Source organism: Dokdonella sp. (genome assembly GCF_041395345.1).
Taxonomy (GTDB): Bacteria; Pseudomonadota; Gammaproteobacteria; order Xanthomonadales; family Rhodanobacteraceae; genus Dokdonella.
The window spans coordinates 1-115,343 of sequence record NZ_JAWLAR010000011.1; the positions used below are offsets into that span (position 1 = coordinate 1).

Genomic DNA, 115,343 nt, shown 5'->3' on the forward strand with positions numbered 1-115,343 from the left:
CAGATCGGTCTCGGCCAGGATTTCGCCAATGATCAGCGCGCCGATCGGGGTGCGGCTGGCCGGCTTGAGCACGAAAGGGCAACCGGCGGCGATGCCGGGTGCAACCTTGTGAGCGGCCAGATTGAGCGGAAAATTGAACGGTGAAATGAACGAGCAGGGTCCGATCGGGACGCGCCGGGTGAACCCCCGATAACCCCTGGCACGCGCCGAGATTTCGAGATTGAGGACCTCGCCATTGATGCGCACCGCCTCCTCGGCGGCAACCTTGAAGGTATCGATCAGGCGCGTGACCTCACCGCGCGAATCCTTGATCGGTTTGCCCGCCTCGATGCACAGGGCCATGGCCAGTTCGTCGTACCGTTCGCGGAAACGACGGACACAATGTTCAAGCACGGCCTGGCGCTGGTAGGGCGCGAATTCGCGCATCGCTTCGGCGGAAGCAACTGCTGCGGCAATCCCTGCATCTATGGCTTTCGCATCGGCGAGGGCGACCCGGGTGGCCACCTTGCCGGTGAATTTGTCGGTGACTTCCAGATCCGAATTCGGTTGGCAGGCCTCGCTGGCCAGGTAGTAGGGGTAGTTTGGCTTGAGCATGGAATCGCCTCTGTCGGTACGGAAGATCCGGATGCGGTTCTGGTTGCGCCTTCAGGTCACGCCAGGCACTACAATTTTGCGCTGAGTTCCTTGATCTCGCGATTGAGCACCCGGTCATTGTCGGAATAGTCGATCGGCATATCGATCAGGTGGACTCCGGGCGTGTTCAGGCACTGCTCGAACATCGGCAGGAACTCTTCGGTGCTGCCGGGGCGATGGCCCCTGGCGCCATAGCTTTCGGCGTAGCGCACGAAATCCGGATTGCCCATGTCCATGCCGAAATTCGGGAAGTCCATGTTGGCCTGCTTCCACTTGATCATTCCATAGGCGTCATCACGCAGCAGCAGGATCACGAGATCAAGTTTGAGGCGCACAGCGGTTTCGATTTCCTGCGAGTTCATCATGAACCCGCCATCACCGACCACCGCTACCGACTTCCGATCCGGGTGCACGATCTTGGCGGCGATCGCCGACGGCAGGCCAGCGCCCATCGTCGCGAGGGCATTGTCGAGCAGCATCGTGTTCGGTTGCGTGCAGCGGTAGTAGCGCGCGAACCATAGCTTGTACATGCCATTGTCGAGACACAGGATGCCGTTGTCCGGCATGGCCTTGCGTACGTCGGCCACCAGGCGCACGGGATAGATCGGAAAACGCGTGTCATCGGCGCCCTTGGCCAGATGCGCATCCAGATGATTGCGCACGCTGTCTTCGTAGGAAAAATCCCAGTGCGACTGCTTCTCGAGCATCTGGTTGAAACGCCAGATCGTGTTGGCGATATCACCCACCACTTCGATCTGCGGGAAGTAGACAGTATCGACTTCGGCGGTCAGGTAGTTGATGTGAATGACCGTGCGCTTTCCGGTACGCATGAAGAACGGCGGCTTTTCGATGACGTCATGGCCGACATTGATGATGCAGTCCGCATTGTCGATGGCGCGATGGACGAAGTCGCCATCGGACAGTGCCGCATTGCCGAGCCACAGCGGGTGCGTTTCGTCGAGCACGCCCTTGCCCATCTGGGTGGTGAAAAACGGAATGCCGAACTTCTCGACGAATTCGCGCAGCATCTTGCTGCTGGTCTTGCGGTTGGCACCCGCACCCACCATCAGGATCGGACGCCGCGCTTCGCGAATGGCATCAACCCCGCGAACAATGGCCTTTTCGTCTGCGATCGGGCGACGATGGAAGCTGGCGGGAATGACACCGACATTGGTTTCATCGCGAGCGATGTCTTCCGGCAATTCGAGATGGGTTGCGCCGGGACGTTCTTCTTCGGCTCGACGGAACGATTCGCGGACGCGCGCAGGAATATTGTCCGCCGATACGATCTGGCGGGTGAACTTGGTCAGTGGCTTCATCATGTCGACCACGTCGACGATCTGGAAATGCCCCTGCTTGGACAATTTCACCGGTTTCTGCCCGGTGATCATGAACATGGGCATGCCGCCGAGCTGGGCGTAGGCGGCCGATGTCACGAAGTTGGTTGCGCCAGGCCCCAGTGTGGCCAGACAGACGCCCGCTTTCCCGGTCAGGCGGCCGTAGGTCGCGGCCATGAAGCCTGCCGCCTGTTCATGCCGGGTCAGGATGAGTCTGATCGAAGATGTGCGCAGTGATTCGAGCAGATCGAGGTTTTCTTCACCCGGAATGCCAAAAACGTACTCTACGTTCTCGTTTTCGAGTGCCTTGATGAACAGGTCCGAGGCTTTCATGCGCAGCGCTCCAATCTCGTTGATGTGGACAGGATGGGGACCCGCGGGCGTCTTGATTCCCTGGCATGCCACAGCAAACGCGTTGAAGTCGCAGTGCCGGCAGAGTTGTCCATCAATACCTGCGCGGTCCTGCCAGAAGCTGTGCCAGCTATGAAAACTCCCGATCCCCTGTTGTCGAACACTGATTGTGGGCGCCGCCCTTGGTGCGGGTCAATGTTTGCCCTCGACACGCAGCTTCAATTCGCCGTCTGAAAGGACGCCACGCAGCTGCATGCCGGCTGAAACCGATTCGGCGCTGCGAACGACGAGTCCGCTGTTCTCGTCAATCAGGATCGAATAGCCGCGTGCCAGCGTCGCCAGTGGACTTACTGCATTCAGGGTACGGACGAGCTCGTCCAGGCGGGAGCGTCGACTCTGCATCGATCTTCTGGCCAGTGCGCTCAGGCGCCTGGCCAGCGCCGACACGTGTTCCTTCTCGCGTTCAAGCCGGAGGGCAGGGTGCCTGGCAGCGAATCGACCGTGCAGATTGGCCAGTCTTGATCGACGCCGCTCGGCTTCGTGTTCGACGATGCGGGTCAATCGCGAGCGCAATTGGCCGAGACGCTCTCGGCCCAGACCAAGGCGCGCGGCAGGGCGTTGTTGATTGAGCCTGGCGAGCAGGTGATCGGCGCGCTGGGCGGATGCTTCCAGTCGACGCTGCATGCGCTGACGTGCTCGCCCGAACAACTGATCCAGCGTGCGCGAGAGGTCTCTGGCATCAGGTACCAGCAATTCGGCGGCAGCCGAAGGCGTGGCAGCACGCAGGTCGGCTACAAAATCCGCGATCGAGAAATCGGTCTCGTGCCCCACTGCCGAAACCACCGGTATTGCGTTGCGCGCAATCGCCCTGGCCAACTCTTCGTCGTTGAACGCCCAGAGATCTTCCAGCGAACCGCCACCGCGAGCCAGTACCAGCACGTCATGCATTCCTGCCTGGCTTGCGGCATCCAGCATCTTCACGATCGCCGCGGCTGCGTCCTTGCCCTGTACAGGCACCGGCAGCACGTCCACTTCAACCATGGCGAAACGTCGCGCGATCACGTTGAGCACATCGCGTACGGCAGCGCCGGTGGCCGATGTGATCACGGCGATACGGCGTGGCATGGCTGGAAGCGGGCGCTTGCGATCCTGCGCAAACAGGCCTTCCGCGGCAAGTCGGGACTTGAGCTGCTCGAACTGCCGCCGCAGCGCACCTTCACCCGATTGTTCGAGATGCTCGATGATCAACTGGAACTCGCCGCGGGCCTCGTACAGGCTGACTCGAGCCCGAGCCAGCACCTGCATGCCATCCGCGGGCTTGAATGGCAACCAGGTGCTGCGCGGCTTGAACATCGCACAGCGAACCTGCGCGCCGGCATCCTTGAGGGTCAGGTAGAGATGTCCCGAGGCCGGCCGCGAGAAGTTCGATATCTCGCCTTCAATCCAGATCAGCGGCAGTGCGTCCTCAAGCAGGTCGCGGGCAAGCCGGTTGAGCCCCGAAGGCGTCAGGATTTCGCGTTCCGTGTTGGCATGGGTTGCCACTTGAGATTTCGCCCGTATCGAATGGAAGCCGTATCACAGCCAGCAAATCTGACTGTGCCGCGGCGATTCTCCAGTCTGCCCGCGAAGTGTCGCTGCTGCCAGTCCCGAATCACGGGCATTCGGCAGCAGGGACTGGCAAGGCTGTGGGCGGAGCGCCATGCGCCGGGGTGTACGAGGACCCCGCATCAGGGATTCGCGCCCACCAGCAACTGCTGCCAGACATCATGAACGATCACGAACAGGAATGCCGTCGAGCAGCCGAACATCAGGACCCCGGTGATCGCGATCAGCGTACTGAGGTGCCGCCAGGGATGCTTGAGCAGGACGTCCCCGTAACCCAGCGTCGTAATGGAAGCGGCGCAGAAGTAGGTGCCCTCCGTGATGCTTGGCATCATCCGCATCAGATGCAGATACGCGCCCCACGCTGCGGCCTCGATCACGTGCGCCGACATCAGCGCGAAGAAGCAGCCGAGCAGCAGGAACTTTCCTGCAAGTCGAGTTCCCACGTTTTCGACAAGCCAATTCCTGTATCGAAGCATCTGGTCAAGCACTTCGAAAATCACGGCAACATGGAAATAGAACAACAGGAGTGCAAGCAGAAACGCAAAGCCATAGACCCCGGCGATGCGTCGATGGGAAAAGGGAGTCCCGCTCGCCTGCGCCCGCCGATCAGAACCTGTCTGGCGTCCGTCTCGGGAATCGGGCGAGCTGTCGTCTGGCGTGCGCTTCAATTGTCGTTACCGGTCGAGGGCAAGTCTGCCTTGGCCGCATTCTCGCGTGCGCGGAGGAACGAGAGCCGATACGGAATTATGAGGCTTCTGAAAGTCAGTCAAGGCAGGGAGCGGCGCACCAGAGCGCAGGGCGCACCTGAGGGTGGACGCCGCCCGAGCATGCCGGCAAGAAGCAGCGAGGGTGCGCTGGCGACTCATCGGGCTGCTTCGAAACAGGGGCTGACGGCCACCTGGTCGCGACCGTTGCGCTTGGCGCTGTACATGGCCAGGTCGGCCCGTTCCAGCAGTCTGTCCAGGTCCGGCGAGTTCCCGGGATCGATCGCAACACCGACGCTCACGCGCAAGGGCACGCTGATGTTGTCGCTGCTGAACCGCAATCCGGCGACAGCCTCCCTCAGCCTGTGCGCGGTGGCCAGCGCTTCCGCTTCATTGACGCCTGTCAGCAGGACGGCAAATTCTTCGCCGCCCAGTCGACCAAAGCCGTCTCCCTCCCGCAATTGATTGCGCAACGCCGAGGCGATTTTCTTCAAGGCCTGATCCCCCACGCCGTGACCGAACCGGTCGTTGACCAGCTTGAAGTCATCCACATCGATGATCAGGGCTGCGGTGTGCAAATTTCGGGTCCGTGCTTCGTTCAGTTGGCGTCGTCCGTTCTCCAGAAATGCACGGCGGCTTTGTGACCCGGTCAATTCGTCGGTGCTGGCGATCAATTTGAGTTGCATCAACATGCGATCACCGCAAACCAGCACGAAGCTGACGGTCGCAAGTGCAGGTATCAGCACCGCGGCGGCCAGCAGCATTTCGGTCAACCCGTTGTCGACCCCGGTCATCGGGAACAGCATCAGTGCACGTGCGAGCAGAACTGCGGCGCCGCACGCAAAGATGAATGCGACAATCCGGCCATACGGGGTTTCGACGCGTGAAACGCAGTGCCAGGCATGCTGAGCAGCCAGCATGCAGGTCAGCGAGCAGACCAGTGAAAGCAGGCCCGTGCGCATGGGCGCTTCGGGAAAACGCAAGAGAAAAATCATCGAGGCGGCGAGTACCAGGACGACAGGAAGCAGGGCGCGCCAACGGATTGAAGCACCGGAAATCAGGGCCAATGCAATCAGGGGAAAGGAGAATCCGGCGGTCATGATGGTTTTTGCGGCAGCTTGCAGAAGACCCGCCTCAAGCAGTCCGCCCAATCTCAGCAGGGCCAGTCCCAGCGGACCCGCAACCAGGCCCAGCGCCCAGACTCGCTGCGCTTCGCGGATGGGGGACGGCTGATTGGCCGCGGACATCAGCAAACCCGCCGCGATCGCCATCGATGCCATCAGCAGCAGCAGCGGAATATTGACGGCAGTCGTAGTCATGTTGGCCTCCCCAGGCATTGGCGACCCTAGCACAAACTACGCAAAACTACCCCGGCACGGCGGGGAGGTCGCCAGCGGCGAGCTGGCCACCAACAGTCGCACAGACCTCCCGCATGACCCGGGTTGGCCCTGATGTTCGTGCAGACTATTGGACCTTGAACCGGAGCCGCTACGGACGGATGCTGGGAGCCCTTGATGCGTCTGCCAACTCGGGGACAGTCGCTTCATTGTCATGGGCCGGTACCGCCTGCGCGCGCCGCCCAAATCGATCCATTGCGCTAGCGGGCAAGATCCCATGGCGCCAGACGGGTGAAGCGATATGCTGGAATTGCGCCCCAATTGCGAATGCTGCGACGTGGACCTGCCGCCGCAGAGCACGGAAGCTGTCATCTGCAGCTTCGAGTGCACGTTTTGTGTGGACTGCGCGGAGAACGTACTCAAGGGTGTGTGCCCCAATTGCGGCGGCAATTTCGTCCCGCGACCGACTCGCCCGCAGTCGATGCTCGACAAGTACCCGCCTTCCACAAGCCGCGTATCAAGGTCGGGCGGCTGCCCCGGCTGACTACTCTGGCTTTTTCGACGGATTTTCGTCCATTGCGGATTTTCGCCGTGCTACCAGAAAGCGCCCAAACAGGACCAGCGAAAACCAGATGGCGAGGGCGCCGACGGGCCAGGCAAGCAGCCTGGGCCAGAGCACGGAGGTGATGCCCGTCACCCCGAGAAACAAGCTGGCCGTACCCAGCGAATAGGACTCTGCCGGGCCCAGCACGCGGCGATTCGTGATGGCCGCGCCCATCGTGTTGGCCAATCGCAAGGCGCCTGCTGCAGCGCGGCCGGTGCTGCCCTTGCGGCGCACCCCGGATGTTCGAGGCTGGCGTCGCGAATTGCGCCGCACGCGCCGACCGCCGAGCACGATTTCCGTCGCGTTTTCGAGATCCATCTCGTACTGCTGCTCCATGCGCTCGGCGAACGCCCGATCTTCCACGGCAATGTCGAGCTCGCAATTGCCCATCCAGCTCGCAAGGTTCAGATTGCTGGATCCGACTCTGGCCCAGCGGCCGTCGGCGACGGCTGTCTTGGCATGCAGCATGGATCCGTTCCATTCGAAAACACGTACGCCCGCTTCGAGTAGCGGCCGGTATCCGGAACGGGAAAGACTGCCGATAGCCGGAATGTCACTGGTGCCGGGAACGAGCAGGCGCACATCGACTTCGTCGCGGGCGGCGGCGGACAAGGCCTGAACGTACGGGGCAACGCCAACAAAGTAGGCATCCGTCAGCCATAGTCTGGATCGCGCCATGGCAGCGATCATCAGGTCGAGCCGGTAAAGGCCTGCCGCATTCGGAATCGTGGCGATGACTCGCAAGTCGATATCGCCCGCTTTCGGCGTGTCGGCTCCAGCATCGGTGATGGATTCGGGAAGTGGCGCTCCGAGTCGAGCCCAGGTATCGGCGAATGCGGCAACCAGTTCCCGCACGGCAGGCCCGCGTACGCTGACGCCCGTATCCCGCCAGGGCTGGACGCGGGAACCCACGTCACCCAGCCACTTCGAGCTCACGCACACGCCGCCCAGAAATCCGACACTGGAGTCGACTACGACCAGCTTGCGGTGATCTCGCGAGAGCCATCCCAGCGGACTTCCGAGGCTGGGCGGGTTGAAGGTGCGGACTGCACCGCCAGCCTCGATCAGGGGCTGCCAGAAGCGTTCGGTCGACTGCCCCAGGCACCCCATCCAGTCGCGAATGAGGCAGACCTGCACTCCCTTCCTGGCCTTCGCGACCATGGCATCGCGCAGGCCGCGCGCCAGTTCGTCGTCGCGGAAAATGTAGTTCTCGAAAAGAATGCTCGCTTCGGCCGAACAGATGGCATTTCGCCAGGCTTCGAAGTTCTGCTCTCCATCGATCAACAGCCCGACATCATTGCCGCCGATCAATGGCGCACCGGCGGCGCGACTGAGCGCTTGCGCGGCGAGCTGGCGCGTGGGGTCGCTTGATCGCGCGGGGTCGGCTTTCAGGGGCAGGGCAGGCATGCGCCGAGTCTAATCGGCAGAACGTGAACACAGCATGCGCAATGGCGTGCTAGGGAGGCCGTGATTCTGACGCGATGAACTGATCCAGCGCCTTGCGCGCGGTTGCTCGGGCCTTGTTGCGCAGGAGCGGGCTCCAGCCAAGGAGCGCTCCGGCTGGCCCCAGGGCCTGACGCGACCAGCGCCAGAAGTCGAAGCGATCGGCCTGGACGAGGATTTTTCCGTTCTCAAACCGGTATTCCGAAGCCACGATGTTGTGAACGGAGCGGCCGGTCGTCGAGAACGTATACCAGGCCTGCCAGTCGGCGGAACCCTCGGTTGCCGTTGCACACAAGTTCGAAGACTCGATGCGCAAGTCCTTGCCGCGTGAGCAGAGCATTCGCCACATGGCCCCGATTTCGGGGCCGGTCAAGCTGAAGACGGGGTCGGTGAACCTCGCCTGCTCGTGATAGCAGTCGCTCATGACCTGGCCGTCGCGCGAAGCGAAGGCGGCGTGGAAGCGCTCCAGCGTCGCCTGGTTGTCAGCAGCAGTCATCGGTCCCGGTTCAGCGCTTTCCGGGCGCAGACGACGAATTCGTCGCGCCCGCGTTCCTGCCACCCGCCGCGTTATTGCGCGGAGCCGATTTCTCGGTCGTCGTGCTCCAGTCATCGACATCGTTGCTCACGTACCACGGCGTGCCGTCGTCACGCAGGTAGAGCTGGCGCATTTCCTCCAGATTGAACGGGCGCGACCCTATGCGGCCGAAGACGGCCATCTGATGCCCGGTTTCATCCACGGCACGATCACGCTCCAGTCCCCTGGAAAGGGAGAGGGCGGCCTTGTCGGTCGGATACCACGCGATCAATTGAGGTTTCGGATCCGGCGCGAATCCGTAGAACTTCGGTTGCGATTCCGGAGAAGTCAGCTGAAGTACCTTGAGTCCGTTGCGGCCGTCCGCCACGTAGGCAAAAAGCGAGGCATTTGTCGTTCCGACCACGACATCGCGTGCATCGTTGAGCTTGCCATCCGCATTGAACATCTCGTAAAGGAATGGTTTTTCCGGATTGGTCACATCAACGATGGCGAGACCGTCGGCACCGTTTGCGATGTAGGCATAGGTGCGTGCGACGTGCAGCTTGTGTGCATCACGCAGCGGCAGCATCGCGCCGGGTACTTCGCGTGCATCTTCCGGTCGGGTCACGTCGACGACATGCAAGCCGTCTGCTGCGGTGACGAACAGGTAGCGGAACTGCACCTGGCTGGCGCGCGCATCGGCAATCGGAATGGTCTTGATCAGGCGCGGCTGCAGCGGATCATCCAGATCCAAAACCACGATGCCGGCATCGGCTGCGACATAGAACACCGTTCCCGCGGTCGCGACATGGCGTGCACCGTTGAGAATGCCGTTCTCGTTCCAGGTCATTGCCCGGGTCAGATAGTTGTTGCGCGGCTCGCCGTCGGTCAGGGTGCCGATGTCGGTTGCGATCAGGCCTTCGAAGGAATCGGTGATGAAGGCGTACTTGTACACCGGATGCATCGGTTGTTCCTTGTTCTTCTCACGCATCAGCTCGCCGGTGTTGCGCTCCGGGGCGACTGGCTGAGTGGTCGAAAGCGTAATGCAGGTGGCATTCCTGGACTTGATGGCGGTGTCCTGACCCAGCGGCGAGAAGGGCGCGGTGATGATTTTTTGCGAGAAGCCCTTGTTTGCCACGCTTGCCACGTCATAGACCTGCGTGCCATTGCTGCCTTCTGCCACGTACAGGTACTCGCCACGCAGTTGCAGGCAGTTGGCTTCGCCCGCGGAATGCTTTTGAGCCGTGGGCAGCTCCTGCCCGCGGGCCTGATGATCGGCGTACCAGTCGGGATAGGCATAACGCTGCAGGTAGCTGCCGATCACGGCTTGCGGTTCGTCCCACTCGGTGACCTGCACGGCGCTGATCTGGCCTTCACCGCCCACCCATGCGTTGTAACCGACAAAGTCGATGAACTTGGTTCCGAACAGCAGCAGCTGGGCCATGATGGCGTTGTTGTCGTTGTTCTTCGACAGATGGCAATCCTCGCATTGCCGGGTCTCGGTCTTGCGCTCGGTATGCGGGTAGTGCGGCGCGAAGGCCTGAGAGCTGTAACCGGATGAAGAGACCGGCGGCTGCTGGATGTAGATCTTTTCGCGGTTGATGTTGGTCGAGGAAAGCACCAGGGCGGACGAGGAACGTACCGGCGCGATCTTGCCGTCCTTGATGCCGCCGTGCTTGCCGAGGAAGAACATTTCGTCGCGGGCGACCTGCGGATTGTAGGTGGCGAAGTTTCGCGTGTAGCCGCCCTCGTACTTGTGCCGCTCGGTCTTCCAGTTCGCCTGGATCGGCAAATGGCAGCCGCCACAGCTCGTTGTCCATGATGTGTGGCAGGAATAGCAGAGCATCTTGTCTTCACCGTGCGCGCGTTCGTCGACGGGTACGTCGGAACCCCATTTGAGCTCGTCGGTGCCCATGGCCATCGTGTGCGCACGCGTCGCCTTCTCGTTGTAGGCGCCAGAAACAGGATCAGCCGTCTGCTTGACCAGGCTCATGGTCCATTCGAGACCGGGGGTCACCGCAGATCGCTGGATCAGATCATCGCCGACCCACTCGAACCGCTTCTGTCCATCCGGATTGCGGATGAGCAGCAGATTCGTGCCGAACTTGGAGGCGGCCGGGCCGGATGTCTTCAGGGTCGGCAGCGCGTCGGCCGTGCCGTGGCAGTCCTGGCACTGGATTTCGACGGCACCCATGACCTCGGCCTTGAGATAGCCGTTGCCGTGGTTGTCCTGCGCGAAGTGACAGTCGACGCACTGCATCCCGACATCGACGTGGATCGACGAAAGGTGAACACCTTTTTCCCACTTTTCCGGATCGTCGTCGGCAATCTTGTCGCCTTCGGCATCGAGCAGGTTGCCCTTGCGATCGCGCTTGTAGACGCCGCGGAAATTCCAGCCATGGCCGTGATAATCGGCGAACTGGGTGTCCTTCAATTGTGGATTGAGCAGGGAGACATCCTTGAGGAAGTCGACATCTCCCCACTTGCCGCGGATCGATGCTTCCTCGGGATTGCGGTCGAGGATCTTGCGCATCTTCTCGGCATCGGGATATTGCTGCTCTTCCGGCCACATGAAGGGCGCATCGGACTCGTAGTCCCACATCGTGTAGCCAAGCATCGTGTTGATGAACATGTTGGGCTGATGCATGTGGCAGATCATGCATTGGCTGGTCGGAATCTGGCGCGTGAATTCATGCTTCAGCGGATGTCCGGAGACATCGCGCGGGATGGTCGGATCGACCTGCTGGCTGGTGCCCATGTTGCCGAATTTCGCGTAGATGGCCGAATGCCGCGGATCGCGGTCGTTGGCATATACGACATGGCAGGAGCTGCAGCCGGACGAGCGGAAGTCGCCCGGGTTGTCATTGGTGCCGAGCATCCAGAGGAACGGGTCATTGAGCCGGGTCTTGTGGATGTTCAGTACCGGAATCGAAACCCTGAGCGCCGTACCCGGTCCACGGAAGGATTGCTTGAGGTCCGGGCGGCCCGGCTCTTCAAGACGCTGGATTTGTCCGAACTCGTTGGGCAGGCCGATCTCGGCGAAGATATTGTTGATATTGCGACCGCCGCGTTCGAATACGCGGAAGACATCGCCAGGAGGCACGGTCTCCCAGGCCGGCATTGGGCTGATCTTCGGAAGCACGCCGTGCCGATCCATGTTTTCGTCGTTGGGAATGCCGTTGTCCATGGAGATGGCTTCGCCATCGCGACCGTAGGCTTCGCCAAGGATCGAGTGCTTGAAGGGCAGGATGCCGTTGTTGTAGGAGGCCGCTCCCCAGAACATCGCGGCGTTGGCCATCAGGCTCTTCTCGTTGGCCTGGATGATGGGCAGATGGCACGAACCGCAGGCTTCGCGCGCAATGCGCAGGTCACCCGGATTGACGAAACGGACGAATTCGGGTGCCTCCTTGAGCAGCCAGGTGTAGCTGCGTTCCGGATTGGCGCTGCTCGGCCACTCGTCCGGAAAGCGCGGAAGCACATGCGCCGAATCCATGGCGGTGCGGTATTCAACGCCTTCGCGGCCGCCCGCTGGTGCGTTCACGCTGGCATTGCCGCCGTGGCAATCGGTACAGCCCAGCACGACAGCCGGACTTGCGTGCATGGTCTTGCGATCACTGTCGGTGTGGCAGGTGACGCAGCCCGCGGATTTTTCGTCGGCTTGGGCCCAGGTCTGAAAGGCCGGCGCGTTGGGCGCGGTCACATAGTCGCGCTCGACCGCCTCCGGACCTCCGCCCGAGGCAAGGACAGAACCTGCACAGGGCAGGACGATGGCAATACAGATGGCAGCGATGGATCGCTTCATTGTCTTGCGCGCCCCCTTAGTACGTGAGTATCAGGTTGCCGAGCACCGTGTAATAGGTGGTGTCGGTTCCGTAAAGATCCTTCAGCGCCTGACCTGGCACAAGAAGCGCGCCGGAAAGGCGGAAGATGATGTTCTGGGTGAATTTCGGTCGATAGATCCAGGAAAGCGAAATATCCGTACCGATGTTCCGGCCGACATCCGCCGTGGCCCTGGCTGCCTTCAGGATTTCCGTATCGTCGAACCAGAGCTCGTTGATATTGGTCGAAATGCGTGATTGCGGCGTAACGTCGAAATCAGCGCCGATGCCGATCAGGTTCAGGCCCGGGTTGTCGAAATTCGACTGGCCCTGTTCCTTCGAGGAGCGCAGGGCCGGCAACAGTGCGTTGCGCCCGCCAAGGGTCACGCCGCCGCCGCCGATGAGTGGAATGTTCTGGCGAATCCAGTAGCTCGAGTCGGCGCCGGCGAAGATCGGATTCTCGAAGATCGCGTCATAACCATTGGACACGTCGTCGAAAGGATCGTCATCGCCGCTGGCCCAGGCCAGCGAGCCGCGCAGCCGGATCCAGTCGAAGTCCATGGATGCCTCGGCAGCGAGGAATCCGGCGCGGATATCGGTTTCCTCTGCGACAAAGACGCCATTCTTCTGGTTGCCGATGGCCGCGTAGGCAGAGACGGTGAGATTCAGCCGGCCGATATGGCCGTCGCCGTTGTAGCCGATGTAACCCACATCGTAGGTGCGGCCCGCTTCGCGTCCGATCGCCGCAGGACGCTGGATGAATCCGTTCGAGTCATAGAAGCTCGAATCCTCGCGATTGCGGTTGTAGGCGACGATGCCCTGGGAGACGAAACCAATGAAGGGCCAGTCCTGACGGTAGACGCTGGCCAGGAAAATATCGTCATCGCGCAAGGGTTCGGTGATGTCGTTGAGGCCGGAGTTGATGTCTTTTTCCAGACGCCGGAACCAGGCCAGGTTGTACTGCCAGCGATTGTTGTCGCGGTTTCCGAAAAAGCGAACGCCGAGCTGGTTGTCCTGGAACAGGAAGCCTCGGAAATCGGCCGAAAACGGCTGGATGCCGATACGCACTTCGTCGACGTCATAGCGGGTCGACGCGGTGCGATAGTCCTTGGTGAAGAACAGCTCCTGCACGCCGATGAAGCCATCGTCGCGATCGGTGCCAAAGGTGGGATCGATCTGCAGTGCGCGGACTTCTTCCGTATTCACGCGGTTGTACTGGAATGCGAGCGTGGCCCTGAACTCGTAGTCGGGTGGCTTGAACGCGGTGTCGCCCTTGTAGACGAGAAAACTGGTGATCAGCGTCTCGGCGAAGATGATCTGGTTGGTCTTTCCAAGTACGTCATTGGACCCTGGTGAAGGACCCGACTGCGGGCCGACCGGGGTTGGAATCCCGCGCGGTTCGAGCAGGGTGTCGGAAATGCCGGTAAAGGCAAAGAACCAGTCTTCGCCATGGAAGGGCTTGTCGCCCTTCAGGATGTTCTGGTTGTAGGGGTCATACCAGGGTGTGTTCGCGCCAAGCGACTCCATGATGCGCCAGCGATCCGGTACCGGTATGAAGTTGCCGACCTGGTCGACCGGCGCCGGATTCAATGCGTCCGGATTCTGCTCGACAAACATGGGCAGTGGTTCGGGCGGATGGCCCGGCCGGCGACGCGGGATCTGCGATTGGTACGGATCGTAGGTCGGCGCCGGCAACAGCCCGATCATTTGCATCCAGTGGGTCGGTACGCTGGTTCCCTGAGCGGACGCTACGGTCGCGCTTAGCGAAAGCGCTGCGGTCAGCGCGGTGGTCAGGACAGAGCGGCGGAAGTGTGCGTTTTGCATGTCACTTGCCCTCGCATACGTACTGCTCGGTTGAATTCAGGAACGGCGCCTGCGGGCATTGCACGTAGAGCAGGCGGGCGCCACGCGGTACCAGCGTGTCGGCGCGTATGCTCTCGGGCGCGTTGCCGATAGCGCCATTCAGAGCTACGCCCGCATTGTGCAAGCCGAGAAAGGCGACCAGGTCGCTCTGGTCCGTGCCGTCACCCGAAGAGCCGATTCCGCCAACCAGCACGCCATTGCGATAGATCGGCACGCCACCGCCAAACAGGGTGATGCCGTTCGGAATGCTGTTGATGCCGGTGCAGTTGCGCGGCGAATCGCTCAGTGGCGGCAGCGGGTTGCCGTCAAGTGTGACAGTCAGGCCGGCCTGTTGCAGATAGAAAGCCACAAACAACGCAATCTGTCCGTAGTCAAGATCAAGTTCGAGGCCGGTCTTGAATACGCTCCACTGATCGATCGGATAGCTGAGAGGACCCGGAGGGCGGCCTTCGACGCCATCCGGATAGAAGGGCCGGGAAAGATTGCCGATGGAGCGAGTGGAATAAGCGATGGATCCGTCTGTCAGCGCAGTAGGTTGCGGTATGAAGTTCTGCAGGGCCGTCACGTAATCTGCAGGATCGGTGGTCACGAAGGAATTCAGAGCCACGATGCCATTGGCCAGGTCCAGCGAACTCGTGAAGAACGTGACCGGCGGCACCGAGTCGATATCCGCAGCGGCGTCGCTGTCGGAGAAGAAGGCAGCCGTGCGCGCCTTCTGGGTGGTTACGTCGACGGCGTCCACAAGGGCGTCACGCGAGCGCACGATGCCGAGCACGACGCCATTGGTATCGACCACGACAATCGTTTCGCCAGCAGGCGAACCGAGGGGTTTGCGCACCTGCGCACGTGTCCGGTTGGCAATGGCCAGAGACTCCTGCAGCAGAGTCAGCACCTCGTTGGAGGTCAGCGCGTTCGGGCCGTCTGTGCCATCGATGGGTGGAAAGCGATTGACGTTGTTGTTGTCGACGACGACGAAGGCGTCCAGTCCAGGAAACAGCGTTGGCTCCGGCCGAATGCCGGATTCGGGTTGGCCGAAGGCCAGACCGCGCGAAATGGTTCCGCTGAAAAAGGATGGTATCGGGATGACGGCACCGTCGCCCGGCCCCAGCGAAGAGAAGGGCGGCGCGGTGGCAGGATCCCGGGCCAGATCGCTGAATTCGACATCGGCATAGCGCAGGGTCAGGCCACCAGCCGTAATCGTGTCCGCCTGTCGATCCAGAGGTGCGGCGAAACCGTAGGTTCCGGCGAGCGCGATGATTTCATCGATATTGATGTCGATATCGCCGGCAAATCGGTCGACTCCATAGATTCCATCCGCGGAAACACCGATGGCTCCGACCGGTACACCTGCCTTGTACAGCGGCAGGCCTCCGGGATCCGCGGCAAGGCCGATGGCCGTGCGGTGGGGACCCGCATCAGGACCAACGCCATTGAATCGCTGGCTGATGTCGGAACAGGGGAGTTGCGAAAACTGGACGCCGAACAGCGGTCCGGAAGGAGCCGTGATGTCGCCCGGATTGAAGTGTTCCTGGGCGATCTGACCCGCCGTACGCGAGCCGAATGCATTGCCTTCGGAGGAAAAATAAATGGAAGTGACGGCTTTCGAGATTGCGGTCAATTCGCTGGGAACATCGAGGTTTTCAAGTCCCCCGGTAATTCCGCTTTCCGAGCTGACGGTCTGCGTTGCCGGGGCGCCAGACATCTTGTAGGCGCCAAGTACGTTGCCGACGCGGTCGACGACAGTAATGGTCGCCGGCATCCCCTGGGCTTGAGCCTCGCTGACAGCTTGCGCGATGACTTGCTGGATGTCCGCGACGGTCAGGAAGGAACTGGCGTTTGCACAGGAGCCTGCGCAACCGGAGTCGCCGTTGCTGGCGGGCGTCCCTGGATTGGTGCCAACACTACTGCCTGAATTGCCGCCGCCACCGCAGGCCAGTAGCAAGGAAATGCCAACAAGCAGCGTGCCGAATCTGATGATCCCCATTCGTCCTCCCATCGCCTGCGCGGAGCCAGCATGCGAAACCCTGACCCGATCATAGCTCAGTCAGGAGACAAGGACTATTTCTGCCAGTACCGGGGGCGACAGAAATTCTGGATTCAGGGCTGGATTCGGCAGCCTCGCATCGGCTGAAAGCGGGCCCTCGGTGCTGCCGCCGGAGGCAATCCACTGACCGCCAATGCAAGCCAGGCCCCGGAACTGCCGCAGGGTTCGGCTGCCGGCGGATCACGGCCGCCGACTATTCCTGCTTGTCGAGCGTCAGCGCAGGCGAGCGATGATAGGCATGACACGCAATGCACGTGCTGGCGACCTTGCCGCTGGCATGGGCGCCGGCATGGCATTCGCGACAGTTGTCGATACCCGGTATCAGAAGGTCGTTGGATGCCTCCGAGACCGGCGCGCCTTCATGACAGTCGATGCAGGTCATGGTTTCGTGCTTGGCGTGGTTGAAGTCGGCCTCGACATACCAGACACCTGCGACCCTGACCGGGGCGATTCGCCAGGTAGTCTCGCCTGCAGCAGGCGGGCTGACCGAGTGGCAGGTGGCGCAGGCCTTGCCGGTGAAGAGGGTGCGAGCCGATTCGCGAGCACGATCGCGTGCCCAGGCCAGGGCTTCGACCTGTTCCTGACGTGAGAGGGGTGGCGAACCGGGGCGTCGACGAACCTGCACGACGGTAGGCGCTCGCGCGTCGGCGTAATCACCCTCGAGACCTCGACGCGCGTAATACTCGTCAAGTGTGTAGGTCACCGCCTCGACGTTCGCGTGCGGCACTTCGCGTTCAGGCGCCAGCGTGTCGAAGCCGAGCTGGTGGCATTCATGGCACATCGTCTCGAACTTGATCGGCTTCATGGCGGCGCCAGCCACGTCGGCCTGATGGCAGCTTTCGCAAGTCAGCGTTTTGCGACCGTTCGGCGTATTCAGGCCGTCTTCCTTCAGGTGTTTCTCGTGGTTGAACTTGAGCCCTGAATTTTCCTTGAGTCCATTCGCCCAGGTCATCGATTTTGGCGTGAACTCCCCACTCGCGCTCCAGCCGGGCAGATTCACATGGAACTCCGGATGGGCGGTCCCGAAATCCGCGATGTCGGCAATCTGACTGGCGCCGCCGGTACGGACTTTCAGGTCGGCATGGCAATCCGCGCACAGGCGCTGATCGCTGCTGATCATGCCGCGTTTGCCGTTGTGGTCCTGATGGCAGGTGCCACAGCGGGCATCACCCAGCTCCGGAATATTGAACAGCGCGGGATCGGCGTGCGCCTTGGTCTTTGTGTGGCAGGCCGTACAGGCCTTGTCGCGAACCATCAGGAATGCGCTTTGATGACAGCGCGTGCAGTCGGTAGCGAAAAACTGATGCGCCGCGTCGATCTCGCCAGGGTTCCAGAACTGCGTGCTGGGCAGTGGCGAATGTCTGAGGACGTTGTTGAGGCCGGGTACGACGTGCGTTGCCGCCGGCAACAGCAGGCCCAGCACGAGCACGACCAGAAATCCGACCCATGAGGGCCAGCGCTTCGCGATCCAGGTCTGCGACAGGCTGGTCGGCTTCTTCCGTTTCGAACTGATTTCGGCCTGTTCGCTCTTGTCGATGGTCGAAACCTCGACGCCGGCGTCGTATTCGCCCCGTGCATCGAGCAATGTGAGGCGGGTGGATCCAAGCTCGATGACGGCACCGGCTCCGACCGTGATCGAGTAGGTGATTTCTCCATTGACGCGGATACCGGCGACGATCAGCGATTCGACCCGATACTGGCCCTTGCCGATTGCCGCGACGCTGGCATGGTTCAGTGCCGCGCGCAGGTCGGGCAGGAAGATGGCCTGGTCCGAAGCACGGCCGATGCTGAGGATTTCGCCGTAGTGGGTGTCATCCTCGTAGGAGATCGAGCTCTTGCCCTTCTTGAGCACACGACGGATCAGCCAGCGCATGGTCTCGGCCTCTCGCGTCGATGTATGGGGCGGCTCACTGTCATGGGTCGACCGGATCCCTACCAGTAGAAGAAGACGGAAATGATGTGTCCGATCAGGGCCGCAAGCAGGGTCACGGACAACGGCACATGGATGTAAAGCCAGATTTCCATGATCGCCTGATACTGGATGTCGCGCGCGACGCGAGTGGCGAGCCCGCGCTTGCGCGAAAGCATGTCGATGAGTTTGCGCAGCGCCTCGGATTGCTTGTCATCGGCGCCGCCGGCGAGGAAATCCACCATGGCAATGATGGTCTGGCCCGCCTGCAGGGGCGCCGGCCCGGCCCCGACCTGCGTTTCGCGTTGCACGATGGCCTGGCGGATGCGCGCGATAGCGATGTCCGATCCATCGCGCGCACGCAATTGCGTCCATACCCCGCCTCCAAGGCGCGTGTTTTCGATGGAACGAAGTACAACGGCGTGGATTTCCGGCGCGATCCCGTCTGCCAGCGCCAGGGCGTTCTGGTCGATGTCCTGGATTTCCTCGAGCATGGCGTCGCGCGTGGCACTTTCGCGATTGCGCGTCATCAAGGTTGGATAGCGCAGATAGGTATAGACGCCGAAGAAGCCGCTGAAGATCACGATCAGCATGATCACCAGGGTGAAGGTGTGCAGATTCCAGCCGAACTGAAAGCCGCAGTGGAGCAGGGCAAGCAGGATCAGGATGGTGCCGAGATAGATGTGCGCCGAGAGCCATCCCCGGGTGCTGCCCAGATTCGTCGAGTAGCTGCGCTTGCGGATACCGAACAGCATCAACCAGACAATCAGGAGAGCAGCAATCGTGCCCAGGGTGTAGCCCAGCCAGGTGCCGCCATTGGGTGCGATGCCGGGGTCGTGCCAGACATAGAGCACGATGGAAACGATGCCCAGGGCAAGGGATATCCACAGATAGCGTGACTTGGCATGGGTCAGGATGGAGTCGTGCACGCCGTGCTCCTATTCCTGATCCAGGCTGATGCGCGAACGGCAAGTCATGGTTTCAGCGTCGCGACTGGGCATAGGCCGGGAACTCCTCTGGGCTGATCCGGATCGCGGCGCCGGTCGGGCAGGCCCGCACGCAGGCTGCGCCTCCCTTCTGGTCCTTGCACATGTCGCACTTGACCGCCTTCTTGGCCTTGGGGTCCTTGACCGCGTTCGGATCGTAGGGCGCTTCGCCGGGGCCGGGACCGCGACCCAGCAGCAACCACTGCAACAGGCCCGGTTTCTTCGGTGGCTTGCTGGCCATGTGGATCACGCCATACGGACAATTGCGCTCGCAGTTGCCACAGCCAATGCAATTGTCGGCGATGAAAACCTCTCCATTCGGTGCACGACGCAATGCATCGGGCGGACAGTCCTTCATGCAGTGCGGATGTTCGCAGTGGCGGCAGGACGTCGGCACGTGCACGTCGGCGAATGTCGGTCCCGCCTCGCGGTCCAGTCGTGACGTGCCGCCATGGGTTTCAGCGCAGGCCTTCTCACAGTTGTCGCAACGAACGCAAAGCGATTCATCGATGAGCAGGATGTCGGTTGCCTCGCCGGCACCCTGGGCCATCAGGAACGAGATGATGTCGCCGCCACCCGGCAGGGATTGCATGGCCAGGTTGGCAGCCGTGCGCTCCTTGAACTCCTTCTGCAGGCGCAAGCGCAGGGCAGGGATGCGACTCAGCACTTTCTTGAAGACTGCGCCATCGAGGCGGATGGTTTCGGTCGCGATCGCGGCACGCGCGCTCGCCGAGCGCTTGGATTCGCCCATCAGGGCCATTTCGCCGACATAGTTGCCCGCGGCGACATAGGTCAGAACGATGTCCTTGCCACCGATATTGCGCGAAATGGTCAGCGAACCGACGCGGACCAGGTGCAGGCAGTCGCCATCATCCCCTTCCTTGAACACGTCTTCGCCGGCCCTGTAGCGCTGAAGGGTGGCACTGGCGGCCATTTCAGCGAGTTGCTCCGTGGTCGCTTCGGAAGCAAAGCGTGACTGGATGGCACGGATGATGAAGACGCGATCGATTTCGGTCTTTACCGCTTCCACCGAATTGATCAGGCGATTCATCGATCGGCGCGGCGTTTCCACGAGTACGCAGTTGGGCCCGGCCTTGACCGTGGCCGAACGGCGTCGTCCGGAGATCAGGCTCATTTCGCCGAAGAATTCTCCGCGGCGCAGGACGACCGGCGCCGGGCGGCCTTCCACGTCGATGTGGACCTCGCCTTCGACAATCGAATAGAAGCTGTTGGTGTAGTCGTTGCGCTCGAAAATGACTTCGCCCGCAGCCGGCGTACGAATATCCGAATCGAGCATGAACTCGCGCATCTGCAACGGCGTGATGTGCGAAAGCACGGGAACATTCTTCTGGATCTGGGCGAGTGCCTGATCGACGCTGCCAATGCCCCGCAGATTGGCGAATTTGGCCTTGAGCAGGGGCGCATCGGCCGGTTCCACCGCCGTTCCGGTGATGTACTCGATGACCTCATAGCCCTGGTTCATGGCCTGCTTGATCAGGGGATAGCCGCCGAGGGCGCCGACGATGTAGAGCCCTTTGACATTCGATTCGTATTGCGCGCTGATCGCAGGTACCGAAGCCGGATCCTTGTTCGGGAAGACGACCCCGCAGGCTTCGACAAAGCCGCGCGGCGCAGTCGCGCCGAGTCGGGCAATGACGCGGTCGAGCAGGATCTGCGCGCGACCATTCGCGGTATTCAGGATCATGCGGCCAGGCTTGCGTCCGGCACTGAGTGCCTCGACCTTTTCGGGCGAGGAGTTGTAGTAGCACTCGATCAGTCCATCGTCGATGGCCTTGAGGATGGCCTGTTCGTTGCCCTTCTTGGCGCGACCGAACTCGTCCTTGCGGTTGACGATGACGACATTGTTCTGTTTCGCCAGCGCGACTGCGTTCTCGATGGCGGCATCACCGGCGCCGACAACGACGATCGTTTCGCCTTCGTAGGCTTCCGGATCGTCGAGCTGGTATTGCACGAACGGCAAGTCCTCGCCTGGCACACCCAGCTTTCTCAGGTTGCCTTGCAGGCCGATACCAAGCACAACGGCTTCTGCCTCGACGCTCTTGCCATTCCTGCACCTGATTTCGAAGATGCCATCGGCGCGACGTTCGATGGCAGAAACTTCGTGCTGGTGGCGCACGTTGATCTTGAGCTTGGCAGCGGCTTCGTCCCAGCCATCGAGAATGGTTTCGCGCAGGCCTGCCGAAAACGGTATGGGCGAGCGCAACGGCAGGATGCCGGGCTCGTCCATCACGTACTTGCCTTTCTGGTACAGGTAGATGGTGTTGGACAGGTGCGGTTCGGCTTCGAGCAATACATGCGACTCGTTGCGCTCCGCGGCGCGGGCCGCCGCCGACAGGCCGCCGGGGCCGGATCCGACTATCGCGATTTTGAACCGCTCACCCATGAGTCCCTCCGCTCGACCCCGATCATACCCAAGCTGGCCGCCATCGTGGGCATCATTGCGCAAATCGGGTTGCCGGCGCAGTAGGATGCGGGATCGGAATCAGCGAGTGCCGCATGCAGTCTATCGAGCAACTGGGCGACATCGAAACCTGCGTGGAGCGGATCCTGCAGGCATGTGGCGATCATGTGGTGCTGGCGACGCCACTGGGCCTGGGCAAGCCGAATCGGCTCATCAATGCGCTGTATCGGCGCATTGCAGCGGAGCCGTCGCGACGACTGACCATCCATACGGCGCTCTCCTTGCGCGTGCCGGAACCTCAAAGCGATCTTGAGCGGCGATTCGCCGAGCCGTTTCTTGCTCGTCACTTCGGCAACGACTATCCGCATCTGGAGTATGCCGTGGCGATGGCCGAGGACCGGCTGCCGCCCAACGTGAAGGTGCACGAGTTCTACTTCCAGTCCGGTGCGATGCTGGATTCCGGGCAGGCACAACGCAATCACGCCAGCCTCAACTACACGATGGTTGCGAAGAGCCTGGTCGACACCGGAATAAATGTCATCGCCCAATTGGTGGCGAGGCGCGGGCAGGGGGCGGAAGCGCGCTACAGCCTCGGTTGCAATCCGGATATCACGCTTGACCTGATGGATCTGTTGTCCGCGGCTGGCGCAAGGTTGCCCATGTTCATCGGCGTGGTCCACGAAGCGCTTCCCTTCCTCGGTGGCGATGCCGATGTCGGCGCCGGGACCGATCTTTTCGATATCGTGCTCGATGCACCGGACCCGCCCCAGACGCTGTTCGCACTGCCGCGCAAGGAAATTGACGATGTCGAGTACGCGATTGGCCTGCACGCGAGCACCCTGGTTCGCGACGGCGGCACCTTGCAGATCGGCATCGGTGCGCTTTCTGACGCGCTGGTCCATTCCCTGTTGCTGCGCCAGCGCGACAATGTCGGCTATTGCGATGCCATTGACGCACTGTGCGGCGAAGCAGGTCAGTCGCCTGCCGTACTGAAGGCCGGCGGTCGCGATCCGTTCAAGCGCGGCATTCACGGCTCCAGCGAAATGGTCATGGATGGTTTCATGCATCTGCGGCGCGCAGGAATCCTCGTGCGAAAGGTGTACGAAGACCTGGCACTGCAACGTGTCGTTGATGAGGGCGCGGTCGGTGACAGGCTGGAGTCTGGCGATGTCCTGAGGCTGCGCAGTTACGACGTGCTGCCTGCGCGTGTCGGCGCCAACGAGCTGGAACGCCTGGTGCGCTTCGGAATCCTGCCGCAAGGCTGCCGGTTAGAGGACGATCGGCTGCACCTGCCGGACGGCTCGAATATCTCCACGGACCTGGACAATCCGGAATCGCAAGCCGCCCTTGGCGCCGCGATTCACGGGCGTGATCTGATTGGCGGCCGCTACTTGAACGGCGGCTTCTGCCTCGGTTCGAAGGAACTGTATCTCTGGCTTTCGGGACTCGAAGGAGAGGACTTCGAGGGGCTCTCGATGAACCGGATTTCGGAAATAAACCAGTTGCAGCGCGGATACGAAGCGCTGGCCAGGCGGCAGCACCGGCAGGCCCGCTTCTTCAACACCTGCATGATCGCCACGGCTCTCGGCGCGGCGGCTTCGGATGCCCTCGAGGATGGTCGCGTGGTCAGCGGCGTGGGTGGCCAATACAACTTCGTCGCGCTGGCCCATGAACTGGATGATGCGCGATCCGTCCTGATGTTGCGTTCTACCCGGCTGGCGCACGGAAAACTGACCTCGAACATTCGCTGGAATTACGCTCATACAACCATTCCGCGTCACCTGCGCGACATCTATGTCAGCGAGTACGGCATAGCCGACTTGCGCGGAAAGTCCGATGAGGAGTGCGTCATCGCCATGCTCGCCATCAGCGACGCTCGCTTTCACCAGGAGCTGGTCGAGCAGGCCATCAAGGCGCTCAAATTGCCGGCGGACTTCCGCGTTCCTTCCGCGTGGTCGCAGAATACGCCGGCGATTCTGCGCGAGCGCCTGGGCGGCGCGCGTGCGCGAGGCCTGTTGCCGGCCTGGCCCTTCGGCAGCGATTTCACCCCGACAGAACTTCGCCTTCTGGCCGCGCTGGGCTGGTTGAAGTCAGTCGTGGGCAAGCCGGGTCGCTGGAGCTCCTTGCTCGGCGCTGTGCTGAGTCCCGGGCCCGAAGATGCGGACGGACTCGCCCGGATGGGGCTTGAGCGGCCGCAATCCCTGCGGGATCGCCTGATGGCCCGTCTGTTGAATGCCGCTCTTCGGCGCACTTCTTGATCCGCAAACCGGATTGGGCGCTGCCGGTCCCGATATTTGCTAACTTAGCGCAGCATCGAATGGCTCCTACCGGGAATTGAAAGCATGAGCGAGTACCACCGCCGCCTGTTGCGTGATCTGCCGGAACGGCGGGCACCCAAGGCCGGTGATTTCAATACCGAAGCGCGCGCCGTACGTCACTGGGTCGCCGCATTGCCCCTGGCCAATTTCTCGGCAACGGCGCGCATGCTGGTCGATGGCTTGCAGGCGATGAATCGCCTGCGCACGGCGCCGGCGGAACGGCTTGAAGCGCTTGAAATCCTGCGGGTTCCAGTCACCCAGTTGGCCGGCCTGGTCGACAAGCAGATTGTCGGCGCAAGTTTTCCACTGCCACCGCAGCGCGCAGAGCTGGGCATCCTCGCCCAGGAATTCCAGAGTGAACTGGCGCTGGGCTATCGCATTGCCCTGTACGACTTCTGCGCACCCAACGGCAGTCTTCCATTGCTCAGAAGAAAGCTGGTTACATTGTCCGCCGCTCGTGCTCTGGTGCACGGTGGTGCGCGATTGCACAAGGCCTATCTCCTGTACCGGACGCCACCCCATGGAGCGTGGCAAGCCCTGCACGACACTTTCCGCTTCATTGCATCCGTGGGACAGGACAGTCGCGATGTCGACGACAGCGTGATCGGAGCGCCGATCAGTTCCAGGACCGCTTATTGTCATGCGCTGCTGCTGGCTCTCGCCAATCCTTACCGATACACGCAACGCGAGCTGCTGGAAGTGATCGCCTTGACCTGCGCGCTGGCCCCGTACTGCGAGCTTGGCAAGGCGACGGAAGCCAGTGATGCCATGCATCCGATCGATGTCGACAGCGATCGTGGACCGGGTTACCTGCCCGAAGAGCGGACTTCAGCCAACGATGGCGTATTGGCTCTAAAGCTCGGGCGCCTGCTGGCCCACGTCGAGGAGCAGGCGGGCAACCTGCCGCCGGGCATTCGCCTGGCCACATTCCGCATGCGTGGCGGGCCGGCCGTCCAGGTGGACATCGACCTGACTCAGCGTCTGGTTGACGGCTGGACCTCGGACGGGTCGCGTGGGCACGTGCGCCTGACTGGCGGACATACGCTGGATAGTGTCATCGGTCTGCACGACCTGCATTTCGTGCTTGCCGGAAATGAGGATTTCGACGGATTCCTGCGTCGCTTGCGTGGCACTTCGATTCAGATGTCCGAGCAGGATGCCGCCGCATCCTGGGCAACCGGTTCGAGTGAACACATGCGCGCCCAGCCGCTTCCGGTACGCGTTCTCGACCAGAGTTTCGGTGGCTACCGAGTCTTGTGGGAACGCGGCAGCCATGGCGAGGCGGTGCGGACAAAGGTGGGCGAGCTGGTTGGCCTGTCACAGCCCGGCAGCGCTGCCCAGCATCCCGACTGGATGGTGGGCGTAGTGCGCTGGATGCGCATCGACGACGAAGGGCGGATCGATGCGGGCATAGGATTGCTGGCGCGCAGATCGCTGCCCATCGGGGTCAATGCACTTGATGAAACGGGCAATCTGCTGAACGACCGGCGCGGCATACTTCTATCGCCGCTGCGTTCGGAGGAGTCGGCGATCTACAGTTCGCTGTTGACGCCGGGCATGTTCGAGCGTGAACCGGAATCCATTCAGCTGACCCTGCCGGTAGATCCGCATCGCTGGCCCTCTTCCGCCTGCACGCTCACGGTGACCGGAGCAGGGTTGATGGAATCGGCGGGGGCCTATCTTCGCTTCGCGTTGCCACCGCTGGACCTTCCGGATGAAGGTCTGGAGCAGGCCGCAGCGCACGCGCTGGCCGAACCCACGACGGCTTGAGTATCCTGCATACTTTGCGCCCTCCGGTTTCGCGCATCCCGACCCAGAATCTTTCGACATGACGAGTCTCCCTGACAGCGCTCAACCACGTCGCGCCAGCGTTGGTGTGCGCGTAGGCAATACGGTGGTTGGCGACCGTGCGCCGGTTGTCGTGCAGTCAATGACGAACACGGACACCGCGGACGTGGTGGCCACTGCCAAGCAGGTGGCCGAGTTGGCACGCAGCGGCTCCGAGTTCGTGCGGGTCACCGTCAACAACGCGGAGTCCGCATCGGCGATACCGAGAATTCGCGAACGTTTGGCGATGATGGGCACAGATGTGCCCTTGATCGGCGATTTTCACTACAACGGCCATCAATTGCTTGCGGATGAACCGGCGGCGGCCGAGGCGCTGGCCAAGTACCGAATCAATCCGGGCAACGTCGGCTTCGGTCGCAAGAAGGATTCCCAGTTCTCGGCCATTATCGAAACGGCGCTGCGCTACGCGAAACCGGTTCGCATCGGTGCCAACTGGGGTTCGCTCGACCAGAACATGGTGGCGACCCTGATGGACGAAAACCGCCTGCGCGCCGAACCCTGGGATGCGGCGCATGTAGCGCGCGAGGCACTCATACGATCCGCGCTCGATTCTGCGGCGCGCGCTGAACAGCTGGGCATGTCACGCGACCAGATCATCCTCTCGTGCAAGGTTTCCGGCGTGCAGGAACTGATCTCCGTTTACCGCGAACTTGCCTCGCGTTGTGACTATGCCTTGCACCTCGGACTGACTGAAGCGGGAATGGGGTCCAAGGGCATCGTGGCGTCTACCGCGGCCCTGGGCGTGTTGCTGCAGGAAGGCATCGGCGACACGATTCGAATTTCGCTGACGCCAGAGCCCGGCGAATCACGTACACGCGAAGTCATCGTCGCCCAGGAGCTGTTGCAGACGATGGGCCTGCGTGCGTTCACGCCGCTGGTGACTGCCTGCCCCGGATGCGGGCGCACGACCAGCACCCTGTTCCAGGAACTCGCGCAGTCGGTGCAGTCGCATGTGCGCGAAAAGATGCCGGAATGGCGGATCAAGTATGACGGTGTAGAAAACATGACCCTGGCCGTGATGGGTTGCATCGTCAATGGTCCGGGTGAATCCAAGCACGCGGACATCGGCATTTCCCTTCCTGGGACCGGCGAGTCCCCCGCCGCCCCGGTGTTTATCGACGGGCAGAAGGCCATGACTTTGCGGGGCGACAACATCGCCCGCGAGTTCATCGACGTTGTCGAAACTTATGTCGCGAGCAAATTTGCCGCCCGATCCGGAGGCTGAGCAGCGTTTTGGCCAAGCAGGGTGAAATCGAGTACGTGGCGAAGATTGGCGAAGTGGGCGCCGCGCACGCCATGGGCAAGCCGTTTTCCGATCCATTCTGCGGCCGCATGCTGGCGGACATGGGAGGTCTGTTCATGGTCTTGCCGCCGGCGCCGGCACGATTGCTGGATCTCGGTTGCGGCAGCGGGTGGACGAGTGTGTTTTACGCGCGGCGCGGATACCAGGTCACCGGGCAGGACATCGCTCCGGACATGATCGCACTGGCCGAAAGAAACCGTGCCGCCTCTGGTGTTGAGGGCCTCGATTTCCGCGTCAGCGACTATGAGTCGATGACGTTCGAAGAAGAGTTCGATGCTGCAGTGTTCTACGACGCACTTCATCACGCCGAAGATCCGGCGGCGGCGCTTGCGAGCGTCTATCGCGCACTGAAGCCCGGTGGCATGCTGGTTACGCTTGAACCCGGCGTCGGGCACGCGGCCGCGGAGCATTCGCGCGCTGCAGTCGATGCGTTTGGCGTCACTGAGCGTGACATGCCGCCCCGAGAAATCATTCGTCTTGGCCGGGCGGCGGGGTTTCGCGATTCTCGCGTCTATCAGATGCCGAAGATGCTGGCGATGGTTCAGTACGAGATGCCCGGACTCGCAAGATTGCCGGCATGGCTGTCGGACTTCGTCCGCTGGGGCGGCATGGGTTGGCTCATGCTGATCGGCAAGTATCGACGCGGGGGCATGGTCGTCCTGCGCAAGTAGTCGGGTTGCCTGGCCGCGGGTGCGGGTGGGTCCTGCGCCCGTTCCCTGTTTCTTCGCGGATTGGGCTGCGCGGATGCCCCGAAAAGGGTTTCACTTCGGTCGCGGTGCCCCCATTCGGATTGCGCACATCTCCGACGTTGGTCGAGCTTGCCTCCCCTCTGCGCGGCAAGGGCGATCCGGTTCCTGCGTTCTTGTTTGTCCTTAGGTATCGTGCCTTGCTTCAGGCGCGCAGGTGGAAGCGCGTGTTTCGGCGCGTATCAAATATGCCTCTGCACTTGAGGATTTCGATGCAAGCACCTGTTTCTGAATGGGAAATCTTCAGGCGAAGCGCCGCCGGGCTGGATTCCTGCAAGGCTTTCAAGGGGCGGAAAAGAAAAGCCAGGGCATTCCCGGTTTCGGCGGCCAGTTGCAGGCGGCGCAGCTGCCTGTAATTGGCATCAGGCAACCAGTGCAGCACCGCAGCGCAGCAACCGGCGCGCAGGCATTGCTCGGCGCTCCAGTGAGAATCGGTGGCTCCGGCGTCGATCTGAACGAAATGATCCAGATCGATGCCGGCTGCAGCGAGGGCCGGCGGGTAGGGCAGGTAGGGTGGAGCGATCATCGCCACGCGACGACGCGAACGGGTCAGTGCGGCCAGGGCCGGCATGAGCAGCTCGAGCTCGCCAAGGCCGTCATTCTCGATGAGGATCTCGGTCAGGCAGCCGACTGGCCAGCCTGCACCAGGCAGCAGGGCATCCAGTGAGGCATTGCCCGTGGCCCGGGTACGGATCGAGGAACCGGGTTCGGCACCGCCACGCCAGATACCCGGGTGGCGCAATACTTCGCCGAGTGCGGAAGCTTGCGGCAAGGGCAGCGGTGCTGACGGGGCAAAGGATGCGGCAAGCAGTGCGGACATTTCAGGTTCTCCGGATCATGCCGACATAGCGACCTTCGATGGCGAAGGCGTCACGTTCCGGATCGATTTCGATCGGTTCAAAGTCGGGGTTGGACGGCAGCAGGCGAATCCGTCCGCGCTTGCGTTCAAGAGTCTTGAGGGTGACTTCATCATCGACACGGGCGACCACGATATGACCGTCATCGGCTGTTTCGGTGCGATGGATAGCGGCCAGGTCACCATCGAGGATGCCGGCATCGCGCATGCTCAGGCCGACCACGCGCAGGAAATAATCCGGCCGCGGACGGAACAGGCTGGCGTCGATGCCGAACTCGCCTTCGATATTTTCGGTAGCCAGGATCGGACTGCCGGCGGCCACGCGGCCGACGAGGGGCAGCAACATCGCCGCCGGCGTCCGTGAGCGGTGATTCAGGCGCAGTCCACGATGCGGAATGCGTTCGAGCACGCCCTTGCGCTCAAGGGCCTTGATGTAATCCTGGGCCGAGCTATGCCGGGCAAAACCCAGGGCGTCGGCGATCTCGCGCAGGGTTGGCGCATTGCCGCGTTCGGCCATGTGCTGGCGGATGTAGTCCAGTACGCGGCGCTGGTTGTCGGTCAGGTCAAGATCGTCCATACGTACTAATGTACGTATATCGATCAGGATTTGCAAGTGCCGCGATTGCAGCTCATCGCGAACCGTTGCACCACTGGGATTCGCAAGGCCTGCCGTCATTGTCGCCGTCCATGGCCGTGTTCGGACAATGCTCGATGAAATAGGTGGCTTCGGCGCACGACGTCATCTGCGAGCAGGACGTGCGTCCGTCGCACGTGAACCTGTTGCTGGGTGAATCCTGCTTCAGGATCTGGCTTGTCCCGACCGCAAAAGTGTCATCGGCCGCCCTATGCGTGGTGTAGACGTAGACTCCGACAAATGCGATGAGCACTGCGGCCAGTAAGTTGACAACCAACCTGGCCGCGGAAAATCGAGACTCCGAAGCTTCTGGTTGTCTTGACCTGGGAGAACCGCCTGCGCGGCCAACGCGAATGGCCCTCAACTTGCCTTCGGGACCCATTTCCGTCTCGAAGGAGATCAATTCGTCTACAACGGGTCGCTTTCCGTCCTTCGGAAATGCGGACACATGGACAAACAAGTCGCCGTCACCTTGCGCGGGCGAAATGAAGCCAAATCCCCTATCGTCATTCCACTTGACCAGCCTGCCATGCTTTCGCATCGCGAACCTCAATACTTAAGTATTGCCTACATCATTTCGAACTTGGGTGTAGCGGACAGAATCCAGTTGCGCCACGTATTCCGCTGCAACGCTTCCCCTCGGGAAAACGCTGCGGGAAGGAACTTGCAGGATCCGGAATTGGGCCGGATCAGGAAGCCGGTGCCTTCATTACCTTTTCCATGCTTTCCAGGGCTTTCCTGGTCGGGTTGTCGAGGCAGTAGTCCATGAAGCGGTCGGTGCCTGCGGCGAGCACATCCGTATTGAAGGTGGTACCGCCGGACTTGCCGAGCAGGTAGCCATGCAGGACCGCAATGGCGACGTCGCGATCCTTGCCGGAGAAGAGCATGACTTCCTTGCAGGTGTAGTTGGCAAGATTCTTGTCATCGTTGTCCGCAGCTGTTGCCGGTGCGGCAAGGCTCGCCGCGAGCAGGGCGAATGCAAGTACGCTGGTGGTCCGATAGGTCATTTTCGTGTCCTCAGTAGTCCGTGGAATTCGTGCAGGGTGCTGCGCAAACACGCAGCACCTGATTCAATACTTGACGAGGCCGGCCATGCAGTTGTCGTAGGCCTGTTTGTAGACCTCATTCTTGGTGACGCTCTTTCTGACGCCGCCAGCTGCGGCGCCCCAGGCCGCGCCCTTGCGCGCCGACTTGCTGGAGTCGCCGACAATCGCGCCGAACGCGGCGCCGCGCACCGCACCGCGTCCTGCGCTACCCGCGACGCTGCCCGTACCGGCCTGGACTCGCGTGGCGTAAGCCTGGCAGTCGGCGGGTGATGCCGCGCTGGCCGAGAGCGACCAACCGAGGAGGACGCACGCGGCCAGCAGACCGGTTGCCGTTCCTGGTTTGAAAACGAGTTTCATTTGATGCCTCCTTTGAGGATACCGCTCCGAATTCGCGGAGGGACGTTTCAGGGCCGCAAGCCTTCCGACCGTTGCAGCGAATGACGCTTGCGCTCCGATGTTATCCCGGTCTGCAAAGCCGCAAACACTTCGGCGAACAACCGATCGAAGAACTGGCCTCACGGCCCGACAGGATGCTGCCATTGATGCCAGTGCAATGCCAGCACGAGTGTCGCATCAGTGGCCCGGTTCCTTGCCGGAAAATCGGGCCGGATTCATTCGCCCGCCGTGTATGTGTATTCATCATTTCCGGCAAGTTCGGCTCTGCCCGTCCCGGATGGGGTTCCTGGACGTGCCCATGGCGGCTTTCGGCAACTGTTCCTCCGCTTGACACCTGGTGTAATCTGTCCTGATGAGCCTGTGGTCCACAGCATTGCGAGCCGCGTTGAGCCTGGGGTTGATCCTCAATGGTTCATCAATCGCGTTGGCCGCATCTGGCATCCATTCCGGCATGGGCTCTGATTCGCACCTGGCTTCCGCTGAATCGCCCGGCCCGGAAGTGGAGCTGCCTTGCCACGAAATGGTTTCGGTCGGCGCGAATGAATCCAGCCACGGTACGGTTCCGGTGAAGTCGGCCCCGTCGGATTGTTGCAAGCCCGGATCGTGCAATTGCGATTGCTATCACGCAGCCGCGGCGATTCCGGCATGTCCGATGTCAGGCGTTGCCGTCATTCGTGATCCGGCACGTTCGATGCCGGACTCCGGGCACATTTCGCCAGTTCTCACCGAGCAGATTCGACCTCCCATTTCCTGAAGGTCTCGAGGTGCCTGCAGGCACTCAGCCATAGCGCCCTGTCGTTCATTGACTGACAGCGCGCCGTCAACTTTGCGCGTCTGGCGCAACCGACCCTGACCTTTTCCAGGAGCGAACCATGGCGTTCCGTTCTTCTTCTTCCAATACCGCCCTGCCGCCGACCGAATCGCGACGACGATTCCTTCAAGGCCTTGCCGCGGGCGGGGCAATTGCCGGGCTGGGCCTGGGCAACGGCTTTGCCTGGGCGCTTGATTCCCACCGGGATGCCCAGAGCCTGTCCGGGACGCGATTTGATCTCGGCATTGGCGAGTCCCCAGTGAATTTCACCGGTGCTGTGCGCACCGCAACCACCGTCAATGGTTCAGTGCCGGCACCGCTGCTGCGCTGGCGCGAGGGTGACACGGTCACGTTGCGCGTCACCAATCGCCTGAATGTGGACAGTTCAATTCACTGGCACGGCATCCTGCTGCCAAGCGGCATGGATGGCGTGCCGGGTTTCAGCTTCGATGGCATCGCGCCCGGCGAAACATTCGAATACCGCTTCGAGCTCAAACAGAGCGGTACCTACTGGTATCACAGTCATTCCCGATTCCAGGAACAGACCGGCTTGTACGGGCCTATCGTCATCACGCCGCGTGATGGCGAGCGGCATCCGACCGAGCGCGACTACGTAGTGATGTTGTCGGACTGGAGCGATGAAGATCCCGAGGTGCTGTTCGCGAATCTCAAGAAGATGAGCGACTACTACAACTTCAACGAACCCACAGCGGTAGAGTTCGCGCAGGATGCCTTGAAAATGGGTTTTCGCAACGCGCTCGCGAAACGGAAGATGTGGAACGAGATGCGCATGAGCCCCGCCGACCTGGGGGATGTCACCGCACACACCTATACCTACCTGATCAACGGCAAGACATCCGGGAACAACTGGACCGGCCTGTTCGAACGTGGCGAGAGAGTGCGCCTGCGTTTCATCAATGGTTCGGCCATGAGCATTTTCGATGTGCGCATTCCGGGCCTGAAAATGACCGTGGTCGCTGCGGATGGCCAGGATGTCGAGCCGGTCAGTGTCGACGAATTCCGTATTGCCGTTGCCGAAACCTACGATGTGATTGTCGAGCCGGCCGACGATCGTGCCTATACGCTATTTGCACAGACCATCGATCGCACAGGTTTCGTACGAGGCACGCTTGCACCGCGCGCCGGCATGTCGGCGGATGTGCCCGCCATCGATCCTCCGCAATGGCTGACCATGAGGGACATGATGGGCGCCATGGCAATGGGTGCCGGCATGGAACATGGGCCTGGCGACATGGCCGGCATGGGCCACGGATCCGGCTCGGAAGGCATGGCCGGCATGGTGATGGCCAATCACGCCAGAACCGAGTACGGGCCCGGCGTCGACATGCGAGTCGACATGCCACGATCCAATCTCGACGATCCGGGCATCGGCCTGCGCAACAACGGTCGCGACGTGCTGACTTATGCCGACCTGCACACCATTGGTGGTCAGATCGATCCGCGCAAACCGGGACGCGAGATCGAGCTGCACATGACCGGAAACATGGAACGTTACATGTGGTCGTTCGATGGACAGAAGTTCAACGATGCCAAGCCGGTGCACTTCCGATACGGCGAGCGCCTGCGCGTCGTCCTGGTCAACGACACGATGATGCCGCACCCGATTCATCTACATGGGTTGTGGAGTGATCTCGAGAATCCGCAAGGCGAATTCCAGGTCCGCAAGCATACGATCATGGTGCAGCCCGCGCAGCGCGTCAGCTATCGGGTCAGCGCCGATGCTCTTGGCCGATGGGCGTATCACTGCCATCTGCTTTATCACATGGAAGCGGGCATGTTCCGCGAAGTGGTGGTGTCATGAGAATGACCCTGAGTGTTCGAGATGGTGCCTGTGGGCCAGCAGCGAAACAGCGATCGCTTTGTGCGCTGGTAGCAGTCGCGCTGGCCATGCCCATGCATGGGCATGCGCAGGAACCGACGCACTCCGATCACGGCACGCAGACTGTGGCTGCGAGCGACGATGATTCTGCCGGAGCAAAAGATCACGACTCGATGGATCACGGCAAGATTGATCACGGCAAGATGGATCACAGCCAGATGGAAGGCATGGATCACGGCGAGATGGATCACAGCCAGATGGAGGGCATGGGTCACGGCGAGATGGACCAAAGTAAGATGGACCAAGGCCAGATGAAAAGCATGAACCACGACATGAAGGACATGCAGGGCGGATCGGCACCGCCTGGAGCACGTAGCCCGGACTATTCCGATGGTGTCGGTTCGGGACCCATGCACGGCATGCACCACATGCATGGCGAATCGGTGCTGACCAGCGTATTGATCGATCACCTCGAAGCGTTTCATGGAGACGAAGAAAATGGACAGGCGATCAATGCCCGGGCCTGGGTCGGATCCGATCTGAACAAGCTCTGGTTCAAGCTCGAAGGCGAGCGCAGTGACGGACAACTGGGCGAAGCGCGTAGCGAACTTCTATGGAATCACGCGATCTCGGCCTACTGGGGATTGCAGACTGGCGTGCGACATGATTTTGGCGACGGGCCGGACAGGAACTGGGCAGCCTTCGGCTTTCAGGGTCTCGCGCCGTACTGGTTCGAAATCGATGCAACCGCCTATGTCGGCGAATCAGGGCGGACTGCATTTCGACTGGAGGCCGAGTACGAGCTTCTGCTGACCCAGCGCTCGATCCTGCAGCCGGATCTCGAGATGAATTTCTACGGCGAGGATGATCCCGCGCGTGGTGTCGGGGCAGGGCTCTCAGATCTCGAATTCGGACTTCGACTGCGTTACGAGTTCACGCGCAAGTTCGCGCCGTATCTCGGAGTCGTCTGGTCGCGCAAGTTCGGCAAGACCGCGGATTATGCGCGTGAGGACGATGAGGAAGCGGAAGACACCGGGCTTGTCGCTGGCGTTCGACTCTGGTTCTGACTGCAGGAGTCGATGGTGTTCAACCATTCCCGGCTCGTCTGACCAGGCAAGAGCCAACTGAAATGGAGAAGGCGGGCATGTGACCCGCAATGCTTTTGTATGCAGCCTGGATCAAGTGCCGCTTTCACGGCTCCGATTGCTTGTTCTTGTCAAATGGTAGTCCGTTGGAAAGAGGTAAAGCTTTCGGCAACCGGATCGCATCTTGGCTCAGTCGGCCATATCAAGGTCGGCATGCCGGGAAATTCGCTGGACGGATCGCAGATGACGGATGCCAGCTCAGGCGAGACGGCCGCACTGAGCACATCAGCCTGGGAGGCGACGGGTGGTAGACAGGTGGATGGATCCATAGCCTATCGGCAGCTCCAGGAAACGGACAATCCCTATTATCCAAAGCACCGGGTTGTCAGTGGCACCGCCACGGTCGGGCCGATCGATACGGTTGCAAACGAAGCGGGAACGGGAAGTGGCGAGAGTTCGTCAGAAGGCGATCCCGGGAACAAATGATCCTTGCGCAATTCGCCTGTCTCGAACGCAGCAGCACGCCAAAACCAGTGCAACTGGGAAAGATTTCTTTCAAGACATTGATGGCTATCTATTGACGACTTGCAGAGAGTTTTCGGAGGCGTATGATTATTCTTATAGAGAAAAATGGATGAAGGACATGAGGCGCTACTCAAGAATCCTGACTTTTGTCTTCAGCATGTGTTCTGTCGCCGCATTTGCCCAGGCCGATACGGAAATACGGCGATCGCCTACTTACAGCGATGCCGCACACTACGATTCCGGGCGCAGCACCGGTGACCGTATGGGTTTCACCGGGCCGGAAAAGAGTGGGCGACCCGGAGTAGCCTATTTTGAGAAAGGTGCAGAAGCGCTGGAAAAGGGTCAGACCGCTTTCGCCATCGAGATGTATGAAGTGTCCGCTTCATGGGCCTTCAAGCCTGCCCAATACAACCTTTCGGTCATGTATGCAAAAGGGGATGGAGTCCCTGTCGACATGCCTAGGGCGATGGCGTGGGCAGCACTTGCTGCAGAACGCGGCGAAAAGAAGTTCGTTCGCGCACGAGATGCAATCAATGTCGAGCTGAGTTCCGAGCAGGTGGCGATGGCAAACGCTATTCTCGAAGAACTGAAGCCCAAGTACGCCGACAAGAAGGCATTGCGCAAGGCCAAGCGCCGCTGGCGTGATTCCATGCAGAGTGGAACGGGATCGAGACTGCGTCCCATGGGTAATGTCAAGGTGGGTGCGGGGGGTAGCGCCCTGGCAAGTTCGTCGCCGGGTCTGACCATGTTCAATGCGTGGGAATTAACCGGTGGAAAGCAGAACGACGGTTCGCGCGAGTATCGACAGATACTGGAAAGCGACAATCCCTACGATCCCAAGGATCGGGTAAGGACGGGTACCGCGACGGTGGGCGAAATCCAGCCCATTCCTGATCTCAGCGCAAGGCAACCCGATTCAGAAATGTCTGCGAAAGGCTCCAGCCAGCAATAGCGCCATGGGGCCCGCTGACCGGGCGGCTTGGCGCGATTGAAGTACTTGCGGTAGGAAAACATGCATGCAGCAGCGGGATGTGCCGCTGCTGTGTGTGCAATCAAGTAACGGCCGAGGTGTCTTCAGCCGGCCTTCTTCTTGGCCAGCTTGAGCCAGGTATCAACAACCGTATCGGGATTCAGCGAGACGGAATCGATGCCTTCTTCCATCAGCCATTCTGCGAGGTCGGGGTGGTCGCTGGGGCCCTGGCCGCAAATACCCACGTATTTTCCCTTGCGCTTGGCGGTCTGGATCGCCATCGAGAGGAGCTTCTTGACGGCCGGGTCGCGCTCGTCGAACAGGTGGGCGACGATGCTGGAGTCCCGATCGAGGCCCAGCGTCAGCTGGGTGAGGTCGTTTGAGCCAATCGAGAAGCCGTCGAAGACATCCAGGAATTCGTCGGCGAGCAGGGCATTGGACGGAACCTCGCACATCATGATGATCTTGAGACCGTTCTCACCCTGTCTGAGGCCGTTCTTTGCAAGCACTTCGATGACCTTGCGTCCTTCGTCCACGGTGCGCACAAACGGAATCATGACCCAGGCGTTTGCCAGGCCCATTTCCTCGCGGACTTTCTTCATCGCCCGGCATTCCAGCGCAAACGCGGCCGAGAAACTCGGATCGACATAGCGGCTGGCACCACGGAAGCCGATCATCGGATTTTCCTCGTGCGGCTCGTAGTTCGATCCGCCGATCAGGTTGGCGTATTCGTTCGACTTGAAATCGGACAGGCGCACGATAACCGGTTCAGGCGCGAATGCGGCCGTGATCGTGGCAATGCCTTCTGCGAGCCGGTCAACGTAGAAATCGACCGGACTGGAATAGCCGGCCATGCGTTCGTCGATCTTGCGCCTGGTTTCGGCATCCTGGCTGTCGTACTCGAGCAGGGCCTTGGGATGCACCCCGATATGGCTGGCGATGATCATTTCGAGACGCGCCAGTCCGACCCCGGCATTCGGCAGCATCGCGAAATCAAATGCACGCTCCGGGTTGGCCACGTTCATCATGATCTTCAGAGGTGCCGGTGGCATCTTGCCGAGATCTGCGGTGATGCGTTCGAACTTGAGCTGGCCCTCGTAGATGAATCCGGTGTCGCCTTCGGCGCAAGAAATCGTGACTTCCGCGCCATCAGGTATCTTGTCCAGGCCATCGCCGGTACCGACGATCGCGGGCACACCGAGTTCGCGAGCGATGATCGCGGCATGACAGGTACGACCGCCGCGATTGGTCACGATCGCTGCGGCTCGCTTCATGACCGGCTCCCAATCGGGGTCGGTCATGTCGGCGACCAGCACGTCGCCTTGTTTGACCCGATCCATGTCCTTGATCGAGCGCACGACGCGGGCCACCCCGCTGCCGATTTTCTGGCCTACCGACCGGCCCTCGGCGAGAATCTTGCCGCGCTCGTCGAGATGGAAGCGTTCGATCTGGGTGACAGTGCCGCGAGATTTCACGGTTTCAGGACGTGCCTGCACGATGTAGAGCTTGCCGGTGTTTCCATCCTTGGCCCATTCGATATCCATCGGGCGACCGTAGTGCTCCTCGATGACCAATGCCTGGCGCGACAGTTCATGCACATCCTCGTCGCTGAGGCAGAACCGGGCGCGGTCGGCCATCGGCGTCTCCTCGATGCGCACGCGCTCACCGGGCTTCTCCGAATAGACCATGCGTTGCTGCTTGGATCCGATCTGGCGTCGCAGGATGGCCGGCTTGCCGGCTCTTAGGGTGGGCTTGTAGATGTAGAACTCATCCGGATTGACCGCACCCTGGACGACCATTTCACCCAGACCGTAGCTGCCGGTCACGAAAACCGCGTCGCGGAAACCCGATTCGGTATCGAGGGTGAACAGTACGCCGGAGGCGCCGATATCCGAACGCACCATCAGCTGCACGCCAGCCGACAGCGAAACATCCTCATGCCTGAATCCGTGATGGACGCGATAGGCGATGGCGCGATCGTTGTACAGCGAGGCGAACACTTCCTTCATCGTGTGGATGACATCATCCGCGCCGCTGACGTTGAGGAAGGTTTCCTGCTGGCCGGCAAATGAAGCGTCCGGAAGGTCTTCGGCAGTGGCCGACGAACGCACTGCGACAGCGATGTCGCTGGATCCGGCCCTCTCGCAGAGCTTCGAGTAGGCCGCGCGGACGGCGGTGTCGAATTCGGGGATCAGGGGGGTATCGATGACCCATTGGCGAATCTCGGCACCCGCTGTGGTCAGCGCGGAGACGTCATCGACGTCCAGCGTCGCAAGGCGGTCCTGAATACGCTGGGCAAGGCCGCTCTGGGCAATGAACTTCTGAAAGGCATCGGCTGTGGTGGCATAACCGCCGGGCACGGAAACGCCAAGTTTGCTCAGGTTGCCGATCATCTCGCCGAGCGAGGAGTTCTTGCCGCCCACCTTGCCTAGATCGGTCAGGCGCAATTCATCCAGCCAAAGAACCAGTTCGCTCAAGGGAATCTCCGGGAAAAATATCGCAGTGCGTCATTCTACCGGCTATGCCGCGCGGGCAACACTCCGGAGTTGGTCCCGGAGAGGCTGAAATCAGGCGGCGCCGCCATTTCCCCTGGAAATCGATTGCATGGGTGTCGTCACGGCCGTGCAGGCTGATGGGCGCTTCGCGGCTGGACTGACTCCGGTGGTTCGCCTGAGTCGCCCGATTGAATAGACTGGGCGTCCGAAACCCACTGGAATTCGCATGCGTCGCACTGTTTTCTATATCTCCGATGGCACAGGCATCACCGCGGAAACCATCGGCCACAGCGTGCTGACCCAGTTCGAGGGCGTCGATTTCGATACGTTTCGCGTTCCTTTCGTCGATACCGAAGAAAAGGCCGAGCGTGCAGCGGAGCGAATCCGGGCCTCGCTGTCGCAGTCCGGGGCGCGACCGATCGTGGTCAACACGATCATGGATCAACAGCTCAGCGACATCGTGGCCAAGGGGGGCGGGCTGATGCTGGATGTCTTTGCGCCTTTCATCGGCCCCCTGCAGGATGAACTTGGCATGCAGCGTTCGTCACGGGTCGGCAAGGCGCATGGCCTGACCAACTTCGCCGAGTACGAGGCGCGCATCAATGCAACCAACTACGCGCTGTCCCACGACGACGGTATCGACGTGAACTACGATGATGCCGAGGTCATCCTGATCGGTGTGTCGAGGGTCGGCAAGACGCCGACATGCCTCTACATGGCGTTGCACTACGGCATCAAGGCAGCCAACTATCCCTTGACCGAGGACGACCTCGATCGACTCGAACTGCCGGTGCGCCTGGTTCCGCACAAATCGCGCCTCTACGCACTGAGCATTGATGCCCAGCGTCTGGCCCAGGTACGCGAAGCGCGTCGACCCGGCAGCAAGTACGCCACACTTGCGCAGTGCCGGCGTGAGCTGGAGCTGGCCGAGAAACTCTATCGGCGCGACGGCATTCCGATGCAGAGCACGACGAATACATCGATCGAGGAAATCGCCAGCAAGATCCTCTCGCAACTCGGGATCGAGAAGCACATGTTCTGAGGCGGCGAGTCCCGAATACTACGCTCGTTGGGCGAGCCAGAACAGACTGGTCGGGGAAATTCCCGATGCTATGATCGAGGCATGTCCACACTGGTCGCCAATCGCAAATCCGTATTGCCCAGCCGCTTCGCCTGGCTGATGGGCATGCACGGCGAAAATTACCATCGGCTCGATCGGCTGTTCGCACCGCAGCGCCTGGCCACCGGCTACTACTTCTCGTCGGTGGACGATCATCTCGACGTGCGCCTGCAGGTGATCGAGCACCATGCGTACACGATCGACATCGAGATGACCTACTGCATCCGCGATCCTGAATCCGGTGGCCTCGTGCCTTCGGCGCGCATCCGCATGTATCGCGACGCACGAGTCGCCGAAGTGCTGCACTATCACTCGGACCAGCGGCTTGAACGGGCGCTCGGTCCCCTGCCTCCGGCGCGAACCGTTTTCGAGCGGCGCGTACGCAAGAGTTCGTTTCTCAATCGCTGGCTCGAGTATCTGGCCGAACAGGGGCATTCGATCGGCACACTGGAGCAGGCGCCGAGCGTGGCTACCGGGTCGATTCAGGCACTGGCTTGACGGGTCCGGTCGGGTCGCGTTTCGGGGAGCGTCCCGCCTGAAGCGGCGCTTGTTCGACAGATGCAGCTACGCACTGCGCGATTCCCCTCTTCGTGATGCGCAATTGGAAGTGATCTCGAGGTTTGCGCTTGAGGTTTTTTCGTACCCTCATCCGCCCTGCGGGCACCTTCTCCCGAGGGGAGAAGGAAAGCGAACGGCAGGCACAAAAAAACCCGCTTGCGCGGGCTTTCCTGTGAAAAGTGGCGGAGCGGACGTCTGTTCAGGTTCAATTCGCGGCAGTTCGCCATTGTTCAGATTAGTCCGATAACCCATTGAGCAAAAAAGCGTTCTACGTTCATTCGCGTTCGTCGTTGTTCGTTGCAAATCGTCCGCAGCATCGCTACCATTTGGGAATACTCTTGGTAACCCAAGTTTGACGGAGAGATTTTGCGATCACGATTTCGGCTCACCACGACCGGGTTAAAGGCGATCAAAAAGCCGGGTCGATATTCCGATGGTGGCAACCTGCATCTGTTCGTGAAGGCCAACGGTGCGCGCACCTGGGTCTTCCGTTTTGTCTCACCAGTGACCGGAACCCAGCGCGACATGGGCATGGGCAGCGAACTGGACGTCACATTAAAGCGAGCCCGAGAAAAGGCAGCCGACGCGCGGGCACTTCTGGCCGATGGCATCGACCCGCTGGAAGCCGCTCACAACAATAGGCAGACGGCCCGCGTCCAACGCGCCAAGCAAATGACCTTTGCGCAGTGCTCAGAGCAGTACATCGAGGCGCACAAGGCAAGCTGGAAGAACCCGAAGCACATCGACCAGTGGACGCGCACCCTGCGAACCTACGGCGCGCCGATCAATCCGCTGCCTGTCGATTCTATCGACGTGGGCCTGGTCCTGAAGTGCCTGGAGCCTATCTGGAAGACAAAGACCGAGACGGCGACCCGCGTTCGTGGTCGCATCGAATCCGTTTTGGATTGGGCAACGGTGCGCAAATATCGAACAGGAGAGAACCCGGCGCGCTGGCGTGGCCATCTGGAGGCGCTACTTCCTGAGCCGTCGAAGGTTCGCAAGGTGGAGCACATGCCCGCACTTGGCGTCGATGATCTGCACACCTTCATGGTCGAGTTGCGGAAACGGCAAGGATTGGCCGCGCGCTGCCTGGAACTGCAAATCCTGACCGCTACCAGACCGGGCGAGGCGACCGGCGCGCAGTGGGCCGAGTTCGACCTGGCTAACGCGCTGTGGATCATTCCTGGCGACCGAATGAAGGCTGGCAAGGAACATCGGGTTCCATTGGTGCCTGCAGCAGTGGCATTGCTGGAGGCCATACCCCGAATCGATGGAAACGTGTTTCCTGGCACGAAGGGAAGGCCAATTACTACTGCCGCCGGCATGAAGGTCTTAAAGGAAATGCGGCCCGGCCTGACCCAGCACGGATTCCGCTCCACGTTCCGCGATTGGGCCGGCGACCGGACAACGCACCCGCGTGAAGTCATCGAACATGCAATGGCGCATCGACTCAAGGATGCCGCTGAAGCTGCCTATCGCCGCAGTGACGCCCTGGAGCGCCGCAAGCACCTGATGATGGATTGGGCGAGCTTCATCGATGCAGCGCCGCGCACGGACAACGTGACACCTATCGGGCGCCGGGCATGAAAAGAATCCTCGCAATTCCTACGGTGATCCATGAGAAATTAGCCAAGTTCAAGGGCAATCCAGACGACCCAATCTATCTTGCCGCGAAGAAGATTGTCTCCGACGCGGGCATGGAAACCGCTTGGACGAAAATCCGAAAATCGACTGAGGCCGAACTACTTTCGACGAAGGAGGAAGGAAAGGCGCTACGGAAAGCAAGACGTTCGGCGAATGATGATCTGGTCGATTGCGACCTTGAGGCGTATTTCGACTACGTGCTGATGGCCTATGAAGACTCTTTTGAGGTCGACACTGACTGGGGGCGAATGTCTCAGTCTGAACGTGACAAGTGGGATGCCGAGCTTGAGGAACTCGAAACGAAGTTGAGAAGGCACTTGTCGCGCGGCCCTGTCCCCATGAAACCCGAGGACTCTTGGCAGTCCGCATTTCAGGCCGCATCGGGGAGGCGAAGGCCGCAAGAGCTAAGAAGTCCCGGTGAGGCTTTGGCACAACGAAAGTTGTTTGTGCTCCTCCTATCCGATCATCTTGATTGCCACTTCGCCAAAGTACACATTGCGGCGATTACTTGCCCAACGAAAACGCTTTTTGACGGCAAAGCGACGGATAGCTGGGTGAGGCGAACTTTGAGCGGCCGACGCATACCAAGCCGCGCGCCAACGTTTCGCGCAAAGTGAGTCAGATTTACCCTGAACTTGGCAAGAATCTGACCCGTTTCGATGAAAATATGGGCTTAAGTTGATTCCCGAACCGGCGTTGGTGCGCCGGAGTACGGAGTCACTCATGCGACCTGATACGAACGCCGGCACGTCGCCGGTTGACCTGAAACCCACCTTCGCGCCGCTGGTCACGGCCTGCAACGCACACGGCATAGGACGCACAAAAGCGTTCGAGCTTGCTGCCGCTGGCATCATCGAAACCTTCGCTGTAGGCACACGCCGGTTTGTGGTCCTGGAATCGCTGCGAACCCTTCCTGATCGTCTGAGGGAGAAGGCAGCATGAGCGCCGTCACCACTACCTTCATGCGCGAATACCTTCGTCGCGATGCTGCAGACAGCAACGGCGATCCGCTGGAAGACGTTTTGCAACTTGCCATCAACACGGCAGAAGGGCAGGCGGAAGCATTCATGGGCGTGGCCCTGGTCGACCTGACAGATAGCGACGGCGCATTGCCGGCACCGATTGTCGGGGCAATCGCGATCCTGACTCAGGTTGAATTTGATGAACTGCAACCCGACCGGGAACACATGTTGCGGGGCAGGGCGGAATCGCTTTTGCGACCGTATCGCGTCGAGACCGGGATCGCCGGAGGTGCCGACGAATGATGACCCCACAAACACGAAACCCCGCTGGCGGGCGGGGTTTCGCAAAGGCTTCAGGATGTACGGGAACGCATAGCAATTTTAGTCCTACTGACAACCTGTTGCAACGACTGGAGGGCGTGCAAAAGTCCGGCGACGGATGGCGCGCAAGGTGTCCCGCGTGCGGTGGCCAGTCTCGCAAGTTGTCATTGAGCCAAACCGACGAAGGGCGCTGCCTGGTGCATTGTTTTGGATGCGGAGACGCGGTGGCGGTCCTGCAGGCTGTCGGGCTTTGCCTGGCTGATCTTTACCCTGTCCGACTCAAGCCGCAGACCCCGGAAGAACGGCGCACTGCGCAACGGGCGGCCCGTCAATCCCAATGGGGCGCTGCGCTCGATATGTTGGCGCTCGAATCGAACGTCGCGTTGATCGCTGCAGGTGAATTGCTGCATGACAGGCCGCTGACCTGGGATGACTTCGTTCGCTTGGTGCAAGCGTGTGACCGCATTCAGTCGGCAAGGGACGTGCTACGCGACCCGCCGCGCTGGAAGCCGGAGGTGCGCGCATGAAAGTTGTGAGCCTTGAACAACGCGCAACGGCACCCCGTATCGACGGGGCCGCAATTCTGCAGGACGCGTACCGCTACATCGGGCGCTTCGTGGCCTATCCAAGCGAGCACGCGCATGTTGCGCATGTCCTTTGGATTGCCCACACCCATGCGATGGATGCATGGGATTCAACCCCGCGCATCGCGTTCCTGTCGCCTGAGCCCGGAAGCGGCAAATCGCGGGCGCTGGAAGTAACCGAACTTCTGGTCCCGCGTGCGGTGGAAGCGGTCAACGTCTCGCCGGCCTATCTATTCCGCAAGGTCGGATCGGAGGAGGGCAGGCCGACCGTCCTGTATGACGAAATCGACACCGTATTCGGCCCGAAGGCGAGAGAGAACGAAGAACTTCGCGGACTGTTGAATGCCGGGCATCGCAAGCATTCCGTCGCTGGTCGCTGCGTCGTGCGCGGGAAGGAAGTATTCACCGAAGAACTGAGCGCCTATTGCGCCGTGGCATTGGCCGGCCTGGGTGACTTGCCCGACACGATCCTGACCCGTTCCGTCATAGTGAGGATGCGCAGGCGCGCGCCGAACGAAACCGTCGAACCCTACCGTCGACGGATCAACGGCCCGGATGCCGAGCGGATCGCCGAACGCCTGCAATCCTGGATGGAGAGCATCGCCGATGATCTGGTCGACCAGTTTCCAGAGATGCCAGACGGCATTCAGGACCGGGACGCGGATGTTTGGGAAGCACTGATTCAGGTGGCTGATGCAGCGGGCGGCGACTGGCCAGAGCGGGCGCGTGTTGCGGCTGTTTCGCTTGTTGCGGATTCCAAGCAGAGCCGGCCCAGCATGGGCATACAACTGTTGGGTGATCTTCGTAAGGTATTCGGGACACGCGAGGCGATGACAACCGAGCTAATCCTGGAGGGATTAGTGGCCCTGGAGGAATCGCCCTGGGGCGACCTTCGCGGCAAGCCGATGGACTCCAGAGGCCTGGGTAACAAGTTGAGGCAGTACGGCATCAAGCCGGGCGTCATCCGAATTGGAGACACGACACGACGCGGATACCGTCGCGCTGATCTTCATGATGCCTGGGTTCGCTACCTGCCTTCGTCTCCCGAGAGAAGCGTAACAAGCGTAACAAGCGAAACAACCGGGCCGGATGTTACGGATGTTACGGATGTTACGGATGTTACGTGTCCTACGGGGAGCACCCAGAACGAGGTTTGCCCGCGTTGCGCGAACGAAGGCTGCGACTATTGCCAGTCCAATAATTGATAGACATAGCCTATCGAATATGCTATATCGATAGTCGCAAACCGCACGTCGTGAGACGCGCCAATCCCAACTAGATGGAAACCAAATTATGAATCTCACCGCGATTCGCGAGGCGCGCACGGCAAAGACTGTCGAGGCGCGCGCTATCGTTTCCGCTGCCGAGTCCGGCAAGCGCAACCTGACAGCCGACGAGTCGGCCCGCTTCGATGCACTGAAGGCGGAAATCACCGACCTGGACGAGCAAGAGGCCCGCGCGCAATTCCTGGCTGATGCCGAGCGCCGCGCGCAGGGCGAGCCGGTCATCGGTTCAGGCGATCAGAGTTTCGACCAACTCGAACAACGCGTCTCGCTGATGCGCATCCTGCAGGCCGGCATGGAAAATCGGAGCCTGGACGGTGCGGAATTGGAATACAACCGCGAACTGACCCGGCGCAACGGTCGACCGGCGAAGGGCTTCTACCTGCCGATGCGCGCACTTGAGCAGCGCGTCAACACGACCGGCACTGCAGGCCAGCTTGTCGGCACCGATCATCGCGGCGACCAGTACATCGAACCGCTGCGCAATGCCTTGCTGGCCCGACGTTTGGGCGTTCGCGTCCTGTCCGGTTTGCGCGGCGACGTGAGCATTCCGAAGGCCGGCAACAGCACGGTGGCCGGATGGGTCGCTGAAAACAGCGCACTGTCCCCAAGCGACATGACGTTCGGTTCCGTCGGACTTGACCCGAAGCACGTCGGGGCGCTGTCGGAAATGTCCCGGCAACTGATTCAGCAATCCGACCCGAGCATCGAAGCCCTGTTGCGCGATGATCTGGCATTCGGCATCGCGAAGGCGATCGACAGTGCCTTGATCGGCGGCGGCGGTGCCAATGAGCCCGACGGCATCATCGCCACGTTGGGAACGGCGAACGGAACCTTGGGCACCCCGACCTGGGACGAAGCCCTGGCCATCGTGGATCAGGTCGAATCGGGCAACGCATTGAGCCCGTCCCACAACTGGATCATGCGATCCGGCGCAAAGGCGAAGTTGGCCAGTACGCTGAAGGTTTCGGGAGATGCCGGCGCGGGCTTCATCCTGGAAGGTGGACGCATGGCCGACTTCCCCGTCTACAGCACCAATCAGATGGGTTCCGACAGCAACGGCAACGACGTGATATTCGGCGACTGGTCGCAAGTCCTTCTGGGCATCTGGTCGGAACTGGATATCCTGGTGAACCCGTTCGCCGAAACCGCTTACAGCAAGGGCAACGTCCTGGTGCGCGCGATGGCCACCTGCGATATCGGCATTCGCCACATCGAATCCTTTGTCTGGGCAGACGATGTTCCCGGCATCTGATCTTGAGATCCGAACGACGGCGGGGCTGACCTCGCCGTCACCGGGCAGGCTTGCCGGCTATGCCGCCGTTTTCGACTCGCCGGCTGACTTTGGCGAGTTCACGGAAACGGTGCGGCCTGGCGCGTTTACGCGGGCGCTCGCCGAACGCGGGGCTGCAATCCTGGCGCTGTATGACCATGAACGGCGCAGCGTCCTGGGCCGCACCGGGGCCGGCACGCTGAAGCTGAAAGAGGATGCACGCGGGCTTGCCTTTGAACTGGACTTGCCCGATACGAGCCTGGGCCGCGACCTGGCTGTCATGGTCGGACGTGGCGACGTGAACGGCTGCAGCTTCGCATTCCGATGCTATGCCGACGGCGATGCCTGGAGCTCGAACGGCGGGCGCGTGACACGTGAGCTGCGCAGCGTCGAGTTGCACGAAATCACCATTACGCCACAACCGGCCTATGCGAATACGGAAGTCGCGTTGCGCAGTCGACCCGTCGACTACAGCAAGTCGCCGACCTTCAACGATACGCGCCGTGCCTGGCTGGAAACCTGCCGATGAAATGGCCCTGGACGAAAACAGAACAGCGCGCCGCACCTGATCCTTCATGGTCCGCGCTACTGAACCCCGGCGCAGTCACGACCAGCGGTGCCTATGTCGACACGCGCAGCGCGGAAGGTATCAGCACGGTATTCGCGGCGGTGTCACTGATAGCCGGCACCGTGGCCAGCCTGCCGCTACACGTCTACCGTCGACTGCCGAACGGCGACCGCGAGAAGGCGACCGACTACCCACTGTCGGACGTGCTCGCTGCAAGGCCGAACGCGGCCCAGACTTCATTCGAGTGGCGCGAACAGGCAACAGCAAATTGCGTCCTGTCCGGCAACGCCTATTCGGAAATCATCTGGGATGGTGCCGGCAACGTCACTGCACTGAAGCCGCTACCACCGCGCAACGTCACGATAGTGAAGCTGCCGAATGATCGTCACCGCTATGACGTGACCGACAGCGCCGGGCGTGTGCGCTCGCTGCTGAGTGAAGAAGTTCTTCATCTTCGTGACCGTTCCGACGATGGCCTGGTCGGGAAGTCCCGCATCACCGTGGCCCGCGAAATGTTGGGCGGTGTCCTGGCTGCGCAAGAGCATGGCAACCGTACCTTTGCCAATGGGGCGCGTCTGAGTGGCGTCCTGCAGACCCCACACCAGATGACGGATGAAAGCATCAAGCGGCTGGCTGAGTCCTGGCAATCGCAGTTCAGTGGCGCGGCCAATGCCGGGCGCACTGCGATTCTGGAAAACGGATTGGAGTATGCGCAACTGGCCATGAGCAACGAGGATGCGCAGTGGCTTCAGTCTCGCCAGTTCAGCGTCGAGGAAGTGGCCCGCATCTTCAATATCCCGCCGGTCCTGTTGGGTGATCTGCGACACGCCAACTTCAGCAACAGCGTCGAGATGATGCGCCACTTCGTGACCGTCACGCTGCGGCCCTGGCTGTCACGCATCGAACAAGCCCTGGAACGTGCATTGCTTGGCCCGATAGCCCGGCAACGCTACTTCATCGAGTTCAGCGCCGAAGGCTTGCTGCGAGGCGACAGCACCAACCGGGCGAGCTTCTACCAGTCCGGCATTGCATCGGGCTGGCTGTTGCCAAGCGAGGCGCGGCGACTGGAAAACCTGCCGACCGTGGAGGGCATCGACAATGCCAATGCGACCACCAGTGCATGACCCCAGAGCACGCTTCAAGGGCGTGCCAGTGCACAACCCCAAGCCGAGCCGGCAACAGGGCCGCTACCTGCACACGGGCTCCGCGCAATGGCGTGCTATCCGACAGGCGCAGCTAGAACGGTTCCCCTTGTGTGCTGACTGCAGTCAACCCGCGAATGAAGTCGACCATATCGAGGGCGATACCAGTCGCAACCGTATAGGCATCGACCTGGCCAGCTTGTGCAAGCCGTGTCACTCCAAGAAGACCGCAGGCGGGCAGGTGACTGGCTGCGATGCGAACGGCAACCCACTGGACCCGAACCACCACTGGAACCGCGAAAAATCGCTGGAGGGTTCAAGGCCACGGCACGTCGCCCAACCTTCGCGCGCAAGGCCGCAGGATTCGCCGTGAGGGGCGACCGACCGAAACCCACGGCCCTGAAGCTGATCGCAGGGAATCCCGGCAAACGGCCACTGAATGACCGTGAACCGCAGACGGGCGACTTTGATCTGACTGCGCCGGATGAACTGACGGAAGCGGCCCGCGCGCATTGGGAAAGACTCGCACCCATGTTGGCGCAATCGGGCGTCATGCAGGCCAGTGACCGCGACATATTGTTCGCCTACTGCGAAGCGTTCGCCGTCTTCATTGCCGGCGCGCGTGAGGGCAAGGTCAACACCGGCCTGGTCGGACAACTTCGCCAGATGCTTGGCGAAATGGGAATGACCCCGGCGACCCGTTCGCGGATCATCGCCAACAAGGCACCGAGCGATGGCACGGAAAAGAAAAACCGATTCTTCGCCGCCTGATTCGGGCTTCCACTTCGATGCCGAAGCGGCCGAACGCGCTGTCGCGTTCTTTGCCGAATGCCTGACGCATACGACCGGGGAATGGCGAGGCCAGCCATTCGTGCTGTCGGAATGGCAAGCCGATATCGTGCGCCGGATATTCGGATGGCAGCGACCCGACGGCACGCGCCGCTATCGCACCGTCTTCATCATCGTGCCACGCAAGGCCGGCAAAACGACCCTGGCTGCAGGCTTGGCCCTGTATGCGCTGTACTGCGACAACGAGCCCGGCGCGCAGGTCATCAACGCCGCTGCAGATCGGGAGCAGGCCGCATTGTGTTTCGAGGCCGCGCGGCAGATGGTCGAGTCGGAAGACGAATTGCTGTCCCGGTCGGAAGTCTACAAGCGTGCGATTGTGACCCCGGCCACGGGCAGCAGTTACAAGGTCATATCGAGCGAGGCTTACAGCAAGCACGGATTGAACGCGTCCTATATTGGCGCGGATGAATTGCACGCCTGGCCTGGTCGGGAACTGTGGGACGTGCTGACCACTTCAACCGGCGCACGTCGACAACCGCTTACCGTAGTCACCACGACTGCAGGCTATGACCGGCATTCGTTGTGCTACGAGCTATACGACCACGCCTGCAAAGTCCGCGACGGCATCGTCAAGGATGATTCGTTCCTGCCTGTCATCTTCGAGGCCGGCAAGGATGACGACTGGAAAGACCCGGCGACCTGGGCAAAGGCGCACCCTGGCCTGGGCATATCCGTAAAGGTCGACTACTTCGAGCAGGAATGCGCGAAGGCTCAAGCGATGCCGGCCTACGAAAACACGTTTCGCCGGCTGTTGTTGAATCAGTGGACTGAACAGGATTCCCGCTGGATATCGATGGATGCTTGGGACGTGTGCAACACGCCGCTGCCTGATCTGACCGGCGCTGAATGTTTCGGCGGATTGGACCTGGCCAGCACAACCGATATTACGGCCCTGGTGCTCGCATTCCCGCTGGGCAGCAAGGTGCATCTGGTTCCGCATTTCTGGATCCCACGAGAGGCTATGCAAGCGCGTGTGAGGCGCGACCGCGTGCCATATGACGTATGGGCGCAACAGGGCTTCGTCACCGTCACCGATGGCGCTGTGACCGACTATGACGTAGTGCGGGAGGATATCAACCGCCTGGCCGAACGCTACGTCATCCGCGACATTGCATTCGACCGCTGGAACGCGACCCAGATATCGACGCAACTGTCGGGCGACGGATTCACCATGACCGGATTCGGGCAGGGCTTCGCATCGATGAGCGCACCGACAAAGGAACTGGAACGGCGCATCGTCGGCAAGGAACTGAACCATGCCGGGCACCCTGTCCTTCGATGGATGGCATCGAACGTCACTGTCGAGATGGATGCCGCCGGCAACCTGAAGCCGAGCAAGGCGAAGTCCACCGAACGTATCGACGGCATCGTCGCTGCGTGCATGGCCATAGGCCGAATGATGGTTGCCGAAGCTGCGCCAGCCGACCCCTACGCCAACCGAGGGCTGATCTTCGTATGACATTCACTGCACAACAACTTGCGCACCAGATTGAACTACAGCGGCCCACGCACACGACAGACCCGGCGACCGGCTATGTATCGACCACCTGGCACACCTATGCCACGCCATACGCGCGCATCGATCCGCTGGCTGGTCGGGAGTTCTTCGCCGCGCAACAGGTTCAGGCTGAGTCGACCGTCAAGTTCACGCTCCGCTATCGCGAGGGCGTCGAGCCGGTCGACCGCATCATCTGGAAGGGCGATGAATACAACATCACCGCCATCATGAACATGGGAACGCGCAACCGCGAATTGCTGTTGCACGCTCGCAAACTCGAATAGCGCGCGGAGGTGGCGAACGGGGCCGCGCACTCCCTCCTTACCCCGTCGCCGCCAGCTTGCCGAGCTGGCAAGGGAAATCGGCATTGGCCAAGTCCGCGTTCGGACAACGGCCCGAAACCCGCCACGGGTGATCCTGGCGGGTTTCGTCATTCTGGAACCTACTGCAAATTCACAGATGGTTGACGTAGGAAATTTCCTATGTGATAGAAAGTCTACTTAACTGTCACTTGCAGGGGAGAATGATGATGGACGTCAAAGCAAAGATTGCGATAGCACTCGCTGTAGGCCTTTTTTTTGGTTACTTCATTGGCCGTGAGCACCTAAAGCATCAAATGACTTCAGCATTTACTGATGCGATGGGTGGAATGGCGCGGGCCTTGAGTGGAAACGGAGATGCGAAGTCGCTGCAGTCCGTGAAAAGCGTGGAGGCCGCTGAGAATGCATCAGAATACGCAACGAAGTTGAAGATCTATGACTGGACGGCGAAGTATCACAGTTCGCTAACGGATGGCCGCATCCCGGGTGTCACTTTCAAGATCAAGAACGAAGGCGATAAGACTGTTTCAGAGTTGAAAGTCGTCGTTTACTTTCAAGACGCTGAAGGCAACACGATTGCCGAGGAAGAATTTTATCCGATCTTGGATGGGACATTTTCCGTTTCACGGAACAATGGGCCGTTGAAGCCGGGATATGTGTGGCAGCAGGAACCGAATAGGTTCTTTGCAGCAAAACAGGTGCCGAGCGAATGGAAAGAAGGCGCGACTACGGTGGCCATAGCCGAAGTCAAATTTGAATAGCTGGCGTGTTTGGGAACGAAACTAGTAACAGCTTCCCGTAAAAACGAAAAAGCCCCTAGAATCAGGGGCTTATCGCGAAAAGTGGCGGAGCGGACGGGACTCGAACCCGCGACCTCCGGCGTGACAGGCCAGCATTCTAACCAGCTGAACTACCGCTCCACGTTTTTCAGCGCATCCTGCGCAATCCGCTATTCTCACCGATCCAACCCGATTTCGCGAGCCGAATCGTCACTGGCGTCCCCAAGGGGATTCGAACCCCTGTTACTGCCGTGAAAGGGCGGTGTCCTGGGCCTCTAGACGATGGGGACGCATAGAGAAACCTGGTGGAGCCAGGCGGGATCGAACCGCCGACCTCTACAATGCCATTGTAGCGCTCTCCCAGCTGAGCTATGGCCCCGGGAGGCGCGAGAGAATAAGGAGTGCTGGCCTCAGCGTCAACACTTATTCTGTCCTGGGCGACAATTCGCCATGTTTGAAGCAGGTATTGCCTGCTGAATCTGGCGTGATGCGGTGTGTGGATGCATTCGGCCAGGACTCAGGCCGCGAGCGTTATGATCGGTTTCGACCCTGATGGAGAAATATCATGCAATTGAGCAAACCATTTCTTTCAACACTGTTGCTGGCCGGATCGCTACTTGGGTCCCAGGCGTTGTGGGCGGATGAGGCGAAGACCTCGACCTTGCCACGAACCAAGGCACCCGAGGGGGTCGAACTCTATTTCATATCGCCGAAAGACGGCGAAGTCGTGGGGCAGGAGTTGACGGTTCGCTTCGGATTGCGCGGAATGGGCGTGTCTCCGGCCGGAACCATGAAGGAAGGTACCGGGCATCACCACCTTCTGATCGATGTCGACGATTTGCCCCCGTTGGACATGCCGATTCCGGCCGACGCCAATCATGTGCATTTTGGTGGCGGACAAACCGAAACGACGATCAAGCTCAGCCCGGGCAAGCACACGCTGCAGCTCGATCTGGCTGATGCAATGCATATGCAATTCGATCCGCCGATTGTTTCGGAGAAGATCACGGTGACGGTGAATTGAGGCAACGCTGATCAACTGGCGGACCTTCTGGGTGCCACCCTTTTCCCTGAACACCAACCGGTTGGGCCACACCTGTCTGTGCGCAGACAGGTGTCGTGACGATTGCGCCACTTGATCGGCGTTGCCTCAAACCGTCGCCCGCTTCGATGGCACGATATCGGCCCGCCCCGAACGGGTTGGCCGACCACATCACTGGCGAATCAATCGAACCCGTTGGCAAAAATCCGGTCGGATGGAACAGGCGCGGTGAGGATGAAGTTGAAGAGATTGTTGTTCAGATCCGGATCGCTGGCGGCGATGTCTTGATCGATCATTGCCGCGACCTGGCCGGGCGAGGTGGACCCAGGCCAGCTCGCGGTGACTGCAAGGATTATCGGCGCACGGTTGGGGAGCAGACTTGTGCTGTCGAGCCTGAGCAAATTGCCCGCGAGCAGCTGCAGTGATCCAGCGCAGGCTGTGCCGCCGCGCTGGCAGCCGAAATTGGTGACAGTGAGGCCGTCAGGCAGATCGATCTGGGCGGAAGCACCGTCGGCAATACTTGGGCCGAGATCGTTGAAACTGGTATTGATTGAGACGGTTTGCCCGTTCCAGCTATGGTTCATTGCCAGCACCGCCATGTCAGTTACGCGCGTGATCGGCTGGCTGAATTGCACATCGTTGTTGCCGGGATTGTTGTCCCGGGTGCCGCCAATCGCGATGGGCGAGGTTACCTGACCGTTGACAACAAAGTTTCCCGAGCTGGCCAACTCGGTCAGGGTGCCTGTGGCAAAAACAGTAGCGGTGCCACCAACTGGCAAGCTCAGGCCGACATCGATCTCGCTGCCCAGGCACACACCCGAGCACCAGGCCGGCGCGCTGCAACTGCCGCCGGCGGAGGTGACGCAAGCCCAGCCGGGGTTGTCCAGGCGGTCGGTCAATCCGGTCGGCAGGCTGGAGCGGAAACGGCCGTTGCTGGTGGCAACCGGACCATTGTTGGTGACCGTCCAGGTCAGATTCATCGTATCGCCACCGACGGGAACGCTGCCGCTGACCGTCACGCCGAGATCGGCGATGGCGGGTGGAGAAGCCGTGCAGTCCAGATCCAGGGTCCAGTCATTGAGCTGACCGCTATCGCCACCGGCGAGGTCTTCGATGGTCAAGGTCCAAATGCCGTTGCTGCTGGCTCCGTTGTTGCCGGTGGTGCGGCGTCCGGCGAGTTGGGACAGGGCGGTGAATGGCTGGCGTTCGCCCGACAGGGCCGGATCGATCACCGGGATTCCGCAAGAGGTGTGTGCGGGCAGACCAGCCGTGTCGTCGAACATGGCCAGCACATTGTTCTCGTCGCAGCTTCCGGCACTGCTGTTGGCCGGTGACTGCGGACGATTGAGCAAGCTGACGATGCCCTCACTGCCGCCTATGAAGACCTGCCCATTCGGATCGGTCAGCGTGACACGCAGATCGCCAAGGTAGCTGTGGCTGAGGTCGATGCCGACACGGACGCTGTTGATGTAATTGCAGCTGCCGCCATTGATCAGGTTGATCATGCTGCTGACCGAGCCCTGATCTGGAATCGCGGCCGAACAGTTGCCGTTGATGCCACTACTCGAACAACGGGTGCCATCGAGTGGAGGTTGATTGGCGTTGATCTGGAAGTCGGCGCGCACACGATCACCGAGCGAACTCCAGGTGTTGTGGCCGCGAATGCCGCCAACGTAGAGCTGGACGATGCTGCTGCCGCCATCGCTGGCGGGTGCCGTGCCGCGTACCTGCAGCCAGTCGCCGTTCTTGACCCAACGCGGCGCACTCGACCAGGTGCCGAAGCCGATGCGCAGATCGCCGTTGATCGGATAAGCAGGCACGTTCACGCCGCTCCCCAGCCCGGTGACTTGGACAAAATCGGACTCGGCGCGGCTGTTGGGCCGTGCTGAGCCTGCATTGAAGCTGATTGCGTTCGCCTGGATATCCCAGGGAGAAGCCGAAAATGCGTTGCCAACGAACTGCGTGAGCAGTGGACGCAGACGTGTGGTGGTGCTGCTAGTGTTCGGATAGCCCTGGGCGATGCTGGAGATGGCAAGGATGCGCCCGGCACGGTTGAGGGCAATATCACGACCTGCCTCCACCCCGTTGTCGCAACGTGAATTGAAGCTCGCTGAGGGGAACCATTCAAACTGGCCATTGGCGGCAAAACCGGTGTCGGCGTTGCCGTCGTGCAGGCGACGAGTGATGTTTAGATAGGCATTGTCGACCTGACAAGTCCCTGGTTGGCGCAGGCTCTGGCTCAGCATCAATACCCGACCATCCGGTCCCAGCGCGCCACCTCCGAAGCTGAGTCGGCCGCCGGCGCCAACGGCTGTGATGGATTGCTGCGTCAACGGACTATTGCCTCCGTTGGTGGGCCAGTCGGCCCACAGCAACTCTGGAAGATAGCCAGTGCCCTGATCGTGGCGTGGCATGCCTGTGCGGAAGTTGCCGCCGGGCAAGGGCCAAAGCAGTTCGCTGCCGATGGGCGCGGAAAAGCCGTTGAAGGGGCCTGACTGGAATTCGACTGCAGGTATGAAGCCGGTGTCAATATTGCCGTCATAGCCGACCCGCAAGGTATTGGTCTGTCGGGACGTGTCCAATTCGCCAAGTTCCACCAGCAGCCCAAAGCCAGGCTGTTCGGAGATCGCGAATACGGTCTTCAGCACGAGGTTTTGAATGGATGGGAACACAAGGTAGCCATCGCCCTGGAATCGCGGGTCGTAGTAGCCTCGCTCATCAAGCATGACCAGATAGCCATAGCGCGCCCGACCCGCGAAACCGTCGATATCGGCAGAGCCGCCAAGCACGATTCGACCATCGCCAAGCTGTTCGACTGCGTTGCAATCGGAATTTTGCACATCGGGGTGACCCATCAGCACCACGCCATCGAATGAGCCAGGAGCCCACATCACGTCCTGCTGACCATTGATGTCAAGCCGGGCAACAAAGCCGGCCTTTCGGTTGGAAAGTTCAGCGGTTCCGCAAACCAGGGCACTACCATCCGGTAAAACCAGAATGTCATTGACACGCATGCCATTCACAGCAGCGCGACTGAGCGTGGCGACACCGGCGCTGCCGTAGGAGGCATCCGCCAGGCCGCTCGGCAACAGGCGACCAACCCGCGCAACCGGGTAAAAGCCCGACTCAACATCGTCTCCGCCAATCACGATGCGACCTTCGTGATCGTATGCGGCAGCCTTGAACTCGCGATCCCCATCTATGCCTGGCAGCGACGGGAGCGGATTCTCAAGCTCGCCATTGATACCGAAGCTGGTGTCAAATTGGGGGAATTGGGCATACGCGGTGGTCATGGCAAGGGCGAGCAGGGCAAAAATGGGCAAGCTTGGAAGGCGCATTTCGATGCAGCTCCGTGGTTAGGGATGCGCAATACGAACCACGTTTCGTGCCAATCAATAATTGAAAGAAAAACAACAAGATAGAGTTTATTCCTGTTCGCGGGTCCGAACTGTGGCGGGTACCCTCCAAAGGATTGTTCGCAAACGCGAACTGGCGCGATATGCTTGCAGGCGTGGGGAGCAGGGGGTTTCTGATGCAGCGGCTTCGCGTTCATCTTGAAGTAATGGAGCCATCCTCCGTTGAGCTTTCCCGACGCCAACTCGATGTCGGGCGCTACCGGATCGGACGCAGCCCTGAATGCGAGATCCACGTCGCCATGAATGGCTTGTCGCGTGAACATGCCGTGTTCGATGTGCTTCCCAATGGTGGCGTTGTCGTCGAGGATCTTGGATCAACCAATGGCACCCGCGTAGATGGCGAGCGGATTTCGCGCATCGCAATCAGGCATGACGCCATGGTTGATGTTGGCCTCCTGCGTCTGCGATTGACTGAAAGCGACTCTGCGTTCGATGCACTGGGCTATCGAGTCGAGTCTGCTGCAGTACCGCATGCCGATAGTGCTGAAGTCGTCCATACCCCAGCGCTGGATGGCACCCAGATGCTTACCTTGCGCAACCGCCTGCGTGATGCCTTTTGGCAGTCACTCGCCAGCGAGGCGGAGACGTTCAGGCAGGTTTGTGATGCAATTCTGTCTGCGTCACGCAGCATTCTCGAGGTCGATGCATTGAGGATCGAACAACTGGACGCTGGAGGTGAACGACTGATCCTTCGCGCGTTGGGCGATCCTTCGGCGGCGGGGCAGATACTTGCAGCGCACGGTCGCTACCGGATCTGTGGCCCGGCAATGCCGGTGAATGTGGATCAACATCTGGTCGAGATGTTGACCGGCTTGCTCGCATGGCTGCCAGAGCCGAAGGAGCCGGAGACCGTGCCGGCGTCCATGCCGCATTCGCTGCCTGGCGTGGCGACTGCCGATCCCATCCTGCGTCGGCGTCTCGAAGCGCTCGGGCGGGTTGCCCGCAGTCGTGTGGCCATCCTCTTGCTCGGCGAAACGGGGGTTGGCAAGGACGTGCTTGCGCGTTGGGTGCATGAAGTCTCTCCGCGTCGGGCCGGGCCGTTTGTCGCGATCAACTGCGCCGCATTGCCGCGTGATCTGCTTGAAGCCGAATTGTTTGGTGTCGAAAAGGGTGCGGCTACCGGTGTGACAGCGCGGCCGGGTGTGTTCGAGCGTGCCCATGGAGGAACGCTGTTTCTTGATGAACTCGGTGACATGCCCATGGAAACCCAGGTGCGTCTGTTGCGCGCGCTGGAAGACGGACGCATCCATCGGGTCGGTGGTCATGAGTTGATCGAGGTTGATGTGCGCTTGCTCAGTGCCACCAATCGTGATCTGCAATTGGCTGTCGAGGAGAAGCAGTTTCGACTGGACCTCTATCATCGAATTGCCGGATTCGAGAGCGTGATTTCGCCGTTGCGTGAACGCCGCTTCGACATTGCACCACTGGCCATACATTTCTTTCATCGTGCGCTGGACAATGCGGGTATCCATGGCAAGGGCATCACTGAAGCAGCCTTGCAGGATCTCTACCATGCAGAGTGGCGCGGAAACATCCGCGAACTGCGACAGGCAGTGGAAAGCGCCACGGCACTCCTGGCAAACGGTGAAACACTGGACCGCCAGCACTTGCCGCCGCGCCTCCGTGGCACGGCCGATGTCGATGCCGGGCGCGCACCGTTGACGTTTGCTCGTGAAGGGCAGGTCGAGAGTCTTGCCGATGCGGTGGCCAGGGCCGAGCGAGTCGCGCTGGAGCAGGCGATTGATGCAGCTGGGGGAGATCCGGAAATTGCGCGCGGCTTGCTGGGGATCGGCAAGACCACCTATTACAAGAAGATCAAGGAACACGAGATCACGCGTGAGTCGCTTTCTGAAGATCCGCGGGGCAAGCACTGACCATGCGCGGCGACGATGCCACTGACCTGATCGACCTCAGTGAGGCCCTGCTGGCGCCCGATTCCGGCGGGCAACTGCGCGACTGGGGTGGCCAGCAGTTCGGTCGGTACAGGTTGCAGCGGCTACTGGGTCGTGGCGGCATGGGGCAAGTCTATCTAGCGGAACAGAGCGCGCCGGTGCAGCGCAACGTCGCCATCAAGTTGGCCCAGGGCACGCGACTGGATCTCTCAGCCCGAGCTCTGTTTGAAGTAGAGCGGCAAGCGCTGGCACGCATGTCGCATCCGGGAATCGCCCAGTTGTTTGATGCCGGGACCACCAATGATGGCACGCCCTTTTTCGCCATGGAATTCGTTGATGGAGAGACGCTTGATGCCTTTGTCAGGAAGCATGGCGTATCGCTGGATATGCGCCTTGTCCTGTTCGAGGGCGTCTGCCGGGCGGTCGAACATGCGCACCGTCGCGGCGTGCTGCACTGCGATCTGAAGCCGTCCAATGTACTGGTATCGGAACTCGATCAGGGCTGGCAGCCGCGTCTGATTGATTTTGGCGTGGCGCGAAGTCTCAGCCGCGCGGGGCATGCGCAGAGCGTTGGTACCCCTGCCTACATGAGTCCCGAACAGGCCACTGCAAGCGCCATCCTGGATACACGCAGCGATGTGTTCGCGCTCGGTGTCATTTTGTACGAACTGGCTACCGGGCAGCGTTATCGCGATTTCGAAGCCTGCAGGGATTTGCCAGCCGAGAAGATTCGAAGCCGCATCCGTGAAGGGCAACCGCCATCCTGGCCGGCACAACCGTCAAGCGATGATGGCGTGTCTGGATTTCGATGGCATGAGTTGTCGTGCATTGTTGCAAGAGCCACGCAAACCGATCCGGAGTGTCGCTACGGTTCCGCTGCGGAACTGGCTGACGAGGTGCTGCGCTGGAGGAAACGACAGGCTGTGCTGGCAGTTGGGGATTCGGGCTTCTATCGAATGCGCTGCGTGGTACGACGTCACCGACTCGCCGTGTTTCTGGGAGCCCTGGTTCTGGTTTCGCTGGCCGCAGGCTTGCTGTTGACGCAGCGGGCACTCGACCTTGCCCAACAACAGCGCGATCTGGCCACCGGGCGTCAGGTTGAGCTGGAGAAGACCGTTGCATTCCAGCGCGATCTGCTGACCCGCATGGACCTGCCGCGCTTCAGCGCGCGACTGGTCGCATTAATGGCTGAAAAGCAGGACCGCCGCGATATGGAGCATGGCCTACCCACAACGGGCGATCAGCTTGCGGAGCAATTGCTGGCATTGGCTCCGGTGGACGCGGTTCGCGATTTGCTTGGCGAACAATGGCTCGATCCTGCGGTTGACCTGCTCGATGCCAGCGGCAGCGCGAACGCGGCGCAAATGCTCCTGCTGCTTGGCCAGATCAACCGCCGCATGTCGCGTTTGCAGGAAGCCTCGTCGTTGGTAGAGCGTGCACGCCAGGAGTTCCAACGGACCGGCGACCTGAATGCCGAGCTGGCTGCGCGCTTCGAAGCCGCGCGCATTGTCCAGGATCTAGGCCAATCGACAACGGCGTTCAAGTCGATGCAGGAGGTAGTCACCGCTATTCGCGAGAACCTGCCGGAAAGCGCGCCGCTGCGCCTTCAGGCTGAGGAAGTGTGGGGAACAGCCCTGGTCAATCAGGGCCGCTATGCGGACGCCCTTGAAGCGTTTGCTGTGCCGCTGCGCATCGGCATTGAGCAGGAGCGCGATGATGTCGCGTTCCGTGGTCTGCAATCGCTGCAGCAACGCACACTGCTTTATGCAGCAGGTCAATGCGATGACGACCTGCTTGAGCGGATGCGGACTACGAGGGATGCCTGGAGTGCGCTCGCGGATACGGCCAGTCGTGCAGGCAGCCACTACAATCTGGGCAGTTGTCACTTTTGGCGCGGCGAATACCGCGCGGCTCTGCCAGAGTTCACCCAGGCCGTCGAGCAGTACAGGCTCCATTTTGGTGACTACCATCCAAAGTTGGCATCATTTCGATCAATGCAGCATCTCGCCGCGCTCGGCGCAGGTGAGCTGGATGGCCTCGAAGCACCCTTCACCCTGGCCGTTCGGGATGCAGAACGCGCCAGCGGGGTGAACAGTGTGACCGCGATGATTGCCAGACAGGCGCTCAGTGAATTGTGGTCGCGCCAAGGCAGGCACGCGAAGGCACTTGAATCCTATCGACAACTGCTTCGTGACGCGACAGAGAGTGGTGAGGTCAATCCATCCCTGGTCATCACCTGGCGCAGTTTTCTTGCCCACGCCGAAGCTCGGGCGGGCGGGATCAACGCTGCGCTGCAATCATTTGACCAGGCGATCGCTGATTGTGCCGTAACGCAGCAGTCCGATGCTGCAGATTGCTTGCAACTGCAACTCGACCGGATGAGTTTCGCTGTGGATCCGCCCGATCAGCTTGTTCTGATGGCTGAAGAGTTGTGCGAGAAGATCGATGCAGTAACCGACGAAAGGGCTTTGCTAAGAAGTCGTTGTACTGCCGTGTGGCTTGATGTGCTCGACCGGTCTGGAAACAGTGCCCGGCGTGACGAGCTGCGCAGGCAGCGTCTCGGCTGGCTGGACCGCGAGCGGATCCACGCCTATGGAGATGAGGATCAAGCCCAGTTGCTTCCCTGGGTCTTGTGAAAGCGTCCCGCCTGCTTGCACACACTTCGAGGCAACGCTGACCCAGTGGCGCAATCGTCACCAGACCTGCCTGCGTGCAGATCGCGGCGCGCTGGCGCCGATGGAATGGCCGTCATTCAAGGGTGCGCAACAAAGAGATGTGCACAGACAGGCGTCGCCCAACCGGTTGATTGTTGTTGAAACGGGTGGTGCTCGGAAGGCCCGCCATGCGCACCGCGCGGCACACATGGCGAACTTTCTGAACACCATGACGCTTGCGCCACTGGGTCAGCGTTGCCTCAACAGCCTGTTGCGGGAGAAGGAAAATACGGATCTCGTCCTGCGCAACCCGACCAACGCCAGCAAGGTGGTCAGCAACAGGCTGCCCCAGGTACTGGTTGCTGGCAGCTCGGTGGGCATTTTTGGCCCCGAGCCCTGGATTTCGAAGGCGCCGATATCGGCAGATCCGTTGACCTCGCGCTCATAGCCGCTACCGCGCTGGTCCGTGAATCGTTGTGCCGGATTGCTGCCCTTGTCGATGGCCGGGCTGTCCATGCCCAGGGCGTGGGTACGCGTTGGCCCGCCGTTGTAGAACAGGGGGCCGAGTTGCGGGTCGTCCGTCAAGGTGTCCGTGGGTATTGTCAGTCCGACACTGACATGCCCGATCAGGTTATTCGATCCAGGCAGCAGCAGTGGCTGACTGCTGTTGATGTCGTTGCCGCCGAAGTCGGAGCTGTTGCCCGAGACGATGGTGCTGACGAATGTAGAGGGCAGCGCATTGTCGATGAAGGAGACTCCGCCCCCCCTGGATCCGGCGCGATTGCCGGTGATGGTCGAATTCTCGATCAGCACGGAAGTGAATTGGCGGACCCGCATGCCCCCGCCATCGTCCTGCTCGGTAACATTGCCCGAGATGGTCGAGTTGCGCAGAGTCAGGTCGCCTTCCTGGGTCAGGCCGCCTGCGAAGCGAATTGCAAAGTTGTCGCTGATGGTGCTGCGTTCAATGGTGCCGCCATTGCGAGCGACAAACAGACCACCGCCGATTTCCCAGTGCGAAAGCGGCGCGTTGTCCGTACCAATGGCAGAGTTTCCGGAAATCGTGCTGTTGATGATGTCGACACCGTAGGAAAACGCGCCTCCGCCGTAGGCTGCAGTGCCATTGGTCGGGTGGTCGCCAAAGGCGGTGCTGCCCGAAATCGTGCTGTCTATCATGCTCATGAACCCGGACAGCACGGCACCTCCGTAGGAGCCGACTCCGACGGCGGTGCAGTCACGGATGACTGCGTTGCGCAACCGCAAGGTGGCGCCGGTTGCGACGCAGCCGCCGAAGCCGATGTCGGTGTCGACGGCATCGAAACGGCCATTCGCTAGGGTCAGGCTGTCGATGGTCAGCGAGCCTGAAGCGGGGTGCAGCACGATCCTGTCACGGCCCAGGCCATCCAGGGTAAGCAGTTCCGCACCGGGTCCGCGCAAGGTCAGGTCATCCAGTTCAATCTTGAGCGCGCCCTGGCTCAGGCTGATCTGGCTGCAACTCACGGTGCTGAGGTCGATGACATCGCCACTGGTCGCATGCCCGATCACCGCACGCAGACTGCCCTCGGAATCATCATCTGCACAATTGCTGACCTGCAGGGTCGCGCCCCGATATCCTGTCGGCGCCGGCCTTGAGATGCGCATCGCGTCGAGGCGGGCCCGCAAGGGCGTTGCTGCCGCGCCGCGCTCGTAGGGCAGCGGCCACTGCAGAGGAATATCGCCAATCAGGGGCGAAGGCGCATCGCTGGCACTTGCAACGGGAAATGCAATGGCCAGACTTGCCGCCAGTGCGGTCCTGTGAAGCAGGCACCGACTGCGTTCACCGCCCTGGACAGCCGTGCAGCTCATTGGCACGTGGCGTTCATGTCGGCACGACATGTGACTGGCAGCGAGTTGACGGGTTCGGCATGCGGGGAATCATTTCGTTGCGGACAGGTCGATTGTATAGGTCGACATGCCGTTGCCGGCAGCGCCTGCTTCGATGATCCCCTCAAGTCCGAGCCGAGCTGCAAGATCCAGCTTGTTGCTGGCCGAGCGGAACTCGACGGGTCCTGCGGTTTGCACGGGAACGAAGCGCCAGGCCCGGTCGGCGCCATCTTGCTCGAAATCGAGTTTGCCTCGGCGCTCCATCCAATCCACGAGGATGCTGCGGCTCATGTCGGGTGCGTTGAACAGGATCCTGGCACCACCGGTTCCAGGAAACCCGCCGCCGCCACTGGCGCGATAGCTGTTGGTTGCCAGGATGAACGGCTGGTCTGACGTGACTGCCTTGCCGTGGAACCGGAGATCGGTGATGCGCTCGCCAACCGGGCGGGTCAGGTCGATCGCATAGGTAATGCCGCCCTGGATCACGTCGAAGTTGTAACTGGGCACTTTCTTGTTGACCAGTGGCTGCGCCTCGCCCAGCTTGGGGTCGATCTGGTTGAAGTAGCTCGCCGAGTGCTCCAGCCAGGCCTTGACCCCCGCGCCATCGAGTCTGACCGCGGCAACCGTATTGCTGTAGAGATACAGGTCGGCTGCGTTGCGGATGGCCAGTGGACCAGCGTCGATCACGGTGAAATCATTGGGTCCGGCGAAGCCGACCTTGAATGGCGCCATCGCCGAGATCACCGGTACATCCTTCAGTTCGGGCATGAACTGGTCGACATACTTGCGCACGTACTCGCGCTGGGCCGTATTGACCGGCTGGATCGCACTGACGTCACCGACCACGGCAAAATAGGTGGTCATCGGAAAATCGCTGCTGCCGATCGGTCGCGAGACATAGGCGATCGTCGACTGGTGTTCATCCGCCACTGCCTCGGCGATCGCCGGGTCCGGCATGATGGGCTTGCCGTCGGCGCCTCGGATGTTGCGCACTTCGGAGTGCGTGTTCCCGGTATTGATCGACCATTGGCCATCGCGCCAGTCCAACGCCAGTTCAATCACGCCAAGACTCTTGCCCCACAGATTGCCCATGACCGCCGGCTTGCCGTGGATGAATCCGCGGATGTTGTCGACTTCGGGCAACTGGTTGAATCGGGAGTCGACGTTTCCGGGATCAGGAAACGGCTGGTGCGAATGGCCCAGCAGCAGCACGTCGATCTCGGGCTCCTGGGCCAGATGCCAGTTTGCATTCTCCATGGTTTCCGAATACGCACGTGGATCGATGCCGCCATGCGAAATGGCAACGATGATGTCGGCGCCTTCGGCGCGCAGGGCAGGGGCGTAGCGACGTGCGGCTTCAACGACACCCAAGGTGGTCACCCTGCCTTCAAGGTGCTTTTTGTCCCAGAGCATGATGGGCGGCGGGGTGAAGCCGATGATGCCGACCTTGATCGGAATCTCGATGGTTTCCCCTTCCGCGGTTTGTGCCTTGAGCGTACGGCTGAGCAAGGCCGTCGGCGGAAAGATCGGCTTGCCGTCCTCGCTGCCGATGACGTTGGCCAGTACCAGCGGGAATTCGGGTCCCTTGCAGGGAAGGCCGCCGACACCTTCGATGGCCATGTCCTGGTTGGTCACCTGAGCCAGAAAAGGCAGACCGAAGTTGAACTCGTGGTTGCCAATCGTGCCGCCGTCATAGCCGAGGGCGTCCATGGCCTTGTACATGGCCAGCTTCTGATCGCAGGAAACCGGTTGGCCATGTGCCTGCCAGTCGGCCATGGCCGAGCCCTGAATGGTATCGCCGGCATCGAACAGCAGGGTGTTCGGGTACTCGGCTCGCGCCTCCTTGACCAGGGTGGCCATGCGCTCGAACCCGATCGAAGTATCTTCCGTCAACCGATAGTAGTCGTAGCTGAGGATATTCGAGTGGATATCGGTCGATTCGAGGATGGCCAAGGTGGCGCGGGCGCTGCTTCCGGAAGAATTGTCGTCCTTCTGTTGCACCGTGCAGCCGACGGCGAACATGACTGGCAACAGAAAAGCGATTGCAAATCGGGCAGGTGAATGTGTCATTCTGGCAGCGGGTTGGGAGACCATCCGTTATCTTGCCTGCAGACCTTGCAACGTGGCTACCTTGCCGCCCGTGCTTGACCATCGATGGCCTTCTTCGGTCAAGGACTTGAATGCAAGTACGACTGTGAATCGGGCCTGCAGAATGAGTCCCCTCCAGTTCTCTCCGCCCCGATCCAGACATGACGTTCACGCTGCGCAGGGCTTCCGCCCGGTCATGCGCAGGCGGGGCATGAGGTGCCGGATCTGCTACGCTTTCCGGCTTCGAATTCAATGCCTTGTTGATCCATGACCGTCCGAACCCGTTTTGCCCCCAGTCCAACCGGCTTCCTGCACATCGGTGGCGCCCGCACCGCGCTCTATTGCTGGCTGGAGGCGCGCCATCGTGGTGGCGAATTCATCCTGCGCATAGAAGACACCGATCGCGAGCGCTCCACCCAGGAGGCCGTGCAGGCCATTCTGGATGGGATGAGCTGGCTGGGGCTCGATCACGACGAGGGGCCGTTCTACCAGACCTTGCGCATGGACCGGTACAAGCAGGTCGTCGAGGACCTGCTCAAGGCGGGCAAAGCCTACTACGCCTACGAATCGAAGGAAGAAATCGAGGCGATGCGTGCCGAAGCCATGGAGAAAGGGCTCAAGCCGCGTTACAACGGCTACTACCGCGACCGCAACGAACCGTTCCGGGATGATCCGAATCGGGTGATCCGCTTCAAGAATCCGGCTTCCGGCAGTGTCGTCTTCGAAGACAAGGTCAAGGGTCGCATCGAATGGAACAACGAGGAGCTGGACGATCTTGTCCTGTTCCGCTCGGATGGCTTTCCTACCTACAACTTCGCCGTGGTTGTCGATGATATCGACATGCGCATCAGCGAAGTCATTCGCGGCGACGACCACGTCAACAACACGCCACGCCAGATCAACGTCTACAACGCGCTGGGGGCCAGTGTCCCGACTTTTGCGCATCTGCCGATGATTCTCGGTCCGGACGGCCAGAAGCTCAGCAAGCGGCATGGTGCGGTTGGCGTCATGCAGTATCGCGATGACGGCTTCCTGCCGCATGCGTTGCTCAACTATCTGGTCCGCCTGGGCTGGTCGCATGGCGACCAGGAATTGTTCACGCGAGAGGAAATGATCGAGCTGTTCGATATCGGTCATGCCAACCGCGCAGCATCCCGTTTCGATCTCGAAAAGCTGTCCTGGATCAATCAGCAGTACATCAAGAATGATGACCCGCTGGAACTGGTACCGCACTTCATCTGGCAGCTGCGCGCGCTGGGCATCGATCCTGATCAGGGGCCCGAGCCCCTCGATGTGATCGTCGCCTTGCGCGAACGCGCGCAGACACTCAAGGAAATGGCCGAGAAGGCGCAAGTCTGGTACGCGCCGCTGGAAAACTATGATGAGGCCGCCGTCAACAAGCACCTCAAGTCGGCAACGGCCATTCCTGCCCTGCAGGCCGTCCATCAGCAATTGAGCGATACCCGGGACTGGTCGGTCGAAAACGTGCACGCGGCGATAGCAGCGGCAGCTGCGGCAATCGGCGAGGGCATGGGCAAGGTTGCCCAACCCCTGCGCGTGGCCATCACCGGGACCCAGGTGTCGCCGTCAATCGACCACACCGTGTTCCTGGCCGGGCGCGATCAGGCCCTGCAACGGGTCGAAGCAGCCATCGTTCGCGCGGAAGGCTGATTGCGTGGCTGCGCTCGAATGCACATTGGGCGGGCTTGCCAGTCTCGACACTTCGGATCTGGAAGCCGTGATGCAGATGAACGAGCTCTGTCTCAAGGTGCTGCTCGATCCAGGTCTCTGGGCCTGGATGACCGGAATCACCCTGGTCTGCGTACTCGGTGGATGGCTGATCGGCTGGATCAAGGGGCGCGTCGTTGCCGGTATCGTCTGGGGTGCCGTGTTGGGTCCGATCGGCTGGCTCATCGTGGCCCTGTCCAAGTCGCGCCTGCCGATTTGTCCGGAATGCGGCAAGGGCAATCCCGACAATGCGAGGGCTTGCCGCCATTGCGGCGTGAATTTGCGTCAGTCCGCGGAGCGATCTGCGCGATCCCGGCTCAAGGGCAATGACAGCGACGGCGCCTGGTAGGCCCCGGTGACGCAAGCAGCGGTGCTAAAATCCCGGCATCGCCAATCATTCCGCATCCATGCCCGCATCCGCGAAAAAATCACGCAGTCAGCATTCCCACAGCCATGATGCGGGCGCCTTTGTGCGCGAAGTATCCGAGGCCTGCGATCAGCGGGGTCTGCGCCTGACACCGATCCGGCTGCGAGTACTCGAACTGGTGGCGGCCTCGAAGCTGCCGGTCAAGGCCTACGATCTGCTTGATGATCTGAAGGATGGCCCCGGGCTGGCGGCCCCGCCCACGGTCTACCGCGCGCTCGATTTCCTGCTGGAGCATGGATTCATTCACAAGCTCGAATCCATCAATGCCTTTGTCGGATGCCACCATCCGGGTGAAGCGCATCAGGTGCCGTTCCTGATCTGCGACCGCTGTTCGAGTGCTGCCGAAATCTGCGATGAAGGCGTGGCGAGTCTGCTCAATGCGCAGGCCAGGGACCGGGGTTTCACCCCCGCCGCGCAGACGCTGGAAGTGCACGGGTTGTGTGCTGCCTGCAACAAGGCGAAGTCGCCCTGATTTTTCATCCTTGATGGCTTGATTTCGTGCTGCAGGAATTACCGCGCTGCTATGGGCCGAGCGCGTTTTTCTTTTCGCAATCGAGAGAAAGTGCCGTGCGCGAATGAGGGTGCTCGCTTGCGTCGATCCTGCGCTTGGGACGTACCCGCACCCCAGCCCTCTCCCGAGGGGAGAGGGAGGCAAGCCACTGCTCATTCAACCCTTGCCCGAAGAGCGAGGGAGTCGAACGCCTGTATTCAGCCTGCAACCCGGCGCACAAACGCCGGGTTGGTCAAGTCAGAAAAACGCGCGGATTCCCAATGCGACCGAGCGGCCAGGCAAGGGGGCGACATCCTTGATGAAGGACGTAGACAGGCGGGCCGTCTCGTTGCCGAGGTTGGTGGCATCAAGAAACGCCTCCCAACTTACTCGCTGATCCGCATTGAACGTGTAACTCAGGTGCGCGTTGACCAGCGTGAACGCTGCCGTCTCGGTTTCATAATCCGGTACGTCGTCCTGCTTGAAATAGTGCGCAAGACCGATATTGGCCCGCCAGGCATCGGAGTTCCAGTAGAGATCGAGTCCCGCTCTGGCTGGTGCAATTCTCGGCAGCTCGCCACCATCGGTGAGATACGCATTGACCGTATCGCCCCAAACCCTCAGCAGATAAACGCCGCTGGGTCCGCTCGAAAGCTGGATCTTGGCTTCGCCTTCGAAGCCGTTGAACTTTGCGTTCGCCTGAGTCCATTGACGTACGGGGAGGTCGTCTTCGATATCTCCTGTGTCGTCCAGATAGATGAAATCATCGAATCGATTGGTGTAGGCCGCCAGATTGACTTCAACCGTGTCGCCGTGAAAATGCAGGCCAAGTTCGAGCTGATTCGCGGTCTCCTCGTTCAGATCCGCATCGCCGATTTCGAATGCGCCGGTCGCCAGATGTGGACCATTGGCAAACAGCTCTTCTTCTGCTGGCGCGCGCTCGGCGCGATCCAGATTGGCGGTCATGTGCCACTCATCGGTAAACCGGTAACTGGCCCCGGCGGACAGGCTGAAGGGGTTGAAATCCCTCTTTGGCCCGTCATCAGGCTCACTCGACTGGCTGTCGATTCGAGCGCCGAGCTCCAGGCCGAAATTGCCGAAGTCCTTTTGTTCAAGGACGAACAGGCCAAGGCCCTTGGTGGTTGTCCTGGGTACGAACGCCTCGTCGCCGATTGCTTCGAACGTACGATCCAGGAATTGCAGGCCGACCGCACCTTTCCAGCCCGATGCGTCATTGTGGACAAGCTCGATGCGTCCCTCATTGCCGTCGTTGTTGAAGACGGTCCCAACCTCGTCACCCTCGAACTCGGTATGGGTGTAGTCGATGTGCCCGAAGCTGAATCGCAGGCTGTTGAAACCGGGCATCGGATCGGTCAGTTCGCCCTTGAGGTCATAGCGAGTCTGCGCCAGTTTCAGGGTAACCGGGCCTTCTTCTTCATCTCCGGGTTCGGCCGGATTGCCGTAATTGTCGAGATAGCGAGAAACGGCGAGGCCCACATAGCCGCGATCGCCAATCCAGGAGGCGCCGATTGCGCCGGACTCGGTGTCAAGAAAACTGTTGGCCAGGGTACCGCCAGGAATGCTGTAGTCGTTCGCATTTCGCTTGGCCCCATCGACATGAATTGCAAATCCCCCGGTGCCTGCGTCCAGTCGGAACATGCCAGTTCCGCTGTCATCCGCGCTGGCCCCGCGAAGCTCGCCGCGTCCGCTGAGTCCATTCTCGGGAATGGCTTGCGGAACTCGGCCATCCACAACATTGACCACGCCACCAATGGCTCCCGAGCCGTAGAGCAGGGTTGAAGGCCCCTTGAGGACTTCGATCTGGTCTGCAAGAAAGGGTTCGATGGCGACAGCATGATCCTGGCTCACGTTCGAAACGTCGCCTGAACTGAGTCCATTGGACAGAACCGCCACTCGCGATCCTTCCTGTCCGCGAATAACCGGCCTGCCTACGCCGGCACCGAATGAGGTGGTCTGGATTCCCAACTCGTTTGCCAGGGTTTCGCCGATGGTTGCCGCTTTGGCATCGTCCAGGTCCGAACCTCTCAGCATTACAACGGGCGTGATGATCTCGTCGATGCCCAGTTGCATCGGAAAGGCGTTGACCACGACGCTCGGCAAGGTGCCGTCTTTTTCTTCTTGCTTGCCCGGCTGAACAGACTTGTCCTCTTCGGAGCTGGAATCTGGCCCGGACCCGACGACCACGTCTGGTGAGGCGGCGGTTTCCGCGCGGACGGGCAGGGGCATCACTATCGCGATTGCGACAGCGATGGCTGATGCCAGTGGAAGCCTCGATATCGGTGATCTGGCGCTTGTATTCATGATGGTTGTCGGGTTTGAAGTTGTGACGTTATAATATAACATATAACCGTGAGCTCGGGTCAAGCCGAACTCCCGCTCCCATTCCATTCGAGCGAGGCATGCTGATGCTTGCGCTATTCTTCAAATCAATGAACCTTCCACGAGCCAACGATCCGCAAAAGGTCAATCCTGATGCGATGCGAAAGACCGGAATCGACCAGCGCATTGATCGCTTCGGGGCGTTCGCCTCGATGCTCTGCGCCGTGCACTGCGCCTTGTTGCCGGTGGTCTTTGGTGTGCTGCCGGCGCTCGGCCTGGGCTTTCTCGCCAACCACGCCTATGAGCAGGCATTCGTCGGCTTCGCGATCCTGCTGGCGTCCGTCAGTCTCTGGTTTGGTCTGCGCAAGCACGGCAGCTATCTGGCGTTTCTGTTTCTCGTGCCCGGAATCATCCTGCTCGTTGTCGGCGTACTGATCGGATCCGATCATGAGAACAGCGGCCACGCGCTGATCGTCAGCATCGGCGGCACCCTGGTGGCCGTTTCCCATCTGGCCAACTTGCGCCTTGGCCATGTGCACGGGCCGAACTGCGACCACGTTTGATCTGCGCGGACCCGGCGTGATTGTGTAACCCCGGCTTGCCTGACTAGCATGGCTGGATTGACTACCTGATCGGCGCGCATGCACTCCCATCACCACGACCATGAGCACGAACACGGGCAGGCCGCTGGCGGATCGCCGCAACGCGAACGACGGCTGCTGTTCGCCTTTGGCCTGACCACGATCACCATGGTCGCCGAGGCAGTTGGCGGCTGGATTTCGGGCTCGCTGGCCCTGCTCGCCGATGCCGGGCACATGCTGGTCGATGCCGGGGCGCTGATGTTTGCCTGGCTGGGGGCGCTCTTTGCGCGGCGCCCGGCCGACGCGCTGCGCAGTTTCGGTTACGCGCGGTTGGAAGTGCTGGTTGGCTACACGAATTCCCTGACCCAGATCCTGCTGGTCGCCTGGATCGCCTATGAGGCGGTGACACGCTTCATGAACCCCGCGCCGATTCTGTCCGGGACAATGCTCGTCGTTGCCCTGGCCGGTTTGCTGGTCAACCTGTTCGTGCTGCGGGTCCTGGGCGGACACGAACATGACGATCTCAATACGGCGGCCGCGCGCCTGCACGTCATTGGCGACCTGCTTGGCTCGATCGGCGCGGTGGCGGCGGCGCTTGTGGTTCGTTATCTGGATTGGCTGTGGGCGGATCCTGCGATCTCGATTTTCGTTTCGCTGCTGATCCTGACCAGTGCCTGGCGACTGCTGCGTCGCAGCGCCCATATCCTGCTTGAAGGTGTTCCCGAGGGAGTCGATTCCGGCGAGGTGTCGGAGAAACTCGAGGCGGACATTGCCGATGTCCGCGAAATCCACCACGTCCACGTCTGGCAGCTCGGAGGCGGTCAACGGATGGCCACGTTGCACGCAAGACTGCACGAGGGCGGCGACCCGGATCGGGCGATACGATCCATCCAGGATGCCTTGCGCGGGCACTTCGGTGTCAGCCATGCCACGGTACAGATCGAGGCCGTGGGGTGTTCTCAGGTCAGTTGTGCGACGGGCCAGGATATCTGCAAGCCGTGATTCGACTTGCGCTTTGCCACGGCACTGCTATCCTTCCCGCCCTTTGTTCGCCGAATTATCTAGAGGAATACCGATGGGCCGTGGTGACCGCAAGACCCGCAAGGGCAAAATCGCTATCCGCAGTTATGGCAACGTGCGTCCGCACTCGGACAGCAGCGTCGTAGTTGCCAAGCCGAAGGCGGCAGCCAAGTCTGCGGCCAAACCTGCCGCCAAGACTGCGGCAAAGACCGCGACCAAGACGGCCGCCAAGAAGGCGCCAGCAAAGAAGGCTGCGGCCAAGAAGGCCGAGTAATCGCCAGGCCGGAGTGGTCCGGCCGCGATAGCAGAGTAACCCAGCAGGCCCCCGCACAGCGGGGGTTTGTCGTTTCAGGCGGTACCGGCCTGCATGAGCGGGGAAGATCCTGAAACGATGTGCGCCTGCGGCTCGCCGAGCCAGGCCTCGGCCCGTCTGCGACCGTGATCGCGCAAGGCGGTCAGGAAACTGATCGACGTGTTGAAGCCGGCCCTGGCCCGAAAAGCATCGAGGGATTCTCCGGGCTCTATCAGATGGATTTGAAGGTTCTTCACGCGTCGACCCAGCCAGCTCAGCGTCATCGCCCCCTCCAGCGCATCCTTGGCCAAAGCCAGTGTCCGGAGTTCGCGCAGAAAGGCGCTGGAAAATCCGAGCTCGCTCATGCGCTCGGCGATCCTGGCAGCGGTGTCGGGAATTTCCTTGCGATCCAGCGGCTGCACCAGCACGGCGAGAATCCTGGATGAAAGGCCGCGGTGGACCAGCGGCTCGAGCACCGGATTGCCGGCCCAGCCGCCATCCCAGTAGACCTCGCCATCGATCTTGACCGATTCGAAGATCTGCGGCAGGCAGGTGGATGCCAGCAACGCATCGATACCCACTTGCTCGGGACCGAACATGACCAGGGCACCATCACGCACGCGTGTAGCGGCCAGATGAAGCGGGAACGGCGAGTGCTCGCGCAGGCCGTCGAAATCAAACAGGGATTCCGCAATCTGGCGCACCGGATTCAATCCCAGCGGATTGATCTGTCGGGGCGTGAAGTAGCGATGCAGGTTTTGCGCGGCCTTCTTGCCCGAACGTACCTGTGAACCGAAGATCCACGCCGAGGCGTGGGTATGGGCTGCGACCCGGTGCCAGAGTTCGGAGAGGCAGGCGCGCGCGCCTTCGGAGCCGCCATCCATCCAGCCTTGCGCAAGCGCGAGCGCGTTGAGTGCGCCACTACTGGTTCCGCTGACCTGCTCGATCTCGAAACCGGGCTCCTCGAGCAGGCGATCGAGCACGCCCCAGGTAAACGCGCCGTGCGCACCGCCTCCCTGGAGTGCAAGGGCGGTCGGGCCGGTGATCGAATCTTGCGGTTTGCCCATGATCTGACAGAAATCCGAATGGACCGGCTAGCCGGAAACGTTCTTGCCGGCAGCGAAAACCCGGCGTGCCAGCGGACCACCTATCCAGTAGCAGAGATCCGCCGGCGAGCCGATGTCCCAGACCACAAAATCGGCGCGCAATCCGGGTGCGAGTCGTCCGCGGTCATCCAGGTCCAGGGCACGGGCGGCATGCAGGGTCGCTCCGCGCAGGGCTTCCTCCGGGGTTAATCGAAACAGCGTGCAGGCCATGTTCATGGCCAGTCGCAGCGACAGCATCGGCGAGGTGCCCGGGTTCAGGTCAGTAGCCACCGCCATCGGCACCTGGTGCTCGCGCAGTGCAGCGATCGGCGGGAGCATGGTGTCGCGAAGCGCGTAAAAGGCGCCAGGCAGCAGCACGGCCACCGTGCCCGACTTCGCCATTGCCTGTACGCCATCGATACTGGTGTGTTCGACATGATCGGCCGAGAGTCCGTCAAACTCGGCGCTCAAGCCGGCGCCACCCAGGTCTGACAACTGGTCTGCATGAAGTTTGACGCGCAAGCCCAGCGCACGGGCCTTTTCGAAAACGCGTCGCGTTTCTTCCGCGGTGAAAGCGATCTTCTCGCAGAAGGCATCGACGGCATCGGCCAGCCCGCTTTCGGCAATCGCCGGCATCATCACTTCGCAGACATGCTCGACATAGTCGCCTTGGCGACCGGCAAACTCGGCTGGCAGCGCGTGCGCACCTAGAAACGTGGTGCGCACGGTCACGCCGAGGGTCTCGCCAATCCTGCGTGCGACGCGCAGCATTTTCATTTCGTTGTCGAGGTCGAGTCCGTATCCCGACTTGATTTCCAGCGTGGTCACGCCGTCGGCGACCAGGGCGCGCGCGCGCGGGATGGACTCAGCAAGCAACTCGTCCTCGCTGAGCGAACGGGTCTCGCGGACGGTCGAGGCGATGCCGCCGCCGGAACGGGCGATTTCTTCGTAGCTCGCGCCGTTCAGGCGCAGATCGAACTCCTGCGCGCGATTGCCGCCGAACACGAGGTGGGTGTGGCAGTCGATCAACCCGGGGGTAATCCAGGCGCCGGCCAGCGACTCGACTCGGGTCGCAAGGTGCTGGGGCAAGTCGGGCAGGGCATGCATGGCATTGGCGAAAACGATGCGGCCGTCTTTCCAGCCCAGCGCCGCATGGCGGATCTCCCCATACGGCGCACCGTTGTCGTCCATGCTGGCCAGATGACAATCGATCAGCAGTACGTCCCAGCGTTGTTGCGATGCATTGGTGTTCATGTCGCGATTATCGCAGACCCTGCGCACTCTGCTCATGCGGGCTCGATGCAGGCCGATTTCAACAAATTGTCGGGTCGGCGGATAATCAACGGTTCCACCCTGGGAGTGCGCGCATGAGCAGTCGAGTGTTTCAGGCCGGGAATGCCTGGTTGCAGAACGGATGGCAGCCCGACGTTCGCATCGAGATCGACACGGGCCGCTACCTGACCGGCGCGCTGCTGGATGTCACTCCCGCATCCGGGAACAACAATGAATCGCTCGGGCGCTGGGTGGTTCCGGGCATGCCAAACCTGCATTCGCATGCCTTTCAGCGCGCCATGGCAGGTCTGGCCGAGCATCGCGGTGATCCTGCCGACAGTTTCTGGACCTGGCGCGAGGTCATGTATGGGTTTGCCGGGATGGTGGGTCCCGACGAGTTGCGTGTCATTGCTACCCAGCTTTATGTCGAGATGCTCAAGGCCGGCTACACCCAGGTCTGCGAATTCCACTATCTGCACCATCAGCCGGATGGCAGGCCGTATGCCGATCCTGCCGCCATGTCACTGGCCCTGGTGGACGCCGCGCAGGAAGCCGGAATCGGGCTGACCCTGCTGCCGACCCTGTACATGACCGGTGGATTCGACGGGCGGGCCCTGGTCGAACGGCAGCGGCGCTTCGCCCACGATGTCGACGGATTCCTGCGATTGGTGGAACGCTTGCGCATGCTCGAGAGCTCGCATCTGCGCATCGGCATTGCCTTGCATTCGCTGCGCGCCGTTCCCGAAGATGCCATGAATGCCGTGCTCGCCGGCATCGCGAAACTGCCGCCGTCGCGCAGCGGTACTCCGAACGCGATGATGCCGATCCATATCCACATTGCCGAGCAGATCGGCGAAGTGCAGGACTGCCTGGCCGTCCGCAATGCGCGCCCGGTCGAATGGCTGCTCGACCACGCCAATGTCGATGCGCGCTGGTGTCTCGTGCATGCCACCCACGTCGACAGAATTGAAGTGGAGAAACTGGCGGCGACTCATGCCGTGGCCGGCCTGTGTCCCACGACCGAAGCCAATCTCGGCGATGGACTCTTTCCGCTCAGGGACTGGCTCGACAAGGGTGGCTCGATCGGGATCGGATCGGACAGCCATATTTCCGTATCGCCGGTCGAGGAGATGCGCTGGCTCGAGTATGGGCAACGCCTGCTCACGCGGCATCGGAACATCAGCGCGAATGCAACGCAACCCAGCACCGGCGCCGTGTTGTTCGAGGCCTGCCTGGCCGGCGGCGCACGTGCATCTGGCATGCCGATCGGATTGCTTGAAGGCGGCGACGCCAGTCTGCCTTCGGTGGGTCATCGGGCAGACCTGCTGGTTCTCGATGATCACTCGCCACTGCTGGCGGGTCGCAGCCCCTCGAATGTTCTCGACACCTGGATCTTTGCGGGCAATTCGAATCTGGTTCGCGATGTCATGGTCAATGGAGAATGGGTCGTGCGCGATTTCCGGCATCGCGACGAGGCACGCATTGCCGCGCGCTATCGGGCCGTGATCGCGCGATTGCACGAATGACTACGGTTGTCCCGGAGCGATGTCGGGTTTGAATGACGCTGACTTGACGCCGATTCCTGCATTTCGTCCTCCCAGCGCCGGCTGGGATCGAGTTCTTGCCTGGACTTTGCCGTGACAACAGGAAAACTGGATGACCGGGTGTTCGGCTGTTGAAACGCTCTTCCAGCCTGCCCTGGCATGACGAAACACGAGGTTCGTAGTACCGGGCAGCTCTGAGCTTGTCGAAGGGCATTGCACGTCTACGACTCACCGTTCGTTCTGAGCATGTCGAGGGACTTCCGCTAGTGTCTATTTGTTCTGGCGACGCCTATCGGCTCCAGCGCACCGCCGAGCATGTCGAAATTGCCATCGTTCGGTTCGGCTTTCAGGCCCAGCAAGTAGGCGAGCAGTGGATACACGTCGACATTGTCGAACGGCGGCAAGACGACACCGGAACGGAACGCAGGCCCGTGCGCAATGAAGATCGCGCGCATGTCCGGGTCGTCGTTGTCGTAGCCGTGTTCGCCCAGAGAGAAATGATCTTTCCTGGCCAGCCAGGTACGGCTGGCAATGATCCAGCCATGATTGGCCAGGCACAGTATGGGTGGCACGCGCCGGTGTGTGCCGTAATGAAAGCGCGCGGGCAGCTCCGATTTTTTCCAGCACTGCATGTGATCGTGCTTGCCGAGCAGGATGGCCTCGACCTTGTGGGTCTGGCCGGGGTTGGGGGCGATACCGGTGAGCACGCCGTAGCTGATGGTGCGGGCTGCCTCGCCCGGCAATATTTCATCGAGAATGACGACCCGCTCGGGCGAGGTCGCGACCATGCCGTGATCCGATACGATGACCAGGTTGACCGCATGTTCCAGGCCTCGCTCGATCAGGCCGTCGACCAGGCGTCGCACCATCGCATCGACAATGCGCAGTTCCGCATTCAATTCCACGGAATCCGGTCCGAAGTGATGCCCCGTCTTGTCGATCGTGTCGAGGTAGAGGGTCATCAGGCTTGGGCGCTGGTCGATCGGCAGGGTCAGCCAACCCAGAACGTTGTCGACGCGCGTCACCGCTTCAAGTTCCTCATCGTATCTGGACCAGAAATCCGGATGCGACCCTTGCACGGGTGCTTCGGATCCCGGCCAGAACATGATCCCGGAGTGCAGCCCCGCGCGTTTGGCCGTGATCCACAAGGGCGTCGCGTCGTTCCACCAGCGCGCATTTTCGATCGCCTGGCGATTCGAAGCAGCGAAGCGTTGATCCGGAATCTGCCCGTCCTCCATGATATTGGCGACGATGCCGTTGCGGTCCGGTCGCAGTCCCGTGATCAGGGCATAGTGGTTGGGGAATGTCAGGGTCGGAAAGGATGGGCGCATGTAGCGCGCGCGCACGCCGGAATCGGCCAGTGCATTGAGCGTCGGGGTCAAGCCGCGGTCAAGAAACTCCGCGCGAAATCCGTCGATGGAAATCAGTATCAGCGGCGTGGGCCGTGTCGCCTCGGTTGCCGAATCACGTGTTCCTGGACCGCTGCAGGCCAGCGGGAGCAACAGCAGCATGGGTGCAAGCAGGCGGTACCGGATCGACATTGGCTCGTCAGGGCGGGGCAGTGGTATTCATTCTCGCCGATCCACATGACAGCTGGCCATCCGCTTGCGCGCCCTTCGGGGGCAGGCGCGCGACTTCGGCCCTATAATCGCGCAATCGATTTTGGAGACGTCAGATGAATGCACCCGAGCGTATCGACACCAACCGAACCATTCGAGCGCCTCGTGGCAGCGAACTGACTTGCAGGAGCTGGCTCAGCGAAGCGCCGTTCCGGATGCTGCAGAACAATCTCGATCCGGAAGTGGCCGAGAACCCGGCCGAGCTCGTGGTCTATGGTGGTATTGGCCGTGCAGCGCGCAACTGGGAGTGCTACGACGCGATCCTCGAGGCACTGAAGGAACTGGGTGACGACGAAACCCTGCTCGTGCAGTCCGGGAAGCCGGTCGGCGTGTTTCCGACCCATGTCGATGCGCCGCGCGTGCTGATCGCCAATTCCAATCTGGTTCCGCACTGGGCCACCTGGGAGCATTTCAACGAACTCGATCGCAAGGGCCTGATGATGTACGGCCAGATGACCGCGGGTTCGTGGATCTACATCGGCTCGCAGGGAATCGTCCAGGGCACCTACGAAACCTTCGTTGAAATGGGCCGTCAGCATTACGAGGGCCATCTCAAGGGAAAGTGGATCCTGACGGCCGGACTCGGCGGCATGGGTGGCGCGCAGCCGCTGGCTGCCAGCCTCGCCGGCGCCTGCTCGCTGAATATCGAATGCCAGCAACGCTGCATCGATTTCCGCCTGCGCACGCGCTATGTCGATGAGCAGGCGACTGATCTCGATGACGCGTTGGCACGTATCGAGAAGTATACGAAGTCTGGCGAGGCAAAATCGATAGCCTTGCTCGGCAATGCGGCCGAAATTCTGCCCGAGCTGGTGCGCCGAGGGGTGCGCCCCGATGCGGTCACCGATCAGACCAGCGCACACGATCCCGTGCATGGCTATTTGCCGATCGGCTGGACGGTCGAGCAATGGCTGGCCGAGCAGAAGGCAAACCCGGACAAGGTCCGCGACGCCGCCAAGAAATCGATGCGCGTGCATGTGGAAGCCATGCTCGCCTTCGAGAAGAAGGGCATCCCGACCTTCGACTATGGCAACAATATTCGCCAGATGGCCAAGGACGAGGGGTGCACGAATGCTTTCGATTTTCCGGGTTTCGTGCCCGCCTATGTGCGTCCGCTGTTCTGTCGTGGCATCGGACCGTTCCGCTGGGTCGCCCTGAGTGGCGATCCGGAAGATATCTACAAGACCGACGCCAAGGTCAAGGAGCTGATCCCGGATGACGGGGCGTTACACAACTGGCTCGACATGGCTCGCGAGCGCATCAGTTTCCAGGGCCTGCCCGCACGCATCTGCTGGGTCGGGCTCGGCCTGCGTGACAAGCTCGGCCTTGCCTTCAATGAAATGGTCCGCAACGGAGAACTGAAAGCGCCGATCGTGATCGGTCGCGATCACCTCGATTCCGGCAGCGTGGCCAGCCCGAATCGCGAAACCGAATCGATGCAGGATGGCAGCGATGCAGTCAGCGATTGGCCGCTGCTCAACGCCATGCTCAACGTTGCCGGCGGCGCGACCTGGGTATCACTGCATCACGGTGGCGGTGTCGGCATGGGCTTCTCGCAGCACTCCGGCGTCGTCATTGTCTGCGACGGCACGGAAGCGGCCGACAAGCGTATTGCGCGCGTGCTCTGGAATGATCCCGGTACAGGTGTAATGCGGCATGCCGATGCGGGTTACGAGATCGCGAAAGCCTGTGCGAAGGAGCAGGGACTCAAGCTGCCGATGGCCTGAATCCTTCGCCTTGCCTGCCGTGCCTTTTGTATGAGCTGGCTTCAGCCGCGAGATTTTGTCGCAACGAGGCGAAGAGCATCACGGCTGAAGCCTGTTCCTGCGAAGGGCGTGCGTCAATGGACGTTCTCGGCGGTCTCCAGCAACATCGTCGTCGCTGGTAGCCACAGGTTCCAGTCGTGACCACCGGGCAGCATTCGCACGTTTGAGGCAGGCAGCGCCTGGCCCATCAATTCATTGGACTCCCGAAAGTCTTCATGCTCGCCGTAGGCGAGCCAAACCGCATTCCGGCGCGAGGCATCGTTGTTCCACTGCTGGATCGTGCGCCAGAGTTCCCGCTCGAATGTATCGGGCCCAAGTGGCTGGACCGGACCGGGATTCCAGTCCGCGATTGAACCCGCGGAACGGATCTCGTCTTGAACGAGGCGTCCACCCAGATAGGGCGAAAGCAGCACGATGCCGTCGACGGTGCCCGGATACTCATGTTCATGCAGTATTGCACCCATTCCGCCGAGCGAGATCCCGAGCAGCCAGATCTCCGACACGCCGCGTGAACGCGCGGGCTCGATGATCTCCGTTTGCAGGCGCGAAGCAGCGAGCCCCTGACGGTAGAACGGAAGGGTAAGGCCGGTCAGCAGGACATCGGCGTCCGGCCAGGTGGCCTGAATCGTCGCTGCCATACCCTTGTCCTCCAGCCTGGCTACATCCTCGCCTCTGCCGGGCAGCACCACCACAAGTCGATTGGCAACCTGGGGCGCGCTGACCAGGGATCTCGGAATCGGCTTGCTGACGTCGCCGCCGGCGGCACACGCCGCGACCAGGGCGCCGCAGAGCATGGCCAGGGCAAACAATCCGGGTTTGGACCTCATCGATACCTCTCCGCCGTGAGGCAACGTTGAACGGGTGACGCTGCTGCCACCTTTTCAGCGTTGCCTTGCATATGGGTTCGTCGATCTTGAGATCATCCAGTGTGCTACGCGTCGCCTGAACATGAGCGGCATCCCGGAATGGCTGGCTACTCGATCGGCGCGTCCGGCGATGCCGGTTGACCGCAGGTCTCAGTAGCGCTGCCAGCGATCCGTCTGAGGCTTCGGGACTGTCTTGGGTTGCCGCTGCTGCATGAAGAAGCGGTACAGAACCGGCACGACGAACAAGGTCAGCAGACTGGAGAAGGCCAGACCCCAGACGATGCTGGAAGCGACCGGGCCCCAGAGCAGGGACTTGCCGCCGAGTCCGAATGCCAGCGAGGCCAGTCCAGCGATGGTCGTTCCTGTCGTCATCAGCACGGCAATGACGCGCCGGCGGGCCGCGTATACCGTGGCATGCAGGGTGCGCATGCCGGCATTGCGACGGTCATTGGCAGCGCTGATCAGGACGATGGCGGAATTCACGGCGATGCCGGTCAGGGCGATCACGCCGTACATCGTGAAGAGCGAAAGCGGGTTGCGCGAGATGACCAATCCCAGGGTAACGCCGGTGAATGCCAGCGGTACCGTGGACAGGATCAATATGGGCTGGAAGTAGCTACGGAACTGGGCAGCGAGGATCAGGTAGATCAGGCCCAGGCCGAGCAGGAACAACGGACCCATCGCATTCAGTGATTCGTTGATGTCATCGAGCTGGCCGGAAAAGTCGAGATCCGTGGCCGGGAATTGGCTCCGGATGATGTCCCATTTCGCGACCAGCTCGGCATTGGCCGCCGCGGTGTCGTTCTGATCAAGGTCGAGATCGGCCTCGACCGTGATGGCACGGCGAAGATTCCAATGCCGGATCAGGCCTGGGCTCTTGCTTTCACGCGCACTGACCAGTGAACCCAGTGGCACGCTTCCGCCTCCAGGCAAGGCTACCGGGTCATCCAGCACATCGCGAATGTTGTCGACCGAGCTGCGCGTCGATCGCACACGCAGCTCCATCTTTTCGCCGCGATCGCGAAGGTCGGCAATGATTTCGCCATCCACGTGCAGACCGATCAGGCGCGCAACCTGACCCGGATCGAGCCCGACATTGCGCGCCGCATCGATATCCACGACGAGGGCGAGTTCATTGCGACCCGGCACATCATCGTCGACGACATCCTTGCTGCCCTTGATGCCTGCAACGATCTTCTTCATCGCGTCGGCGGCGAGACGCAGCTCCTCGGGATCATCGGAGCGCACCTTGACACTGATCGGCTTGCCGGTAGGCGGCCCACCGGACAGCGCGAGGAAGGAGATCTCGCCGGCACCTGGTGTCGCCGAGACTTCGGCACGCATTTCCTCGATGATCTGTTCCAGCCGGCGCATGCCGGGTTTCCCCGGATTCAGCGACACGGCGATCTGGCCGTACTGATCGCCATACAGCGGTTCGACATCGGTGAACTTGATTCCGGCCAGCGAGGTCACCGCGCGGGCCTCGCCGTCCTTCAGTTGAGTGCGCACGACACTTTCGACCTTCATGGTCTGGCGCAAGGTGTCCTCGATGGATGCCTTGGAAGGCATGTCCACGTTGACATAGAAAAGCCGAATCGGGTCAAAGGCGAAAAACTGGAACTTGACCATGCCCAGCGCTATCGCCGCACCGGATGCCAGAAACAGGGCCAGGGCCAGCATGAGGTAGCGTCGCGGACGGCGCATGACGTGGATCAGGCAGTAGGCATAGAAGTTGCGCACGTTGCGCGTCCAGCGCTCCCGGATTCTCTGGCTTCGACCCCTGGAAATGGCTGACGTCCGCATCGCGCTGACATGCGCCGGCAGCATCCAGAAAGCCTCGACAAGGCTGACCAGCAAGCCGACCGTGACGACGAAAGGGATGACGAACATGAACTGCCCGATGATGCCGGGGAGGAGCATCAAGGGCAGGAAGGCGGCAATCGTGGTGCTGACCGCGGCGAGCACCGGCAAGCCGACTTCGCGCAGCGAATCGATGGCAGCATCGATACCGGTCACGCCGCGCTGGATGCGGTAGTACATGGCCTCGACCACGACCACGGCATCGTCGACCAGCATGCCGAGCACGATGACCACGCCAAGCAACACGGAAACGTTCAGGGTCGAGCCATAGCCCTGCAGGAACCAGAACGTGCCGCTGACCGAAAAGACCACGCCAAGGCTGACCATCAGCGCGATCCGGGTGCCGAGGAACACCCAGCAGACGGCCATGACCAGGAGCAGTCCGATCAGCGCGTTGGACTGCATGACGCCAAGTGCCTGGCGGGTGGGGATGGTCTGGTCATCGGCGAGATGCAGCTTCAGGCCGTCGTTCGCCAGCACCGGATTCCTGCTCTCGGTGTAGGCGCGGATGCGATCGACCAGTTCGAGCATGTTGGTGTTGGCGATCTTGGTCACCGTCAGCATGACGGCAGGTTGCCCATCGGTCGCTGCAAGCTGTCGCGGTACGTCGCTGCCCCGGCGTACCGTGGCCACCGCATCAAGCGGTACACGCGAAGATTCCGAGCCCGGAACGCGCAGGCTGAATCGAGCCAGCTCCCCCGGATCAGCGGTGGAGCCGGCGACACGAACCAGCCATTCGCCATCACGCGCATTGACCTTGCCGGCGAATACGTCGCGAAACCAGAGACGCAGGCTGTCGCTCAGCGCGGATGCCGTGAGCCCGCGCGAGGCCAGCGCCTGCGGGTCGAATTCGACCAGCAATTCGGGATCCTGGAATCCGAGCGCGAGTACCTGGTCGACGCCCGACAACTGCTCCAGATCTTCCTTGACCTTGCGCGCCGCGGAACGCAGCGTTTCGTCGCCCGCCTGGCCGGTCAGGACCACCATGGCGGTTGGAAATCCGTTCGAGGTGGTGATCTCGAGAATCCTCGGATCGACCACATCGGCCGGCAATTCGGTATTGGCCTTGTTCTGCAATTCGCGGCGCAGGTCATTGATGCGCTTGTCGAAGATGCGCTCGCTGATTTCGCGGAAGCGGACGAGGATATTGCTGACGCCTTCGCGTGACGAGCTCACCACGAAGCGCACGTCCTGGACGTTGCGGATGGCATCCTCGAGCGGATTGGTGACGCGTTCCTCGATGTCCGCTGCGGACGCACCGGGCAGGGCGGTGACGATATTGACCCAGTTGAAGTTGATTTCCGGATCCTGCTCGCGCGGCATGTTCATGTACGCCAGCGAGCCCATGATGATCACGACCACAAAGGCGATGTTCGCCAGTGGGTGATTCTCGATCATTGATCGCAGCAGGCGCACTCAGGCTTCTCCGCTCGAGCTCGGCTGGGCTGCCCTGGGCTTCGCTGGATGGCTTGTCGGTGCCGGATTGGCGGCTTCCCGGATGGCATCTCCGTCCTGCAGGGACTGCTGTCCGTGGGTGACGATCGGGAGATCACCGGGAAGATCCGCCATCACGGCGCGTCCGCTGCTGGCCTCGTCGATGGCGAGCCAGACGGCCTTTCCATCGCGCACGCTGAACAGACCCAGGGCGCCTTCGCGCTGGACCAGCAGGGATGGGGAGATTTCGTATCCGGCTCGCCGCCAATGCAGGCTGCCACTCAAGCCGGGCTGCGCAGCATCACCGATGAATTCCAGGCGAGCGATGCGTGTGCGCGAACCCGGATCGGTCGCCTCGGCGATCTGCAGCACGCGCAACGGATGGCGAACGCCGCGGAGTTCGAGAAAAATCTCGTCGGCCTGACCGAGGGCAGACGCCTGTTCGGGCTGCAGGCGCACTTCAACCTGCGGTGTCGCCAGATCGATCAGTCGCATCAGCGGCGTACCCGGCACCACGGCGTTGCCTACCTGCGCCATGCGTTGCACGACAACTCCGTCGAACGGGGCGTGGATTGTCGCCTTGTCCAGCTGTCTCGCAGCGACGGCCCTGGCGGCTTCGCGAATGCGCAAGTCGGCGCTGGCCGCCTCGGCCTGGGTCACGGCCACGCTCATCTCGTCGTCGGAAACATAGCTCTTCTCGTGCAGCTCGCGCGCGCGCTTCAGCCGTGCGTCGGCCTGTGCGGCTGCCGCCCTGGCGGCGGCGACCTGCGCATCGGCCTGGCCCAGTGCAAGACGGTAGTCGGTGGGATCCAGTTCGAGCAGTACCTGGCCGCGCTGCACGCTCGATCCGACATCGGCTCGAACCGCCAGCACCCGGGTTGCCAATTCTGCGCTGAGCGTGCTGTCGTTCAGCGGCACGACGTCTGCCGCAGCATTGCCACCGGCACGCGCTGCCACGTCTGCAAGCGACTCAACGACGATGCGCGGACCCTGGTCGACAGCAGCAGGCCCCGCGTTACCGGAATCCTCATCGCTGCATGCGCCCAGAAGCAGCGCGCACGACAGGCACAGGACGGCATTGGAAAAACGTGACATGGCGACCTCGGTTCGGCATCCCGAGGCGGGACCCGTCAATTTCCAGAACCCGCGAGTTTACTAAACTGCGGGAATTCTGGAAATGGCGCGATTCTCAATTGACCTGGTCTCGGTCTTCCTCCATCACCATCATGGCCAGATCGGTGACGCCGACGTCGATGCCGGCCTGATTGAGCAGGGTCGTGATCTGTCCGCGGTGGTGGGTTTGATGATTGAACACATGCTGCATCAGCGGCGAGAGCTGCCTGGTGAAGGTCTGTCCGGATGTATTCGCATAGGTGAGTTTCACCTCGTAGTCGGTGTCGTGTGCCTCTCCTGTCATGTCGATGATGACGTCGTCCATGGTGACGCGAGCGCGCCTGAGCTCCCCCAGTTCAGAATAGAGCTGCTGGGCGAGCGAAACCGGTGTCGGCAGCGAGGCCATGTAGCGCAGGGACGGAAAGCCGGCAGGATGCTTGGCGAACCGCTTCAGCCACAAGGTGTCGGCGACGAGGATGTGATTCAGCGTGCCGAAAACGGAACCGAAGAACGCGCCGCGATCGGCATGCAGGTCGGCCCGCGGCAAGCGCTCCGCAGCCGCATAGACCTTCTGGTTCATCCATCGGTTGTACCGCGCCAGCAATTCAAAATTGTCTTTCAGTGACATGACGGTTTCCTGTCAGGATTGCCCGGAGTTTCGCATTCTTGCTCGACGTTCTCGGCCATCGTCCACGTTGGCCGATCTGGCGGGTGTGACAGTGGCCGCATCACGAGCTGGTCCTTTCACTGTGGGTCGACAATGCGGCCCTTCCTGACCGTGAAGCGGATCTTCGTGGTGTTGTGGATGTCATCAAGAGGGTCGGCGTCCAGCACAAGCAGGTCGGCAATCCTGCCGGTCTCGATCGTGCCATGCGTTTCATTCAGCCCCATCGCGATGGCGCCATTGCGGGTGCCGGCCACGATGGCTTGCATAGGTGAAAAACCGGCCGCTTCGACCAGCAGCGCAAGCTCTTCATGCGTGTGCGGTAGCTCGAAGTCGTCCCCTGGTTCGAACCAGTCGGTACCTGTTGTCACCATCACGCCAGCCTCGTTGGCCAGCCGGGTTGCCTGCGCGCCCCAGGCAAAGGCCGCTTCTGTCCAGTCCATTTTCGGCACGCCCGGGTAGGACTGCATCGACTTGTACACATAGAGGGTCGCATCAAGAGTCACGCTGCGTCTGGCCATCTCGCGATACAAGGCGAGCAGGGCAGGGTGATCGGGGGGGATTTCCTTCCACGGTCCGGCTATGCGTTTTCCGTAATCGTCCGGCACGACTTCGACAGCTTCCCAGACCAGGTAAGGTGCATGCGCCAGTGAACCCACGCCCGCATTGACGAGATCGCTGGGGCGGGCCGAAAACACCGTGGCATGTGCGGTGCTGAGCATGCCCTGGCGCGTGCCCTCCTTGATCAGTTCTGCAGCAAGCTCGGGTGTCAGATCGCCATAGACCTTGATGTTCCGTGTACCACTGCCTCTGGCCTCGGCAATCAACTGGCGCAGGTCGCTGTCAGCCGTGACCACGTGGGCCCATGCGGCCTCCCCCGGCGGAAGACCCGAGGCCAACTGTGCAGTCGGCCCGTTGATGAAGATGTCCGGTCCGCCGAACATGGCGCTGAACACGATATTCGGTGCGACGAGCTCGCCGTTGCCGGATGCCCGTTGCAGTTCTGCCAGGGCGCGCGCATCGCCTCCGAGGTCGCGAACGCCGGTGACGCCGCCACGCACGGCGCGACGAAGGATTTTCTCGGCCATCTCGTGGGCGTTGGGAAATCGGGCCACATGCACGTGCGTGTCGATCAGGCCCGGCATCATCCAGGCGCCATCCAGTCCGACCCGGGTCCAGCGTGCGTCTGCTTCCGCAGTCGGCGCCTGACCCAGCGAATCGATCTGCACGATGATTCCATCCCGCGCAACCAATCTATCGACGTGACGCGTTCGTGCACCAGTGCCATCGATCAACTGAAAATCGAGAAGCTCAAGATACTCGGGCGCGCCCAGAGCAGGAGTGCAGGCGAGCAGAGTACAGAGCATCAGGAGCCGAAGGCGATCAAGGCAAAATCGAACTGGTTTCTTCCCGTCATCCCGACGGTATTGAGCGGCCGAACGGCTGGTCGGGTGGGACTGTGGCGGCAGGATTTGGCAACGAACATTCGCCCAGCGAATGGCCCGAAGGGGAGGCAGCAGCATGTCATCCCGTTCTGCACTTGATTCGCAAACGCAAGAACAAGAGCTGGGTCCCGGCCGCCGCCGGGATGACAGCTCGTTCAACATCGCCTTAGGAAAAGACATCACTACTGGATCCTGGCAGTAAAGCGCTGACAATTCGCATGGCACCGAACCTCGTTCTGGACAGAATGCACACGCGGGATGCACATGCCATTCGTCGTTTGCTAGTTTTCAGTCCCCGACTAGATCCAACCCTTGCGCCGAAACAGCACCAGCAAGCCGATCGCGACCGTACTCATGGCACCAAGCACCACGAAGTAGCTCCAGCGCCAGCTCAGTTCAGGCATGAATTCGAAGTTCATTCCGTAGATGCCGGCAATGAAGGTCAGCGGCACGAACAAGACAGTGACCACGGTCAGCACGCGCATTACATTATTGAGCCGATGCGCGGAGACCGACAGGTAGCCGTTGGTGAGATCGGCCGTTGTCTCGTATTGCAGCGTGGAGAGACTGTGCAATCGCTCGGCCTGCTCGAACAGATCGGTGAGCTGAGCAGGATTTATGCCGCGCGCACGGGGTTCGTGCGCGCGCAGGCTGGCGAAACACTTCTCGTGATAGGCACCGATGCGGCGCAGGCGTTTCAGCTGGCTGCTGAATTCCATCAGTTCGGCAAGCAGGCGGTCACTCGGCCGTTTCAGGATCAGCTCTTCGATTTCCTCCAGACGTGCCTCGATGCGAAGCAGGATGGGCAGATAGCGATCGAGCATGCGCCGAAGTATTGCGTAGAGCAGACGCCAGGCATCTTCGGGATCGGTCTGCTCGCCGGAAGCCAAAGCTTTCTCGACTTCGGTGACGCTCGCGGAAGGCTTCTCGTGTCGGGTAACCACGAGATTGTCACGCCAGAACAGGGCAAGCTGGATCGTTCCGAACTTGACGCTGGTGCTGGTCGCATCGAAGCCGCGCATGAGCAGAAAGCTCCAGCCTCCATCGAGATCTTCGTACTTGGGCGGATGGCGTGCGCGAAGCGCGTCGTCGACAGCCAGCTTGTCGAGGCCGATCCGGTTCATCAGGAAGTCTCGATGTTCGTCGGTGTTGTTGCCCACCAGATCAATCCAGACCAGTCGGTGGCCGGTCAGGCTGGAGCGGTCAAAGCGGGCAATGTCCACCTCGGCGCTCGTGTGGCCTTTGTCGTTCCATGCGGTGATCCTGATCATGCGTCCTCCGTCGTTGCGAGCTGACTTCGCGGCATGAATCGCTTCAGATCCCGGTGTTCAGCATGCTCATCACCGCGCCCGCAACGCCGGCAATCAGCAATACGCCGATGGGCAGGATGCTGATCGCGAAGCCCTTGTCGCGCTTCTTCGGATCGGCCACGTAGGCGCTCAAATAGATCATGCGGCCGATCAGGTAGATCCCGATCATGGCAGCCACGAAAAGGGGGTTCCAGTAGGCCGACGAAATCCACACGGCAGGAATCAGCATGATCAGCAGTTCCAGCGTGTTCATCTGCACGCGGTAGTAGCGCTCGAAGATGTCGTGCCCCGTGGTCGCCGGTGCGGAGACTCCGTATTTCTGCCGCGCGCCGCCGACGCGAAAGCCAAAATAGATGAACTGGAAGATCGCGAGCAGCACAAGAAGGTTGACCAGGGCCATGACGTTTCCTCGTTGGGTTGTAAAGCCGGATGATGAGCGGATTCGATAGTTGCAGGTACGCGGGCAAGTGTCGCTTTCAAGCGTAGCCGGTGTGGTGCTTCGCGGGTGCGCCTTGTCCGATCTTACTTGCTGGTCGCTTCGGTAGCTCAATCAGTCGACCGGCCGATCTCGGAAGTCCCAGTACCTCACGAAGTTTTCGGATACCGGCCTGCCTACTCTTGCCATCCCTTCAACCGAAGCGCCCCGGCGACCGTTCTCAGCCATTCGACACCGACTCCGGCCTTTTCGGCAAACTCCGGCCAGCGTTTCGCAGCAGCGGTCACCTCGGCCAGAATGGTATCCGCCCGGCCGCGCTTCATTGATGCCGATCGTGCGCATTCTCGGAAATCCTCGATGGTGAAACCGTCGCGCTTGCCATTCATGGTCATCTGGTGGCGCGATGTCCAGAGGCCATTCGGGTTATAGCTGAAGGTCACGTCGAACGCAGGTGAGAGTGACCAGTTGCCGGCCTTGTCCATCAGAAAGGCGATGTTCTTGACGTGGTCGTCCTGGTTGCGCGCGACGATATTGAAGGCCATGCGCCGGAATTGTTCTTCGGTCGCCCGCATGGGCAAGCCAAGACGGTGGATCAGCTGAAAGGCCTGCTCATAACTGTAAGCGCCAGCCTGGTTGAAATCGTAGTGGGCAAGGGCGGCGAGAGACTGCATGTGCAGTTTCTCGCCACCGGCCAGTCGGTCGAAGCGTCGCGTCATGAAGTGGCGGCGACCATTTTCCTCGAGCAAGCGGCATTCGCTGATATCGATGCCGGCAGCGCGCGCCATCAGTGCATAGGCGTACTCGATGGCGCCGTAGCCCTTGGGGTCCTCGAGCTCCTTGTCCTTGTTGCCTGCAACGCCGTCGAACTTGAGAATCCAGTACTCGAAGCGTTCGCCTGCGGCCACTTGTCCGGAGCGGACTTCATTGGTATCGCGATTCCAGGCAATCACGGCCTTGGCCCGGGCGCCGCCGGCCGAAGTCCCGACACGCAGGATGTCGCGCAGCGATTCCCCTCGGTGCTCGCCAGCAAACGAACTGTGCAGGTCGTTGCGGCGGGTGAGCACATCGGAGGCGAGTTCGACCAGTGCTTCGATTTCGACCTTTTGCGAACTGCGCGGACGAGGTCCCGTAGCGGGCGCGAACTCGAGCGCACCCATTCCGCGTGCCCCGATGTAGCAGAGGCGCTCGACGGCATCGAAACTTTCGGGCCTGCGCCCCTGGGTTGCCAGCCAGGCATCGATCAGCGCGTTGCCGAAGCGATCCGGCAACGAGTCGGCGAGCAGACCCGGCAAGCCATGGAAGGACTGTTTCGGCAAGTTCGGAAATGCGAAGACCTTGTTGCCCAGCGGCATCATCACGGGTGCGATCTCGATGCCGCTGCGGGCAAAGTCGGGCTCATACTGGAATGCAGCGGTGCTGGCGGAATCCTCGACGGATACGGCACCGATGCTGCGTCCCCAGAGTCTGACCTCCGCAACCGTCGTCACGAGGCGTCTTTCCAGGTCCAGGCTCTTGGCTGTGCCTCGGGTTCGCGGCTAGATGAAGCGCGCTGGCGTTGCCGCCCCTTGAGCTTGAGTTGGTCGATCGGGCTTGGCGGCACTGCCGGCAGTAGAGCCTCCAGGCCGTCGAGCAGATCCAGTGCTCGCAGGATGCGCAGGAAGTTCGACAACTGTGTGGATTCACCGGCCTCCAGGCGCTCGACCGTCCGTTTCGAGACGCCGGCGTTCGTGGCCAACTCGGCCTGGGTCAGGTTATTTTCCAGGCGTCGTCGGCTGATGCGTTCTCCGATCAGCGCGAGGGCACCTGATTCCTGTAGCGACTGCTCGGTCATCACAAATCTCGCGATTGGGGCGTGTTGACGGAAAATAATGCTCTTATTTGCCTGTATTGACGATTAACAGGTTTGAGTTTGCACTATATAACTCGGCAAATGAGGCGATTAGTGCGCAGGAAATCCATTTTATTCGCGATATATGACGAGTTGACGATTCTGATGTAACGACGGTTTCGCCAGGCAGTCGTGCCGCACTGGCGCGGCGGGTTCGGTCGGCACATCGGGTTCATTCGGGGCAGACTGCCTATTGCCCTCAACAACAGGTTCAATGCTCATGCCGCAACAATTTCATGCCATGGCCCTGGTCGTGCGCGACTACGACGAGGCGATCGACTGGTACACGAGAGTGCTGGGCTTCGAGTTGCTAGAGGACACGCCGCGTGAGCCGGGCAAGCGTTGGGTGCGCATGGCGCCACCCGGTTCGCAGGGTGCGTGCTTCCTGCTTGCTCGCGCCGCCAATGCCGAACAGGCCACACGTATAGGCAATCAGACCGGCGGTCGCGTTTTCCTGTTCCTGCATACCGATGACTTCGCGCGTGACCATGCGCGCATGCAGAAACATGACGTCCACTTCTGCGAGCAACCGCGTCATGAAGAATACGGTACGGTTGTCGTTTTCGAGGATCTCTACGGCAATCGCTGGGATCTGATCGAACCGAAAAAAACAAGATAGGTCCAACGATGTCCCATGTGCGGTGCCTGCGCGGTCTCGGGTCCGGGATCGAGTACCCGGCAGACCAGCCGATGAATCTCGACCCCGTCGACGGGCGGCCGGTCGAGATGCTGCTCGATGTCGAGCGGCTCGCAGCCGAACAGCCGAATCAGGCCTGGTATGACCCGAGGCGAAAGGACATGTGGCGGTTCGGCGGCCTGATGGCGCTCGATGCCAGCAATACCGACGATGCCAGACACATCGTCGCGCTGGGTGAAGGTGCGACGCCGCTGCTCGACTACCTGCACCATCCCGTGGCGGCCAGGGCCGGTTTGCGACTTGCCGTCAAGGAGGAAGGCAAGGCGCATGCCGGATACGGTGCCAATCCAACCCGGAGCTTCAAGGATCGCGGAATGGCCATGGTCGTCGCCCAGGCGCGTCGGCTCGGAATCCAACGATTGGCGGTTCCAACCCAGGGCAATGCGGGCGATTCATTGACGCGTTATGCATTGGCTGGAGGATTGTCGATTGTCGTGGCCATGCCAGAGGACACTCCGATGCCGATCCTTGGCAATGTGGCGGCAGCGGCGCATCGGTTTCCGGAGCGCGTCGTGCTTGAACTCGTGGGCCCGACCATTCGCGAAGCCGGAGCTCTGCTCAAGCAAAAATACATTCCGCGCGGATACTTCTCGGTGGCGACATTCCAGGAGCCGGGATGGCGCATCGAGGGCAAGAAATCGCTGGGTCTCGAACTGGCCGAGCCGGCTGTCGGGAGCACACGCTGGAGCTTGCCGGATGCGGTGATCTATCCCACCGGCGGCGGTACCGGCGTGCTCGGCATGTGGAAGGCCTGGGGCGAGCTGGAGGCACTGGGACTGATCGACTCGAAAAGACCGCGCATGATCTGCGTCCAGAGCGCGGCCATGGCGCCTCTGGTGGATGCATTCGAGAAAGGTGAGTCCGATACGCAGGCGCGTCCCGGCACAGGAACGCTGGCTTTCGGCTTGAACGTGCCGGCTGGTGTTGGCCATTTCCGCGTACTCGAGATTGTCCGTGCCAGCGGCGGTGCCGCCGTGTCGGTGCAGGAAGAGGAGATTGCCGCCGAATTGTCGCGAGTGTGGAAACAGACGCACGGGTGGATCAGCCCGGAGGGTGCGGCCTGCCTGGCTGCCATGCCGCAATTGCTCGATCGCCGCTTGCTCAGGCGTGGCGAACGTGTAGTCGTCGTCAATACCGGTTCGGCCGAGAAATACCTGCCAGCCATCCGACATCTTCTTGACTGACCGCGGAACGCGACGCGCTCAGATTCCGCGTCGCGCAATCCACTGGTCGAGCTGGTTGGCGAAGGCCTGACGGTCGCGTGCATGCAACGTCGGCGGTCCACCGGTATCGACCCCGGAGCCGCGCAGTTCATCCATGAAGTTTCGCATCGACAGTCGCTGCGCAATGGTGTCGGCGGTGTACAACTCGCCGCGCGGATTGAGAGCGAGCGCGCCTTTCTCGAGGACCAGGGCAGCAAGCGGTATGTCGGCAGTGATGACCAGGTCCTGCGCGCTGACGCGGCACACGATCTCGCTGTCGGCGACATCGATGCCGGCGCCAACCTGGACCGCGTTGACGAATCGCGACGGCGGTGTGCGTATCCACTGGTTTGCTACCAGGGTGACCCGGATCTTCGCCCGTTCGGCCGCGCGAAAGAGAATGTCCTTGATCACGTTCGGACAGGCATCCGCGTCGACCCAGATGCGTGCGCTGGCATCCGATTCACTCAAGGATATTCTTGGCCTCGGCGACGGCAAGAATTTCCGGCTGCACGCTGTCACCCGGGCGATTGATCAAGGGATGAATGAAGACCGCGCCAAGGATGACGACGACTCCCACGTAGAAGAGCGGCGTCAGTTCTCGTTGTTCGCCAAACAGGATCGCGGCCAGCACGATGGCGTAAACCGGTTCCAGATTGACCGCCAGTTGGGCGCTGAATGCAGTCATGTGGCGCAAGGCGACCAGGGACAGCGCGAACGGCAGCAGCGTGCAGGCGATCGAAAGGGTCAGCAGCAGGAGGATGTCGTTGCCGCTCGGAAGCTCGAAGATCGAACCGGCAAAGGCCGGAAAGATCCAAGGCATCAGTGGCGACAGCATCGTCAGTGCCAGAGTGCCGGCACCCAGTTCGATGCCGGTCACGGTCAGGGCGTCGCCATGTTCGACCAGGCGCTTGTTGAGGGAACCGAACAAGGCAACGAGCAGGGCGGACAAGGCGCCAACCGCGATGCCGAGCCGGAATTCGTCGGGCACACCACCGACGACCAGGGCCACTCCCGGCAGCACCGAGATGCCCAGTGCCAGTTCACGCTTGGAAAAGCGTCGCTTGGCCAGCTTGGGCTCGATCAGGGCGGTGAAGGCCGTTGCCAATGCGATGCACGTGGCTGCAACCGAGGCGTTGGCCAGCTTGATGGCGCCATAGAAGGTCAGCCAGTGCAGGGCGACCAGGACACCGATGCCGGCATAGGCCAGGATCAGTTTTGGCGGCATCATGCGCAATCCGCGCCAGGCACGCGGGATCAGCGTCAGCACGACGACCACCAGCAACATGCGCCACCAGACCAGGGGCAGGGCAGGCAGCGAAATCAGCTTGCCGATGATCGGCGTAAAGCCCCAGAGCAGCACGCAGAAATGGATCTGGAACTGGGCTTTTGCAGCGGGCGAAAGGGTGCTCAGGACGGCAATCTCGTGTTCGGGCTGGGTGAAGGAACGACGCGGGCGGCAAGCATGCCATAGGGCGCGCGCGTTCGAATCAGCCGATTCGTGCAGAGGTTCCGGATTTTGGGCACACTCAAGCATCAACAGGAGGGGAGCGCCATGTCCATCGAACTGCAGATGCTGCTCTGGTCAATCATTCTCGGACTCGTGCATGTCGCGCTCAGCGCAACACTGGGCACGATGCAGCGGGGCCTGATGTGGAATGCCGGCGCGCGTGACGGCGTGCCGAAGCCGCTGACCGGCGTGGCAGGGCGCCTGGATCGGGCCAACCGGAACTTCCTCGAGACCTTCCCCTTTTTCGCGGCGGCGGTTCTGGCCGTTCTGTTTGCGCAGAAAACCGATTCGCATACCGCGCTCGGGGTGCAACTCTATTTCTGGGCCCGGGTGGCCTATCTGCCTGTGTATGCGGCCGGGATTCCGTTCCTGCGGACCCTGATCTGGGTGGTATCGATGGCCGGCCTCATTCTCGTGCTGATGGCCTTGTTCTGAGCGTGGCCCGGATCGTTCCATAGCCATGCTTGCAGTCGCGGACGCCTCGCCGGTCAGGCGGGTCGAGCTCAACGGGCGCGCTCCCACCACGGCCGAAATGGCCTTCCTGGCCCAGGTGAACTACGGGCACTTCACTTCCATGCAGGTGCGGGATGGCTGCGTGCGTGGCTTCGGGCTGCATCTTGATCGCCTGGCCATGGCTACTCGGGAACTGTTCGGCAGCGAGCTGGATCTGGAGCGGACGCGCGGCTGGATTCGACAGGTCCTGGACGGTCGGCCGGCATCGCTGCGCGTGACCGTGTTTTCGACAGCGCTGGATCGCTCGAAGCCGGAGGGCGTGACCCCGGCAGATGTTCTCGTCGCAGCCAGCCCGGCTCGCATAGGCAGGGCAAGTCCTCTGCGCTTGCAATCGGTTGTCTACGCGCGCGATCTGCCCCACATCAAGCATGTCGGCACGTTCAGCCTGTTCCACTATTTGCGGCAGGCCCGCCTGGCCGGTTTCGACGATGTCCTGTTTCGTACGCGCGGCGGCGAGTATTCCGAGGGGTCGACCTGGAATATCGGGTTCTGGGATGGCCAGAACGTGATCTGGCCGACCGCGCCAGCCCTTCCGGGTGTTACTCGCAATTTGCTCGACGAAGGACTGCAGGCTGCAGGGATTCGCATCGTATCGCGGCCTGTGACGGCGGCCGAACTGCCGGCCCTGCGATCGGCCTTCGTCATGAATGCGGGTTGGGTGGGCCCGCAGATCGAATGCATCGATGAATTCAGGCTGTCAGTCGATCCGCAGCTCGATGAAATACTCGGGGCAGCCTATGAATCCCGGCCCTGGGAGAAAGTCTGATTCGAATGGCGCTGACTTTGGACAACACCGAATAGGCCGTCATTCCAGCGAAGGCTGGAAACCAGCTCTTGTTTTCATCCTCGCAATCGAAGGGCCGAACTGGATTCCAGCCTTCGCCGGAATAACCTGCGGAGACTGGTTCAGCACGTTCCACAGTCAGCGCCATTCGAGCCCTGGCGCGGACTCCCGGGCCCCGGGCAGATCGGGGTGCGCCATTCTCGCTGAACGGTCCGGCCGGAATCGAAGCGTAGGCCGGGCTGTTCATCGCTGTTAATGTGACGCCTGTTCCCGCGCCTGATTCAAACCCGATGCCCGCCACGCTTTCCTCCACGCCGCGTATTGCCGTCAGCGCCACGCTGATTGCGCTCAATACCGTTGTTCATGCGACCCCCTTGCTGCTTCTCGCAGTGATCAAGTTTCTCGTGCCGATCGCCGGATTTCGCCGATTCATCTCGCGTGTCCTGGTCTTGATCGCCGAGAGCTGGATCGCGGTCAACAGCTGGCTGATGCAATATCTGGCAGGCACTGACATCCGGGTGCATGGCCTGGAGAAGCTGCAACGGCGCGGCTGGTATCTGGTCATCTGCAATCATCAGAGCTGGGTGGACATCCCGGTCCTGCAGCAGGTCTTCAACCGACGCATTCCGTTTCTGAAGTTCTTCCTCAAGAGCCAGTTGATCTGGGTTCCGGTGCTGGGTCTGGCCTGGTGGGCGCTGGATTTTCCCTTCATGAAGCGCTATTCGCGGGAGCAACTTGAAAAACACCCCGAGTGGCGTGGCAAGGATGTCGAGGCGACCCGAAAGGCTTGCGAGAAGTACCGGGAATTGCCTGTGTCGGTGATGAACTTCGTCGAGGGCACGCGCTTTACCGAAGCCAAACATGATCGTCAGAAGTCGCCCTATCGCCATCTGCTGCATCCGCGTGCGGGCGGCATAGCGTTTGTTCTTGACGCCATGGGTGACATGCTCAATGCCGTGGTCGACGTGACCGTGTTCTACCCATCGGGACGTCCGGACGTGCTCGACCTGCTGGCGGGTCATATCCGGCAGGTGGAGGTCAGCATAAGGACGATTCCAATCCCGCCCGAACTGCTGGGCGGTGACTACGAGAACGACGAGTCGTTCCGGCGCCGCTTCCAGGACTGGCTGAACGACCTCTGGGCCCGCAAGGATGCGAAACTGGAGCTGGCCGGTACCCAGGGTCCGATCGCGCAAGTGCAGGAGCCCGACAGGCTTTGATCAGGTGCGGCGGAATGATCATGGAAGGTGGGCCCGGCCCTGCTAGAATCCGCGCCGCCATTGGCGATAGGGCCGAATGGCCCGATCGTCGAATCACCCCAACAAGACGCAGGTATTCCCATGGGCAGAGGCCCTAGTATTGAAGGTCGCAAGAACGCCGAGGACGCGAAGCGCGGCAAGATTTTCACCAAACTGATCCGCGAGATTACCGTGGCCGCCCGCAACGGGGGCGACCCGGCAAGCAACGCGCGCTTGCGCATGGGCATCGACAAGGCCCTGTCCGCCAACATGACCAAGGACACCATCGAACGCGCGATCAAGCGCGGTTCCGGTGCCGAAGGTTCTGACAACATGCAGGAGCTGCGCTACGAGGGCTATGGCCCGGGCGGCGTTGCCCTGATCATCGACACGATGACCGACAACACCGTGCGCACCGTGGCCGATGTCCGTCATGCGCTGTCCAAACACGGCGGAAATCTCGGCACCAGCGGTTCGGTTGCGTTCCAGTTCGCACGAATCGGCGAGATCGTTCTTGACGGCACTACGCCCGAACAGGAAGAAAAGATCCTCGAAGCGGCACTCGAGGCAGGTGCGGATGATGTCATCAGCGCGTCCGGGCGAACCACGGTCCTGTGCGCTCCGGAGAATTTCGAGGCGGTCAAGGCAGGCCTGGTCGAAGCCGGCTTCGAGCCGATCAGCGATGACGTGGTCATGCGACCGGCCAATCGCGTCGCCGTGAGTGGCGAAGACGCCGAGACCTTGGCGGACCTGCTTGAGTGGCTCGAGGAGCTCGATGACGTGCAGGAGGTCTACCACAACGCCTCCTTGCCGGAATCCTGAAGGACACGCTGCCATTTCATTTTCCGGAACAGTCATGATGCGTCCATCGGGATGGGCGTCTGCTTGCCTGTTGTTGCTGATGGCCGGCTGTGCCGGCCCCTCGTTGCGCGACGCGCCACCGAAGACCCTCAAGATCGCCACCTGGAATCTCGAGCATCTGGCAGAAGCCGAGGGAGTCGGCTGCCGGGCCCGCAATGCGTCCGACTATCACGCACTGCGGCGCTATGCGGATGAGCTGGATGCCGATGTGATCGCCTTCGAGGAAGTCGAGAGCGCGGCGGCTGCAGCACGCGTGTTCCGACCGGACCGGTACACGATCGTCATCTCGGGGAGACCCGAGAGCGGTCGCCGTGGCACCTGCAACGACCGCAGTGGAACCGGGCCGGAATTGCGCAGCCAGAAAGTCGGGTTTGCCGTGCGCAAGGGCATCGCATTCGAGCGCCATCCGGATGTGCGCGAACTGGGGTTGGGAAACCCTGATCTGCGCTGGGGCGTCGACATTACCGTGCAGGCCGAACAACCGTTGCGCCTGTTGGCCGTGCATCTGAAGAGTGGGTGTTCGGCAGGCTCCGAAAAGGAGTCCTGCGATGTCCTGTTTCGGCAGATCCCCGTTGTCGAACAATGGATGGTGCAGCGAAGGGACGAGGGCGCTGCATTTGCGATCCTGGGAGACTGGAACCGGCGTCTCGCGCAGTCGGGTGATCGCGTCTGGGAAGACCTTGCCGGAGGTCAACCCGCTGGCGCGCTGCTGGTCAATGCGGCGGAGGGCCGGCGTGCCAGTTGCCTGCAGCGCTACCCGGATTTCATTGACCACATCCTGCTCGACCCGAAGGCTGCAGCAAGAAAGATTCCGGGTTCATTCGAAGAGTTCAGCTACGGCGTCGATGAAGAAAGCCATCCTTCAGATCATTGTCCCATCGCGATCAGCCTGCGCTGATCAGCGTTGCTTCAAGAGGTCCTTAAGCCCGGCAAACGGGTTGCTGGTCGCGGAATCGCTCTTGCTTTCCGCAGTCGAAGCGCTTTCGCCCGTGTAGTCGATGTAGCGTGAGTGCTCATTGTCGTGGCAATACACGCACAGCAGTTCCCAGTTGCTTCCATCAGGCGGATTGAAATCGTGATCGTGGTTGCGGTGATGCACGGTCAGTTCCTGCAGGTTGGCGCGCGTGAACTCGCGTGCGCAACGGCCGCAGACCCACGGGTACATCTTCAGGGCGCGCTCGCGATAACCCGTCTCGCGTTGTGCAGCATCGCGCCGCGCCTGCGCAACAATGCGGTCGAGTCTTGATTCGTCGAAGCCTTTGGTAGCCAAGGGTTGCCTGCAATTGACCGGGTTCGGTCTGGAAGATAGCGCAGCTCGATCCTGCCTGGGTGATCGAATTGTGTCGGCTGCAGGAATTTTTGCCCGGTCTTGAGCATGGTCATGACGATTTCCAGCGTCCATAATCCTCGCTGGCCTGTCGCTCACCGAGGTTAGCCTTGATTCAAGCGATCCCCCTGATTGCTGTCGCGCGCCTGGCCGCGTATGTGCTGCTGCCCGTTTTTTCCGCATCGGTGGCTCTTGCCCAGTCCGCATCACAGGGTTCAGCCGACGCCATCGTCAGTGTCGACGAGATCAACAGCCGCATCGACGCATTGCAGGCCGGGTCCGGCTCACAAGCAGGTGGCAAGGATGCATTGACCGCAGACCGGCAGCTGACCCTGGAAAACCTGAAGGCTGCGCTGGCCAGAATGGAAAGTGCCCAGGCCTCGCAGAAGAAAGCAGAAGCCTATGCAGAGGCGCTCAAGCTGGCGCCGGCGAAGATTGCCGATCTCGGTGCGAAACTGGAGCAGCCACTCGAGGAACCAGCGCCTTCCCAGCAGGCGGACTTGTCCCCGGCCCGGGCCCAGCTGCAGATGGCAACCCTGCAAATCAAGGCTGTTTCGCTGCGCACCGACAGTCGGCGCATCGAAGATGCCCTGCGCGTCATGGGCACGCGGCGCCTCGCAGCACGCGAGGAACTGACCGATTTGCGCGAACAGCTGGATCAGAAAACCGAACTGGTGCCGGCCGGCGCGTCCCCGATGTTGCTGGACTCGTTCAAGATCAAGGCGGATGCGATCAGGCAGGACCTGTCCGCCCGGATTGCCAATGCAGAACAGGAGATTCTCAGCCTGCCGACCCGCGAAGCGATTGCCAACGCGCGGCATGCCCTGGTCGAGCGCGAACTGCGTCAGGTCGAACGGCAGATTTCCGATCTGGGCCGGCGCATGGATGCCAGGGAGCAGGAGGAAACCGCAGCCAAGATGGAGGCTGCCGAGCAGGCTGCCGCAAGTCTTGCCGGAGCTTCCGAGCCGCTCAGGAAGATGGCCGAGGATACGGTTGCCTTGCGCAAGGAAATGTCGGCGATAAGCAGCAATCTGAGGAAGCTCTGGTCGACCAAGGATCGCATCCACAGTCAGCTGCAGAACATTACGGTTTCGCGCAGGAATGCGGATCAGATTCTCGCGTTTGGCCGAATCGGAGAAGAACCTGGAAGTCTGCTTCGCGAGGTAGCCAAGAAGCTTCCTGCTGCGGCCACGCTGCAGCACAGGATCGAAGAGCGCCAGGGCGAAATGATCGACGCCCGCGTCAGGCAATTCGAGACCGAGCAAGAGCTGGGCACGGCTGCCGACGGGCCCGCGGCGGTGGAAAGATTCCTCGAGGCCAATCATCTCGATCAGACCGAGTCGAACCGGGACCAGGTCCGCTCCCTGTTGAGTGCGAGGCGCTCGGCATTGTCAGATTTGTTCGACATCGAGGGTCGCCAGGTCGAGTCTCTGGCTGAAGTCAATTCGCTGCAGACCGAGCTCTTGCAGCGCAGCTCGCAATTGCGCTCGGTGCTCGACCAGCGCCTGCTATGGCTGCCCAGTGCGCGGCCGATCGATTCATCCTGGGGCAGGACGTTGGTCGCGGGCGTCACCGGGCTGATCACGAGTGAAAATCTGGCCAAGCTGGAGCCGGTCGCACGCAATTCATTGCACACGGATTCACCACTCAGACCTCTCCTGCTTGTCCTGGCGGTTGTGCTATTTGCCCTGCGCAGGCATCTGCTCAGGCAACTCGAGAAACTGTCTCAGCCAATCGGGACCCGATCTGACCGGTTCATGCTGACCATGCAAGCCTTGTTGGTGACGATGTTGCTTGCCCTTCCCGTACCTTTGGCCCTCGGGTTGCTTGGATCGATCTTCCTCGAACCCTACAACCCGTCGTCGTTTCCGAATGCCCTGGGTCGGGGCCTGACCAATGTGGCCATTGTCCTGTTCATCCTTGGCCTCTTTCGCAACATGTGCCGCCACCATGGGCTTTTCGCAGCCCATTTCGGCTGGCCCGCTGCGGGGGTGCGGCGGCTGGGCAAGGCGCTCTGGATGGTCACACTTGCCATTGCGCCGGCTGCCCTGTTGAGCGGCCTGGCGGAAAACGCGAACGATGGCACGCTGATCGAAGGTCTGGGCAGGTTGAGCACGCTGATCAGTTCGATCGCACTGGCGGTATTTGCCTATCAGATATTCAAGCCTGAAGGCGGCGCAATGACCACGGATCTGTCGAGAGAGGGATTGATCTGGAGAACGCGACACCTCTGGTACTGGATATTCGTGTGCATGCCCCTGGTCCTGGCGATGCTTTCCATTGCGGGTTATGGCGCCAGCGCCGATGCGTTGCAATCGCGACTGGTGACCTCCGGCTGGATCATTCTTGTCGTCGTCATCATCTACCAGGTCGCTTTGCGTGGCGTGCTTGTATCAGGGCGCCAGGCTGCACTGAAGCAGGCAGAAGCCAGGCAGGCGAAGCGGGCAGAAGAACAAATAGCGGGCCAGTCAGGCGGGGAAGGCGGTGAGGGTGCACCCATCCAGCAGGAGGAGCCGGACGTCGATGTGGTGACCGTCAGTCAGCAGACTCGCGGCATCCTGCGTGCCACGTCGGCCATTGTACTTGCGATGCTGCTATGGGAGATCTGGAGCGGACTCGTTCCGGCTCTGGGCATCTTCAACAATTTTGTGCTCTGGTCGGATGTGGCGACCACGGCGACCGGCAAGATCGTGACCGAAGTGACCCTGGGGCATGTCCTGTTCAGCGGCCTGCTGCTGACGCTCACCGTTTTCGCGGTGCGCAATCTTCCGGGCTTTCTTGAAGTGGTGGTTCTGCACCGCTTCGATCTCGACTCCGGTACGCGCTATGCGTATGTGACGATCCTGCGTTACCTGATTCTCGCCATCGGCCTGGTGGTTTCCTTCAGCCATATCGGCGTGGACTGGTCGAAGCTGCAATGGATCGTCGCAGCACTCGGCGTGGGTCTGGGTTTCGGCTTGCAGGAAATCGTTGCCAACTTTGTCTCCGGCATCATCATCCTGTTCGAACGCCCCGTTCGCGTCGGTGACCTGATCTCGATCGACAATACGGTAGGCACCGTGTCCCGGATCAAGATCCGAGCCATCACGATCACCGATCCGGACAACTTCGAGGTGCTGGTTCCGAACAAGGCCTTCATCACCGGTACGGTCAAGAACTGGTCGCTGACCACGCCGATCACGCGCGTTACGGTCAAGGTGGGCATTGCCTACGGCAGCGATGTCGGTCGCGCGCAGACGATCCTGCACGAAGTCGCTGCGGGCAATGAAAACGTACTTGAGACGCCGGCACCGGCGGTCCTGTTCCTCGGCTTCGGCGACAGCTCACTGGATCTGGAACTTCGGGCCTTCGTGGGGCGGATTGACCAGCGTTTGCCGACCCTGCACGCCCTGCATGTGGCCGTGCACGAGGCATTCATGAAGGCAGGCATCGAGATTCCGTTTCCCCAGCGCGACCTGCATATTCGCGAGTCAGCGGGCATTGACGGACTGCTGGAGGCGACGAAGTCCGACAAGGGGAACGCGGGAGATGCGCCGGCGTCGACGTGAGCCGATACGCTCGGAGTGCGGTTCGAGCCGCCTGTCTCCTGCCCGGGTTCGGTATGCTTGACCTGACCTCAACCTGGAGACAGAAATGAATTACAGATCTGCCGTGATCCTGCTGCTCGCGCTGCTTTCCCTGCCGATGATTGCCCAGGCAGCGGGGAAGCCGGAAGTGACCTTCATCAATTCGGACCAGGCCAAGGCCGCAGGCTATCCGTTCTCCCAGGCGGTTCGTGTGGATCACACCTTGTACCTGTCAGGTCAGATCGGAGTTGATCCAGCGACCGGCAAACTCGTGGATGGCGGTATCACCAACGAATCGCGGCAGACCATGCAGAACATCAAGGATCTGCTCACTACGCACGGTCATTCGATGGCCGACATCGTCAAGTGCACGGTGATGCTGGCCGACATCAAGGAGTGGCCTGCCTTCAACACCGTCTACCGCGAGTTTTTCGACGGTCGGTTCCCGGCACGCAGTGCGTTTGCCGGAAGTGGCCTGGCGCTGAATGCGCGCGTCGAAGTGGAATGCATTGCAGTCGTGGGTGACTGATCGCGCGGGATGACGGTATCGTCGCTTCCGGCAGGAGCAGACTGCAGTTGCGCTGCTCCTGACCTCGCCGGATGTGTATCGGGTAATGAAATTGTGTCCGCAGTCTGCTCCTGCGAGAAGACGCCATCAGGAAGCGCTGACCGGTGCAAGGCGCTGAGGTGACCGCGTTGACGCCGCTTCAATTCATGGCAACGTATCGCCAAATTGATTCTCTGCCGTACTTCCGGCGCACAACTTGCCTACGCTACGATAGACATTGCGGTGCAGCTGGCGCAGGCGGGATCCTGGATCTTCGGTTGCAACAGACCGCTGTACCGACGGCAGTGAGTCAATATTCCATCCCGGCCCGAAGTCTGCAAATCGAACAGGCCCATTATGTTCTTGGAGACAAGCATGAAAATTCGACGAGCCACGCCCAGTTTATCTGCTCTTATCACTCTGGCATTGATGGCTGGATGTAACCAAAACTCCAGTGACACCAACGCCGTTTCGGAGGCGCCCTCAACAACGGCACCTGCACCGGCAACACAAGAAGGAACGGCGGGACCCAGTGCCGAGCAAGGACGCCGGATTGCCGCAGACGCTTTTGTGTATGGCTACTCACTGATTACCACGGACATCACCAGGGTGCAGATGAGCAATGTGCCCGAAGTGAAGGACCTGACGGCGCCGGTCGGCCAGTTCATCAATGTGCCGCGGTACCCGCCGGCGGATTACCGCGGCGTCTCGGCGCCCAATGCCGACACCCTGTATTCGGTGGCGTGGGTGGACTTGAGCGAACCGCAGGTCTTCAGTCATCCGGACATGGGCAAGCGCTTCTTTCTATTCGAAATCTCGGACCTCTGGATGATCGATCTAGCCGACTCCCCGAGTGCCCGTACTGCTGATGGCGCAGCTGCCAACTACCTGCTTACCGGTCCGGGTTGGACGGGAACGGTGCCCGAAGGGATGAAGCATATCCCGATGGAGACGCGCTACATGGTTGTGCTTGGCCGGACCTACGCCGATGGCACCGATGCGGACTACAAGGCGGTCAATTTGCTGCAGGCGCAATACAAGATCACCCCGTTGTCGGCCTGGGGCCAGCCCTACACGCCAGTGGCGCCGCCGGTCGATCCCGATACGGGCTACAGCATGACTGAGAAGCCGCAGGAGGTGATCAACGCCATGGATTCGTCTACCTATTTCAACAAGTTGGCAAGCCTCATGTGCAAGGATGCGCCACCGGCGGCTATTGACGCACCGCAGGTAGAGGAAATGGCCAAAATAGGGATCGTGCCCTGCGAGCCATTTGATGCCAGCAAATGGGATCCGGCGGTGCAGACTGCGGTCACCGAGGGGATCAAGTCCGGATGGGAAAGAATCAAGGCCAACCAGGAAAACCTGGGCAAGAAGGTCAATGGCTGGACGATTACAAAGGGGCTGGGCGTTTACGGTACCGACTATCTGAAGCGGGCCACGGTAGCCGCGTTCGGCTGGCCGGCCAATCGTGAGCAGGATGCGGTCTACCCCTACACCATGGTGGACAGTGAGGGTCAGAAACTCAATGGCGCCAACAAGTACACCCTGACATTTGCCAAGGGCGAGACGCCACCAGTCAAGGGTTTCTGGTCGATCACCATGTACATGATCGACGGAGGCTGGTGGTTTGTACCGAACAAGCTGAACAAGTTTACAGTCAGCCCGCGCGACAACCTGAAGACCAATGCCGATGGGTCGACCACGCTCTATTTCCAGACCGAGTCGCCGGGCAAGGACAAGGAGTCCAACTGGCTGCCAGCGCCATCTGGCGAATTCATCCCGATGCTGCGCATGTATTACCCAGAGCCATCGGCACCATCGATTCTGGATGGCAGCTGGACGCCGCCGGCGGTTGTGAGAGTGCAATAGCTCGCCAGCGCTGATCGCCGATTGCAGCCGGTGACTTTCCACCACCGGCTGCAATCTATCAAGGGTTCGATCCGAAGCAGGGCTGGCATTGCGGCTTCGCGAATGCTGCAGACCTGTTCATGCGGATCGCCGATTATCCCGGGGTCGACGATAGGGGTCTTCTGACAACGAGACCTTGCGCGAGTCGCTGCGCCGCCCCGTGATCGAAGTGATCATGGCGATCAACTAGACATTGCACGAGTACCGTTCCGACGGTGTCCAACTGATTGTCAGCTTCCGTCCCTGGCTTCATTTCAAGATGTCGGACGTGATCACAGCACGCCGCCCGGTTCGGTATCCTTGAAACTGCGCGGACTGGTTTGCCGGGCCAGGCTGAATACCCCCTCGCGCACCACCCGCGTCATGCGGATATCGATGATCGTGGTTTCGTTCGGCGCGATCAGTGGCAGCAGGTTCTGCACGTCGGCCTGGAGTTCGGCCATCCAGTATTCGACAAAATGATCGCCATCGCGCGGCGTGATACGCAATCCATACGGGGGTCGTGGTATTAGCGCCTTGCGCGCAACCTCGCCTTCCTTCTTGCCAGGCACGGCCTCGCAACCGGTCAGCGTGGCGTGATTGAGAAAGAAGGTGAGATTCCCGGATCGCCGGTTGTACTGGCGATCGGCAAGAAAGTTTTCGGGCAGCTGGTTGGGATCGTTGTTGGGGCCGGCGGTCAACAGGACCTTGACGTCGGGCGCGCCGATGCCGCTCGAGTCGATCAGGCGAAAGATCACCATGGCGTGTGGATCGTGGATGTACTCGCGATCCGGCAGTACCGGAACGTGCTCGACTTCGAGTCGCCTGGCGACCTCCTGGTGGGCCTTGTTCTCGCTGTCGAATTGATCGCACAGCGTCGTGTAGTCGGCTCCAGTTGAAACGCCGAGGCAGCGCAGAATCGCTGCAACCGTTTCGTCCTGGCCGCCGTCGTCTCGTACCGCGCGCATGATGCCCATGGCTTCGCCCGAGTGGGCCTTGCCAGGCACGATCTTGAAGGCTGTCCTTGGCGACCGCCTGGTTGAGACCTTCTTGAGCGTGCGCAGGCGCTTTCTGGCCGAAGGCAACGCTTCGCCCGCAACGCTTTCCGGCTGCTCGAGCACGATGTGGGTGGCATTGAGGTTGGCTGCGGCGAGGCGGACGACACCATCGGATCCGATTTCGCCGGTATACGGATTGACGAAGTCGTACAGCTTGCGGTCGATCGAATCGCCGCTGAGCACGAACTGGAAGAGTGGCTGCGCAGACTCCGTCAGTTTCAGGCGCGGATAGTCATTGATCCAGCGCAGGTTGAGCTCACAGGATTCCGGGCTGCCGAGTTCAAGCCAGTCGAGTACGCCCTGTCCCGGCTCGATTCCGTTGAACCAGCTCCTGATCGCGGCCAGACGCGACTTGCCGAGTTGCGCCAGTGCCGACCCGAAATTGGCCGGAGCGAGCATGATCAGATGGCTCATCGGACAGTCGGACGGGCGTTTGGTCCGCACCCAGGTTCGATCGAACCAGTCACGAACAACCGGCCCTCCAGTCGAATGGGTAATGCAGACGAAGCGCCGGTTGGCTCCCGCGCTTTCAAGTACGGCAGACAGCGCAGACTCGAATCCGCGCGAGATATCCGACAATTTCACTTCATCGCGAAAGCTGACGTACTGCCCGAGATGAACGTGCTTCACGTCGAGTCTTGGTCCGCCGGCACGCGCCGCCTCGGCCTTGAGACGGGCGGGCAGGGCGCCGTAGGTATTCGTGTTGGTGACGCTCCAGCCATGCACGAAGACAACCAGCAATGCAGCCATCGTCGCTCTCCTTGATGATCGGATCCGGACAACCTGAAACAGTCCGCTCCGGCGGCGCCTCGACGATCGGCCTGGCCGCCGGATGGCGGGCAGGATCGATCAGGTGCTCTCGAATTCGGCGATCAGGGATGCACGCTGCGTTGCGTCAAGAATGGGCCCCATTCCCGCCTGGAGATTGTCCGATTCGCGATCGGGTTTGCCTGTGGCGGGGATCACGACGGTCACCGCGGGTTCGCTCAAGGCAAAGCGCAGGAACAATTGCGCCCATGACGTTGCGCCGACCTCGGCGGCCCAGCCCGGTAGTGGCTTGCCCTTCACCCGCGAGAACAGGTCGCCGTCGTCGAAGTTGCGGTTCGCGAGCACGGCCACGCCGAGGTCGCGTGCCATCGGGAACACGCGCTTCTCCGCATCGCGATGGGTGACCGAATAATTGATTTGCAGGAAGTCGGGCTTTGATTCGGCAACGGCATCCGCCAGATCGTCCTGGGCGCGATCAAGGTAATGGGTCAGGCCGACATACCGGGTCTTGCCTTCGGCCTTGAGTTCGCGCGCAAGCGCCAGTTGTGTCTTCCAGTCGCCAAGATTGTGTACCTGGAGCAATTCGACGTGGTCGGTCCTGAGGCGCTTCAGCGAGGCATTGAACTGGGCAAGTCCGGCATCGCGACCGACGACGCCGGAAAGCTTTGTCGCCAGGAAAGCCTTGTCGCGCATCTTCAGCTCGTCGATCAGATCGCCGATGACGGTCTCGGCCGTGCTGTAGGAGGGCGAGGTATCGATCAGGGTAGCGCCTGCAGCGAAGAAGCGTCGCAGCACTTCGCGACGCGGATCGCGCTCATCCGCGCCGGTGCCTATCTCGAAGCTGCCCGAGGTTCCGAGCCCGATCACCGGCACGCGCTCGCCACTGGAAGGAATCACCCGCGTCGCCATCTTGCCCTTCATGTCGGGCGCCGGAGTGGTACCGAAGGCCAGTGATGGATGGATCATTGCAGCCAGCGCAATGGCCGTGGAAGTGCCAAGAAACTCGCGTCGATTGGTCATGGTCTTGCCTTTCGATGGTGAGGTCGTGAGGACATTGTGCACTCGCGAATGTTGCATGCAAGTTCCGCGGACCGTTCAGGGCGTCTGGTTCTGGTTCATCCGTACTGGGATGATGGGGCGAGTCCATTGCAGGAATTGCCAGCCACATGACCACGCCAGACCTCTGCGACGCCCATCCCGATCTCGTCCGTGTGGCCGAGCCGATCTTCCGCACTTACGGCGGTCGCGATTTTTTTGCTGGCCGGATCGTCACGGTCAAGTGTTTCGAGGACAACTCCAGGGTAAAGGAGCTCGTCGCAACCCCAGGGAAGGGCAAGGTGCTCGTCGTCGATGGCGGCGCTTCATTGCGCCGCGCATTGCTGGGCGATCAGCTCGCGCAACAGGCCGCGTCGAATGGCTGGGAAGGCATTCTGATCAACGGCTGCCTGCGTGACGTGCAGATCATCGCCACCCTCGACATCGGCGTGCAGGCCCTGGCCAGCCATCCGATGAAAACCGAAAAGCGCGGCCTCGGTGATGTCGACGTGCCGGTCAGCTTTGCCGGCCTTGCATTCCTTCCGGGTGAATGGATCTATGCCGATGCCAATGGCGTCGTCACATCGAGCACGGAACTGAAGGGCACCGCTTGATTGGTCCCGCAATGTAGGTCGACCCGATGCTGTTCCCGTTCGCGGGACAATGCGAATGGCAACCGAGGCAAGGCTTTCTTCCTTGAGAGGAACGTTGTGCTCGCAGTTGCGCTGTGACGGGAAGTCGGTGCAGACAGGATTCGTGGAGAGTACCTAAAGCGACAACGTTCGCCCGCCATCCACAGGTACGTTGATCCCGTTCACGTAACCCGCAGCAGGCGATGCAAGAAAGGCGATGACGCCGGCGATTTCGCTGGCTTCGGCGAAGCGGCGCAGCGGGACGGTTGCGAGCATGCCTTCGGCGACTTTTTCTTCGCTGCTGCCGGTGGCCTTGGCGCGGTCGTGGAGGATTTGTTCGAGGCGTTGGGTCTTGGTGTAGCCGGGCAGCACATTGTTGACGGTGATCCCGTGCGGGCCTAGTTCGGTAGCCAGTGTTTTCGACCAGCTCGCCACGGCGCCGCGGATCGTGTTGGACACGCCGAGATTGCGGATCGGTTCCTTCACCGAGGTCGAGATCACGTTGATGATGCGGCCGTAGCCGCAGCCCTGCATGCCGGGCAGCACGGCTTGCAGGATGACCTGCGCGGCAATCAGGTGCAGGTTGAAGGCCGTCTGGAATTCTTCGATCCTTGCGGCGTGGGCGGTGCCGCCGGGCGGACCCCCAGTATTGTTGACGAGAATATTGATTGCGCCGTTGTTGGCTACCGCTTCGACTTGTGTGCGCAGGGCCGCATGATCGTTCATGTCAGCGCTGATGTAGCCGTGTTTCTGCGCGGCATGCGTGCGCGGCAGGGAGTCGACGACTGCCTTCAGCGATTCGGCAGAACGGGCGAGAAGGGTGACGTCAGCGCCGAGTGCGGCCAGTTCGTGTGCTGCCGCGCGACCTATGCCCTGGGAGGCGCCACAGACGAGGGCGTGCTTGCCGGTGAGTTCGAGATTCATGTGTCTTGCCTCACTTCTCTGGTCGGGAAACGAAAGAATCAAGAGCGTTCCCTCATCCCCCTGCGGGACCTTCTCCCGCAGGCGGGAGAAGGAAAAACACACTGCAATACCAGCAGCGATTCCTTCGTTGCCTTATCGCTTCTTGATGGCGCCCATTTTAGCGTTACTGAATGCGCGCGAGCTTCTGAACCATTTGCGAGAGCAGGTCGTCGTCATCGCTGGAATGCGGGGGTTCGACGGACTCAAGGTCGAAGCCCATGATCGCCGCATCTTCCGCGTCGAGGCCGTCGAAGGCGCGAAACTCGGCGTCGAGCAGGGCCATGCGTGCGTGCTGTTCGTCGTCGTAGCGCGGGCGCTCGCCGCTGGAGTCGAAGATTTCGACGATACCGGACTCGAGGATGGTCATGCGCGCCCAGACCAGGGTGTCGCCGATCACGGCGACCCACCATTCGTGGCGGATTTCGTCTTCGGTACCGATCTCGATGTCATCGTCCATGTTCATGGGCCGAATCCTCCGGTTGCCTTGGCGGCGAAGGCGGACAGTGCCCCCAACACGATCGCCCAGGCGCCAATCGCGCCAAGCCGGGCCAGGCCGGTCAGCGACTTGTCGCGCAGGGCACGGTAGCGGCGTGCCAGATACCAGCCGAATGCGCGCGGCGAGAACATGAATCCACCGAGGCGTGCGCGTTCGGCCGGGTGGTGGTCGCGCAAATGAACGGCGACCAGGATCCAGGTCATGATGTAGGTGGTCAGGCCGGCGACGAAGAAGCCGAGGCCGAGCAGCAGCATGAATTCGCGGGCGAGGTGCATCAGAACTCCGCGTGGCCGGGAACGCGTGGGTAGGGGATGGCGTCGCGAATATTGGCCAGGCCACAGACATAGACCACGAGGCGTTCGAAGCCAAGGCCGAATCCGGCATGCGGCACGGTGCCGTAGCGACGGAAATCACGGTACCAGTTGTAGTGGGCCGGATCGAGACCGAACTGCTGCATGCGTGCGTCGAGTACGTCGAGGCGCTCCTCACGCTGCGAACCGCCGATGATCTCGCCGATGCCGGGCGCCAGCACGTCCATGGCGGCGACCGTGCGCTGATCGTCATTCAGGCGCATGTAGAACGCCTTGATCTTCTCGGGGTAGTTGGCCACGACGACCGGGCGTCCGACGTGTTCTTCGACCAGGTAACGCTCGTGCTCGGTCTGCAGGTCGACGCCCCATTCCACCGGGTATTCGAATTTCTTGCCGGATTTCTTCAGGATCTCGACCGCATCGGTGTAGTCGATACGCTCGAACGGCGCATTGATGAAGCCCTCCAGGCGCGAGACAGCCGTCTTCTCGACGCGCTCGGCGAAAAACGCCATGTCGTCGGCGCGCTCGTCGAGCACGGTCTTGAATACGAACTTGAGCAATTCCTCGGCGACGCGCGCGTCCTCGTCGAGATCGGCGAACGCGATCTCGGGTTCGATCATCCAGAATTCGGCCAGATGGCGTGCCGTGTTTGAATTCTCGGCACGAAACGTCGGTCCGAAAGTGTAGACCTTGCTCAGGGCCAGGCAGTATCCCTCGACATTGAGCTGGCCGGACACGGTCAGGAATGCATCCTTGCCGAAGAAATCCTCGCGCATGTCGACCTTGCCCTTGTCGGTACGCGGCAGGTTCATCAGATCCAGGGTCGAAACGCGGAACATCTGGCCGGCGCCTTCGGCATCCGAGGTCGTGATGATCGGCGTGTTGACCCAGCAGTAACCGTTCTGGTCGAAGTAGCGATGGATCGCCGATGCAATGGTGTGGCGCACACGCGTTATCGCGCCGAACAGGTTGGTGCGAGGACGCAGATGGGCGACTTCACGCAGGAACTCGAGCGAATGCGGCTTCGGCTGAATCGGATAGGTTTCCGGATCATCGACCCAGCCGACCACCTCGATCGAGCTGGCCTGCAACTCGAAACCCTGGCCCTTGCCTTGCGAGGCAACCAGTTCGCCGGTGGCGATCAGCGCGCAACCGGCCGACAGGCGCTGTACTTCTTCGGCGTAGTTGGCCAGCGAATCGGGTGCAACCACCTGGATCGGGTCAAAGCAGGAGCCGTCGCTCAGATTGATGAAGGACAGGCCCGCCTTGGAATCGCGGCGGGTGCGCACCCAGCCGCGCACACTGATCGGGCTGCCTGCGGGCAGGGCACCACTCAAGGCCTGTTTTACGGTGACGACGGACATGCGTTGCGGGCTCCGGTGTTCGGGAAAGCCGTCGCCCATGGCGATTCGGCGGAGCCGCGCATGATAACGGAAGCGCACAGCCGGGTGGCATGCCACCCTTGTCTTGACGGTTCGAAGCCCAGGGCAACGCTGAACAACTGGCGCAACCGTCACGACGTCTGTCTGCGCGCAGACAGGCGTCGCCTGACCGATTGGTCCTCTATTGAAACAGGTGGCTTGCAGAAGGCCCGCCAGCCGCACCTCGAGTCTTGCCAGGGCCACCCGCCTTCACTTCGCCTCGCAGCACGACTGGCAGACCTTCCAAATGCCATGACGATTGTGCCACTTGTTCAGCGTGGCCCTAGATCCTAGATATGGAGTCCGGTCCGAGTGTTAGACTGGCATCCGAGAACCCGCTTTCCCGAATCCCTTATCCCGAATTTCGAATCCCTGCACCTCATGCCCATCCAGCTGACCGAAGCGGCACTTGGCCGCATGCATACTTTCCTCGCCAGGGATCCTTCGGCGATCGGAGTGCGCTTTGGCATCCGCAAGACGGGCTGCTCGGGCTATGCGTATACGGTCGATCTGGCCCAGTCCATCGCCGAAAACGACAGCGTCTTCGATCACGATGGCATCCAGGTTCTGGTCGACGCCAAGGCCTTGCCCTTCGTCGAGGGCACCGAAATCGACTATCGGCGCCAGGGTCTGAGCGCGTCCTTCGTGTTCCGCAATCCGAACGTGACCGGAGAATGCGGCTGCGGCGAGAGCTTCACGGTCGACACGAAAGACTGATATCCCGTTGATTTTGCAAGCCTGGCGGGCTGTCGCATCGTTCAGAAACATCGGTTAGACTCGCAACCGCTGTATTTGCACGGTCGCTACGCCGTGGACCGATGCCGCGAAGATCCGCTGATCCACCGCATCGCCCGGCCAGCCGCAGCTGCAATGCAGAGTGGTTGGAAGCCCCAATGGGGTATTGGGCAAAATGATCAGTGGAGACAAGCATGTCGGATCGTGAGGTCGGCACCGTCAAGTGGTTCAATGAAAGCAAGGGTTTTGGATTCATCAGCCGTGAAAACGGCCCGGATGTGTTCGTTCACTTCCGCGCCATCAATGGCACGGGCTTCAAGACTTTGCAGGAAGGTCAGAATGTGAGTTTCACCGTCGTCGAAGGCCAGAAGGGCCTGCAGGCGGAGGATGTCACCGCAGTCTGATACAGAACGCTCGCATGAAATGGCCGGGGCCGCGACGTCCGCGTCGCGGCCCCGTTGTTTTTCCGGATACAGCATCCACGTATTCCGTCTGTCACCTGCGAGGAAGCTAGATGATTACTTTGAACGTGCGTGGTTTGCCGCGCAGCATGACCGAAACATCCCTGAACGACATGTTTGGCAAGTTTGGTCGTGTGCACAAGCTGAAAATGGCCATGGATCCGTTCAAGAACGAGTGCAAGGGCTTTGCCGAGCTCGCCATGGAAGGGCATGAGGCGCGCGCCGCCATTGCCGGTCTGGATGGCAGTTTTCAGGATGGCGGCACCTTGCGTGTCGGCCTGGCCAGCGCACGCCCGGCGCGCGGCGGACGTCGCTGAGTCCGGCTTCGCGGTGATGCCGGTACCGACAGATCGCGTTGAAGTGCCTGAAACAACACTCAATGCCTGATCCGCACAAGATCCGTGTTCGCACAGATGACGGCGCCGAGTCGGATCTGCACCTTTCGCATGCGCCAGATTCGCGCTTCGGCCTGTTCTGGTTGCCCGCGCTCGGCGTCACCGCGCGTCACTATCTGCGATTTGCCGAAACCCTTGCGGGGATGGGCATCAGCGTCGCCGTTCATGAGTGGCGTGGTGCAGGATCAAGCAACCTGCGCGCATCACGCCAGAGCGACTGGGGTTACCGCGAACTGTTGCAGTTCGATATTCCGGCCGGTCTCGCTGCGGCGCGAGCGGCCATGCCAGATACGCGATGGATTCTGGCGGGACACAGCATCGGTGGTCAGTTCGCCTGTCTGCATGCCGCATCGAATCCCGATGCGAGCGAAGCACTGGTGCTGGTGGCTTGCGGCTCGCCGTACTGGAAAACCTTTTCTTCGCCCCGGCGCTGGCTGTTGCGGCTGGTTCCTGCCGCCGTCAGTGTCGCTACCGCGTTGTACGGCTACTACCCCGGCAAGCGGATCGGATTTGCCGGCAGCGAAGCGCGGACCCTGATGCGTGACTGGGCGCAGAGCGCGAAGTCCGGCGTCTACTCCCGCTATCTCGAGGGTGTCGATTTCGAGAACGAATTGGGCAAGTACGCAAAACCCCTGCTGAATATGCGCATGGAACAGGATTCACTCTGTCCACCCGAGTCATGCGAGTGGTTGCTGGGAAAGATGTCCAGTGCCGAAATCAGCCGGCTCAGCCTGGCGGCGAGCGAATTCGAGGGTCGGCAGGCCAGTCATTTTTCCTGGATGAAGGAGCCTGGGCCGGTTGCGCGACACATTGCCGACTGGGTTCATCGACGACTGGAAGCGACGGGGACTGCAGCGGATGTCAGGCCTGCTTGATCCGTATCCGCCACCCGGAATGCGAGTGCGCCTCGAAAAAGCACATCGAAGCGCTCAGCGCGAACCCGTGTCGAAGCGGGGTTTTGACGGTGTAGTGCGTAGCGCTTTCATGAATTTTCAATCGGGAATCCATCATGCACCTGTTTGAGCCAATGTCCTTGCGTGAGGTGAAGCTGCGCAACCGCATCGTCGTATCGCCGATGTGCGAATACTCGGCTGTCGATGGTGTGCCCCAAACTTGGCATCTGGTTCACCTGGGCAGCCGTGCCGTCGGAGGTGCAGGGCTGGTGATGGCCGAAGCTACGGCGGTCGAGGCCCGTGGCCGGATCTCGCCGGCGGACACCGGGATCTGGAACGATGCGCAGGCCAAAGCGTGGGCCCCGATAGCCTCTTTCATTGCCGAGCAGGGAGCAGTGGCAGGAATCCAGCTTGCGCATGCCGGTCGCAAGGCGAGCACGTCTCCGCCCTGGGTCAAGCAACGCACGGTCGAGCCAGGCGAGGGCGGCTGGACCCCGGTTGCGCCTACGGCCATGGCCTATTCCGAACACTATCCAAAGCCCGAGGCACTCGATAGCCAGGGCATCGAAGACATCATCGAGGCATTTCGCGCAGCCACGCAGCGCGCACTCGACAGCGGTTTCCGAGTGATCGAGATCCATGCGGCGCATGGCTATCTGTTGCACGAATTTCTCTCTCCTCTCAGCAACCGGCGCTCGGACGAATGGGGCGGCAGTTTCGACAATCGGGTCCGGATGACACGCAGGGTGGTATCGGCGGTGCGTTCGGCCATGCCCGATTCCCTGCCACTGCTGGTCCGCATCTCTGCCACCGACTGGGTTCCTGGCGGCTGGGACATCGAGCAGAGCATCGAGCTTTCGCGTCTGTTGAAGGACGAGGGTGTCGATCTCGTCGACGTATCCAGTGGCGGTCTCTCCGAAGATCAGGAGATTGAAGCGGTGCCCGGCTATCAGGTTCCCTTCGCCGAGCGAATTCGCGCGGAGGCAGACATCGCGACGAGTGCGGTCGGCCTGATTACCGAGGCGGCGCAGGCCGAAGCCATCCTGAGTTCAGGGCAGGCAGATCTCGTCCAGCTGGCGCGGGAGCTGCTGCGCGATCCGTACTGGCCGAGGCGAGCCGCCAGGGAGCTGGGCGCGGCGATCGAAGCGCCGAAGCAGTATGCCCGGGCCTGGTGAGTCAGGCGCATGGGATTAAGGCAACGCTGAACAAGTGGCACAATCGTCATGGCACTCAGAGGGTCCGCCAGTCGTGCAGCGAGGCGAAGTGAAGGCGGGTGGCCTTGGCAAGACTCGCGGTGCGGCTGGCGGGCCTTCGGAAAGCCACCTGTTTCAATAGAAAATCAATCGGTCAGGCGACGCCTGTCTGCGCGCAGCTCCTTGTTGCGCTGCCTTGAAGCGACTGCATGGATGCAGGAGGTAGAGCAACGCAGGAGCAGTTGCCGAGACAGCCGCTCCATCTGCGTCAGCGCGCCGCGATCCGCAAGCAGACAGAGGTCGTGACGGTTGCGCCACTTGTTCAGCGTTGCCTTGAGCTTCGAACCCGTTCCCGCAAGGAGTATTGCCATGAACCAGACAGAGCACCAGCACATCGAACCCAGGCTTCACGACCTGGGCGACGGTTTTGTCGTACGGCGCATGCTGCCCTCTGCGCAGCGCCGCTCGGTGGGTCCCTTTGTCTTTCTGGATCATGTCGGTCCGGTTGATCTGGCGCCCGGAAAGGGGGTGGACGTGCGTCCGCATCCGCACATCGGCCTGTCGACGATGACCTACCTGTTCGATGGAGTATTCACGCATCGGGACAGCATGGGCGTCGTCCAGGACATCCGGCCGGGTGCGGTCAACTGGATGACCGCAGGCCGCGGCGTGGCGCATTCCGAGCGCACCCCGGCACTCGAACGCTCGGCAGGCCATCGCTTGCATGGCGTGCAATTCTGGGTCGGCCTGCCGGGTGGCGATGCGGAGGTCGATCCCTCTTTCTCGCACCATTCGCGCGACCAGCTGCCGGAATGGATCGAGGACAATGACAAGGTGCGGATCCGGCTTGTCGCTGGCGAGGCGCTGGATCGTCGGTCGCCAGTGCCGGTCTACTCGCGCCTGTTCTGCCTTGACGTGAGTCTTCGGGACGGTGGTTCGCTGAGGGTTCCGGACGAATTTCCAGAGCGCGCAGTCCTTGTTGTCGAAGGCAGCATTGAGCTCGATGGAAGTGCGTACGAAGTTCACGACATGCTGGTTCTGGGATCCGACAGTCCGGTGGTCGTGAAGGCCACAGGGACGGCGCGAGTGATCGTGCTGGGTGGCGATCCTCTCGATGGTCCGCGCCACGTCTGGTGGAACTTCGTAGCGGCCAGCCGTGAGCGCATCGATCAGGCCGCCGCAGACTGGAAGGCCGGTCGATTCGATGCGGTCCCCGGCGAAACCGAGTTCATCCCCTTGCCTGACAAGTGATTGAATGCGGGATTTCGGGTTCCACACCGGATCGAGTGGTCGTATGCTGAATCTCCGAGACGCGCCTGTTTCGAGGGAACCGCCATGAATCAACCCGCTGCCGACACTCCAGAAGCGAGA

General features: G+C 61.2%; 98 protein-coding genes, 3 tRNA genes and 1 pseudogene (1 of these 102 running past the window's edge). 54 read left to right on the forward strand and 48 right to left on the reverse strand.

The window, feature by feature from the left end; all coding sequences use genetic code 11:
- The 5 genes from R3F00_RS11000 to R3F00_RS11020 all read right to left on the reverse strand — a co-directional run.
- On the reverse strand, nt 1–594 hold a 594-nt coding region (locus tag R3F00_RS11000), incomplete at its 3' end, for an aldehyde dehydrogenase family protein (protein WP_371281839.1).
- Between the two features lie 68 nt (nt 595–662).
- Entirely contained in the window at nt 663–2,303 is a 1,641-nt protein-coding gene (locus R3F00_RS11005) for an acetolactate synthase large subunit (protein ID WP_371281840.1), read from the reverse strand.
- 210 nt (nt 2,304–2,513) lie between these two features.
- The gene (xseA, locus tag R3F00_RS11010) at nt 2,514–3,863 is read right to left on the reverse strand and encodes an exodeoxyribonuclease VII large subunit (protein WP_371281841.1); all 1,350 of its coding nucleotides are present in this window, start codon (nt 3,861–3,863) and stop codon (nt 2,514–2,516) included.
- A gap of 185 nt (nt 3,864–4,048) precedes the next feature.
- Nucleotides 4,049–4,594 carry an ion channel gene (locus R3F00_RS11015; RefSeq protein WP_371281842.1) on the reverse strand — a complete coding sequence of 182 codons (546 nt, stop codon included), beginning with the start codon at nt 4,592–4,594 and terminating at the stop codon, nt 4,049–4,051.
- A gap of 194 nt (nt 4,595–4,788) precedes the next feature.
- Nucleotides 4,789–5,949: a diguanylate cyclase gene (locus R3F00_RS11020; protein WP_371281843.1), complete on the reverse strand. Its 1,161-nt coding sequence runs from the start codon at nt 5,947–5,949 to the stop codon at nt 4,789–4,791.
- Nucleotides 5,950–6,268: 319 nt separating this feature from the next.
- Here R3F00_RS11020 and R3F00_RS11025 point away from each other — a divergent pair, with 319 nt between their 5' ends.
- A complete protein-coding gene (locus R3F00_RS11025) occupies nt 6,269–6,511 on the forward strand; it encodes a DUF1272 domain-containing protein (protein ID WP_371281844.1) in 243 nt (80 codons plus the stop codon).
- Here R3F00_RS11025 and R3F00_RS11030 read toward each other — a convergent pair whose 3' ends face one another.
- From R3F00_RS11030 to R3F00_RS11065, 8 genes are all read right to left on the reverse strand, one after another.
- Complete coding sequence (locus tag R3F00_RS11030) at nt 6,512–7,978, reverse strand: phosphatidylserine/phosphatidylglycerophosphate/cardiolipin synthase family protein (RefSeq protein WP_371281845.1); 1,467 nt, start codon at nt 7,976–7,978, stop codon at nt 6,512–6,514.
- A 49-nt stretch (nt 7,979–8,027) separates the two neighbouring features.
- Nucleotides 8,028–8,510: a nuclear transport factor 2 family protein gene (locus R3F00_RS11035; protein ID WP_371281846.1), complete on the reverse strand. Its 483-nt coding sequence runs from the start codon at nt 8,508–8,510 to the stop codon at nt 8,028–8,030.
- Nucleotides 8,511–8,520: 10 nt separating this feature from the next.
- On the reverse strand, nt 8,521–12,330 hold the full coding sequence (locus R3F00_RS11040) for a hypothetical protein (RefSeq protein ID WP_371281847.1): 3,810 nt from the start codon (nt 12,328–12,330) through the stop codon (nt 8,521–8,523).
- Between the two features lie 16 nt (nt 12,331–12,346).
- Nucleotides 12,347–14,170, reverse strand: a complete 1,824-nt coding sequence (locus R3F00_RS11045) for a hypothetical protein (protein WP_371281848.1) — start codon at nt 14,168–14,170, stop codon at nt 12,347–12,349.
- Nucleotide 14,171: 1 nt separating this feature from the next.
- Nucleotides 14,172–16,193 carry a heme-binding protein gene (locus tag R3F00_RS11050; protein ID WP_371281849.1) on the reverse strand — a complete coding sequence of 674 codons (2,022 nt, stop codon included), beginning with the start codon at nt 16,191–16,193 and terminating at the stop codon, nt 14,172–14,174.
- A gap of 253 nt (nt 16,194–16,446) precedes the next feature.
- Nucleotides 16,447–18,126, reverse strand: a complete 1,680-nt coding sequence (locus R3F00_RS11055; protein ID WP_371281850.1) for a hypothetical protein — start codon at nt 18,124–18,126, stop codon at nt 16,447–16,449.
- A gap of 59 nt (nt 18,127–18,185) precedes the next feature.
- Complete coding sequence (locus R3F00_RS11060) at nt 18,186–19,091, reverse strand: hypothetical protein (protein ID WP_371281851.1); 906 nt, start codon at nt 19,089–19,091, stop codon at nt 18,186–18,188.
- Between the two features lie 52 nt (nt 19,092–19,143).
- Nucleotides 19,144–21,552, reverse strand: a complete 2,409-nt coding sequence (locus tag R3F00_RS11065) for a cyclic nucleotide-binding domain-containing protein (RefSeq protein ID WP_371281852.1) — start codon at nt 21,550–21,552, stop codon at nt 19,144–19,146.
- 113 nt (nt 21,553–21,665) lie between these two features.
- Between R3F00_RS11065 and R3F00_RS11070 the strand changes: the two genes are divergently transcribed.
- The 4 genes from R3F00_RS11070 (at nt 21,666) to R3F00_RS11085 (ending at nt 27,710) form a co-directional block, all read left to right on the forward strand.
- Nucleotides 21,666–23,828, forward strand: a complete 2,163-nt coding sequence (locus R3F00_RS11070) for an acetyl-CoA hydrolase/transferase C-terminal domain-containing protein (RefSeq protein WP_371281853.1) — start codon at nt 21,666–21,668, stop codon at nt 23,826–23,828.
- Between the two features lie 84 nt (nt 23,829–23,912).
- Entirely contained in the window at nt 23,913–25,658 is a 1,746-nt protein-coding gene (locus R3F00_RS11075; protein ID WP_371281854.1) for a hypothetical protein, read from the forward strand.
- A gap of 58 nt (nt 25,659–25,716) precedes the next feature.
- Entirely contained in the window at nt 25,717–26,961 is a 1,245-nt protein-coding gene (gene ispG, locus R3F00_RS11080; protein WP_371281855.1) for a flavodoxin-dependent (E)-4-hydroxy-3-methylbut-2-enyl-diphosphate synthase, read from the forward strand.
- Nucleotides 26,962–26,969: 8 nt separating this feature from the next.
- Complete coding sequence (locus R3F00_RS11085; RefSeq protein WP_371281856.1) at nt 26,970–27,710, forward strand: class I SAM-dependent methyltransferase; 741 nt, start codon at nt 26,970–26,972, stop codon at nt 27,708–27,710.
- A gap of 220 nt (nt 27,711–27,930) precedes the next feature.
- Here the strand turns inward: R3F00_RS11085 and imuA are convergent, their stop codons facing one another.
- From imuA to R3F00_RS11110, 5 genes are all read right to left on the reverse strand, one after another.
- Nucleotides 27,931–28,605, reverse strand: a complete 675-nt coding sequence (imuA, locus tag R3F00_RS11090; RefSeq protein WP_371281857.1) for a translesion DNA synthesis-associated protein ImuA — start codon at nt 28,603–28,605, stop codon at nt 27,931–27,933.
- A 1-nt stretch (nt 28,606) separates the two neighbouring features.
- A complete protein-coding gene (lexA, locus tag R3F00_RS11095) occupies nt 28,607–29,218 on the reverse strand; it encodes a transcriptional repressor LexA (RefSeq protein WP_371281858.1) in 612 nt (203 codons plus the stop codon).
- 52 nt (nt 29,219–29,270) lie between these two features.
- On the reverse strand, nt 29,271–29,816 hold the full coding sequence (locus R3F00_RS11100) for a cold shock domain-containing protein (RefSeq protein ID WP_371281859.1): 546 nt from the start codon (nt 29,814–29,816) through the stop codon (nt 29,271–29,273).
- A 148-nt stretch (nt 29,817–29,964) separates the two neighbouring features.
- Nucleotides 29,965–30,282, reverse strand: coding sequence for an HdeA/HdeB family chaperone (locus R3F00_RS11105; protein WP_371281860.1), 318 nt, complete (start codon nt 30,280–30,282; stop codon nt 29,965–29,967).
- A gap of 63 nt (nt 30,283–30,345) precedes the next feature.
- A complete protein-coding gene (locus tag R3F00_RS11110; protein ID WP_371281861.1) occupies nt 30,346–30,678 on the reverse strand; it encodes a hypothetical protein in 333 nt (110 codons plus the stop codon).
- Nucleotides 30,679–31,069: 391 nt separating this feature from the next.
- Between R3F00_RS11110 and R3F00_RS11115 the strand changes: the two genes are divergently transcribed.
- The 4 genes from R3F00_RS11115 (at nt 31,070) to R3F00_RS11130 (ending at nt 35,930) form a co-directional block, all read left to right on the forward strand.
- The gene (locus tag R3F00_RS11115; protein WP_371281862.1) at nt 31,070–31,471 is read left to right on the forward strand and encodes a CopL family metal-binding regulatory protein; all 402 of its coding nucleotides are present in this window, start codon (nt 31,070–31,072) and stop codon (nt 31,469–31,471) included.
- A gap of 118 nt (nt 31,472–31,589) precedes the next feature.
- Entirely contained in the window at nt 31,590–33,350 is a 1,761-nt protein-coding gene (locus tag R3F00_RS11120; protein ID WP_371281863.1) for a copper resistance system multicopper oxidase, read from the forward strand.
- Nucleotides 33,347–34,435 (forward strand): copper resistance protein B, encoded by a 1,089-nt coding sequence (locus tag R3F00_RS11125; protein ID WP_371281864.1) that lies wholly within the window; start codon nt 33,347–33,349, stop codon nt 34,433–34,435. The genes R3F00_RS11120 and R3F00_RS11125 overlap by 4 nt, the downstream gene beginning before the upstream one ends.
- Nucleotides 34,436–34,898: 463 nt before the next feature.
- Nucleotides 34,899–35,930 carry a sel1 repeat family protein gene (locus tag R3F00_RS11130; RefSeq protein ID WP_371281865.1) on the forward strand — a complete coding sequence of 344 codons (1,032 nt, stop codon included), beginning with the start codon at nt 34,899–34,901 and terminating at the stop codon, nt 35,928–35,930.
- Nucleotides 35,931–36,052: 122 nt separating this feature from the next.
- Here the strand turns inward: R3F00_RS11130 and ppsA are convergent, their stop codons facing one another.
- Complete coding sequence (ppsA, locus tag R3F00_RS11135) at nt 36,053–38,425, reverse strand: phosphoenolpyruvate synthase (protein WP_371281866.1); 2,373 nt, start codon at nt 38,423–38,425, stop codon at nt 36,053–36,055.
- Nucleotides 38,426–38,669: 244 nt separating this feature from the next.
- Here ppsA and R3F00_RS11140 point away from each other — a divergent pair, with 244 nt between their 5' ends.
- The 15 genes from R3F00_RS11140 (at nt 38,670) to R3F00_RS11210 (ending at nt 51,326) form a co-directional block, all read left to right on the forward strand.
- Nucleotides 38,670–39,485, forward strand: coding sequence for a pyruvate, water dikinase regulatory protein (locus R3F00_RS11140; protein ID WP_371281867.1), 816 nt, complete (start codon nt 38,670–38,672; stop codon nt 39,483–39,485).
- An 81-nt stretch (nt 39,486–39,566) separates the two neighbouring features.
- Nucleotides 39,567–40,061: a DUF1249 domain-containing protein gene (locus R3F00_RS11145; protein ID WP_371281868.1), complete on the forward strand. Its 495-nt coding sequence runs from the start codon at nt 39,567–39,569 to the stop codon at nt 40,059–40,061.
- A 426-nt stretch (nt 40,062–40,487) separates the two neighbouring features.
- A complete protein-coding gene (locus tag R3F00_RS11150) occupies nt 40,488–41,708 on the forward strand; it encodes a tyrosine-type recombinase/integrase (RefSeq protein WP_371281869.1) in 1,221 nt (406 codons plus the stop codon).
- Entirely contained in the window at nt 41,705–42,382 is a 678-nt protein-coding gene (locus R3F00_RS11155; RefSeq protein WP_371281870.1) for a hypothetical protein, read from the forward strand. Before R3F00_RS11150 ends, R3F00_RS11155 begins: the two co-directional genes overlap by 4 nt.
- A gap of 106 nt (nt 42,383–42,488) precedes the next feature.
- A complete protein-coding gene (locus R3F00_RS11160) occupies nt 42,489–42,707 on the forward strand; it encodes a hypothetical protein (RefSeq protein WP_371281871.1) in 219 nt (72 codons plus the stop codon).
- Entirely contained in the window at nt 42,704–43,030 is a 327-nt protein-coding gene (locus tag R3F00_RS11165) for a hypothetical protein (protein ID WP_371281872.1), read from the forward strand. The genes R3F00_RS11160 and R3F00_RS11165 overlap by 4 nt, the downstream gene beginning before the upstream one ends.
- A gap of 185 nt (nt 43,031–43,215) precedes the next feature.
- A complete protein-coding gene (locus R3F00_RS11170) occupies nt 43,216–43,575 on the forward strand; it encodes a hypothetical protein (protein ID WP_371281873.1) in 360 nt (119 codons plus the stop codon).
- Nucleotides 43,572–44,837: a DUF3631 domain-containing protein gene (locus tag R3F00_RS11175; protein WP_371281874.1), complete on the forward strand. Its 1,266-nt coding sequence runs from the start codon at nt 43,572–43,574 to the stop codon at nt 44,835–44,837. The genes R3F00_RS11170 and R3F00_RS11175 overlap by 4 nt, the downstream gene beginning before the upstream one ends.
- Before the next feature lie 88 nt (nt 44,838–44,925).
- Complete coding sequence (locus tag R3F00_RS11180; RefSeq protein ID WP_371281875.1) at nt 44,926–46,170, forward strand: phage major capsid protein; 1,245 nt, start codon at nt 44,926–44,928, stop codon at nt 46,168–46,170.
- Nucleotides 46,154–46,717, forward strand: coding sequence for an HK97 family phage prohead protease (locus tag R3F00_RS11185; RefSeq protein ID WP_371281876.1), 564 nt, complete (start codon nt 46,154–46,156; stop codon nt 46,715–46,717). The genes R3F00_RS11180 and R3F00_RS11185 overlap by 17 nt, the downstream gene beginning before the upstream one ends.
- On the forward strand, nt 46,714–47,880 hold the full coding sequence (locus tag R3F00_RS11190) for a phage portal protein (protein ID WP_371281877.1): 1,167 nt from the start codon (nt 46,714–46,716) through the stop codon (nt 47,878–47,880). Before R3F00_RS11185 ends, R3F00_RS11190 begins: the two co-directional genes overlap by 4 nt.
- Nucleotides 47,881–48,267: 387 nt before the next feature.
- Nucleotides 48,268–48,669 (forward strand): P27 family phage terminase small subunit, encoded by a 402-nt coding sequence (locus R3F00_RS11195; protein ID WP_371281878.1) that lies wholly within the window; start codon nt 48,268–48,270, stop codon nt 48,667–48,669.
- Entirely contained in the window at nt 48,632–50,206 is a 1,575-nt protein-coding gene (locus R3F00_RS11200) for a terminase large subunit (protein WP_371281879.1), read from the forward strand. Before R3F00_RS11195 ends, R3F00_RS11200 begins: the two co-directional genes overlap by 38 nt.
- Nucleotides 50,203–50,529 (forward strand): phage head closure protein, encoded by a 327-nt coding sequence (locus R3F00_RS11205; RefSeq protein WP_371281880.1) that lies wholly within the window; start codon nt 50,203–50,205, stop codon nt 50,527–50,529. Before R3F00_RS11200 ends, R3F00_RS11205 begins: the two co-directional genes overlap by 4 nt.
- A 245-nt stretch (nt 50,530–50,774) precedes the next feature.
- On the forward strand, nt 50,775–51,326 hold the full coding sequence (locus tag R3F00_RS11210) for a hypothetical protein (protein WP_371281881.1): 552 nt from the start codon (nt 50,775–50,777) through the stop codon (nt 51,324–51,326).
- 82 nt (nt 51,327–51,408) lie between these two features.
- On the opposite strand, the gene R3F00_RS11215 is transcribed toward R3F00_RS11210, so the two are convergent.
- From R3F00_RS11215 to R3F00_RS11225, 3 genes are all read right to left on the reverse strand, one after another.
- A tRNA-Asp gene (locus R3F00_RS11215) sits at nt 51,409–51,485 on the reverse strand.
- A gap of 73 nt (nt 51,486–51,558) precedes the next feature.
- Nucleotides 51,559–51,634: transfer RNA gene (locus R3F00_RS11220), tRNA-Glu, on the reverse strand.
- Between the two features lie 13 nt (nt 51,635–51,647).
- Nucleotides 51,648–51,723: transfer RNA gene (locus tag R3F00_RS11225), tRNA-Ala, on the reverse strand.
- 186 nt (nt 51,724–51,909) lie between these two features.
- On the opposite strand from R3F00_RS11225, the gene R3F00_RS11230 reads away from it, so the two are divergent.
- On the forward strand, nt 51,910–52,368 hold the full coding sequence (locus R3F00_RS11230; RefSeq protein WP_371281882.1) for a DUF4399 domain-containing protein: 459 nt from the start codon (nt 51,910–51,912) through the stop codon (nt 52,366–52,368).
- A gap of 200 nt (nt 52,369–52,568) precedes the next feature.
- Here R3F00_RS11230 and R3F00_RS11235 read toward each other — a convergent pair whose 3' ends face one another.
- Entirely contained in the window at nt 52,569–55,724 is a 3,156-nt protein-coding gene (locus R3F00_RS11235; RefSeq protein ID WP_371281883.1) for a hypothetical protein, read from the reverse strand.
- 224 nt (nt 55,725–55,948) lie between these two features.
- On the opposite strand from R3F00_RS11235, the gene R3F00_RS11240 reads away from it, so the two are divergent.
- The 3 genes and pseudogenes from R3F00_RS11240 (at nt 55,949) to R3F00_RS11250 (ending at nt 60,330) form a co-directional block, all read left to right on the forward strand.
- Nucleotides 55,949–57,676, forward strand: a complete 1,728-nt coding sequence (locus R3F00_RS11240) for a sigma 54-interacting transcriptional regulator (RefSeq protein ID WP_371281884.1) — start codon at nt 55,949–55,951, stop codon at nt 57,674–57,676.
- Nucleotides 57,677–57,816: 140 nt separating this feature from the next.
- Nucleotides 57,817–58,392: pseudogene (locus R3F00_RS11245) on the forward strand (serine/threonine-protein kinase); the annotation flags it as partial.
- A 447-nt stretch (nt 58,393–58,839) separates the two neighbouring features.
- On the forward strand, nt 58,840–60,330 hold the full coding sequence (locus tag R3F00_RS11250) for a hypothetical protein (RefSeq protein ID WP_371281984.1): 1,491 nt from the start codon (nt 58,840–58,842) through the stop codon (nt 60,328–60,330).
- A 267-nt stretch (nt 60,331–60,597) separates the two neighbouring features.
- On the opposite strand, the gene R3F00_RS11255 is transcribed toward R3F00_RS11250, so the two are convergent.
- Nucleotides 60,598–62,190 (reverse strand): choice-of-anchor Q domain-containing protein, encoded by a 1,593-nt coding sequence (locus R3F00_RS11255; RefSeq protein ID WP_371281885.1) that lies wholly within the window; start codon nt 62,188–62,190, stop codon nt 60,598–60,600.
- Nucleotides 62,191–62,259: 69 nt separating this feature from the next.
- Complete coding sequence (locus tag R3F00_RS11260; protein ID WP_371281886.1) at nt 62,260–64,278, reverse strand: bifunctional 2',3'-cyclic-nucleotide 2'-phosphodiesterase/3'-nucleotidase; 2,019 nt, start codon at nt 64,276–64,278, stop codon at nt 62,260–62,262.
- A 285-nt stretch (nt 64,279–64,563) separates the two neighbouring features.
- Between R3F00_RS11260 and gltX the strand changes: the two genes are divergently transcribed.
- The 3 genes from gltX to R3F00_RS11275 are packed head-to-tail and all read left to right on the forward strand — an operon-like array spanning nt 64,564 to nt 66,923.
- Nucleotides 64,564–65,967: a glutamate--tRNA ligase gene (gene gltX, locus R3F00_RS11265; protein ID WP_371281887.1), complete on the forward strand. Its 1,404-nt coding sequence runs from the start codon at nt 64,564–64,566 to the stop codon at nt 65,965–65,967.
- A 4-nt stretch (nt 65,968–65,971) separates the two neighbouring features.
- Nucleotides 65,972–66,373, forward strand: coding sequence for a zinc ribbon domain-containing protein (locus tag R3F00_RS11270; RefSeq protein ID WP_371281888.1), 402 nt, complete (start codon nt 65,972–65,974; stop codon nt 66,371–66,373).
- Nucleotides 66,374–66,431: 58 nt separating this feature from the next.
- The gene (locus R3F00_RS11275) at nt 66,432–66,923 is read left to right on the forward strand and encodes a transcriptional repressor (RefSeq protein ID WP_371281889.1); all 492 of its coding nucleotides are present in this window, start codon (nt 66,432–66,434) and stop codon (nt 66,921–66,923) included.
- 276 nt (nt 66,924–67,199) lie between these two features.
- On the opposite strand, the gene R3F00_RS11280 is transcribed toward R3F00_RS11275, so the two are convergent.
- Nucleotides 67,200–69,263: a TonB-dependent receptor gene (locus R3F00_RS11280; protein WP_371281890.1), complete on the reverse strand. Its 2,064-nt coding sequence runs from the start codon at nt 69,261–69,263 to the stop codon at nt 67,200–67,202.
- Between the two features lie 128 nt (nt 69,264–69,391).
- On the opposite strand from R3F00_RS11280, the gene R3F00_RS11285 reads away from it, so the two are divergent.
- The 3 genes from R3F00_RS11285 (at nt 69,392) to R3F00_RS11295 (ending at nt 71,156) form a co-directional block, all read left to right on the forward strand.
- Nucleotides 69,392–69,844 carry a MerC domain-containing protein gene (locus R3F00_RS11285; protein ID WP_371281891.1) on the forward strand — a complete coding sequence of 151 codons (453 nt, stop codon included), beginning with the start codon at nt 69,392–69,394 and terminating at the stop codon, nt 69,842–69,844.
- Between the two features lie 78 nt (nt 69,845–69,922).
- Complete coding sequence (locus tag R3F00_RS11290; protein ID WP_371281892.1) at nt 69,923–70,864, forward strand: cation diffusion facilitator family transporter; 942 nt, start codon at nt 69,923–69,925, stop codon at nt 70,862–70,864.
- 73 nt (nt 70,865–70,937) lie between these two features.
- Nucleotides 70,938–71,156, forward strand: a complete 219-nt coding sequence (locus R3F00_RS11295) for a 30S ribosomal protein THX (RefSeq protein WP_371281893.1) — start codon at nt 70,938–70,940, stop codon at nt 71,154–71,156.
- Between the two features lie 74 nt (nt 71,157–71,230).
- Here R3F00_RS11295 and R3F00_RS11300 read toward each other — a convergent pair whose 3' ends face one another.
- Together R3F00_RS11300 and hutI are read right to left on the reverse strand one after the other, a co-directional pair.
- Complete coding sequence (locus R3F00_RS11300) at nt 71,231–72,241, reverse strand: patatin-like phospholipase family protein (protein ID WP_371281895.1); 1,011 nt, start codon at nt 72,239–72,241, stop codon at nt 71,231–71,233.
- Nucleotides 72,242–72,268: 27 nt separating this feature from the next.
- On the reverse strand, nt 72,269–73,513 hold the full coding sequence (gene hutI, locus R3F00_RS11305) for an imidazolonepropionase (RefSeq protein WP_371281896.1): 1,245 nt from the start codon (nt 73,511–73,513) through the stop codon (nt 72,269–72,271).
- Between the two features lie 113 nt (nt 73,514–73,626).
- Between hutI and R3F00_RS11310 the strand changes: the two genes are divergently transcribed.
- Nucleotides 73,627–75,057 carry a formimidoylglutamate deiminase gene (locus R3F00_RS11310; protein ID WP_371281897.1) on the forward strand — a complete coding sequence of 477 codons (1,431 nt, stop codon included), beginning with the start codon at nt 73,627–73,629 and terminating at the stop codon, nt 75,055–75,057.
- A 281-nt stretch (nt 75,058–75,338) separates the two neighbouring features.
- On the opposite strand, the gene R3F00_RS11315 is transcribed toward R3F00_RS11310, so the two are convergent.
- Nucleotides 75,339–76,586, reverse strand: a complete 1,248-nt coding sequence (locus R3F00_RS11315; protein ID WP_371281898.1) for an ectonucleotide pyrophosphatase/phosphodiesterase — start codon at nt 76,584–76,586, stop codon at nt 75,339–75,341.
- Between the two features lie 164 nt (nt 76,587–76,750).
- Between R3F00_RS11315 and hutU the strand changes: the two genes are divergently transcribed.
- On the forward strand, nt 76,751–78,421 hold the full coding sequence (gene hutU, locus R3F00_RS11320; RefSeq protein WP_371281899.1) for a urocanate hydratase: 1,671 nt from the start codon (nt 76,751–76,753) through the stop codon (nt 78,419–78,421).
- Between the two features lie 113 nt (nt 78,422–78,534).
- Here the strand turns inward: hutU and R3F00_RS11325 are convergent, their stop codons facing one another.
- From R3F00_RS11325 to R3F00_RS11365, 9 genes are all read right to left on the reverse strand, one after another.
- Entirely contained in the window at nt 78,535–79,287 is a 753-nt protein-coding gene (locus tag R3F00_RS11325; RefSeq protein ID WP_371281901.1) for an alpha/beta hydrolase, read from the reverse strand.
- A 189-nt stretch (nt 79,288–79,476) separates the two neighbouring features.
- A complete protein-coding gene (locus tag R3F00_RS11330; protein ID WP_371281902.1) occupies nt 79,477–82,602 on the reverse strand; it encodes an efflux RND transporter permease subunit in 3,126 nt (1,041 codons plus the stop codon).
- Nucleotides 82,603–83,715, reverse strand: a complete 1,113-nt coding sequence (locus R3F00_RS11335; protein WP_371281903.1) for an efflux RND transporter periplasmic adaptor subunit — start codon at nt 83,713–83,715, stop codon at nt 82,603–82,605.
- 94 nt (nt 83,716–83,809) lie between these two features.
- Nucleotides 83,810–84,361 (reverse strand): DinB family protein, encoded by a 552-nt coding sequence (locus R3F00_RS11340; RefSeq protein ID WP_371281904.1) that lies wholly within the window; start codon nt 84,359–84,361, stop codon nt 83,810–83,812.
- Between the two features lie 116 nt (nt 84,362–84,477).
- Entirely contained in the window at nt 84,478–85,764 is a 1,287-nt protein-coding gene (locus R3F00_RS11345) for an amidohydrolase family protein (RefSeq protein WP_371281906.1), read from the reverse strand.
- Nucleotides 85,765–86,141: 377 nt separating this feature from the next.
- Nucleotides 86,142–87,113 (reverse strand): magnesium/cobalt transporter CorA, encoded by a 972-nt coding sequence (gene corA, locus R3F00_RS11350; RefSeq protein ID WP_371281908.1) that lies wholly within the window; start codon nt 87,111–87,113, stop codon nt 86,142–86,144.
- A gap of 43 nt (nt 87,114–87,156) precedes the next feature.
- Nucleotides 87,157–87,552, reverse strand: a complete 396-nt coding sequence (locus tag R3F00_RS11355; protein WP_371281909.1) for an MAPEG family protein — start codon at nt 87,550–87,552, stop codon at nt 87,157–87,159.
- Nucleotides 87,553–87,764: 212 nt separating this feature from the next.
- Nucleotides 87,765–89,075, reverse strand: coding sequence for a type II toxin-antitoxin system HipA family toxin (locus tag R3F00_RS11360; RefSeq protein WP_371281911.1), 1,311 nt, complete (start codon nt 89,073–89,075; stop codon nt 87,765–87,767).
- Nucleotides 89,072–89,419 (reverse strand): helix-turn-helix transcriptional regulator, encoded by a 348-nt coding sequence (locus R3F00_RS11365; RefSeq protein WP_371281912.1) that lies wholly within the window; start codon nt 89,417–89,419, stop codon nt 89,072–89,074. The genes R3F00_RS11360 and R3F00_RS11365 overlap by 4 nt, the downstream gene beginning before the upstream one ends.
- A gap of 277 nt (nt 89,420–89,696) precedes the next feature.
- Here R3F00_RS11365 and R3F00_RS11370 point away from each other — a divergent pair, with 277 nt between their 5' ends.
- On the forward strand, nt 89,697–90,095 hold the full coding sequence (locus R3F00_RS11370; protein WP_371281913.1) for a VOC family protein: 399 nt from the start codon (nt 89,697–89,699) through the stop codon (nt 90,093–90,095).
- 8 nt (nt 90,096–90,103) lie between these two features.
- Entirely contained in the window at nt 90,104–91,357 is a 1,254-nt protein-coding gene (locus R3F00_RS11375; RefSeq protein ID WP_371281914.1) for a threonine synthase, read from the forward strand.
- A gap of 18 nt (nt 91,358–91,375) precedes the next feature.
- Here the strand turns inward: R3F00_RS11375 and R3F00_RS11380 are convergent, their stop codons facing one another.
- On the reverse strand, nt 91,376–91,846 hold the full coding sequence (locus R3F00_RS11380) for a YaiI/YqxD family protein (protein ID WP_371281915.1): 471 nt from the start codon (nt 91,844–91,846) through the stop codon (nt 91,376–91,378).
- Entirely contained in the window at nt 91,839–92,912 is a 1,074-nt protein-coding gene (locus R3F00_RS11385) for a DMT family transporter (protein WP_371281917.1), read from the reverse strand. Before R3F00_RS11385 ends, R3F00_RS11380 begins: the two co-directional genes overlap by 8 nt.
- Before the next feature lie 18 nt (nt 92,913–92,930).
- On the opposite strand from R3F00_RS11385, the gene R3F00_RS11390 reads away from it, so the two are divergent.
- The 5 genes from R3F00_RS11390 (at nt 92,931) to R3F00_RS11410 (ending at nt 97,179) form a co-directional block, all read left to right on the forward strand.
- Complete coding sequence (locus tag R3F00_RS11390) at nt 92,931–93,320, forward strand: MAPEG family protein (protein ID WP_371281918.1); 390 nt, start codon at nt 92,931–92,933, stop codon at nt 93,318–93,320.
- Nucleotides 93,321–93,345: 25 nt separating this feature from the next.
- Nucleotides 93,346–94,164, forward strand: coding sequence for an aminotransferase class IV family protein (locus R3F00_RS11395; RefSeq protein WP_371281919.1), 819 nt, complete (start codon nt 93,346–93,348; stop codon nt 94,162–94,164).
- Nucleotides 94,165–94,472: 308 nt separating this feature from the next.
- Nucleotides 94,473–95,402: an acyltransferase gene (locus tag R3F00_RS11400; protein WP_371281920.1), complete on the forward strand. Its 930-nt coding sequence runs from the start codon at nt 94,473–94,475 to the stop codon at nt 95,400–95,402.
- Nucleotides 95,403–95,522: 120 nt separating this feature from the next.
- Nucleotides 95,523–96,242 carry a YebC/PmpR family DNA-binding transcriptional regulator gene (locus R3F00_RS11405; protein ID WP_371281921.1) on the forward strand — a complete coding sequence of 240 codons (720 nt, stop codon included), beginning with the start codon at nt 95,523–95,525 and terminating at the stop codon, nt 96,240–96,242.
- Between the two features lie 34 nt (nt 96,243–96,276).
- Complete coding sequence (locus R3F00_RS11410; RefSeq protein ID WP_371281922.1) at nt 96,277–97,179, forward strand: endonuclease/exonuclease/phosphatase family protein; 903 nt, start codon at nt 96,277–96,279, stop codon at nt 97,177–97,179.
- Here R3F00_RS11410 and R3F00_RS11415 read toward each other — a convergent pair whose 3' ends face one another.
- Complete coding sequence (locus R3F00_RS11415) at nt 97,180–97,551, reverse strand: YajD family HNH nuclease (protein ID WP_371281923.1); 372 nt, start codon at nt 97,549–97,551, stop codon at nt 97,180–97,182.
- A 167-nt stretch (nt 97,552–97,718) separates the two neighbouring features.
- Here R3F00_RS11415 and R3F00_RS11420 point away from each other — a divergent pair, with 167 nt between their 5' ends.
- From R3F00_RS11420 to R3F00_RS11430, 3 genes are all read left to right on the forward strand, one after another.
- Nucleotides 97,719–101,156 carry a mechanosensitive ion channel domain-containing protein gene (locus R3F00_RS11420; RefSeq protein ID WP_371281924.1) on the forward strand — a complete coding sequence of 1,146 codons (3,438 nt, stop codon included), beginning with the start codon at nt 97,719–97,721 and terminating at the stop codon, nt 101,154–101,156.
- A gap of 85 nt (nt 101,157–101,241) precedes the next feature.
- A complete protein-coding gene (locus R3F00_RS11425) occupies nt 101,242–101,703 on the forward strand; it encodes a RidA family protein (protein ID WP_371281926.1) in 462 nt (153 codons plus the stop codon).
- Nucleotides 101,704–102,096: 393 nt separating this feature from the next.
- Nucleotides 102,097–103,593 carry a DUF1254 domain-containing protein gene (locus R3F00_RS11430; protein ID WP_371281927.1) on the forward strand — a complete coding sequence of 499 codons (1,497 nt, stop codon included), beginning with the start codon at nt 102,097–102,099 and terminating at the stop codon, nt 103,591–103,593.
- 311 nt (nt 103,594–103,904) lie between these two features.
- On the opposite strand, the gene R3F00_RS11435 is transcribed toward R3F00_RS11430, so the two are convergent.
- The gene (locus R3F00_RS11435) at nt 103,905–105,419 is read right to left on the reverse strand and encodes an esterase/lipase family protein (protein WP_371281928.1); all 1,515 of its coding nucleotides are present in this window, start codon (nt 105,417–105,419) and stop codon (nt 103,905–103,907) included.
- Between the two features lie 99 nt (nt 105,420–105,518).
- Nucleotides 105,519–106,514 carry an aldo/keto reductase gene (locus tag R3F00_RS11440; protein WP_371281929.1) on the reverse strand — a complete coding sequence of 332 codons (996 nt, stop codon included), beginning with the start codon at nt 106,512–106,514 and terminating at the stop codon, nt 105,519–105,521.
- A gap of 89 nt (nt 106,515–106,603) precedes the next feature.
- Between R3F00_RS11440 and rraA the strand changes: the two genes are divergently transcribed.
- Nucleotides 106,604–107,086: a ribonuclease E activity regulator RraA gene (gene rraA / locus R3F00_RS11445; RefSeq protein ID WP_371281930.1), complete on the forward strand. Its 483-nt coding sequence runs from the start codon at nt 106,604–106,606 to the stop codon at nt 107,084–107,086.
- Nucleotides 107,087–107,239: 153 nt separating this feature from the next.
- Here rraA and R3F00_RS11450 read toward each other — a convergent pair whose 3' ends face one another.
- The 4 genes from R3F00_RS11450 to asnS form a co-directional block, all read right to left on the reverse strand.
- A complete protein-coding gene (locus R3F00_RS11450; RefSeq protein ID WP_371281931.1) occupies nt 107,240–108,028 on the reverse strand; it encodes an SDR family oxidoreductase in 789 nt (262 codons plus the stop codon).
- A gap of 163 nt (nt 108,029–108,191) precedes the next feature.
- Nucleotides 108,192–108,530: a hypothetical protein gene (locus tag R3F00_RS11455; RefSeq protein WP_371281932.1), complete on the reverse strand. Its 339-nt coding sequence runs from the start codon at nt 108,528–108,530 to the stop codon at nt 108,192–108,194.
- A complete protein-coding gene (locus R3F00_RS11460) occupies nt 108,527–108,838 on the reverse strand; it encodes a hypothetical protein (protein ID WP_371281933.1) in 312 nt (103 codons plus the stop codon). Before R3F00_RS11460 ends, R3F00_RS11455 begins: the two co-directional genes overlap by 4 nt.
- Nucleotides 108,838–110,238 carry an asparagine--tRNA ligase gene (gene asnS / locus R3F00_RS11465; protein WP_371281934.1) on the reverse strand — a complete coding sequence of 467 codons (1,401 nt, stop codon included), beginning with the start codon at nt 110,236–110,238 and terminating at the stop codon, nt 108,838–108,840. The genes R3F00_RS11460 and asnS overlap by 1 nt, the downstream gene beginning before the upstream one ends.
- 438 nt (nt 110,239–110,676) lie before the next feature.
- On the opposite strand from asnS, the gene R3F00_RS11470 reads away from it, so the two are divergent.
- The 5 genes from R3F00_RS11470 to R3F00_RS11490 all read left to right on the forward strand — a co-directional run bounded on the left by R3F00_RS11470 (nt 110,677) and on the right by R3F00_RS11490 (nt 113,954).
- Entirely contained in the window at nt 110,677–111,012 is a 336-nt protein-coding gene (locus R3F00_RS11470) for a HesB/IscA family protein (RefSeq protein ID WP_371281982.1), read from the forward strand.
- Between the two features lie 212 nt (nt 111,013–111,224).
- Nucleotides 111,225–111,434, forward strand: a complete 210-nt coding sequence (locus R3F00_RS11475; RefSeq protein WP_371281935.1) for a cold-shock protein — start codon at nt 111,225–111,227, stop codon at nt 111,432–111,434.
- A gap of 110 nt (nt 111,435–111,544) precedes the next feature.
- A complete protein-coding gene (locus R3F00_RS11480) occupies nt 111,545–111,808 on the forward strand; it encodes an RNA recognition motif domain-containing protein (RefSeq protein WP_371281936.1) in 264 nt (87 codons plus the stop codon).
- Nucleotides 111,809–111,870: 62 nt separating this feature from the next.
- On the forward strand, nt 111,871–112,761 hold the full coding sequence (locus R3F00_RS11485) for a serine aminopeptidase domain-containing protein (protein ID WP_371281937.1): 891 nt from the start codon (nt 111,871–111,873) through the stop codon (nt 112,759–112,761).
- A 134-nt stretch (nt 112,762–112,895) separates the two neighbouring features.
- Complete coding sequence (locus tag R3F00_RS11490) at nt 112,896–113,954, forward strand: NADH:flavin oxidoreductase/NADH oxidase (protein ID WP_371281938.1); 1,059 nt, start codon at nt 112,896–112,898, stop codon at nt 113,952–113,954.
- Nucleotides 113,955–114,118: 164 nt separating this feature from the next.
- Here R3F00_RS11490 and R3F00_RS11495 read toward each other — a convergent pair whose 3' ends face one another.
- The gene (locus tag R3F00_RS11495; RefSeq protein WP_371281939.1) at nt 114,119–114,343 is read right to left on the reverse strand and encodes a hypothetical protein; all 225 of its coding nucleotides are present in this window, start codon (nt 114,341–114,343) and stop codon (nt 114,119–114,121) included.
- On the opposite strand from R3F00_RS11495, the gene R3F00_RS11500 reads away from it, so the two are divergent.
- Together R3F00_RS11500 and R3F00_RS11505 are read left to right on the forward strand one after the other, a co-directional pair.
- Nucleotides 114,342–115,223 carry a pirin family protein gene (locus R3F00_RS11500; protein WP_371281940.1) on the forward strand — a complete coding sequence of 294 codons (882 nt, stop codon included), beginning with the start codon at nt 114,342–114,344 and terminating at the stop codon, nt 115,221–115,223. The two genes, R3F00_RS11495 and R3F00_RS11500, sit on opposite strands and share 2 nt — an antisense overlap.
- Before the next feature lie 84 nt (nt 115,224–115,307).
- Nucleotides 115,308–115,343, forward strand: the 5' portion of a protein-coding gene (locus R3F00_RS11505; RefSeq protein WP_371281941.1) for an Mpo1-like protein. 297 nt of this gene lie beyond the right edge of the window; only the first 36 of its 333 coding nucleotides appear in the window; it begins with the start codon at nt 115,308–115,310; the stop codon falls past the right edge of the window.

Bases quoted from the DNA above. Each gene is read 5' to 3' on its own strand.
- R3F00_RS11005 (WP_371281840.1), bottom strand. From the start codon at position 2,303: ATGAAAGCCTCGGACCTGTTCATCAAGGCACTCGAAAACGAGAACGTA.
- R3F00_RS11020 (WP_371281843.1), bottom strand. From the start codon at position 5,949: ATGACTACGACTGCCGTCAATATTCCGCTGCTGCTGCTGATGGCATCG.
- R3F00_RS11025 (WP_371281844.1), top strand. From the start codon at position 6,269: ATGCTGGAATTGCGCCCCAATTGCGAATGCTGCGACGTGGACCTGCCG.
- R3F00_RS11030 (WP_371281845.1), bottom strand. From the start codon at position 7,978: ATGCCTGCCCTGCCCCTGAAAGCCGACCCCGCGCGATCAAGCGACCCC.
- R3F00_RS11035 (WP_371281846.1), bottom strand. From the start codon at position 8,510: ATGACTGCTGCTGACAACCAGGCGACGCTGGAGCGCTTCCACGCCGCC.
- R3F00_RS11040 (WP_371281847.1), bottom strand. From the start codon at position 12,330: ATGAAGCGATCCATCGCTGCCATCTGTATTGCCATCGTCCTGCCCTGT.
- R3F00_RS11045 (WP_371281848.1), bottom strand. From the start codon at position 14,170: ATGCAAAACGCACACTTCCGCCGCTCTGTCCTGACCACCGCGCTGACC.
- R3F00_RS11050 (WP_371281849.1), bottom strand. From the start codon at position 16,193: ATGGGGATCATCAGATTCGGCACGCTGCTTGTTGGCATTTCCTTGCTA.
- R3F00_RS11055 (WP_371281850.1), bottom strand. From the start codon at position 18,126: ATGCGCTGGCTGATCCGTCGTGTGCTCAAGAAGGGCAAGAGCTCGATC.
- R3F00_RS11065 (WP_371281852.1), bottom strand. From the start codon at position 21,552: ATGGGTGAGCGGTTCAAAATCGCGATAGTCGGATCCGGCCCCGGCGGC.
- R3F00_RS11070 (WP_371281853.1), top strand. From the start codon at position 21,666: ATGCAGTCTATCGAGCAACTGGGCGACATCGAAACCTGCGTGGAGCGG.
- R3F00_RS11075 (WP_371281854.1), top strand. From the start codon at position 23,913: ATGAGCGAGTACCACCGCCGCCTGTTGCGTGATCTGCCGGAACGGCGG.
- ispG (WP_371281855.1), top strand. From the start codon at position 25,717: ATGACGAGTCTCCCTGACAGCGCTCAACCACGTCGCGCCAGCGTTGGT.
- imuA (WP_371281857.1), bottom strand. From the start codon at position 28,605: ATGTCCGCACTGCTTGCCGCATCCTTTGCCCCGTCAGCACCGCTGCCC.
- lexA (WP_371281858.1), bottom strand. From the start codon at position 29,218: ATGGACGATCTTGACCTGACCGACAACCAGCGCCGCGTACTGGACTAC.
- R3F00_RS11100 (WP_371281859.1), bottom strand. From the start codon at position 29,816: ATGCGAAAGCATGGCAGGCTGGTCAAGTGGAATGACGATAGGGGATTT.
- R3F00_RS11105 (WP_371281860.1), bottom strand. From the start codon at position 30,282: ATGACCTATCGGACCACCAGCGTACTTGCATTCGCCCTGCTCGCGGCG.
- R3F00_RS11110 (WP_371281861.1), bottom strand. From the start codon at position 30,678: ATGAAACTCGTTTTCAAACCAGGAACGGCAACCGGTCTGCTGGCCGCG.
- R3F00_RS11115 (WP_371281862.1), top strand. From the start codon at position 31,070: ATGAGCCTGTGGTCCACAGCATTGCGAGCCGCGTTGAGCCTGGGGTTG.
- R3F00_RS11120 (WP_371281863.1), top strand. From the start codon at position 31,590: ATGGCGTTCCGTTCTTCTTCTTCCAATACCGCCCTGCCGCCGACCGAA.
- R3F00_RS11125 (WP_371281864.1), top strand. From the start codon at position 33,347: ATGAGAATGACCCTGAGTGTTCGAGATGGTGCCTGTGGGCCAGCAGCG.
- R3F00_RS11140 (WP_371281867.1), top strand. From the start codon at position 38,670: ATGCGTCGCACTGTTTTCTATATCTCCGATGGCACAGGCATCACCGCG.
- R3F00_RS11145 (WP_371281868.1), top strand. From the start codon at position 39,567: ATGTCCACACTGGTCGCCAATCGCAAATCCGTATTGCCCAGCCGCTTC.
- R3F00_RS11155 (WP_371281870.1), top strand. From the start codon at position 41,705: ATGAAAAGAATCCTCGCAATTCCTACGGTGATCCATGAGAAATTAGCC.
- R3F00_RS11160 (WP_371281871.1), top strand. From the start codon at position 42,489: ATGCGACCTGATACGAACGCCGGCACGTCGCCGGTTGACCTGAAACCC.
- R3F00_RS11165 (WP_371281872.1), top strand. From the start codon at position 42,704: ATGAGCGCCGTCACCACTACCTTCATGCGCGAATACCTTCGTCGCGAT.
- R3F00_RS11175 (WP_371281874.1), top strand. From the start codon at position 43,572: ATGAAAGTTGTGAGCCTTGAACAACGCGCAACGGCACCCCGTATCGAC.
- R3F00_RS11180 (WP_371281875.1), top strand. From the start codon at position 44,926: ATGAATCTCACCGCGATTCGCGAGGCGCGCACGGCAAAGACTGTCGAG.
- R3F00_RS11185 (WP_371281876.1), top strand. From the start codon at position 46,154: ATGTTCCCGGCATCTGATCTTGAGATCCGAACGACGGCGGGGCTGACC.
- R3F00_RS11190 (WP_371281877.1), top strand. From the start codon at position 46,714: ATGAAATGGCCCTGGACGAAAACAGAACAGCGCGCCGCACCTGATCCT.
- R3F00_RS11200 (WP_371281879.1), top strand. From the start codon at position 48,632: ATGGCACGGAAAAGAAAAACCGATTCTTCGCCGCCTGATTCGGGCTTC.
- R3F00_RS11205 (WP_371281880.1), top strand. From the start codon at position 50,203: ATGACATTCACTGCACAACAACTTGCGCACCAGATTGAACTACAGCGG.
- R3F00_RS11210 (WP_371281881.1), top strand. From the start codon at position 50,775: ATGGACGTCAAAGCAAAGATTGCGATAGCACTCGCTGTAGGCCTTTTT.
- R3F00_RS11230 (WP_371281882.1), top strand. From the start codon at position 51,910: ATGCAATTGAGCAAACCATTTCTTTCAACACTGTTGCTGGCCGGATCG.
- R3F00_RS11235 (WP_371281883.1), bottom strand. From the start codon at position 55,724: ATGCGCCTTCCAAGCTTGCCCATTTTTGCCCTGCTCGCCCTTGCCATG.
- R3F00_RS11240 (WP_371281884.1), top strand. From the start codon at position 55,949: ATGGAGCCATCCTCCGTTGAGCTTTCCCGACGCCAACTCGATGTCGGG.
- R3F00_RS11250 (WP_371281984.1), top strand. From the start codon at position 58,840: ATGGACCTGCCGCGCTTCAGCGCGCGACTGGTCGCATTAATGGCTGAA.
- R3F00_RS11255 (WP_371281885.1), bottom strand. From the start codon at position 62,190: ATGAGCTGCACGGCTGTCCAGGGCGGTGAACGCAGTCGGTGCCTGCTT.
- R3F00_RS11260 (WP_371281886.1), bottom strand. From the start codon at position 64,278: ATGACACATTCACCTGCCCGATTTGCAATCGCTTTTCTGTTGCCAGTC.
- gltX (WP_371281887.1), top strand. From the start codon at position 64,564: ATGACCGTCCGAACCCGTTTTGCCCCCAGTCCAACCGGCTTCCTGCAC.
- R3F00_RS11275 (WP_371281889.1), top strand. From the start codon at position 66,432: ATGCCCGCATCCGCGAAAAAATCACGCAGTCAGCATTCCCACAGCCAT.
- R3F00_RS11280 (WP_371281890.1), bottom strand. From the start codon at position 69,263: ATGAATACAAGCGCCAGATCACCGATATCGAGGCTTCCACTGGCATCA.
- R3F00_RS11285 (WP_371281891.1), top strand. From the start codon at position 69,392: ATGAACCTTCCACGAGCCAACGATCCGCAAAAGGTCAATCCTGATGCG.
- R3F00_RS11290 (WP_371281892.1), top strand. From the start codon at position 69,923: ATGCACTCCCATCACCACGACCATGAGCACGAACACGGGCAGGCCGCT.
- R3F00_RS11295 (WP_371281893.1), top strand. From the start codon at position 70,938: ATGGGCCGTGGTGACCGCAAGACCCGCAAGGGCAAAATCGCTATCCGC.
- R3F00_RS11300 (WP_371281895.1), bottom strand. From the start codon at position 72,241: ATGGGCAAACCGCAAGATTCGATCACCGGCCCGACCGCCCTTGCACTC.
- hutI (WP_371281896.1), bottom strand. From the start codon at position 73,513: ATGAACACCAATGCATCGCAACAACGCTGGGACGTACTGCTGATCGAT.
- R3F00_RS11310 (WP_371281897.1), top strand. From the start codon at position 73,627: ATGAGCAGTCGAGTGTTTCAGGCCGGGAATGCCTGGTTGCAGAACGGA.
- R3F00_RS11315 (WP_371281898.1), bottom strand. From the start codon at position 76,586: ATGCTGCTGTTGCTCCCGCTGGCCTGCAGCGGTCCAGGAACACGTGAT.
- hutU (WP_371281899.1), top strand. From the start codon at position 76,751: ATGAATGCACCCGAGCGTATCGACACCAACCGAACCATTCGAGCGCCT.
- R3F00_RS11325 (WP_371281901.1), bottom strand. From the start codon at position 79,287: ATGAGGTCCAAACCCGGATTGTTTGCCCTGGCCATGCTCTGCGGCGCC.
- R3F00_RS11335 (WP_371281903.1), bottom strand. From the start codon at position 83,715: ATGTCACGTTTTTCCAATGCCGTCCTGTGCCTGTCGTGCGCGCTGCTT.
- R3F00_RS11340 (WP_371281904.1), bottom strand. From the start codon at position 84,361: ATGTCACTGAAAGACAATTTTGAATTGCTGGCGCGGTACAACCGATGG.
- R3F00_RS11345 (WP_371281906.1), bottom strand. From the start codon at position 85,764: ATGCTCTGTACTCTGCTCGCCTGCACTCCTGCTCTGGGCGCGCCCGAG.
- corA (WP_371281908.1), bottom strand. From the start codon at position 87,113: ATGATCAGGATCACCGCATGGAACGACAAAGGCCACACGAGCGCCGAG.
- R3F00_RS11355 (WP_371281909.1), bottom strand. From the start codon at position 87,552: ATGGCCCTGGTCAACCTTCTTGTGCTGCTCGCGATCTTCCAGTTCATC.
- R3F00_RS11365 (WP_371281912.1), bottom strand. From the start codon at position 89,419: ATGACCGAGCAGTCGCTACAGGAATCAGGTGCCCTCGCGCTGATCGGA.
- R3F00_RS11370 (WP_371281913.1), top strand. From the start codon at position 89,697: ATGCCGCAACAATTTCATGCCATGGCCCTGGTCGTGCGCGACTACGAC.
- R3F00_RS11375 (WP_371281914.1), top strand. From the start codon at position 90,104: ATGTCCCATGTGCGGTGCCTGCGCGGTCTCGGGTCCGGGATCGAGTAC.
- R3F00_RS11385 (WP_371281917.1), bottom strand. From the start codon at position 92,912: ATGCTTGAGTGTGCCCAAAATCCGGAACCTCTGCACGAATCGGCTGAT.
- R3F00_RS11390 (WP_371281918.1), top strand. From the start codon at position 92,931: ATGTCCATCGAACTGCAGATGCTGCTCTGGTCAATCATTCTCGGACTC.
- R3F00_RS11395 (WP_371281919.1), top strand. From the start codon at position 93,346: ATGCTTGCAGTCGCGGACGCCTCGCCGGTCAGGCGGGTCGAGCTCAAC.
- R3F00_RS11400 (WP_371281920.1), top strand. From the start codon at position 94,473: ATGCCCGCCACGCTTTCCTCCACGCCGCGTATTGCCGTCAGCGCCACG.
- R3F00_RS11405 (WP_371281921.1), top strand. From the start codon at position 95,523: ATGGGCAGAGGCCCTAGTATTGAAGGTCGCAAGAACGCCGAGGACGCG.
- R3F00_RS11410 (WP_371281922.1), top strand. From the start codon at position 96,277: ATGATGCGTCCATCGGGATGGGCGTCTGCTTGCCTGTTGTTGCTGATG.
- R3F00_RS11425 (WP_371281926.1), top strand. From the start codon at position 101,242: ATGAATTACAGATCTGCCGTGATCCTGCTGCTCGCGCTGCTTTCCCTG.
- R3F00_RS11430 (WP_371281927.1), top strand. From the start codon at position 102,097: ATGAAAATTCGACGAGCCACGCCCAGTTTATCTGCTCTTATCACTCTG.
- R3F00_RS11435 (WP_371281928.1), bottom strand. From the start codon at position 105,419: ATGGCTGCATTGCTGGTTGTCTTCGTGCATGGCTGGAGCGTCACCAAC.
- R3F00_RS11440 (WP_371281929.1), bottom strand. From the start codon at position 106,514: ATGCAACATTCGCGAGTGCACAATGTCCTCACGACCTCACCATCGAAA.
- rraA (WP_371281930.1), top strand. From the start codon at position 106,604: ATGACCACGCCAGACCTCTGCGACGCCCATCCCGATCTCGTCCGTGTG.
- R3F00_RS11450 (WP_371281931.1), bottom strand. From the start codon at position 108,028: ATGAATCTCGAACTCACCGGCAAGCACGCCCTCGTCTGTGGCGCCTCC.
- R3F00_RS11455 (WP_371281932.1), bottom strand. From the start codon at position 108,530: ATGAACATGGACGATGACATCGAGATCGGTACCGAAGACGAAATCCGC.
- R3F00_RS11460 (WP_371281933.1), bottom strand. From the start codon at position 108,838: ATGCACCTCGCCCGCGAATTCATGCTGCTGCTCGGCCTCGGCTTCTTC.
- asnS (WP_371281934.1), bottom strand. From the start codon at position 110,238: ATGTCCGTCGTCACCGTAAAACAGGCCTTGAGTGGTGCCCTGCCCGCA.
- R3F00_RS11470 (WP_371281982.1), top strand. From the start codon at position 110,677: ATGCCCATCCAGCTGACCGAAGCGGCACTTGGCCGCATGCATACTTTC.
- R3F00_RS11475 (WP_371281935.1), top strand. From the start codon at position 111,225: ATGTCGGATCGTGAGGTCGGCACCGTCAAGTGGTTCAATGAAAGCAAG.
- R3F00_RS11480 (WP_371281936.1), top strand. From the start codon at position 111,545: ATGATTACTTTGAACGTGCGTGGTTTGCCGCGCAGCATGACCGAAACA.
- R3F00_RS11485 (WP_371281937.1), top strand. From the start codon at position 111,871: ATGCCTGATCCGCACAAGATCCGTGTTCGCACAGATGACGGCGCCGAG.
- R3F00_RS11490 (WP_371281938.1), top strand. From the start codon at position 112,896: ATGCACCTGTTTGAGCCAATGTCCTTGCGTGAGGTGAAGCTGCGCAAC.
- R3F00_RS11500 (WP_371281940.1), top strand. From the start codon at position 114,342: ATGAACCAGACAGAGCACCAGCACATCGAACCCAGGCTTCACGACCTG.
- R3F00_RS11495 (WP_371281939.1), bottom strand. From the start codon at position 114,343: ATGGCAATACTCCTTGCGGGAACGGGTTCGAAGCTCAAGGCAACGCTG.